We start from the raw sequence: 112,665 nt of genomic DNA on the forward strand, positions 1-112,665 counted from the left end.
GCATTGACGCACGCATGAAGTTGGGTGGACACAATCCGGCTGCACACTGGCTATTCTTTTGTTCCTTGGACATCGCCAGCCCGATATGACGCCACTGCCTGCACCCAGAGTTTGACTTTGCCAGAGCCTCGCGCCCAGCTTCGGGGTGAGAGGAGAAGGGCGAAATGGCATCAAACCCAATCCAACCGCTGGCTGGACAGGCGGCGCTGATAACAGGCGGCGGCGGTGGCATTGGTCGCGCCATTGCGCTCGCGCTGGCAGGCGCCGGGGTCGACATCGCGATTGCCGATATCGTGCCCGAACGTTGCGAGGAAGCGGTGGCACGCGTGCGCGCACTGGGACGGCAGGCGCTTTCCTGTCCCACCGACGTGACCGACACCGATCAAATCGACGCTGCGATCAAGGCGGCAGATGCAGCATTCGGTCGGATCGACATCCTCGTCAACAATGCGGGTGGCGTATCCCGCCGCACATTTTCCGAACAGTCGGAACGATCCTGGCGCAAGCATATCGACCTCAATCTCGTCAGCATGCTCGCCGCGACATCTGCTGCTATCCCGATCATGGTACGCGGCGCACGCGGCGGCGCGATCATCAACGTTACCAGTATCGAGGCATCGCGCGCCGCGCCAGGCTATGCGGTCTATGCCGCGTGCAAGGCGGGAATGAACAATTTCACGCGCACCATGGCGCTGGAGCTGGCCGATGACGGCATCCGCGTGAACGCGATCGCGCCCGATTTTACGACCACGCCTGGCCTGTGCGGCAACATCAGCGGTCCTGTCGACAAGAGCAAATGGATGCAGCCCACACCCGAGCAGGAGAATGCCATTGCCCGCCGCATCCCGCTGGGACGGGCCGGGCTTGCGGAAGAATGCGGACAAGCCGCACTGTTCCTGGCATCGCCCACCAGCAGCTATGTCACCGGCATTGTCCTGCCCGTTGACGGCGGCAGTTGGGCATCGAGCGGATGGGTCCGCGACCGTCAGGGCAAATGGGTCCTCAACGAAATCTGAGACAGGAATGAAACCGTTGCTCCAATTCAACATCCCCCTGCCGTTTGACCATCTCGCCGCCGATGAGGAATTTCTGACGATGGAGGCGGTGCGTGATGTAGGCACCGCGATTGAACGCGCGGGCTTTTCGGCCTGCCTCGTCACCGATCATCCCTGTCCTACCGGACGGTGGCTTGATGCGGGTGGGCACCATGCACATGATCCGTTCGTGATGCTGTCGCTGGTCGCGGCGGTGACGACGCGCATCCGCTTGCAAACTGGCATCCTCGTCTTGCCCTATCGCAATCCTTTCATCGTCGCGCGTTCGATCGCCTCGCTCGACCGCTTCTCGGGCGGGCGCGTGACGATCGGCATGGGGGCAGGCTATCTGAAGGGCGAGTATCGCGCGCTTGGCGTCGATTTCGAGCAGCGCAACGAATTGATGGACGAGTATCTGAAGGCGCTGAAGCTCGCCCTGTCGGGCGAGGAGTTCACCTTTGAAGGCCACGGCTATCAAGCGTTCGGCAACCGCATTCAACCTGGCCCGGTGCAGAGGCCCCATCCGCCACTGCTCGTCGGCGGCAATGCAAGGCGTGCCATCCGCCGCGCGGTGGAACTTGGCGACGGCTGGTATCCTTTTTTCACCGTCGGCGGAGTTTCCACTGCTACAACGCGAACGGCGGACATCACCAATGAGCAAGACCTTGCCGAAGCGCTCACCTATATGCACGCCCATTGTGAGGTGGTGGGCCGTGAGACGCTCCCCATTGTCGCGATCGGCAGCATCGTGAAACCTGGCGAAAGCTGGACCCCGCAGATGATCGTCGACCGCGCCGGGCAGTTCGCCGAAATGGGGGTGATCGCGGCGGGCATGAACATTGAAGGCCGCACATGTGCAGAATGGTGCGACAATGCGGAGCGTTTTGGCCAGGATGTTATCGCGAAGCTAGGGGGCGCTGCCTAAACTGATACTGGCGCCCGCGCCAATTCCCACAGATCTGCTGGACAATTGCATCCTGATCGAACCCGTCAACGGTGGCGCGGATGTCATGCCCGACCGGATCATCGCACTGCTTCAGCGGGCGCTTGGGCCTGGCGCCGAATGGCAGTTTTCGAAATATCCCGATTGGCCTCTGAGCGGCAAGAACATGCGGCGTCACCCTCGTCGACCGATCAGGTCAAGCTCAGCATGGCCTCGACCGCGGGGTAGATGCCGCGTTCTATAAGCGCCTGGCGAGTGCCGGCGGGGCGCCAGCCGAGAGCAGCGACACTCTGCGTTGCGTCATAGGTAGCGCGATGGGAGCGGCATCGCCAGTCGTGAAGGCTGGACAGATGGCGATTGGGGTGGCGGATCGCGGTCTTGACTATTCCGCGCGCGAGGTCGGCCAGCCAGTATCGCCAGATAGAGCGCGGCGCGGCACATATCCTGCCGTCCGAACGTGCCTGCATCGCCGCAACATAGTCGCGCGCGGAAAGAAGTGGCGTGTCGGTGATGAGGAAGCTGCGCTCCTCGATGGCAGGTACATCGAGTGCCCGGACGAGCGCATCAGCGGCGTCCTCGACAAGCACGAAGGGAAGCTTGTGCCTGCCGTCACCCCAGTAAGTCAGCCGGTTCCACGCCGTGAATCGACCGACGCCATAATGGATCGGGGAGCTGCCCGCGCCGATTACAATGCCAAGACGCAGGATGACGAGCGGCAGACCTTGCTCGCGGGCCATCGCCAGGAGCAGGCGTTCGCAGGCCGCCTTTGATCGAGCGTAATGATTGCGGCGATCAATGCGCGGGTCGAGCGCCGTCGATCCGTCAATGCGATCGACCGCCCTGGCTGATGCGTAGGAATCGATCGATCCGACATAGATGAACCGGCGCACGCCCCGGCGTAACGCCGCTTCCGCCACTTGTCTTGCCGGCTGAACATCGTTGTCGAGATATTCCTGCCAGCTCCGGCCCTCACCCTTGGCGAGGTGATAGACCGCCTCGACTCCGTCGAGCGCAGCATCCAGCGTTGCTGGATCGCGATAGTTTCCCTCAACCAGCTCGACCCGTTCGCAGCGTAGCGCAGGTTGCGCGGCTTGCGGATTGCGGGTCAGCACACGTGTTGCGTGTCCGCCTTCGGCAAGTCGCGCAACAAGATGTTGACCGACGAAGCCGGTACCACCAATCACAAGAACGCGTCGCGTCTCTGCCGTGAGGGCGGTAGCGCCTTGAGCGCACGCCTCTCCGTTGTTTTGAATCAGCGGCGAAGGCATGGCGGTGGCGCTCTCCTGAAGTGCAAAACTGCGTAAGGCCAGTCCAGCCCGCAGGACCGATCCGTTGAGAATAATACCCTCGCCCGGTCACGGAAGTATGAGAAATCGGGACCGGAATCTCCGGGTTGCTTGCGGAACCAGAGCGTAGCAGATGATTAAGTGAACGGTTCGAGGCTTCCGTGGATGTCGGGGGACGAGTCGCTTGCCGAATGCTGGGCCAAGCCGCGGCATCGTCAAGGATCATCTTATCGAAGGAGCCGGCATGTGGAAGACCCTTTCTCAGAGCTTCTTGAACCGCCTCGGCGACAAGCCGGCACAATTTGCCTTCAACCTGTCGAACATGTCGCTGATCCGGCGTCGGCTAGGGCGGGGCTATAGTGAAGCGCTCGACATGCATCGCCCTTCACTGCCCAGATTGGACGGGATCGATCGGGAAATCGTGGAACGGCTGGAACGCGATGGCTTGTTCGTCACCACGCTGGACGCGCTTGGTCTGTCAGGCTCAGCGGAGATGCTTCGTGCGGGACAAAAGGTGGCGGACGATTGCGCCGAGATCGCCCGGCGCGACGCGCGCGCCGGGCGCGAGTTCATTTGTGCGCCGGCCTTGGCCACGATCGATAACCCGGAGATATTCCACTGGGGCCTCAACGAACGGCTGCTCGACATCGCCGAGGCCTATATCGGCCTGCCGGTCGCCTATGACGGTATGGCGCTCATCTATACCGTGGCGGACGGAAACGAGCTTGGTACGCGCAAATGGCATCGCGATCGCGAGGATCGCAAGATGATCAAGATCGGGGTCTATTGCAACGACGTGACTGACCGTGGTGGCCCGTTCGAGTTGATCCGCAGGATCGACAGCTCGCAGGGTGTCGGCGACCGCTATGCCTTTGAACTCGGCACCCAGGAGGTGCTGAGAAAGCGCCTCGGCGCCGACTATTCCCGCGACATCGCCAGTTGCACCGGCCCTGCTGGAACGGTTCTGTTCGCCGACACGGCGCGTTTCTTTCACCGTGGTGCGCCGGCGCACGACAAGGACCGCGCAGCGCTATTCTACAGCTATTTCGCCAATCGCACGCGGCATCCTTATTTCTGCGAGCGATCGGGATTGACACGGCGCGAGATCGCGGACTTGACTCAGGGCATGTCGCCGCGCCAGCGCGCGAGCGCGCTCTGGCAAGAGGCGCTGCCCGCCTGGCTGAAACTGATCCCTCCGGCCCCGATCTGAACCGCCCCTCTAGAGCATTTTCCAGGCAGATGACATCATCTGCTGACTCGGAAAATGCGGAAAACAAAAGATAAAGAGAGCATGATCCGATTCAGTCTGATCGGATCATGCTCTCTAATCTCCAGGCCGAGGCGGCGGCGATGATATTTGCTTGAAGAACTGGATGAGCGCGCAATGTCGAATATGCAATATGAGAGCGGCAATCGCGATGCCGCACGGGATGTTGGCATAGTGGTGATCGGGCGCAACGAAGGTGACAGGCTTCGCCTGTGCCTGGAGTCGGCGATACGAGTCATTGACCGCGTCATCTACGTGGACTCCGGTTCGAAGGACGGCAGCGCCGCCCTGGCGCATACTCTTGGCATCGAAGTGATCGAACTCGATGCCACCTTGCCATTCACCGCCGCGCGCGGCCGCAATGCCGGTTTCGCGCGCATGCGGGCGCTTTGGCCGGATACGCAGTTTGTGCAGTTCATCGACGGCGACTGTGAGCTCGATCCTCGCTGGATCGACGCGGCACTCGCAGGGATTGAAAGCGACGCGCATATCGCTGTGGTCTTTGGCCGTCGGCGTGAACGCTATCCCCACCAGACGGTCTTCAACCACGTCTGCGACATTGAGTGGGATGGGCTGGCCGGCCCCACGGAAAGCTGCGGCGGGGACGCGCTTGTCAGGGTCGAGGCCATGTTGGCGGTCGGCGGCTATGACGCAGGCCTGATCGCTGCCGAGGACAATGATCTGTGCCACCGGATGCGCCGCTGCGGCTGGGAGATCGTCCGCTTGCCCGATGAGATGACGCTGCACGATGTGGCGATGACGACATGGTGGCAATGGTGGCAGAGAAACCGCCGGAGCGGCCATGCCGGAGCGGAGGCGTGGCATCGCCGTGGCGCGGAAGACCCCAGGCTGATCAAGCCCGTGTTGAGCAACCTGTTCTGGGGGCTTCCGCCATTCTGGTGCTTTTGGCCTGTGCTTTGGTGGCGGGTTTATCGCCGCTCGGACGCGATCTATGCAACGCATATCGTGCTGGGGAAGGTGCCCCATTGCTTCGGACAGATCGGCTTCTGGTGGACGAGCCTGCGCGAGCGCAAGACGCTGCTGATCGAGTATAAATAACCTTTGCCTCTGCGCGGTCGCGCCGGGGGCGATTTCCAATCAAATGGAAATGGAGTTCGAGGCAGCTAATCAGTTTGATAGCTCGGGGCGGAATGTTTGGCTGTGATTTTTCGAATCCACTTAGAAAATTTGGTCGGTACGTGTTGCTATATGAATTAAAATGCTTTTTTGTGATAAATTACATTAATTGTTCTTAACAATATAGCTATATCTCCAGTCAGACTCCACTGGTTCATATATTCCAGATCAGCCGCTATTCTGTTTAATATGTCGCGTTTTGTTTCCGTGGCGCCGCGAAAGCCGCGTATTTGTGCCAATCCGGTAATGCCAGGTTTCAAGGCATGGCGATGCCAATATTGGCGATCTACTTTCCAGAAGAGCATGTCCTCGGCGGTTGATCCCAATGCATGGGGGCGTGGGCCGACCAGGCTCATTTCGCCAAGCAGCACATTTATGAGTTGGGGTAGCTCATCAATGCTGGTGGACCGAATGAAGCGCCCGACACGCGTCACGCGATTATCATCTCGACGGGCGGAAAGTTGACCTGTGTCGTCGGCCTGATCGAACCGCATGCTGCGGAACTTCATGATCCGGAACAAGCGATTGCCTCTGCCGATGCGCTGTTGCCTAAAGAGGATCGGACCTGGTGAGTCCAACTTGATGGCAATCGCAATCACCACCATCAAAGGCATCAGGAAGCCCAGAACCGGGATTGTTATCGTGATATCCAACAGGCGCTTGGAGATCCGACTGGCAAAATTCAATGGATCGCGCGCGACGACAAGTGTTGGAGTCCCTCGCCAATTCGCTACGGATAACGGAGCGATGCCGTCCATCTCGGGAACAACTATCTCGCCGAGAATATTGCTTCCTTTCAGCATTTGCGACCATGCGACCTGGCCGTCGGGTGGGCATACGACGATGACGCGGTCGAACCCCTGCAACAAAGAGCCAAGCTGATGCAGCATGCTGGGATCGTCCAGGTCCGCTCTCAAGCCGATGGCCTGCGCATTTACGAGCCTCATCCCGGCTGCATTTTCGGGGGCCGCGCAATTATCGACGATCATGAGTTCCGCAAACAGGCGGTCGCTCAGGTGGCGTGCCACATTGCGGGCGATGAACAGCCGCTGCAACAACATAATCCATCCGGAACAGAGCAGGCCGACAAATATAGCAGCAAGCGATAGGGAATCTGTCGCCTTGAGCGCGAATATTATCAGAAAGCAGATCAGGGTGCTGCTGGCGAAGGCGAGAGCGGCGCTGCGGCAACTGCACGGCGCGCTGGTCAGGCATCGCGCATCATAGGCCTGATTGTGAAAGGCAAGGACACCAAACACCAATATGCCTGCCAGAAGCGGTGCAGCCACCTCTGTCGGCGTGCCCGTGATCGGCGCGATCGTCGAGCCGACAAGAAAGCCGATCAGAAGGGCGATTATGTCCGCTAGGCACAAAGCAGCAGAAAGGCCGAGAAAGACGTTGCGACTAACCAATCTCGATTGTCGAAGCAGAGAAGTATTCGGCTCCATTGCCAGGTCGATCCGTGACATAGACGTGCCTTTTTTAACTGCTCTTGGAAGAATTGTTTATTGGATTTTGTCAGGTCATTTCCGGTGCTCCCTGCGCAGCGAGCGCGGTGCCTTTGGATGGTCTTGCCTGGGTCTTTTCCAACGGGAACCTTTTTTCGATGAGGTGCCAGCTCAGCAAGCCTGCGATCAGCGAAAGGGTCAGGCACGTCAGTAAATAAGCGGGGAAACCCAGGTTGAGTGTCGCCTTGACCATCTGTTGTATGGGGAAACCATAAAGATAGGTTCCGTAGGACGCGTCACCCAGACGGTCCGTACCGGGCCAGCGCACTACACGCGCGAAGGCGATATAGAAAAGCGCATAGGCAAGCGCCAGGGGACAGAGCATGTCGAAGAGGATGCGCGAGGTGCCGAGTAGATGCGCGGACGCAAACATTGCCAACAGCAGGCCGGCGAGCATGGAAGGGCTGCGCGGGAGCTGAGCGCCGTATAGGAAGGTCACAGATCCGACGAGAAAGAACGGCGCCATCGAGAACCAGACATAGGGCCAGCCGATGAGGATTTCGAACGCGCCGCCCCCTGGTTTGCGTCCAGTCATCTCCAGCCAGCACTTTATTGCGATAGCGCCCAGCAGGATCAGAAGCATGAGCCGGCGACGGGTCAGCAGCTTGCCGACCCCCAGTGCCGCGAGGCAGAGATAGAACCAGAATTCGTAGCGGATGCTCCATAGCGCGCCATTCACGGCCTGTATGGGATTGTTCCGAAAAGCGTCTGCGGGCGGTATCAGTTCCTGCAGCGTGAGGCCGCGCCACAACCAATCGAAAACCGCGCCCGGCGTGATCAGGCGCCACCCCTCGGTGGCGAAGCTCGGAACCACAATGAAGGTACAGATTGCGGTGGCTGCCAGAAACCCCGGATAGACGCGCCGTACCCGTTTTGCGAGATAGCGGCCCGTCGTCCGGCTGTTCAGAAAGCTTTGGGTAATCAGGAAGCCGCTGACGATGAAGAAGACGCGCACGGCGATCTCTCCGGCATTATACTGCCCGTTTAAAAGGAGGGAGACCGGCTCGAACGCCTCGGTCCCGTAATAAAGGGCAAAACAATGGGACCACACGACCATCAGCGCCATCGCGATACGGATCGCGTTGAAATTATTGCTGCGCAGAGCCGACGGCGCAGTCGGCACCAGTTGCGGCAGTGATGGGGGTGGATGAAACACGGCGACTCCCGGATTGGATTTGCCCGGTCCTCACCCTAGCTGGTTGCCCTGACTTTCGCAGTCGAGCCAAGAGAGGAGCGGAATTTCAGGGCGGAACTTTCTGGATGCCAAACGATAGGCCTGCCTCCCTACAGTCCGCGACGCAGACACTGGGTCGGGTCCGATCGTGGAAACTCGGTGCAGTTCCAGCGTGCCAGATCCGGCCCCTTTGAAACGGATCGCGTGAAGGTGAACGAGATGGCGTCGATGGCGCTTCCCGGCATGGGCAGTTGCTGCGCTTTACGGCGCCCATCCGTCCACCCGATGAACTTGCAATAGCCGCGTCCCGCACAGAGCCTCTGGGCAAGCTGAAGGAAGCTGTCGGACCCGCCGTCAGGATTGAGCATGATGAGGAAGACGTCCGGGTCCGGCGGAAGGCTGCGGTCGGGCAGCTTTTCGGCGGCCACCGGCGCATTCGCTTGTTGTGCGAAGGAAGCGGGCGCGGTCGGGGTATCCGGTAAAGACGTCACGACCACTGGTTCTGTTCCATGCGCGAGGGAGAGCATCCCCATCTTTGCGATCCGCGCTTCCCCACCCGCGTAGCGCGCGGCGAATCTACCCGGATCGCCCTGCGCCCCGCGCCACCGCAAGAAGAGATGTGTGTTGACGGCGGCGATCTTGTCCATCTGCTGGCTCCAGACCGGCAGCACCCAGTCCGTATGATAGTGGGTGGCATGGCCCACGCGTGGTTCCGTCCGGCCGCTGAGCGCTTCCTCGGCGATGCGTCGGGCCTGGCTCCATGCCTGGGGCGAAGGCTGGCGGCGTGTCATGGAGCCGTCGCACGTAAAGGTGAACTGGCAGCCGGTCGTCTGGTCGGACTGTTGGAAAATGACACCGCAGACGGTGTGGGGAAAGGCAGGGTGGCGAACGCGGTTGAGTACGACCTGCGCCACGGCACGTTCGTCGATGTCACCCTGTCCCGCCTCATAATAGGCGGCGGCGGCCAGGCAATCGACGGCACGCGCCCAGTCTGTTCCGTTGAAGCTGGGCACAAGAAAGGGGCGCGGATTCGCAAGCCCACCGGGAACAAAGGGGATGCGGCCGTTGGCCAATCGTATCGCCTCTGCCGTAGGGCCATCGGGCACGATGGGGTAGACGAGCTGATCGAGCGGTACACCGACGCGGCTCGCTGGCACGGGCGCGTTGTTCTTCGTCAATGGGGCGGCCATGCGAATGCCGTAGATGAAGAAGCGGGAGGCATGCTTGTTCGCAGTCCCCATTGCCCCCGTAACGATGAAGGTAAGGGATAATAGCGCAAGGCCGGCCAGAATGTGCCATCCCGAGTGGGTGGAACGGGCGCGGTGGATCAACCGGGCTGGATTTGTGCAGGTCTGCACGATCCTGGTCACCCGCTTCAGACCCGACATTTTAGCGCATCATATAGGACAGGTTGCGTCGGCTGGACGTCAGGCAAGAAGCGCGAGATGTCGCGAATCTCGCCATCCATCACCATCAGTTCGGCAGGGGGCGCATGGCTGATGAAGTGTATTGGGCTGGCGGTGAGGCCATAGGCGCCGCTATTGTGAATGGCGATCACATCCCCTTCCTCCAGATGGGGAAGATCGACGCCGCTCCCCAGCCGGTCGATGGAAGTGCAAAGTGGCCCGGACAGATCGACCTTCTCTAACCCCGTGCCTCCGCCGACCTTATGCATGGAATAGTTGCGACGGATCACCATGCCGAAATGGCCGGAGGCGGGGAGGTGATTGTTCATGCCGCCATCGCAGATTGCGATCCGCACGCCGCGCGACTGTTTGATTGATACGACCCGAGTGAGGAAGAAGCCTGCTTCCGCCACAAGATAGCGCCCAAGCTCCAGCGCCAACTGTGTGTTCGCGAAACGGGGCTGGGCGCAGAAACGTTCGATGTCGGGCAATATGCCCGAGGCAATATCCGTCAAGTTCAGGGGAATGTCCTGATCGTGATAGGCAACGCCAAGCCCCGAACCCAGGATGAGTTTGTCCGGCGTTATCTCATGGGCCTCGCAAAGCATGGTGAAAATCTGCAGGAAACCGCGATAATTCTCCACGATCGCCTCGGGCTTCAGGCATTGGGTGCCGGAATAGATATGCAGGCCCGCAAGGTTGAGGTTGGGCATGGCCATGATCAGGCCGAGCGCCTCCGCCGCATCGTCCAGGTCGATGCCGAACGGGCTGGGACGTCCCGCCATCTGGTCGCCGAACCCCTTTGGGATGCTGTCGGGGGCAATACGGACGAGCACCCGTTGGACGCAGCCGATTGAACGGGCAACGGCATTGGCGAGCCGCGCTTCACGCAGGGATTCGATGACGAGCAGGCCGACATTGCCGTGTATCGCGTCCCTTATCTCGAAATCGCGCTTGGCGGGGCCTGTGAAGCTGATGAGAATGGGGTTCCATCCCGCCTCTATCGCCAGATGAAACTCGCCGATGGACGACACGTCGAGCAGGTCGATGCGTCCGTTCAGCCAGGCAAGCAACGCCGGGTTAGGATTGCTCTTGACGGCGTAGCTCAGAGCGAACCGTCCCTCGAAAGCGTCGCGCAATTCGTCGATCCGCTGAGCGATGCGATCGGCGAAATAGACGAAGGACGGCGTTCCGAATTGTTCTGCGGCCTGGTCGAGCCAATCGTCCGTGCCGGGCGGAATCACGCCGCCCGCTCGATTGCGAAGCGGCTGATGCGCGCGGCGGTATCGAAATTCTCCAGCGTCACCTCATCGGCGCGGATTTCGATCCCCGCCTGCTGTTCGATGAAGGCGATGAGATTGATCATCGCGATCGAATCCAGCGCGCCGGACGAGAAAAGCGGGGTATCGTCGCCCGCTTCCCCTTCGAAGCCGGAAAGCGTGTGGAGATTCTGAAGGATGAGGGCTGTGGTAAGGGCCATCGGTTTTGCTCCTTGGGATAAAATGACCGGTTCAGGGCCGAGCTTGGGGCTGTGGCTGGGGCATCTGGGCAGAGCAGGCCCGCACGATGTCCGGACGGGCGAGCTTGCCGCTGGCGGTGCGCGGCATCGGGTCGGGCCAGACATGGATGGTGCGAGGGACCATATAGGCGGGCATCGACTGACGGCAGTGCGCCATCAGCGCCTCACGCGTGGCACCGGGAAGCAATGTGGCCGCGACGTGCACGCTTTGGCCCAGAAGGTCGTCGGCGATCCCGAACGCAACCACGTCGGTTGCAAGGCCGCTGCGATGCACCAGTTCCTCCACATCGTCCGGGCTGATGCGAAAGCCGCTGCTCTTGATCAGGGCGTCGTTGCGGCCGATGAACCAGAGGTCGCCGTCCTCATCCACGCGCACCATGTCGCCGCTGTAGACTACAGGTTCGTCGCCGATCAGGTGGGCAAGTTCGGGGCAGGGCCGAATTTTCTCGGCGGTTGCCTCCGGGCGGTTCCAGTAGCCCTGACTCACCAGCGGCCCGCGATGCACCAGTTCGCCCTGCTCGCTGGGACCGGCAATGCCGGCGCCATGTTTGATGACATGGATCTCCGCGCCGGGAATAGCCCGACCGATCGAACCCATTTTTGCAGCATATTTCTCCGGCGGCAGATAGGTGGATCGGAACGCTTCGGTAAGGCCGTACATCAGGAAGATCTGCGTATCGGGAAACAGGTCAGGCATCCGCTCCAGGATGTTCGATGGAATCTTGCCTCCCGAATTGGTGATCCGGCGCAGCGCTGGAAAGGTGACCGGCGCCTTTTCGAGCAGGCGGATGAGCTGAATCCACAAAGGTGGTACAGCGGCCAGACCCGTGACCGCATGTTCGCGCATCACCCGGACAATCTCGGTCGGCATAGGCACGGGCTGATGAACGACCGTACCGCCCATTAGCATCATGGTTGTTAGCTGGTTGAGGCCATAGTCGAAGCTGTAAGGTAATAGGCTGAGCAGCCGGTCGTCGCGGGCAAGGCCAAGATAGCGGGCGACCGAGCGGGCGCCGGCCAGGATGTTGCGATGACTGAGCATCACGCCCTTGGGCTTTCCGGTCGACCCGGAAGTATAAATGATGGTGGCAAGATCGGTGTCGATCCGGGGAACGGTGAGGGGAGCTGCTATGCCGTCCTGTGCATCCCAATGATTGATGGACGGATCGCCCGAAGGACCGCTGCAAAGGAGGATCGCTGCCCCGTTCAGCGGGGCGCGCGGCAGGGTGCGGGCGACCGCCTGTTCGATGATGAGCGCGCGTGCGCCGCTGTCCTGCGCGACATAGAGGAGCTGATCGGTGGTCCAGGCCGTGCTGACATTGACGAATACCGCGCCGATTTTGCTGGCGGCCAGCATCGCGGCCACTTCGCGGATGCCTTTGCGTATCTGTACGACGACGCGGTCGCCCGGCGCTATGCCGTGCGCCGCGAGGAAAGCCGCGACGCGGTCGACCTCCACAGCGACCTGCGCATAGGTCCAGGACCGATCGGGGTCGATCAGGAAGGTCTTGTCCGGCCGATGCGGGAGGTTGTCGGCGAATAGTTCGAAGACGGTGGTGGCAAGCGGATTCATATGAACGGCCCCAGTCGCGGATAGATTTTGGCGGGCGAGCCGATGACGATGGAGTCCGACGGTACATTCGTGGTGACTGCCGCATTGGCGGCGATCCGCACGCGATCACCGATGCGGATCGCGCCGAGTACCGTCGCGTTCACACCGATGAAGACATCGTCGCCGATCACCGGGGCGCCGGGCCGCATGTTCGTGCCAATCGTGACATTGTGCATGACGCCCAGCCGATCACCGATCACTACGTCGGGATGAATGGACAGCGACCCTTCATTATTGACGATGTGCAGGTCGCGCCCGATAGTGACCCGGGGCGGAATCCATATCTTGGTAATATTGGCCAGGAACAGGTTGAAGAAGCCGTAGAGTTTCGACACGATGCCCCGCGCCAGCGCGCTGCGCAAATCCAGTCCCCAATGGCCAAAGCGATAGAGACACAGGGAGAGGAACGCCCCGTTGGCAAGCGATCCACCATGGCGCCGATAGTCGGACCGGATGACCTGCCATGCCGCGGTCGGGCTGAAGCCTGATTGCGTGGCCGCCGCAGCGCGGGCGCGGCTGTCGGGCAGGGTGTCAGGCAAGGTCGAGCGTCCGCTCGATTTCCCCGACGGACGCGTCGAAGACTTCATTGTTTCCCACTCCCACAACGAAAGAATAATCCTGCCCCTGACGGTCGGTCATAAGCTTGAGGACGGAGACGGCCCTGCCCGGTGGCTGGATCACCAGCGCCCGTGCGGAGGGGGGCATCATCATCAGTCCATGAACCAGATGGCTGCCCTCCACGCCCGCGATGACATCCGCGCCAGCGCAGGCCCGGACGATCGTCTCCAGATCGGCTATCGTTGGATCGAGGACCTGGAAACCGCGCCGCGTGGCGAGATGCTCTGCAATGGTGCGCTCATTACGAAGAACCCGCCGCGCACCGCTTGATCCGCGGAGCAGGTAGACACCGGGATGGCGCGCAGGCTCGCTGCCGATCAGGCGACGACGCAGGTTTGTCGCGCGATCGCGTTTGCCCTCATTATGCGAGCGGTCGTCGAAAAGGATCAGTTCTTCGAAAAAGGCTGAAGTCTTGCGCGTCGGTTCGATGCCAAGCTGGCGCTCATAGGCGGGCTGGTGTCCCGTTGCCAGGGTCGTCGCCACAGGGCGACCGGCCTGTTCGGCCAGGCGATAGGTCAGGCAATCGTCGAGCAACCAGTTGCCGAACCAGCGATTGCCGACCCAGCTTTCATACATGGAAGTGCATGCCGTCTCGCGCGGAGCGAAGCCCATGGGAAAGCGGCCGGACCGGGGTTTGAGGTGGCGTACCGCATTGCCCGCATAAAGTGCGCCATCCATCAGCAATATCTGTGTCAGGCGAAAAGCGCGGGTGGGGGGCTGCGGCGAATCGAAGCCGCCGATGAAATCGCGGACGACATCCTCGATGGAACCGAACTCGGCGCCCCGGATGCGGTCGATCTGACCCGAAAGCACCTTGGCAGGGCGTATGGTGACGATACCCGCCGGTGCGACATCCCACTGGCTCACGGCCTTGACCATGACATCGTCCGGGGTGATTCCCATCAGGCGGCGCAAGCGATTGAGTCCCGGATGGAGGAAGGGGCGTGCTATCCCACGCGGGCGATCTGCTGCCGCATCCCCGTCCCCGAAACGAGGTCGATCTGGCGCTTGAAGAGAAGCGGGCCGGACGTGCAATGACTATCATCCTTGCGGTGGAGCAATGGTTTCCCAGAAGACGGGCTGGAGGGAGCATCGCACGCGGGATGGCCATGGCGTATCCCGCCTATCCGGACCGGAGAGTCCGCAGGGAAGAAACGCTTGGGAAAAGTCCGAATGCGCCGCCGGGTGACGGTGCGATATACTCTGCCGCAGAAAAGGGGCGGCCATGGAAGCGAATGTCTGGCGCGATGCGCGGCTGGTGGAGGACGAGGCTTCATCCTTTGACGGCGACGTGCATGCGACCCGTCCTTCGCCAGCGGGCGTTCCGGTCCGGGCGCGGCTGGCCTATCTGGTCAATGTCTATCCCAAGATCAGCCACAGCTTCATTCATACCGAGATCGAGGCATTGGAGAGGGCGGGGTTGAAGGTGGATCGCTTCACGGTCCGCCGATCGCCGGAGGCGTCGCCCGATGGGGATGAGCAGGCGGAAGCGGCCCGAACCACGGCCTTGCTGGACGGCAACCGGCGTGGTCTGACGGTCGCGGTTCTTCGGAGCCTGATCGCGCATCCGCGTCTGACCCTATCCACGCTGGCCCATGCAGTGAAGGCTCATGGTGCGCAGGGACTCGTCCGATCGCTTGCCTATTTCGTCGAAGCGACCGCGCTGGCACAGGCCCTGGACCAGCGCGGGATAAATCATATCCATGTGCATTTCGGCACCAATTCGGTCGCGGTCGCGCGGCTTGCCGCCCGGATGACGCCGGTCAGCTACAGCTTTACGGCCCATGGTCCCGACGAATTCGATGCGCCCCACAGGCTCGATCTCAAGGGGAAAATTGCCGAGGCGGCCTTTGTCGTCGGGGTGTCGGATTATGGCCGCGGCCAGCTTCTGCGCTGGGCGGATCTGGCGCATTGGGGCCGGGTTCATGTCGTCCGTTGTGCGGTGGCGCGCCATTTCCTCTCGGGGGAGGCCCAGTCGACCGGCGACGTATCGCGCCGCCTCGTCTGCGTGGCGCGGTTGAGCGCGCAGAAAGGCCTGCCCCTGTTGATCGAGGCCGTCGCCCGCATTCCGCGTGAGCGGACCTTCACGTTGGATATCATTGGCGATGGAGAGGATCGCGCGATATTGGAGGCACATATCGCCCGGCTGGGGGTGGCTGACCGGATAAGGTTGCTCGGCTGGTGCGCACCCGATCGGGTTCGGCAGGAATTGCAGGGGGCGAGGGCGCTGGTCCTGCCAAGTTTTGCGGAAGGATTGCCGGTTGTGCTAATGGAGGCGCTGGCGGTCGGGCGGCCCGTGATTGCAACGGCGATCGCCGGGATTCCCGAGCTGGTCGACGACAGCAATGGCTGGCTCATCCCATGCGGATCGGTCGAGGCGCTGGCGGAGGCGATGAACGCTGTGCTGGACGCCACGCCTGAGCGGCTTCAGGCCATGGGGGAGGTTGGGCGCGCGCGCGTCGCGGCCATGCACGACCCGGACATCAACGCGGGTAAACTGGCGGGGCTGCTCAGGCCCTTCCTGTGACCCGGTTAGAGCGTTGCGGGTGGGATCATTCGCATCGATATGGGCAACCGACGGCGCCACATCACCGCGTCCCGCTGACGAGCGGGCAGCGTGCTGGCAAGGTCGTACATGGCGCGACGCGTCATGCCCGTCCGTTCGCAATAGAAGGGATGGCGGGGCGCATGCGCGAAATAGCTGTAGAACAGCGCTGCGCGATCATGGGCTATGGCGGGCTTTCCGCGATGGAAAAGGCGTGCCGTATCGGCGAAGATTATCGTGCCGCGTGTGCCGGTACAGCTGATGATGTCGTGCCTGACATCCTGTCCGAACCGCCTTTCGAGCGTCGCGTCATCGGCCAGATCATAGGCATAGCCGCCTGCGTCGGTCTGTAGCGTATCGCGGCGGGAAAGAACCTGAAAGGGGCCGCCCTGCTCATTGACATCGTGCAGGTAGACGGCGACCTTGAGGATGCGCCGGTCTTCCCAGTCCTGATGCCATTTGCGGGTTGAAATCTCTTTCCCGTCCGCCACGGTATAGTTGATCGCGACCCCGTCATAGGCGGGCGGAAGACCGATATAGGATTCCACGATATCCAGAAGCCGGTCCTCAAGACCCCAGTGGAAAATGCCCGGATGAGCGACGATCTGCTCGGGAGGGACGATCATGAACATTTTGCCGGCTGCCGCCTCGGCGCGGGCCTGTGCAGCGAAACGTTGCGCGAGGTGGAGCGCCGTGTCGATCATGGCGTCGCTGCCTGGCAGATCCAGTCTGTCTATGGAGGTCAGGGCGATGCCGTCGCGGTCGAGCTGCTCGACGATCTTTGCCTCGACCGGGCCAAGGATGGGAAGGTCGGGGCCGTGCCGGTGCAAGGCTGCGCCGTGTCGCTCGCCTAGCCTCATCCGCACGGCAGGGCGGTTGCAATAGCGCAGCGCAGTCCGTGCGGGTAGATTTCTCAGCCATTCGGATCGTTTACTGACGACATCGCGGATCATGGGTGGTTCCGGTGGCGGTTGAACAGGGATGGCTTTGCTGCCGCACTCTCATAGGAGTAATAGCTCGCTTCATGCGGGCTGGAGATCGACATGTTCAGGACGGAGCCGACCACAGGTGTCGGGCTGAGCGCACTGATGGTATCCTTGAGGGCGCGCCTTGGCGTCCTGCCTTCCTCCACGACCATCAAAACCCCGTCGATGATGCGCGCGATCAGCATCAGGTCGTCATGGACCAGCGCAGGTGGAGTATCGATGATGCAGATGGGATTGTTCCCGGCCGTCCTGACCATGGCGATGAGATCGGACAGATGGGATGACGCCAGCAGGTCCTCTGCATTGTTGCGATGTTCCCGCACATGGTGAACGGAGAGGTCGAAACCATCGATCTGCACGGCACTCTGCAACAGGGGAACATCGCCGCTCAGAAAATCATCTATTCCAGGCTGGCGTTCGCAAAGGCCAAGGCTCTTTCCGACCGAAGGACGGCGCAGGTCCAGATCGACGAGAATGGTAGGATGCAGGCGGCTGAGTGCCGCCGACAGATTTACTGCGACATGTGTCTTGCCATTACCCGGTTGCACCGATGTGATCGCAAAGATTCGCATGCCCGAGATTTTTGCATGTTTCAGCAATTGAGAGCGCAGAACCACATAGGGATGCGCCAGTTCATTGGCCTGACTGAAACCGACGATCCTGTTCCGCCGCAACAGGTCTGGATCGAGCTGGTGCTCGACGCCGACAGGAAAGCTATTCTCTGCTTGCGGAAGGTCGATCACGACGGCGGATGGCACGACCGCGGATGGAATGTCGGTGTTCAAGCGCATGGTCATTGCTCCATGGTTCGGCGTGGCCGCAGTGAATCGAGCCATCTGGCGAAACGGCCATTGGGCCAGGACGGGCCGTTTTCGGGCGCCATCTCCGGGATCACGCCCATGGGTGGCACGCCCATCAGGCGAGTCAGCGTGCCTTCGCCATGAATGTTGCCACGTAGCAGTTCATAGGCGATGATGCCCGCGATCCCCAGCACCGCGCCCGTGATTGCTCCTCCCAGCAGCATGAGCAATGGTTTCGGTTTAAGCGATTCATGCGGCAGGCTCGGTTCGTCCACGACGGAAAACCGTTCTCCCTTGTCCTCCGATTGCAGATTGGCCGCTACATGCGCGTCGAGCTGCTTTTCACGAAGGGACTCATACTGACGTTTGATATTGTCATAGTCCCGCTCGATCATGTTGAGTTCATAGGATGCCTGAGGCGCCTGGGCGGCGCGATGTTCCATGCCGGCAATCGTCGAGACCAGTTCCGACCGGCGACTGGCCAGCGTGGCGATGCGCATGTGACCGGCGGCAAGTTCCCGCTCGATCACGCTAGTCCCGCGTCCGGCATCCGGCCTGTTGAGCGATGCACGCTGGCGCTCAACCGTTGAGCGCATGGCAATTACCTCGGGATAGTTGTCCGAATAGGTAGCCGAAAGTTGGTCGAGCCGTTCCTCGGCGCGGCGCAGGGCATCCAGCCCGGCCGTAGGCGTGCTGGCGGTTTCATTGGCGCGCGCGGCAAGCAGGCTGGTCTGCTGGCCCAGCCCCTGCGTTTCCGAATCGATCCGCGACAGCTCGGCTCGCAGCGCGGTTCCCGCCTGGGCGCTGAGCGCAACCTGCTCGGGTAGCGCTCCGGCATATCGCGCCTCTATATTGCGGCGCTTGTTTTCGAGGCCCGTGAGCTGGCGCTGCAACTCGTCCGCCCGCCTGCCCAGGAAAGCGGCGGTCCCGGTCGCCTGTGTCGTGCGAAATCGCTTGTCCTCGACCTGGAACATGCGGGTGAGGTCGGTCGTCACGGCTCGCGCGATGCGGGCATCCTTGTAGGTGAAGGACAGGGTGAAGGCGATGGTGTTCCCCTGGCCCTGCGCGCCCTGGTCGGCGCCGACCAGCTCGACCGAGATGGCGCGGCGCATCAATTCCAGAACATCGGGAAGGGCAATTTCTTCCCGCTCCTCCCGGTAGAGATCGTGGCGGGAGATCAATGCCGTCAGGCTTTCCCGGCTCTTGATCTGCTGCCCTATCTTTCCGATCCGCTCGTTCGCGATGTTCGTGAGGGGGGAAGCAATGACGCTCGTGGGAATGGTCTGGGTGTCGATCAGCAGTGTTGCCGAGGACCTGTACATCGGCTCTTGCAGCGCGATCAGAAGGATGGAGATCAGCAGGCCCGCAATGATGGGGGCAACCAGCCAGTAGCGGCGCCGGTACAGCATGGCGAATATCTCGCCGGGATAAATGCCAAGGCCCTCCGGCTCCATATTCTGCGTCATCAGCGAAATCCTCTGAAAGTCAGGGTGACATGGGCAATAGTCGCGCCGATCCGATCGTCCCCTACCTGGCTGCGGCGCAGATAATCGACGCCGCCCTTCAACGAAAACCGCTGACTCAACCGGTGTTCATAGGCGGCGGAAAGGCGAAACAAGTCGATCGGCATCGGCCCGCCGCTGGCCTTTCGATAGTCGCCGGTCAGGGTTAGCGTCCCATATTCGCTGAGGCGCCAGTCGGCATCGGCGCCAAGCGTCCATTCGCGTCGCAGGCCGGTAAGCGCGCTGACTTCGCTGCGCAGCGCCGCCGCCAGGCAGAGCATGAAACGCACCGACTCATTGCATAATGTTCCGGAACCGGTGAAACGCGGCCTCTCGCGGCCACGCCCGCCGTCGAAGGGGTCGGCCATACCCGCCCATTCCACGCCCGCCCGAATATCGGCGCGCCATGTTTCATCCAGTCTTCGGGTGGCGGTCAGTTGCAGGGTCTTTGCGGTACGCGATCCAAGTTCATCGCCCTGGCTGACCGCGACCTGTCCCTGAATCCCCACCGTGGTCCGAGCACTCAGGCGCTTTGCGAGGCCGATGGAAAAATCATAGGCCTTGGTCGTCTGGAGCAGGGACGAACCGGGATAGCGCGTCCGGATCGCTCCAATGCCGCTATTCACCGTCGTGACCGCATCGGGCGACCAGTCGGCAAAGAAGCGGGCAGATTGCGTTTCGCGGACGCTGCGTGTCTCGAAAACGGCGTCCAGGCTGCCGGTAAGCGCGTCGGTCGGTAGCTCCCGGACATAGCCCAGAGTCCCGTGCAGGGAGAGATACTCGCTGTCCCGGTGCCGGATATTTGCATCGACCCGGCCCGTCACGAAATCACCATAGCGGCGCTGATACTGGCGCACCCGCGCGGCGCCTGCGATTTCGAGCGATGTCGCATGGCCGACCTGCCAGTCGAGCTGCGGTCTGACCGCCACTTCGAGGGCCGAGGAACCGGGATCCTCGTCCGAAAGGAGAAAGGGGTTTTCAGAGAGGAATACACTTTGGTCGAGAGCCAGTTGTACGCGTGGCTGGGCCACGCATTCCGCGCCGACCATTGCCGCTGCCGCTGCTGCGGAACCCGCCAGAATGCGTAACAGGCCAGCACTTTTATGGCACCACAAGGACGTCACCGCTCTGTAGAACGGGCAGTGGCTTGCCGAGGGTGCCGGCCTCCATGGCGCGACCACCTTTCAACAGCCGTGCGAGCTGGACCGGCTCGACAACCTGCCCTGCGGTCGTCTGTCGCAGAACGACGGCATTTTTGAGGTCCGCGAACTCCGCCGGGCCGCCCGCGAGGCTCAACGCCTGAAGGATGTTGATGGCGCTACCGCTGGTATAGCTGCCAGGGGTGCGGACCTTGCCGACGATATAGAAACGCATGCCGATCGCATCGCGAACGGTTACCGTGACGTCCGGCGGCGTGGAGCGGTAATTATTGGATATCCGTTCGCGGATTTCGGCGGCGATGTCGGTTACGTTGCGATCGCGTGCCTTGATGGTGCCTGCGAGCGGGAAGGTGAAGGTGCCGTCCGGTTGAACCCGGACGGACCGTTGCATTCTTTCCTCGCCCCATACGAAGATGTCCAACTCGTCCCCGGCATTCACGCTGTAGCGGCTGGTGACGGCGGTGGATGCAGATGCAGACGCTGCTCCGAGTTGTGCGCTTGCCGTCGCCGGGGCCAGAAACAGGGCCAGGGCCGCCATCTGGCAGCCATGGACCATGTGGCTTCCCTGTCGCCGACATCTCTTCATTTTTCCTTGATTCGCGAACATCATGCCGACTCCCAGATCGCTCATCGCCCAAGCTATCGGGGGGAGCGCTTTCCCGACATTCGCTGCTTCCCTTCCGCCTTTGTCATTCCCGTCTTGGATGTGGGGGAATTTCGGGAAGGAATATGGCCAGAAAAGCGGGCGATGGGGAAAATCCCCAGTGCATTAGGGGAGCAGACTTCCTGCGTCCGCCGCGCTTACCATGCGACTTCGGGCCTGGAGGACAGATGGTCCGGAGCACGCCCAAAAGGGCGGCTTTCAGGCATAGGCAGCAGGACAGAAAGGCTGAACGGATATGACCCTGGCCCAACATGGCTTCAGCAGTGCCACAACGCCCATTCCCGTGCGTTGGTCTCCGCCGCGCGCGCGCGCAGATGCGCCACGCGTCGAGTTTATCGACGTTGCCTTCACTGCAAGCGGCACGATGTCGGTCATCGAGGCGATCGAGGAGCGGCCGGCTGACGCGCCCTTCGCCTATGTCGTCACGCCCAACGTCGATCATATCGTCCGGCTTCAACATCAGCGTTCCGACCTTTGGCCCGCTTATCGCGCAGCGTGGATGACGTTGTGCGACAGCCGTATATTGGCACGGCTGGCGCGAAGGGTCGGTTTTGCGCTGCCGGTCGTGCCAGGCAGCGACTTGACGCGGCAGATGTTCGAACAGGTGGTCCAGCCACAGGATCGGATCGCGATATTGGGCGGTCGATCCGAACTCATTGCGCAATTGAGTGAGCGCTACGGCCTGCGAAATGTGCGGCATTATAACCCGCCCATGGGCTTCATCCACGATCCCGTCGAGGTGACGAAAGCGGTGCGATTCCTTGTCGATTCGGGCGCTCGTTATCATTTTCTGGCCGTCGGATCACCGCAGCAGGAAATTCTGGCCTATCGGGTCGGGCGAGCGGGGCGTGCCACTGGCGTGGGTCTGTGCGTCGGGGCGAGCCTTGATTTCCTGACGGGTGTTCAGGAACGTGCGCCGCTGGTCATGCAGCGCCTGGGACTGGAATGGCTGTTTCGTCTGGGCGCCAATCCGCGCCGCATGTGGAAACGCTATCTGGTCGATGGGCCGTTGATATTTCCGATCGAACAGCGCTGGCGCCGCGACCATGCCAAGCCATGACGCGCTTACCATTTTGAAACGGTTCGCATTTCGCGGAGTGATTTTTCTGGTGTCGGCGGCGGCGCTGGGCGTTGCGCTTTATGGCGGTCCGGGGCCGATCGCGGAGGCCGCAGGCGAAAGGCTTGAGAAGGTCGAGGCGCCAGTGCGGGAGAAGATGAAGCTGGGCATCAACCTGTTCGGGCCGGCGACCTATAACCGTCAACAGGTCTTCACCAACCTCCTCAGCCAGAGCGAATGGTTTTCCTCGCATGGTGCGGGTTGGTCAGTCTTTCCCGCCGATCAACTCGACGATCGCGGATGGGTGCGATCCCTGAAACCCGGACAGACCGCACCGCGTCCCCTGATATTGCCGCCAGCCCCCTATCGGCCAACGGTCGTGCGTTGCCGCTATGATGGCAAGGGGCTGATCGAAGCCGGTGGCGTGGCGACAATAGGCGAACGGGGGAACCAGTGGCTGCTGCTCGACCTTGCCCCCACGGGGGCCGATCAGGAGGCGGCGTGGATCGAACTGACCCGGACCGATAGTGCCGATCCGGTGCGCGCGATCGATTGCCGCGAAGTGGACCGGCCAGAGGAAGAGCGTTTCCATCCGGATTTCCTGTCCTTCGTGAAGCAGTTCGCCTTCATACGCTTCCTCGATTGGCAGCGCATAAATGACAATGCCGCGGTACGCTGGGCAGACAGGACGCGGCCAGACAACAGTTCCCAGGTCGGACCTGCCGGTGCGTCGATCGAGGATATGATCGACCTTGCCAACAGCACGCAGACCGATCCCTGGTTCCTGATGCCCTATCGGGCCGATGCCGATTATATCCGCAATTTTGCGCAACTGGTGCACCAGCGGCTCGATCCCGCCAGAATCATCTATGTCGAACTGGGCAATGAGGTCTGGAACGACCAGTTCGACGCCGCGCAACAGGCGCGGCGGGAAGGGGAGGTCATGAAGCTGGCCAAGGGCGATCCCGGACGGGCGCAGATGCTCCGCTACGCCCAGAAGCTGCGGATCGTCATGCAAATATGGTCTCAGGTCTTTGCTGATCGGCCGGGTCATCTGGTCCGGGTCGCGGCAAGCCAGAATGCCAATGCCGATTTGGCCGACATCATATTGGGCCATGAAGATACCGCCGAGTGGGTCGATGCGCTGGCAACGGCGCCCTATATCTGGATAGATCTGGACGGCTATGGTCCGGGCGAAAGCGACCGGGTGTTTGCGCATATGCCCCGCGCGATCGACGATGCCTTTGCCTTTGCAGAACGCAACAAAATGGTGGCGCGACGATATGGCAAACGGTTCATTACCTATGAGGGCGGCCAGCATCTGGTGACGAAGGACATGGTACTGGCCCACGCCATCCAGCGCGATCCCCGCATGGGCGCCGTGTATGACAGCTATCTCAACCGTTGGAACGAGCAGATGGGCGGCGAACTCGCCCTCTATGCCTCGACAACCCCGATTTCCGAACATGGATCATGGGGGTTGCTGGAATATGGTGGGCAACCCCTTGCCGAAGCGCCGAAAATGCAGGCGGTCCAGCATTTCCTCAAGAAGTATCGCTGATGCGTTTCGCTTTTCTGATCCTGTTGTTCCTGCTCTGCGGGGGCCTGGTTTTAGAGGCCTATCTTGCCATAAAGCCCGCCATGCATGTCGTGGTCATCAGTGTAACGGCGGTTGCGTTGTTCCTGTTCTGCGTGACGCCGCAGCACCGGCGCGACATGGCGTGGCGTACATTTGTCATCACGATGGCTATGCCGATCCTGGCCTGGTCGCTTGGCAATATCTGGCTGCTGTTTGCGTTGCTGGGGATCGGGGTTCCGCTGATAGCGCGTCGATTCGCCATGATCGTGCCAGTTTACCTCTTCAGCCTGCTGCTGTTGCCGGGACTGGATATTCCGGTCATGATCGGTCCCCTCAAGCTGTTCGACTTTAGCGTGCTCGATGCGCTGGCGTTCGGCGCCAGTGCCACGATCTTCCTCGACAAGCGCAAGGCCCAGCCACATATCCATCATGATATCGCCGCCGGCGCCGTCATCTTTCTGGTCGGCGCGGCGCTGGCGCGGGATACGAGCTTCTCTCATCTTCTGCGTTCATCGCTGAATGTCGTGATCGACCTTGGCCTTCCCTATTACATCGTGAGCCGGGGCGTGCGGACGCTGGAGGAAGTACGCGTCGCCATGCTCTGGATAGGCTGCGGCGGCGTCACGCTGGCTAGCCTGCTCTTTTATGAGTTTTTAAAAGGCTGGCCGATCTATAACATTCTCTACGCCAACTTCCATCTTCCGACCTTGTTGATCGTCAAGGAAAGGGCAGGCTATTTGCGTGCGGCCGGACCTTTTACCGAGCCAACCTCGGTCGCCATGGTGCTGGCCATCTGCATGCTCTGTCTCTGGCTGTGCCGCGCCTTTTTCCGATCGAGTTGGCATCATCTGTTGCTGCTGGCGGTTACCATGGCCGGACTGTTTGCGCCGCAATCGCGCGGGGCGTGGATCGGGCTGATCCTTGGCATGATGCTGTCGGAACTGTTCCGCCGTCGGTATCTGTCGATCATCACGAAGGGGGGCACCGTCGCTATCGGCCTCGCTATGCTGTTGCTTGCCGCCACCATCTCTCCCAACGTGTCGGAAAGCATCGGTCTGTCGGGCGATTCCAGTGATTCTTCCGATTATCGGCGACGGCTCTTCGACAGGGGGCTTGAGGTTTTTCTGGATCGGCCGATGCTGGGTTATTCGGTGCCTGAACTCCATATCCGGCTCGCCGATCTACGCCAGGGCGAGGGCATCATCGACTTCGTCAACAGCTACCTCTGGATATTGCTGATGTCCGGGATCGGCGGGTTGGTGATCTTCGTCGCGCCCTTCCTCTTCTATACATGGTCGGTCTGGCGGGCGCGTCCGGCGGTATTGGGCGCGTATGAGAGGCGAGAAGCAGCGACCTTCATCTTCGCCAGCCTTGGCATGACCCTGGAGATGCTGTTCTTCAATTCTTTCGGTACGCGCCCGGCCGTATTCGTGTTCATCCTGTTCGGTTTGGCGGCGGCCTTTCTGGGAAGCGTCAAGACCGACGCGCTTTCCCACCGCGCGGTGATGGCGACGGTTTGAATATATTCAGGCGAAGAGGGGATGGAGCATCAGGTCGCCAGCCGCGCCGACCACCATGCCGCCAAAAGCCGTACCGATGAAGAGCAGTTCCTGCCGCAAGTCGAGCAGCGCGATCTTGTGCATCAGCATCCATTTGAAGACCATGGCGGGCACTTCCATGATGGCAAAAACAAGGATGAGGCCCAATATGCCTTCGGTGACGAAGCTGATCGGCCCGGCCACCGCGAGCCACAGGAGCTTGACGACATTGGCCTCGAATGTGGCTCGGATGCGCCCTGTAGCGACCAGCGTTTCGTTTGCGGCGTTCGATGCCAGCATGAACAGGGGCATGAGCATCAACAGGCGCAGATAGAGCGCCGCATCGGCATAGCGCGGATCGTATAGGATCGCGATGACCAGCGGTGCGCAGCCAATCAGCCCGCCGGTGCAAAAGCTGTAAAGCAGCGACGGCAGCCGGCGCTTGGCATAAAATTGTTCCCGAAGGTCCGCGTATCCCTCCCGCCAAAGTTGCGCGTAGGTGGGATAGAGTACCCGGCTTGCATAGGCGCTGGTGAAGGCAAACGCTCCAGAGGCAAGATTGCCTGCCAGTATATAAAAGCCGAACGCGTCGAGTGGCATCAGTCGCGCAAACAGCAGCTTGTCGCTCTGCATCAGCAGCAGGGTGATGATGCTGGACCCCGTGACGAAGCGTGCGAAACGCCAAAGGTCGCGGGCATAGGTCCGGTCGAAGGCGATGCGGCGTATCGAGTCGCTGAACATCAGGTAGCTGAGCAGCGACTTGAAGGCCGCGCTGGCAAGCAACGCCCCAATAATAGCCCAGGGATTGCGCCACAGATAGGCAAGCAGCGTGGCCACGACGATCTGCAATATGGCGACGGCCAGTTCCAGCAGCGAAAGGCGCAGGATCATCCGGTTCCGAAGCGCCGTGAGCAGGGTTAGCGACGCCAGCCCGTCAATCATGAAGGTCACCGAATAGCCCGCGATCAGCGGCGCCAACTCGGGCTTGCCCAGCATTGTGGCGATGGGTTGGGCAAGCAGGATCAACAATAGCGTCAGCGTTGCCGAACGGAGCAGTGCGATCGTCCAGATCGTGTCGAGGAAACGCGGCTTGTCGCCATCCTCATGACGAACGACGAAAGTCTGGAAGCCAAGGTCGGACATCATCGCGGCGGTAAAGGCGATAGAGGAAAGAATGCCGGATATGCCGAAGACTTCGGGCATCAGCAATCGGGTCAATATCACGCTGCTGACCGCGCGCAGCAGATTGTTGACGATGACGAACAGGACGACGATGTTGGTGTCCCGGCTCGCCAGATCGACCATGCGGCGCCATAATGTCCGTCTGTTCGTTATTGGGAAGGCGGGAAGCGATAGGCCGTTCTGCCTCATCGGCCTGCCTGTGTGCAGCCGACAGAGACTTCGGCATCGTCCGGGGACGACCAACCGGGTGAACAAGAATATGGATGCACCCGAGACGCCTCCGCAGGATTGAGCAGGACATATCTATTAGGGAAGCACCGGGCGTGTCGATCATGAGAACTCCCAAGGGGATTTCCATGTCTTGCCCCAACGACGGGAGAGGCGCCTTATTCACGCTGTTTTACTGGACCGGCACTAGGCAAGCATGGCCGGAGATCCGCGAGGGGAAAATGGCGCTGCTCAACTTTACCGGTAACGGCGGTTACAGGGGTTTCGACTTTGACCAGTGCAGTGTCGCAGGACAGCTGCTGGCGGCGAGCTATCGCGATGCGGCCCCCTTTCCCCATATCGTCATGGATGATTTTCTTGATCCCGATATGCTTCGCCAGGTGCTGACGGAATTTCCCGACAGTACAACCCATAGCTGCTTCCACCGCGATCAGGAGAGGCTGAAATTCCAGTTCCGGCCGGACCAGTGCGACGGACTCGTCACGCGTATGTTGTTTGCGGAACTTAATTCGCGCGCTTTTCTCGCCTTTCTTTCAGATCTGACGGGGATACAGGGCCTGATTCCCGATCCTTATCATGCCGGCGCGGGCCTTCACGAAATCAAACGGGGCGGGCATCTCAGCATTCATGCAGACTTCCCGCATCATGACGTGATGAAGCTCGATCGTCGCCTCAACCTGCTGATCTATCTGAACGAGGACTGGGAGGATGATTACGGGGGCGCCCTCGAATTATGGGACCGCCATATGAAGGCGGCGGAGCAGAAGGTTCTGCCGGTTCTGGGCAGGGCGGTCATATTCAATACGGCCCGCGATACTTTTCATGGCCATCCTGATCCGTTGCTCTGTCCTCCCGACCGTTCTCGTCGGTCCATCGCGACCTATTATTATACTGCTGCGCCGGCTGCGCGTCCGGGGATCGAGCGCACGACCGATTTCCGGCGTCGCCCCGGGACGAGCGACAAGCGCGACTGGCAGATCCTGCTGCATCACCTGAAAGCCGACTGGCTGCCTCCCGCATTGCAGCGCCGCAGGAACAACTGAATGCGCGCGTCACTCCTCCGATTGCGGAAGGGTCCGATTGCGAAAGACCCGGTGACGAAAAAGGCAGAATGATGACGATGCTTCTCTGGCTGGTCTGTCTTGGCGTGGCGCTTCCTGTTGGCATATTGGCGCTCGAATGTTTCGTCGGGACTTTGGCGTCGCCTGGACGGGTGGAAACGCCCAGCGTTCCGCCCTTCATGGTGCTGATGCCCGCGCATGATGAAGCCGCCGGGATAGAGCGGTCGGTCGCCGATGTCCTGGCGCAGCTTCGTCCATGCGACCGGCTGCTCGTGGTGGCCGACAATTGTACCGATGATACGGCGGCGATCGCCGAACGGCTGGGCGCCTGCGTGATCGAGAGGCATGACCCGGCCCTTCGCGGCAAAAGCCATGCGCTGGAGTTCGGTCGCGCCTTCATGGCGAGCGACCCGTTTTTGCATGGCGCTGCCCTGGCTGTCGTCATCATCGTTGACGCGGACTGTTCGCCCGAACCCGGCGCCTTGTGGCGGCTGGTCGCCACGGCCGTAGCGCGCGATGCGGTCGTGCAGGGCGCCTATCTGCTGACCCCGCCACCGGAGGCTACGCCGGTGGTGCAGATGTCGTGTTACGCCTTCATGGTGAAGAACCTGATCCGCCAGATCGCGTTGCGGCGACTGGCCGGGGTGGCGCTGTTGCAGGGATCGGGCATGGCGTTTCCGATGTCCGTCTTCCAGCGAATCGACTGGTCCGGCTCCTCGCTCGTGGAAGATCTCGACATGGGGTTGCGGCTGCTCCTCGACGGAACGCGCGTGACATTCGACGAGACTGCGACCTTTCTCAGCCCGGCCAGCTCGCAGGGCGGTACGGCGAGCCAGCGTCGACGGTGGGAGCATGGAATGATGCAGTCGATGCACATGTTCGTGCCGGGCCTGCTCAAGATCGCGCTGCTTGGCCGACCCCGCTGGATATTCCTCGCGCTGGACCAGATCATTCCGCCTACCATATTGCTGACTCTGACAGCAGGGGTGATGACAGGCATGGCCCTGGCGGTCGGCGGCCTGGCGACGCCTGTAGTCATTCTGCTCCTATGCGATTTCGCGCTGGCGGCGGGTCTCTTTGTGGCATGGATACAGTATGGACGCGCATTGCTGCCATGGCGAAACATCGTTGCGAGTGCCCGCTACATAATCTGGAAGCTGCCGATTTTTGTCCAGTTCGTTACGCGTCGGCAAAGGCAGTGGATACGCACGGATCGAGTGCCCTGATCGAATTACGCTGGGACCGTCGGCGGCGGCTGATCGCGCATAAATAGCCCATTCTAAACGGGCGGGCCAATCACCCTCCCAAATCTGCCTACTGGGTTGTTGAAATAGCGCGCGCCTCCTGACCTCCCTTACGGTGTCTTCACAAGGAGAACGCCATGGACGGATCGGCAAGGCAGGATTTTGGCGGACTCACATCGATGTCGATGCCGGATCGGCCGGACGCGCCGAAATCAGTCCGTCCTAGGACGGTGCTGATCGGGAACGAGACGCTGCTGGTCGCTTGTGCGCAGTTGTTGCAGGATCGGCACCATGAGATAGTCGCCGTGGTCGCGGGGAAGGGGCCGGCCGCTGATTGGGCGAGGCGCAGCGGATTGCGTCTCTTCGACCAGGCGAGCGATCTTTTGACCGCCGATCTGGGCATGGTCGATTATCTGTTCAGCATCACCAATCTGTCCGTCCTGTCGAGCGCTGTGCTCGCCATGGCGCGGCTTGGTGCCATCAATTTCCATGATGGTCCGCTTCCTGCCTATGCCGGGCTGAATACGCCTGTCTGGGCGCTGCTGGCTGGCGAGGTGCGCCATGGCATCACCTGGCATCTGATGACGCAGGCGGTCGATGGCGGCGCGATCCTGGCGAGTGAAACGATCGAGATCGAAGCCGGGGAAAGTGCCGTCTCGCTCAACATGAAATGTTTTGAGGCCGGTCTGCGCAGTTTCGGGCGGATTGCGGCGGATATCGATCTGCATGTCCGTCAGGCGATCCCGCAGGCGTCGGCGCCGGACCAACTTTTCGGGCGGCGCGACCGGCCTGCGGCGGCGGCGGTGATCGACTGGCGCGCGTCAGCGTTGGAGATAGCGCGGCTTGTCTCGGCGCTCGATTTCGGTAGCCATCATAATCCACTGTCCAGACCAAAGACGATGCTGGATGGCCTGGCCCTTGCGATCCAGCAGGTCGAAATTCTGGCAAGCAAGTCAGGAGAGGAACCCGGCACCCTGATTGAAAACGGCCCGGATTGCATCGTCGCGACCGGTAGTCAGGATCTTCGCATCCTGCGGATCGCCGATCTTCATGGCACGCCGGTCAATCGCCTGAATGCCCTGCCGGGTGCGAAATTCCTCATGCTTGACGAAGAGCATCGCCGGACGCTGGGGGAGATGGATGCTGCCGCCGGTTGCTACGAAGGTTGGTGGCGCAAGCGTCTCGCTGCGCGCGATCCGCTCCAGTTGCCGCAGTTTCGAACGCCTGCCTTGAAGACGCAGGCATCGCCGATCATTCAGGATCGTATCTTGCCGTGCGGCTGGTCTGGCCGAGACATTCTTGCCGCCTTTACCGCCTATCTGGCGCGTGTTTCCGATCGGGATACGGTAGAGCTGACCTATAGCGATCCAGTGCATCAGGCGAGGCTGGAGGGCGTGCAGGACTGGTTCCTGCCCCATTTGCCGATGCACCTGCGGATCGATTGGAGCCTGCCGCTGGCTACGCACAAGGAATCGGTGATGCGCGAGCTATGTGCTCTGCACAAGCGCATAGGCGTCGGGCGTGACCTGATTGGCCGTAGCCCGGAATTGCGCGGCGGCGACGCGCCTGATTATCCGATAGCGGTCCAGATGGTCCGTTCGCTGGAAGACGCCCAGCCGGTCCCCGCCGCAGCTCTGGCCGTGGCCATTCGCGAAGATGGCAGTGCCTGCCGCTGGTCATTTGACGCCGACCGGCTGCATCCAGCCGATGTGGACGATCTGTGGCTCGGCCTGGTCGCCATGCTGGAAGCGGCAAAGGCCGAACCCGATTGCGTGCTTGGCCTGTTGCCACTGCTGTCCCCGGCGGAACGCACATGCGTGGTCGACGAATGGAACGCGACCACCGCCCCCCTGTCGCCCCCCCCCCTTTCGGAGAGCGAGGCTGTCCATCGGCTGTTCGTTGAGCAGGCCATGCGCACGCCAGACCGGACGGCAGTGACATCGCGTGGTCGGTCGCTCACCTATGCCGAACTCGACGCACGATCCAACCAGATGGCGCGCTATCTGGCGGAGAGAGGCGTGGGGCCGGACGTGCTGGTCGGAATCTATCTCGAACGATCGGTGGATGTCGTGATCGCCCTGCTCGCGACCCATAAGGCGGGGGGTGCCTATGTTCCGCTGGACCCTGCTTATCCACGCGATCGGCTGGCGCACATGATCGAGGATTCAGGGCTGACGGTGGTCGTGACCCAAGGGGCGCTGGCGGAGGATGTTCCGCCCTCGCAGGCGACCATCATCTGCATGGACGAGGAGCGGGCACGGTTCGATGCCATGCCTGCCACCCCCTTCGATGGCGGCGCGGCGCCCCATGATCTTGCCTATGTCATCTACACGTCCGGATCGACCGGCAAGCCCAAGGGGGTGATGGTCGAACATCGCAACGTCCTCAATTTCTTTGCGGGGATGGACCGGAAGCTGGAACCGGAGGGCGTATGGCTGGCGGTCACGAGCCTGAGTTTCGACATTTCGGTTCTGGAACTGTGCTGGCCGCTGACGCGGGGCTATCATGTCGTCATCGCCACGGATCGGGAGGTGCGTGGTGACGTACCAGCGCCGGTTGCGGACCGGCCGGTCGATTTCAGTCTCTTCTATTTCGCCAGTGCCGATGGCGCCAGCGGTGCGAATCAGTATCGCCTTCTGCTGGAGGGCGCGCGCTTTGCCGACACGCATGGCTTCGCCGCGGTCTGGACGCCCGAGCGGCATTTTCATGAATTTGGCGGATTATATCCCAACCCATCGGTGACATCTGCGGCCATTGCCGCCGTCACATCGCGGATCGGCATAAGGGCGGGCAGTGTCGTGGCCCCGCTGCACCATCCGCTGCGCATTGCCGAGGAATGGGCCGTGGTCGACAACTTGTCCAACGGCCGCGTGGGGATCGCTTTTGCGTCCGGCTGGCAGCCCGATGATTTCGTCCTCAACACGGGCGCATTCGCTGACAAGCAGGGCGCGTTGATGCGCTCCGTCGCCGATGTCCGGGCCTTGTGGCGCGGGGAAGCGCGCAGTTTTCCCGGACCGCTCGGCAAGGATGTCGCCCTGTCCGTCTATCCGCGCCCGGTCCAGCCCGAGCTGCCATTTTGGATCACCACGGCGGGCAATCCAGCGAGCTTTGCCGCCGCGGGCCATGCCGGTGCGTCGATATTGACCCATCTGCTGGGCCAGAGCGTCGAGGAGGTTGCCGAAAAAATTGCGATCTACCGGGAAGCACGTGCCCAGGCGGGGCATGCGGGCGAAGGGCATGTCACGCTGATGCTGCACAGTTTCGTCGGCAAGGATGCGGAGACGGTGCGGGCAATCGTGCGCCAACCGCTGATCGACTATCTGCGCACGTCGACCAGCCTGCTCAAACAATATGCCTGGTCGTTTCCAGCTTTCAAACGTCCTCCGGGCAGCGAGGCGATCGAGCAGATCGATCTGGCCGACCTAAGCCCGGAAGAGACGGACGCCCTGCTCGATCATGCGTTCGAGCGCTATTTCGAGACGAGCGGCCTGTTCGGCACGGTGGAGGATTGCGCGCGGCTCGTGGAGCAATTGCGGGGCGTTGGCGTGAACGAGATTGGCTGCCTGATCGATTTCGGCATCGACACCGACAGGACGCTCGATAGCCTGCCGCTGCTCAACAAGGTGCGCCAGCGCGTGTCGGACACGACGGGTGTTCAGGAAATGAGCCTGCCGGACCTGATCGCGCGGCATGGCGTAACCCACCTCCAATGCACGCCCTCGCTGGCGCAGATGCTGACGGCGGATCAGGCGTCGCGCCGACAATTGGGGGGGCTGCGCCGAATGATGGTCGGCGGGGAGGCGTTTCCGCCGCAGCTTGCAGATGATCTGACGACATTGGTCGGCGGAAGCGTGATGAACATGTACGGACCGACCGAGACGACCATCTGGTCTGCTGTTCACCAGTTGGAAAGCGGCAAGGACGCGCCTCCGCTCGGGCGGCCGCTGGCGAACCAGCAGATCCATATTCTCGACCGCCGCCTGCAACTGGTGCGTCCCGGCACGCCGGGCGAACTGGTGATCGGTGGCGCGGGGGTCGTGCGCGGCTATCTGGGGCGACCCGAACTGACGGCGGAGCGCTTCGTCGTCGATCCGGTCCTGGCGGAAGGCCGCGCCTATCGCACCGGCGACCTCGCCCGCCAGCGCGCCGATGGAACGCTGGAGTTCCTTGGGCGCCTCGACCATCAGGTGAAGATACGCGGCTATCGCATCGAACTTGGAGAGATTGAAGCGGCGCTCGCCGATCATCCGCAGGTTAGTGAGGTTGTCGTTATCGCGCGCGGCGAAGGCGCCGTGACGCGGCTAGTGGCCTATCTGGCCGCTAAGGGACCTGCGGCGCCGGACGCGGACATGCTGCGCGACCATCTGCGGTGCGGCCTGCCCGATTTCATGGTGCCGGCGGCATTCGTGACGTTGAGCGCGCTGCCGCGCACGCCCAATGGCAAGATCGATCGCGCGGCCCTTCCTGCCGTTGATATCCATGCCGCACCGTTGCCCGTTGCCGAACATGGGGACGACTCCAGCATCGAGCCGACCAGTCCCATGCAGGCGCAGATCCTGTCCATCTGGCAGGATCTGTTGCAGGTGCCCAATATCCGGCCGGGCGACAATTTTTTCGATATTGGGGGGCATTCGCTTCTGGCGGTTCAGTTGCATCGGCGTCTTTGCGCCCTGGTGGACCTGCCAATCGGCCTCACCGACATCTTCCGCTTTCCCACCGTTGCGACCCTCAGCGCGCATTTGTCCGGCTCCAGCGATCAACCGGCCGCCGCGCAGGAGGGGCAGGACAGGGCGCGTGACCGACGCGCGGCCCTGCAACGCCGAAGCGCCACTCGTATCCTCTTGCGGAACTAAGCCCCTCTTGCGGAGCTAAGCTCATGTATCATGATCCCAATGCCGGTAATTTCGATGGTCAGGACGGCCTGGACAATGCGGTTGCGATCGTCGGCATGTCCTGCCGCTTCGCGCAGGCGCGCGGGCTGGACGCCTATTGGTCCTTGCTGCGCGAAGGGCGCGAGGCGATCGAGCGCTATTCCGACGAAGCCCTGATCGCGGCGGGCGTCGACCCTGCGCTGTTGCGAAAGGGCGGCTATGTGCGTTCGGGCGCGCCGCTGGAGGACATGGAATGTTTCGATGCGGGGCTGTTTGGCCTCAGCCCCCGCGATGCGGCGATCATGGACCCCCAGCATCGCCATTTTTTGGAATGTGTATGGGAAGCATTGGAGAATGCGGGCCATACGCCGCAGCGGTTCAAGGGAGAGATCGGCCTGTTCGCAGGCTCCGGGCATAATGCCTATATGCCCTATAATTTGCTGACCAACGCCAAACTGGTCCGCGATGTCGGCCTGTTCCTGTTGCGGCATACGAGCAACGACAAGGATTTTCTGACGACCCGCGTCTCCTATCTGTTCGACCTGAAAGGGCCGAGCATCAACATACAGACCGCCTGTTCCACGTCGCTCGTGTCCATGCACATGGCGGCGCAGAGCCTGCTCAATGGCGAGTGTGACATGGCGCTGGCGGGCGGGGCATCGATCGAACTGCCGCACCGTCAGGGCTATATGTATGAGGAGGGAGAGATACTCTCGCCCGACGGGCATTGCAGGCCGTTCGATGCAAACGCGCAGGGGACCGTGTTCGGCAGCGGCGTCGGGGTGGTGGTGTTACGTCGCCTTGCCGATGCCATTGCCGATGGCGATCACATCTATGCCGTGCTGCGCGGGTCGGCGATCAACAATGATGGTGCAGGCAAGGTCGGCTATCTGGCGCCCAGCGTCGACGGTCAGGCAAAGGTGATCGCCGAAGCCCTCGCCATCGCCGGTGTCGATGCACATACGATCGATTATGTCGAGGCGCATGGCACCGGTACGCCTGTCGGCGACCCGATCGAGGTTGCTGCACTGACCAGCGCTTTCCGGCAGTCCACCGATCGCGTCGGCTTTTGCGCCATCGGCTCTGTGAAAGGCAATATCGGCCATACGGACACGGCGGCTGGCGTCGCTGGCGTCATCAAGGTCGCGCTGGCGCTGCATCATGGCGAACTGCCAGCGACGCTCAACTTCACCGCACCCAATCCGGCCTGCGCGCTGGAGGACAGCCCGTTTTTCGTGGCTGGGAAACATGTGCCCTGGCTTGCTGAATCCCGGCCGCGACGCGCGGGCGTCAGCTCGCTGGGCGTCGGCGGGACCAACGCGCATCTCGTGCTGGAACAGGCGCCCCTTCGCCTCGAAAGTGGGCCGAGCCGGCGGCGCCAGCTTCTGATGCTTTCCGCAAAGTCGGATACGGCGCTGGCGCATGCTGGTGCGGCGCTGGGTCGGCATCTGGATGCGGACAGGACGACCAGCCTGCCGGATGTCGCCTATACGCTCAATATCGGGCGGCAGCCTCTGTCGTGTCGGCAGTTCGTGGTTGCGGATGACATTGCCGATGCCATTGCAAAGCTGGAGGCGGAGGGGCCGCGTGGAACGGCCCCGCTTCCCTGTGTCGCCGACCGGCCAGTGGCGTTCCTCTTCTGCGGCGCTGGACCCCAGCATGTGAATATGGCGCGCGGGCTGTATGACACAGAAGCCCGGTTTCGCGAGGAGGTGGACAGCGCTCTTGCCACAGCCGAGCGCATCGGCATCGGACAGATTCGTCGCTGGCTGTTCCCTGTCCCGTCCGACAGCGATCAGGCGGAGGTTGAAATGGCGCGGCCCTCCATCGCCCTGCCAGCCCTGTTCATTATCCAGACTGCGCTGGCGCGCCTGTGGATGTCGCTGGGGGTACAGCCCACGGGGATGATCGGTCATAGTTCGGGCGAATATGCGGCTGCCCATATTGCGGGCGTCATCGACCTTGAGGCCGGATTGCGCATCGTTTCCGCACGGGGACGATTGTTCGAAACGACGGCGGCGGGCGGCATGTTGAGCGTGCCGTTGAGCGAGGCTGAACTGGCCCCGCTGCTGCCCGCCGAACTCGCCATCGCGGCGATCAACGCACCGGGCCTGTGCGTCGTGTCCGGGCCAGCCGATGCGATCGACCGATTTCAGGAGGAACTGCAAAGCCGGGAGATCGAGGCACAGGCCGTGCGTATTTCAGTCGCGGCGCATTCGTCCATGCTCGATCCGATCCTGCCCGAATTTCGCGAACTGATGCAGTCGATCCCGCTGAAGGCACCGCAAATCCCCTTCGCCTCGAACCTGACGGGCGGGTGGGTTTCCGGGCGCGAGGTCACCGATCCCGAATATTGGGTTCGGCACCTGCGTGAAACGGTGCGGTTCATGGACGGCCTCAAATGCCTGCTGAACGATCCCGATCAATTGCTGCTGGAGATCGGTCCCGGTCGCAGCATGGCAAGCCTTGCCCGACAACATCCCGATCGCGCGCGTCAACAACCCCTCGCCAGTTCCCTGCGGCACCCCGATCAGGCGGTCGCCGACGACGCCTTCTGGCTCGATACGGTGGGGCAGCTCTGGGCGATGGGCGTGACGCTCGACTGGGACGGCTTCTGGTCCGGCCAGCAGCGGCTGCGACTGCCCCTCCCGACCTATGGTTTTGATCGGGAAAGGCACTGGATAGAGCCGGGGACCATGCACCTTGCGCCGCAGGACGATATGGAGGCGTTGACGCGGCAGGCCGACACGAGCGACTGGCAGTTTGAGCCGGTCTGGAACCGCACCGCTCTGCCCGACAGGGCGATCGGCGAGGGTCCCGCACTGGTTCTGGAAGACGATATGGGCCTTGGCGCGGGCATTGCCGAGCGACTGCGCAGTGAGAAACGCGACGTGGTCATTGTCCGTCCGGGCAACCGTTTCCGCCGCCATTCCCCGGATCGGTTCAGTATCGATCCTGCGAACCCGTGCGATTATGCCCATCTTTTCGACTGTTTGGGCGCGGAAGGACGGTTGCCCGCGCAGATATTCCATTGCTGGCTGCTGACCGGCGAGGCGAAGGGGCGGACGGTCGCGACGGACAGGCTACTCGACATGGGCCTCTACAGCCTTACCGCGCTTGTGCCGGAACTTGCGCGGCAGCGGGATGCCTGTGTCGAACTGGCGCTGCTCAGCGATCATGCGCAGCGGATCGTGGAGGAGCATGGGTTGATGCCCGCAAAGGCGACTGCCATCGGCGCCGCCCGCGTGATATCGACGGAATATCCCAAGACACATATCCGCTGTATCGATGTGATGCTGTCTCCGGTGAGCAACCGGCGGGCGCAGGGGGAACTGGCCGACACGCTGCTGGCGGAACTGGCGGGGCCGTGGGAGGCAAGGCCGATCTGCTATCGGGGTGGCGAGCGCTGGGTATTGGACTATCAGCCCGCAGCGATCGGAAAAAGCGACGGCCCCGTGATCATGCCGCCTGTCGAAGAGGATGATGTGTTCCTCATCACCGGGGGACTTGGCGGTCTGGGCCTGATGATCGCGCGGCATCTGGCGGAAACGAAAGGCGCACGCATCGCCCTTCTGGTGCGCACGGCGCTTCCCCCCCGCAACCAATGGACGGATCTGCTTGCCAGCGTACAGGTGGCGAAAGACGTACAGGACAAGATCCTGCGGGTTCTTGCCCTGGAGGCGAGTGGGGCGGTCGTCGAACTGTTCGTGGCGGACGTCGCCAATCCGCATTCCCTGGGCAAGGCGATCCGCAGCGTTGTCGAGACGCTGGGTGCTATAACGGGCGTATTCCATACCGCCGGTGTGCTCGACGATGGACTGCTTGAAACCCGCACCCGTTCGGCGATGGACGCGGTGCTGAGGCCCAAGGTCCAGGGTACACTTGCGCTGGAGGCCGCGCTTGCCGGCCATCCGGTCGAATTCATGATGCTTTTCTCTTCCGTCAGCGCGCTTGCGGGCATGCCGGGGCAGACGGATTATGCCGCCGCCAATGCCTTTCTTGACGCCTATGCCCAGTCGCGGCGGGACGATCCCGTCACACGGGTCATGTCCATTGGATGGACCCAATGGCGGGAGGTCGGCATGGCGGCTGGGTTGAGCAGGGCTGTAAATCTCGCATCTGGTCTCTCCGACGATCTGGGAGAGGGGGTCATGATCGATCATCCCTTCCTAGAGCGGCTGTACATGTTGTCGGTGGACGAATATGTCGTGTCGGCAACGCTCTCCCCCGAAACGCATTGGATATTGGACGAGCATCGGCTCAACGGAACCGGCGCGCTCCTGCCGGGAACAAGCTATCTGGAACTGGCACGTGCGGCCTATGGGATGGTTGACCCGCTGCCCATCACCTTGTCCGACGTGACGTTCCTGACACCCTTCGCTGTCCAGGATGGCACGGCACGGCAACTGCGCGTTCATTTGCGCCGCCGCGTGGGCAGTGACTGGCGCTTTGTCATATTGGGACGGGAACTGGGCACAACGGGTGAATGGGTGGAACATGCGGTGGGATATTGCTGCGCCCGGCCCATGGCCCAGCTACCGGCGCCACTGGATATTGATGGCCTGATGACGCGCTGTTCCGCGGTGGTGGGACGGGGCAGCGAGGCCAGTTCCGTGCTTCATTTCGGACCGCGCTGGGACAATGTCCAACGGATTGCGCGGAATGGAGATGAGGCCCTGCTCCACCTTTCGCTGGATCGCGCCTTTCAGGCGGAATGCGATCATGTTCTGCTCCATCCCGCGCTGCTCGATCTTGCGACCGCCGGAGCGCAGGTGCTGATTGACGGTTACGATCCCAAGCGGGACTTTTTCGCGCCCTTTTCCTATCGATGGATGACGATCCACGCGCCGCTCCCTTCGGCAATCGTCAGTCATGTGCGTCATCGTTTTCAGGCAGAAGCTTCCGGCGCAACGGCGACATTCGATATCACGATCGCCGATCCGTTGGGCCGGATATTGGCTGAGATCAACGAATTCACCATGATGCGTATTTCCGACCTGTCAGCGATGCGGAAAAAGCAGGACCAACCAGCCACCTCGTTGGCGGATGGTGCGGAACCTGCGCTTGAAGGGATATTGCCCGAAGAAGGCATCAGGGTGATCGACCAGTTGCTGGCTGGTCGAACCCGGCCGCATATTCTCATTTCACCCTATGACCTTGGCGGCGCCATCAAGCGTTTGCGCAAGCCGCATCGGTCGGCCATGCCACAGGTGGCGATAGAACGGCGGGAGGGTGAAGGCGAGGCGCCCGTCACCGCGATGGAACAGGTGATCGCAGAGCTGTGGACCGACCTGCTGGGTGTCGATCCTATCCTGCGCGAAGATAACTTCTTCGACCTCGGCGGCCACTCCCTGCTGGCGGTGCAGTTCATCAACCGGCTTCGCAAGAAAGTGGGAAAGAGCGTCCCTCTTGCGGCGCTGCTCGATGCGCCGACCGTGGCGGCGCTGGCGCGCGAGATTGATCCAGAGTCGGTGGAAGGGGCGACCGTTGCCGTGCGCGAAGACGCCGTACCGGCAAAACGCGACCTGGTCACCATTCGCGACGGTGGCTCGCTGACACCGATCTTCTTCGTGCATGACGGATTGGGCGAGACGCTGCTCTATCGCGGACTGGCGCTGAGGCTCGATCAGTCGCGCCCGATTTACGGCATTGAACCACTTCGCACGCTGGAGGGCGGCTTTGCCCACACCCGGATCAGCGAAATGGCGACCAACTATATCGAACGGCTGAAGACGGTTCAGCCAACCGGCCCCTATCTGTTGGCGGGGTTATGCGCGGGCGGTGTCATAGCCTTTGAGATGGCCAGGCAATTGCAGGATGGTGGCGACATTGTTGCATTTGTCGGTATCATTGATGCTGCGGACGTCGCGCTGGCCAAGCGGTCTTTTTACATCACGCGTATACGGCTCCAGCGTATTCGCGCGCTGGCGGGAGAGAGCAATCCGATGTTGCTGCTTCCATCCCTGGTTCGCAGGACGGTCAACGCAGCAAGATGGGAGATCTCGTCCCGTTGGCAGGAGGCGCGTAACCGACGAACGGTGCAGGCCATACGCAGGGTCAATGCCGGGGCCGAGGCATCCGTTGCCCTGGGCCAGGCAGAAGATGCCATCCCGTTCCTCAAACTCTATGAAGTGGCGCACAAGCTCCATCAGCCCAAGGGCATGTTCGAGGGGGGAAGCGTCACGCTTTTCAAGGCGATGCAGGGCAATGGCCAAAAGGAGGACATCGCCTATCGCGCCGTTTACAACGATTATGCGCTGGGATGGGGCAGGCGGGTCGCCGATGACATCACTGTGGTGTCCGTGCCCGGTGGGCATAGCTCTGCGCTACAGGATCCGCATGTCGGGACGGTTGCGCGACTGTTCCAGGAGGCCATCGATAGCGCTGTATCCTCAGTCGAGCGGCAGGCCAGTTTTACGGCGCGGGAAGCGTCCCCTTTCATGGAGGTCGCCGCCGAATGACGCCGTTCCACAAGAATCTGCCCACCATTGACGTTATCATCGTCAATTACTGTACGCGGACATTGGTGGTCGCCTGTCTCGACAGCCTTGAGATGGAGCGGAAGAATGTTCCTAATATGCGGGTGATCGTGGTCGACAACGACTCCCAGGATGGATCGGCTGAACTGATAGAAGCGGTGATACAGGATCGGGAATGGCATTGGGTGACGCTGCTTCGAGCGGGCGCGAATCGTGGTTTTGGCGCTGGCAACAACCTCGGGATAAGCTTTGCTTTGGACCAGCCATCGCCTGCCGATCTGCTGTGGTTCCTCAATCCCGATACGGAGGTACGGCTGACGGCTGGTCAGAGCCTTGCCCGATTCATGGGATCGCATCCCGCGGCAGGCATTGGAGGCAGCGCGCTGCTTGAAAGCGACGGTAAGCCGTGGCCATTCGCCTTCCGCTTTCCGAGCATCCTGGGCGAGATCGAGCGGGGAGCACGTTGGGGCATATTATCTCGACTGCTTCGGAAAAGTTCGACGTTAAAGAGGATGGAAGGGCGCTGCGAACAGGTGGACTGGGTATCGGGCGCCAGCTTCGTCGTCAGGCGCGAGTTAATGGAATCGGGGTTGCGGTTCGATGAAGGCTATTTCCTCTATTATGAGGAAACGGATTTTTGCCTTCATGCCAGACGCAGGGGCTGGGAATGCTGGTATGTGCCCGATGCGGTTGTGCTCCATATCGCAGGGCAGAGCACGGGCGTAACGGGCAAACAGATTAAATTGCGCCGCCTTCCTTCCTATTGGTTTCATTCCCGACGGCGCTATTTTACGAAGAATCATGGTCGACTTTACGGAATCGCAGCCGACCTCGCCTGGATAGGCGCGCATATCTTCTCACGCTTAAAACATATGGTGCGTGGGTCAGACGATCCCGATCCGCCTAACCTTCTGATCGATTTTCTGCGTCACTCTTCACTGGTGCCGCGCAAGTTTCTGGCGCCGCGCGACGTGATCAGCGTTTGACCGCGCCGGAATGCCTCGGGCTGAATGAACTGGGCATAAAGGTCGACAGACTTTGGCGGACGGAAGTGCCTTTTCCGATGTGGCTGATACACCTCCCGGATAGGGTGTCTCCATCCCTTGTCCAATTGCTTTCCGAAGAAGAATGGGAAAGGGCACAAGGCTTTCGCACCCATATGCTCCGTAGTCGCTATATCGCCGCCCATGCCGGCTTGCGGTTGCTGATCGAGTTTCAGTTCGGCCTGCCTGCGAGCCGACAGCAGTTTGTGCGCAACGCGTTCGGCAGGCCGTATCTCGTCGAAAGGCGCGATGTACGGAGCAGTATCAGCTATTCGGGGGCATATGCCATCATCGGCCTGTCCGGTGAACGGGAGATCGGTGTTGATCTCGAGACGGTACGGCCGATTGAAGATGTGCTGGAACTGGCGGAGATCCATTGCACGCCAAGCGAACGCCTGGCGCTTCGTCGTGCCTTGAAAATGGGGAGGTCATTCAGCAATGGGTTTTTGAGGGCATGGGTCCGGAAGGAGGCATGTGTAAAAGCGCTTGAAAGAGGGCTCTCAATTCCTCTTGAATCTATCCATTGCGGTATAGGCAGTAAAACGACGACGGTGAAATTTGGAGAAAGTAAAATTTCCACCGGCGTCGTTCATGTGCGCGACCATACCATTGTTTTGTCTCCGAGCGACCTTGTCATTGGCTGGGCTCAAATATGATTTGAGCACAACTGGAATTCTGGAGAAAAAATCTTAGTTAATGTCAGGAAAAAGATGTAGCTTCTTTATCTTTTATTTCCGATATCAATAGGCCTTGCTGGATAACATGCGCAATCATGTGAGCACGATTACGTGTGCGTGTCTTGAGTCGCACATTTTCGATGTGTCGCTCGACGGTGCAAGGTGCAATGGCCAGTTCGATGGCCGCTTCCTTGGCTGACAAGCCTAGAGCAACCAGGCCCAGGACTTCATGCTCCCGCCCCGTTAGCTTAATGGAATCCTGAGTATATCTACTCATCTTCATCCCCATTTTGAAAAGTGACCCCGTTGATCACAGAAGCATAATCACCCTAATAAAAATGGGAGTCTCTGAGGATTCTGGATAATTGCTGGCCCAATTGAAGCATTTTACCATCGCGAACGATGCGACAGGATGCATATGGCTAAACGTAATCATCTGGATAGGAATAGCGGCGTGATAATGCTAGAGCCGCATCCAATCTGATGGCATCGATTCGGCGGTTTATTCGCCATGATGTTCCCCCGGCCGTGGCCAGTGCTTGGCGGCACTGTCCGCGTGAGCAGACCGAGCAGGGATCGCTGCGGCTGTTCATTACGGAAGAACGAGGCTTCTGCATTGAAGGGCAGGGCTTGAGAGTTGCAGCACGGCCGCACCTGCTATGCCGGGGCGGGTCTGAGCGCAGTTTCGATGATTTGGTCAGCGACCTTGAGGATGCGCAGGCGCAGGTCGCGAAGGTGACGGGCATTTTTTGCGGCAAGTCGTTGGGAATGAAAACGTGACGCGCTATCATCTGTCATAGCGGGTATGACACTTTCTGTCCGAAAAAAGGATGATGTCCCAATCTCTATTTCAGTTCAGTAACTTGGGCCATGCCCGCCAACCCGATCCTATGTTTCCGGCGAACGAAGCGGGTTAAATTGTGCCGTGTATGTTTGGCTCTTACCCCTAGTTTGGGGAAGTCGCTAAATACTATCTGTTTCAGGAAAATGTAACATAAGTATCAATTGAATTGAAAATAGATGTTGCTATTAAAATCAACGTAAATATTGATTTTCTTTTATAAAAAGTTGAATTATTTGTAATAATTTTACACTCATTTGCTAGTATGGCTGCCTGAGTTCTGTTATTGACGGACATTTTTCGAAATATAGACTGAATAGATACCTTTACAGTCGCCTCGCTTACCCCAAGCTCTCTGGATATTAATTTATTTGGTTGGCCCATGATGAGGCGTTGTAAAATATCTTTCTCTCGTTCATTTAGCCCGAAATCCATGGATATTTCATCATCTTCAAAAGAACTGATTCTTAGTGAGGTGGTGCTGATGGAATCAATCAGGTTTGAAGGAGCTACTTTTTCATCCATTAGGATGAGGTGCATTTTTGCTATGAATGCTTGATGGGCTATGTCTTTTATAATATAGCCATGGGCGCCTGCAAAAAAAATGCGTAACAGTATATTTAAATCGAAATCATCTCTGAGGATAACAAGTTTCGATTTAGGAAATTTATTGATGATGTTTTGAATGTCTGTATCAATAGATTTTTCATTCCAGGTGTAATCAACAATGATTATATGTTGATCATGATCATGGCAGTCAATTATTTCATCAATGCTTGATATTGATTGTGCGATGTTGAATCCGCTGTCAGACAGAATCCTGCTCAGTCCTTCCCGAGTCAATGCGTTGGATATCACCAACGATGTCGAACCTGATAGCTCCATATACGATCGCCTCTGTACTGCTGCCACCTTTGGGGGCAGTGCCAATATAGGATGCGGTGCAATTTTATCGGAGCGACCCATGGAATCATAACTGCATACGAACCAATCGTTATATTATTATTCATAAATTGATAGGAGCTAATTCGGATAGTATCCTGTGGTCTGAGTCCCGCAGTTGGACGGTTTCGATAGTCGATCAACGGTGTTTTCGAGATCGTTCGTCGCCTGCGGGGGCACATGCTTCTATTCGTGAGTGCCGCGCTGGGCGCCACATTTTAGGCAGTGCGATCATCGCTTTGAATGCTGCAAGCTCTAATGAGATATGGAAAAAATCCTTACTTGAATGGGGCAATGTGAATCATATCCGAATTCAAGGGTCGGGGAGCAGGCTGCCGTTCGCCGTTCGGACGCGAAGTTCAAGTCGGGGGCCGTAGCCGTGAACGTGGCGGGTTTCCATTACGACTATACTAACCTTCAGGCGACGACCACCGTGGGCGGGGTCAGCACCCTTCAGAACGCCGGTTCCGCTGAAATCTACGGCATCGACGCGGATGCGAGCTTCCGCGCTTCGGACGACCTGACCCTGACCATGGGTGCGGCCTGGCTGCATGCTCGCTATGATGCCTTTCCCAATGCAAGTCTGGTCGAGATGCCGACCGATCCGGATTTCGACGGCGTGCTGGATGGGAGGACGGACGTAAGCGGCCAGCGAATGATCCGGGCGCCCAAATTCACCGTGAACGGGCTGATTGACTATCATCATGACTTCGATGCGGGCCGGCTTGCCCTGTCGCTGAACGGCTTCTACTCGACCAAGGTGCGCATGGCGCTAGAAAGCCGCATCGAACAGGATGCCTATTTCACGGGTAACGCACGCATTGCCTTCTCGCCAGCGGACACCGGCGCCACCCTGTCGGTCTTTGCGCGCAACTTCACCAATGCAAAGGTTCTGGGGTCCACGTTCATCAATCCCAGCGCGGATGCCGTCATTTACTCGCCACCGCGGCAGATTGGTGTCGGTCTGAACTATTCCTTCTGATGTTCAAGCAGGATTTCATAGTGATGAACAAACTGGATCGCCGCTAGCCGGAGGTTCGTTCATGCGGGATCTATCTGTTTGGCCAACTGATCGATTCACAAAAGTCCAGGACGGCAGAAACGGCGGGTGTCTTGGCCCGGTCATTGGCCGCGAAAGCGCAGATCGAGACGGGGCTTTCGGTCCAACCCTCCAGGACGGGCCGCAATGTACCCATCTTGATCTCGCTCGCCACCAGCATTTCCAGCGTTCGGGCGATTCCCAGGCCTGAGACTGCGAGCGTCGACACTGCGCTGCCGTCATTCAAGCTGAGCTTCGATTTCGGACGCACAGTCTGAATCTTGTTTCCAGAGTTGAAATTCCAGCGAGGGCCGCCGACGCGCTCGGTCGTCGAATATGTTATGCAATCATGCTGTTCCAGATCCTCCGGCTTCTCGGGCACGCCGTGAAGCGCGAGATAGGATGGCGCGGCGACATGCACGAACCGTGTGTGGCCCAGCACGCGGACATCCGCATTGGCGGGATGCTCTTCGCCGATCCGCAGCAGTACATCGAAACCATCCGGCCTGAACACGACACCGCGATCGCCCAGACTGATGTCCAGCGCGACATCCGGATAAGTCGCGCAAAAAAGCGGCACCGCAGGAACGATGTAACGAAGGCCGACTGCCGCCGGCGCATCGACCCGCACGCGTCCACGCGGCCGAACGGGGCCGTCGCGCGCCACATCCTCGGCGGCCTGGAACGCGTCGAGAATATGGCGCGCATCGTTCAGGAAGCGATCGCCTTCGCGGGTCAGATCGATCCGGCGGGTCGTGCGATCGAGGAGGCGCTTGCCTAACCGTTTTTCCAACTGCGCCAGATGAGTTGTCACCATCGTCGGTGACATTCCAAGCGCCTGCGCCGCCCGCGACATGCTGCCCTGATTGATGATCTCGACGAATACTTCGAGCGAGCGAAGCCTGTCCATTATTCGTTTCCAGCGAAGAGTTTGTTTGTATTTTGTAGGATTATCATTTCAGAGCGATGCTGTCATCATGGCATAAATGGCGAGAGAGCCATGGCCTAGGAGGTGCGATGACGTTTAATCACCTGTTCGATCCGATCACGATCCGGGGGATGCGGGTGAAGAACCGCATCGCGATGGCGCCGATGGAGAGCCATCTCGGCAATGCGGACGGCTCGGTCTCGAAAGAGGCGATCGCTTATTATCGCGAGCGCGCCCTTGGCGGCACCGGCCTCGTAATCGTAGAATTTACCTGTGTTGACGGGCTTGATGGCTTCAGTTCGATGGCGCCACAGTTGCGGCTTGATTCCCCTTTCTATCGGTCCGGCCATGGCAAGCTGGCAGCCGCGGTCCAGTCCGCCGGCGCACGCGCCTGCGTCCAGTTGAGCCATGCGGGGCGCCAGTCGCGGGAGGCGGTGATCGGCCGCCAGCCCGTCTCCTCCTCGGCGGTCCCGCTCAAGTCGCTCTATTTGAACGCGGTGCCCCGCGCTCTGGAGGAGCATGAGATTCTCCGTATCATTCAGAGCTATGCATCCGCCGCATCGCTGGCGATACAGGTTGGCTATGATGCGGTCATGCTGCACGGCGCGCACGGCTATCTGCTACAGCAATTCCTGTCGCCGCTGGTCAACGAACGCGACGATGACTGGGGCGGCGATTTCGAGCGTCGGCTCAAATTCCCCGTCGAAGTCATAAAGGCCGTGCGTGCCGCGATCGGCGACAAGCCGCTGCTGTATCGCATGTCGGTGTCCGATTTTCTTGAGGGCGGCCTCACGATCGAGGATAGCGAGAAGATCGCTCCCCATCTGTGCGATGCCGGGGTCGACGCGATCGATATCTCCTGCGGCTCGCTCGACAGCGTAGAGGTAATCGTCGAGCCGATGTCGGTGGCAGAGGGCTGGCGCCTGCCGATGGCGCGTCGCATCCGCGAGGCGACGGGCAAGCCCGTGATCTGCGCGGGCGTCATCCGCAAGCCGGAAATGGCCAACGCGGCGATCGCTTCGGGCGATACCGACATGATCTCTTTGGGCCGGGCCCTGCTCGCTGATCCGATGTGGCCGGACAAGGCCCGGTCGGGCCGCTCCGACGACATTCGCCTCTGCACCTCCTGCAACTGGTGCATCAAGGAGACGGGCGGCAACCGCGGCGTCAGCTGCGCCGAAAACCCGCGCTGCGGTCATGAAACGGATCCGCCGATCGATGGCTTCGGCGCAGGAAAAAACGCAGCCGTCGTCGGGGCCGGACCCGGCGGCATGGCGGCGGCCCTGATGCTGGAACAGGCGGGCTTCGGCGTCACCCTGTTCGAAAAACGGGCGACGTTGGGCGGCAATCTCATCACCTCCGCCACGCCGCCCGGCAAGGACAAGCTGTTCTGGTATCACGCATTCCTGCTGCGCAGAATGAGCCGGAGCGGGATCGACGTGCGTAGCGGCGCCGCTGCGGACGCGGAAACCATTCTTGCCACGACGCCGGATGTTATCGTCCTGGCGTCCGGCTCATGTCCTGCGCCGCTGGCACTCGGCGGATCCGGCGGCTTGCCGCTCCATCCGGCGTTCAAGATATTGCTTGGCGATGTGGTCCTGCCCGCCTCGACTGCAGAAAAGCCGATCATGATCTATGGCGGCGGCGAGACGGGAACCGAGACGGCACAACATCTGACGAAACAGGGCCATCATGTGCTTCTGGTGACGCGTTCGGATCGACGCTTCCTGGCGCGCAACGCCGAGCCGCTCTATCGCATGCACCTCTTGCGCCAGTTGCAGGAGGACAAGGCGATCCGCATCGTCGATCATATGCGGCTCAGTGGGATAGAAGAGGATCATGTCGTTCTCAGCGACGATAATGGTGATCATATCGAACCGGCTGCCGCTGTCCTGCTCGCGCATGGGCTGGTACCGGACACGACGCTCGCCAGGGATCTCGCCGATGCGACTGTGCCTGTCATCCGGATTGGCGACGCGGTGCAGGTAGCGCGGATCGGCGAAGCGGTTCGCGATGCTTATCGAACCGTGCAGGATCTGCGCCGTATCCTCACGCAACCCGAGGCCATAGCATGCTGATCTCGCGCGCGATCGGGGAGCGGGGATGATGCCGATCGGTGTCAAGGTGAAGGTGGACCGCTTCGCCTTGCTGTCCGAACAGCGGTTGCAGGGTTCGGTCGTGATGTTCTCATGAGCAACACCGACGCTGCTGCGGGCGATGTGCACACCAGCATCTGCCGGCTGTGTACCGCCTTCTGTCCGATTCAGGTGACGGTCGAGGAAGGCCGCGCCACCAGGATCGTCGGCAACCCTCGCGCTCCGCTCTATGGCGGCTATACCTGCCCCAAGGGTCGCGCGCTGCCTGAACAACATTATGGACCCCAGCGCTTGCTGCACACGTTGAAGCGCGGCCTGGATGGCGGCTTTGCGAAATGCAGAGCCGAGACGGCCATGGACGAAATCTCTGACAGGCTGCAGTCGATCATAGACGACCATGGACCGCGCGCGGTCGCCGTCTATGTCGGCATGGGGACCGTGCCTTTCGTCGTCGCCAATTCGATCGCGGGCGGGTGGCTGCGCGGACTCGGCTCACCCATGTTCTTCACCGCCGGTTCGATCGACAAGCCGGGCATCCTGATCGCACTTGCCCACCATGGCATGTGGCAGGCCGGGCAGCCGCACTTCAACACCGCCAAAGGACATGACCGCAAACGAGGCGAGGCTGATCGTGATCGTCCCCGCGTCAGCGAAACGGCCAAGCGCGCGCATATCCACATGCAGCCACGTCCCGGTGAGGATCCGACGATTCTTGCGGCGATGATCCATGTGATCCTTGAAGATGAACTTTACGATCACGATTTCGTCGCCGCCAATACGCAGGGGCTGGAGACGCTGCGGGAGGCGGTCGCTCCATACACGCCGGCCTATGCCGCCGAACGTGCCGGTGTTGCGGCTGATCAGATTATAGCGGCCGCGCGCATCTTCGCCGGCGCCAGCAATGCTGGGGTGAGTTACGGCACCGGCCCGAACTTCGCCACCCATTCGACGCTCACCGAGTCTCTCGGCCGCCGCATTGTCCGAGGAGATATTGATGCCCGGACCCGGGCAGGTGAAGGCATTGATCGTGGCCGGCGGCAATCCGATGATGGCCTGGCCCGACCAGAACAAGGCGTTCGATGCGCTTAACGCGCTCGATCTTCTCGTTACCATCGATACCGAGATGACCGCGACCGCCGAGCTTTCCCATTATGTCGTCGCGCCCAAGCTCACGCTTGAAACGCCGATGACCACCTACATGCCCGAGGGCGTCAAATATTATGGCACGACGCGGGGCTTCCCTGAGCCTTATGGTGCTTACACACCCGCCATCGTCGATCCGCCCGAGGGCAGTGACGTGATTGAGGATTGGGAATTCTTCTGGGGCGTCGCCAAGCGCATGGGCACTCAGATTCCGGTGTCGCTCCGTTACGGCAATGGTCCGCAGGCGGAGCATGCGCCGATGACCTTCACGCTCGATCCCTCCGGTCCCAAACCGAGTACCGATCGGTTGATCGAACTCTCCTGCGAAGGTTCGCGCATTCCGCTGGAGCGTGTGAAGCAATATCCTGACGGCTACATCTTTGAGAGCGACCAGCGCGTCCTTCCGCGCGAGCCTGGCAACGATGACCGGCTGGAACTGGCCGCGCCGCCGATGATCGAGGAACTCGCTATCGTGTTTAGCGAGGATAATCGCGCGATCGAGGTGGAATATCCCTTCCGCCTGTTACCCCGGCGTATGAACAATATGCTCAACAGCTTTGGTCGCCAGATCGCGAAGCTGGCCGGCGACGGCGTCAATCCCGCCTATATGAACCCCGCGGATATCCTCCGCATAGGTCTCGTCGACGGGGATTGCGTGCGTCTGCGCTCGCCGCATGGAGAAATCGAGGCGATCGTGAAGGGGGAGGGCGCGCTTCGCCCCGGCACCATCTCGATGTCGCATGGATTTGGCACCAATCCCGGTTCGGATCGACCGCGGCAGACGGGCGGTAACACCGGCCGCCTGAGCGCGTCGGATGACGGCTACGATCCGGTGACTGGCATTCCCCGCATGGGCAGTATCCCGGTAAAGATTCTCGTCGATGAGCCAGTCAACACGAGCGTTCCTCCATTGCACCAAGCGCGGCCCACATGGTCGGATCGCGATTGACCGGGCAGGCGCGTTACTGGATATTTACCAACCTGACCTAAGCGATCGAAATGTCCCGTTCAGCCGCCCCATGTGCTGCATCGCTTCAGCCGTCAGTATCGCCGCAGGCAGACGCGGCCACCCGCCGGGGTGACGGAATGCGTGCATTCCTGATTCTAGGCGCTGCGGTGTTTGCGGCGAGCATGCTCGGTCTTGCTTCGCGGCACGCCTTCTCGGTATCGTTCTGGCCTGCGAATGCTGTTTTGGTTGGCCTTGCGCTGCGGGATCGCCGGTTGCATTGCTTGTCCGGCTGGCTGGGGGCTTTGCTGGGCTATATGGCAGCAGACCTGCTTTTCGGGCGAACGCTGTCGCTTTCCGCTTTTTTGCCGGCGCCAACATGGTCGGTTCGTTCACTGCGACGCACCTCCTCCTCGGTCTCGACAGGCGTGATCTGGGGCTACGGCGCGTTCATTCCGTACTACGCATCCTCGCCTGCCTCCTTCCGGCCTGCATTGCCGCCGCATTGTGCGGTGCCTTGCTGGTCAAGATCGAATTTCATGGCTCTGCAATCCAGACGCTCATGACCTGGCCCGCCAGCGAACTCGTCAATTACCTGATCATACTGCCAGCCATTCTTACTGTGCGGCCGCGCTGGCATAGGCGCACAGTTGAAGGGACGACAGCCAGAAGCGACCGAAGGACGATCGGCCCCGCGCTTCTCCTTGCGATCTCCTGTGTCGCGGCCGTCTTCTTCGATGGCCCAGGCAGCATCATTTTCCCACTACCGGGCCTGCTGCTTTGTGCACTGATCTACCCCATCCAGATGACGGCCCTGTTGACGATGATCCTGGGCACGGGATGGCTGACGATGCTGGGCCTTGGCGTCATCGACATTGGTCAGGACATGGCGATCCCGCAGATGGTTGTGTCGGTCCGTATTGCCGTCGCGTTTCTGGTTCTGGCACCCCTGACCATCAGCAGCGCGATGGCGGTTCGCGATGATTTGTTGGACCAACTGCGCGAAGCTGCAGACCATGATGGATTGACCGGACTCCTCAACCGCCGCGCCTTCGAGCAGCGTATGCGTGACCGGCTGAGCATGCCGCCGCGCCCCGGCAAAAGCTTCGTCATCCTTTGGCTCGACATCGACCTTTTCAAGTCGATCAATGACCGTCATGGCCATCTTGCGGGGGATGCAGTATTACAGGCTTTCGCGGCGACCGCTCGCGCCTGTTGCCGGGAAGGCGATCTCATCGGGCGACTGGGCGGAGAGGAATTCGCACTTGTAGCCGAAGTCTCCAGTCAGAAAGGCGCAGAAGGGGTTGCCGACCGGCTGCGCGAGGCGTTTGCGGCGCAGACCGTCCATTGGGATGGCGTCCCTGTTCGAGCGACTGTCAGTATCGGCGCCTGTCATGTGGAGCGCGCACGCCGGGATGTTCCGAACATCTTCAGGCAGTTGGACGAAGCCCTGTATCGCGCAAAACGCAAGGGGCGTAACCGGATCGAATGGCTGCTGGAGAGCGCGCCAGAACGCAGGGGTGAACAGCAGCTTGTTGCAAGCGCTTAGGTCCGAAAGGGCGGCTGGCCGATGCGGCAACAGGACCAACCCTGAAGGCCATCTCCTTCATTCGAACGCTGGCGTTCAACGAGCCTGTCGACGGCTGGGGACGGCATTCGGCGTTGGCGACTGCCGGGCCGCTCGTCTGGGTCGCTTGAACCAGAAGGTCCAGACTGCCAGCGTTCCGAGCAGCGCCATGGCCAGGCCGGAAATGGTCATGATCAGTTTAAATGGCAGGCCGCCCACCTTTGCTGCATGGAGTGGGTAAAGGAGATTATAGCCCTTTACCGCCATCGGCAGCCGATCCGCGTCACGCGCCGCCAACAGCACGCCGCTGTCCGCCGCGAACCACAAGGTGGTCCGGCCATTGGGCAGCCACTCCTGCGGTCGCCGCATCCTGACGGTGATGATCCCGTTATCCTTGCGCGGCAGGCTGAGGCTGCGCAATTCGGCATCGGGAAAGCGCGCATGCGCGGTCAGGATCATCTGTTCCCAATCCAGCCGTTCGGCCAGTCTGGCGTCGCGGGGCGGCGGCGCAGCGAGCGCACGATCTATCTGCGCGGGAGCGCCGGGACCGAACAGCAGCGCCGCCATCGGTCGAAACACCAGCACAGCGCCCGTCACCAGTGACAGAAGCAGCAGCGGCGCGATCACCACGCCCAGGTCGCGGTGATGCCGGACGACCGCCGGTCGGCTCATGCGCGCAGGGAGCAGCCGCCATTCGAAGGTCTTGCGGGTGCGCCACCACAATAGGAATCCGGTCACGACGAAAAACAGGCCGCACAGGGCGGCGATACCGATCACCGTCTCTCCCGCATCACCCGAGAAGAGATGATGATGCAGGTCGAACAGCCAGATTTCCGGCCGTTCCCACTGGCTGTTCCATTGCGTCACCAGCGTGCCGCTCTGGTCTGCATAGGCGCCCTTGCCATTCTGAAACGCCAGACGCAGCAGTCCGAAATCGTCCGAGGCGTATGTGATCGTCTGGGGCCGCGTCGCAGGATCGGCCATCAGGCGCTGTGTCGTGGCCGCGAGTTGGCGTACATCCTCTACCCGCGGGTCATTGGAGTGCGGCGCCAGCGTCCAGGCATTTTTATGCACCAGCACTGCGCCTGTCAGGCCCAATATCGCCAGCAATAGCCCGATCAGGCCGCCGGTCCAGCGGTGCAGGCTATCGAGCAGTTTCACTAGAAACGATAGTCCCATGACAAGGTGAAATTACGTCCGCGCCCGGCGAAATAATGGGCATTGTCGTTGGGGCGCACCGTCTGGCTGTAATAGTCGATATAGAAGGTGTCGAAGATGTTTTGCGCCGCCAGCGTGATCGCGCCGAAGCCCGTCTGATAGCGCAGCGACAGGTCGGTCACGTCATAGCCGTCGAAGCGATAGAGTGGCGGATAGGCGCCCGGCGTCCGTTCATACTGGCGCGACAGGAAAAATTGTGTCTGGACGCGCGCCGACAGCGGCCCCTGCGCATAGGTAGCGGCGACGTTCAGACGATCGGGCGAGATGTTCGCGCCATCGAGGTCGCGGTCCACCTTGTCGATGTCGTTATCCGACCCGTCCGTGCGACCGATCAGATGGGCGAAGCCCGTGGATAGAGTCAGCCCCGGCACGGGCGTTTTGGCCGACAGGTTGAGTTCCAGCCCCTGGATTTCCACGCGTTGGCGCTGCACCTCGAACGGCGCGCCGATCGCGGTCTGGACCAGCAGCGACCCCTTCTTGCTGGTCGACCAGAAATAGGCGGCACTGGCGTCGAACGGTCCCCGCTTGACCTCGACTCCGACTTCGCGGTTGTTGGAGACGATCGGGCTGATGTTGGCATAATCGTCAATGTCGATGCCCGCCTGTCCCACGGCGCGCGCGATGCGGCCGACATCGGGCACGGTATAGCCTTCCGCATAGCTGGCATAGGCGCGGATGCCCGCCCACGGTTCCAGGATGACGCCGCCGTTGAACAAGGTGGCGTTGAAGGTCGGCGTGCCGCCAGCCACGTCGAAGCCGCCGCCATAGGTCCATAGACTATGATAGTCGTCGATATGGATGCGGACATCCTCATAGCGCACGCCGCCCGCGAACCGCAGCTTCTTGTCGAACAGCGCCAGGTTGAACTGGGCGAATGGCGCCAGGCTGCGATAGTCCGTCGGCGGCACCCAGGTCCGGCCAGTGGCGATCAGCCGCTGTTCGGTAAGGTCATAGAGCGCGTCGAAGCCGATCGCGGCGGTGAGCGCTTCGAGGCCCGGCATGGCCCGTTCATAGCTGATTTTGCCGCCATATTTGCGACTGCGATTCTGCGACTGGTCGAACAGCGTGCCGACCGGCGCAATGGTGGGGTCCTGAAAGCTGACGATCGGCGCGATCTCGCCGCCATAGGTGTCGCGTGACCGGTTGAAGAAGATCTGGGCGATGAAATTGCCGCCCCAAAAATTGTTGTCGGTCAGCGTCAGCGCCGCGCTTTCGGTGCGGTTGGTCGCGGGAACGCCGGGGGGCGTACCATGCACCGAGGTCGTCGGCCGGTCGATGCGATAATCGCCATTGGCCGCGACATAGTCGCCTTCGCCCTTCAGTTGAAAGCGGCTCATGGTGAGGTCCAGCCGGGCGGTATCGCTCAATGCGTAGCCGAAGCGACCGAACAGCGACCAACTGCGGCTATCCTGCGTCTCGCCCTGGGTCAAATCGGTGCCGACGCGATCGCCATGGCCATCGTAGAAGGCGCCGCGCTTTTCATAGGCTCCGCCCACCATCGCGTCCCAAGGCCCTGCCTTCCAGGCGATCAGGCCAGCGACCTTACCGCCCATTCCGTCGCTGCGGAACCCGGTGTCGCTATTGCCCTGCACCAATAGCCGGCCCGACAGGCCATCGCTCTGGGCCGGCGCGACCGTTACCTGATTGACGATGCCGCCGGTGCCGCCGATCCCCTGCAATGCATTGGAACCGTAGATCAGTTCGACCCGATCGATGAAGAAGGGGTCGATGGTGAAACCGTCGCGGGCGCCATCGCGCAGCGCGGCGGTCTGCGGGATACCGTTGATCGCATAGAGTGGGGATCGTCCCCGGAGCGTCTCGCCCGCGCCGGATAGCTTCTGCCTCGTGGGCGAGAAGGAAGGCGTGAGCGCCGACACGGCATCGACGATCGATCCGCCGATCGCGACCTGCTGGTTTAGCGTCTCCTGGTCGATGACGTCGATCGTCAGTGGCAGGGCATTGGCTGGCAGGATTGTCCGTGCGGCGGTGACGATTATCCCGTCCGCCTCCCCGGCTGTCGGCTCCAGTTGCGCCAGTACCGGCACATTGGCAACGGCAAGAGCCGTGGTGGCGAGCAGGATAGACGAGCGGACGTACATGATTTTCCCCAATGACCTGCCGCCCGCTAGCCAAGGATATCGGTTGTTGCAAGTCATTAGCATCACTTCCGCCTCGCGCTTTCCTCATCAGGCGGCGCACGATGCTTTACTGTTTCAGCTTGATCTCGAACAGTTTGGGCCAGTTTTTCCCCGTTACGAACAGTCGGTCCTTCGCTGCATCATAGGCGATGCCGTTGGCGACGGCCTCGCTGTCCTTGGCCCCGCTGGCCTTCAGCAACGGCGCGATGTCGATCCAGTCGATCACGCCGCCTGATCGGGGATCGATCCGGGCGATCTTCGTATCGTACCAGATATTGGCGAATATCTCGCCTTTCACCCATTCCAGCTCGTTGATCCGGTCGACGGCGCGGCCGTTCCAGGTGACGGTGATGCGGCGTGTCTCGGTCAGCGTTTCCGGGTCCAGGAAGCGGATTTGCGGTGTGCCATTACTCATGATGATGTGTCGACCATCCTGCGTCAGGCCCCAGCCTTCCCCCTCATAGCGAAAGTCACCGACGGGGGCGAAATCCGCGAGGGACCAGATAAAACCCTTGCGATGCCGCCAGGTCAGGCTGACGATCCGGTCCTTCCAGTTGACGATCCCTTCGCCGAAATAAGAGGAGTCGAGCGTGCGCCGCTGCTCGACCTTTCCGTCCTTCAGCCGGACCTTGCGAATGTCGGACTGGCCCTCCAGTCCCGTGCTTTCATAGAGCGCGCCGTCATGGAAGAAGAGGCCTTCGGTGAAGGCCATCGCGTCGTGCGGATAAGTTTTTACCAGCGTCCACGGTGTGTCGGCAAAGGCAGGTACGGTGACGAGAAGCGCGGCCAGCGCTGCCCCGATCAGTCGCTTCATTCGTCGACCGTCCCGACAATCGCGTCCGCCAGCCAGGAGGGCAGGGCAGCCGGGTCCAGATCCTCGACGCGTCGCAATTCGATCGACAGCCCCATGTCGGGCAGGGCCGCTCGCTGTCGCTTCTCCTGCGCCTCGCTCAGGGGCACCGCGACCAGCCGCCGGTTCACCTTGGCGCGATAGTGCATCCGCGCGGTATTCTCCTGCCCGACATAGCAGCCCTTGTCATAATCGACGCCATGCAGTTCCTCCGCGTTGCTCTCCAGCCACAGCGTCTGGTCCTGCCCCAGTTCCTCGACCCCCTCGAACACCCCTAGCGCCAGCCGGTGCGCGCGAAACGCCGCCGATGCATCGCCATCGTCCGCAGGCGCGATCCAGCGATGCCCCAGCGCAGGTAAACGGGGGTCCAGCGGCTTGTCCCCGGCCTCGGCGGCCCAATGGACGGCTAGCGCATCCTCACGGGCGATCACTACCTTGCGCCTGAGGCGGTAGAGCGCGAGTCGCTTCGCCAGCGCATCGGCCTGCGTCGCTTCGCAGTCGATCAGCACATCGTCGCCATCACCCCACAGGATGAAATCGAACAGCGCCTTGCCCTGCGCCGTCAGCAACCCCGACCAGCGCGGCGCGCCCTGGGCCAGCGTCAGGACATCGCGCGTGATGAGGCCTTGAAGGAAGGAACGGGCATCCTCGCCCGAAATACGAAGGATCGCGCGATCGCGAAGGGTGGTGCCGGTCATCGCCTTTAGGTAGGACAGTGCGACACCATATCCAAGCGGCGAGACATCATGCCCCAGACATTCGACCTGATCCTCAAGAACGGCACCGTCCACACCCCCGGCGGCAGCGAATCGGTGAATGTCGGCGTGCGAGGCGGCAAGATCGTCGCCATCGGTACAAATCTGGGCGATGCGGGCGAGGTGATCGACTGCACCGGCCTGGATGTCCTGCCCGGCGTGATCGACAGCCAGGTCCATTTTCGCGAGCCGGGGCTGGAATATAAGGAAGACTTGGAATCGGGCAGCCGCGCTGCGGTGCTGGGCGGCGTCACTGCTGTCTTTGAGATGCCCAATACCAATCCCAATACCGACAGCGCCGAGCGGATCGCCGACAAACTGGCTCGCGCCCATCATCGCATGTGGTGCGACCATGCCTTCTATGTCGGCGCGACGGCTGACAATGCGGAGCAGCTTGCCGAACTGGAACGGACGCCCGGCACGGCGGGGGTGAAGATCTTTATGGGCGCCTCCACCGGCAGCTTGCTGGTCGACGACGACAACGCCCTGTCCCGCGTGCTGGCCAGCGGCACCCGCCGCGTCGCCATCCATGCCGAGGACGAAACGCGAATGAATGCGCGCAAGGATTTTCGGGTCGAGGGCGATCCATCCTCGCACCCGGTCTGGCGCGACGATGAAAGCGCGATGATCGCGACGAAGCGGATCATCGCACTCGCGCGCAAGGCAGGACGGCGCATCCACATCCTTCATGTCACGACTCCGACCGAGCTGGAATATATCGCCCAGCACAAGGATATCGCCACCTGTGAGGTGACGCCCCAGCATCTGACGATGGCGGCGGAGGACGCCTATCCGCGCCTTGGCACCTATGCCCAGATGAACCCGCCGATCCGCAGCGCAGCGCATCGCGACGGCCTGTGGCGCTGGCTGAACCAGGGCGTGCCCGACGTGCTGGGCAGCGATCACGCCCCCCATACCATCGAGGAAAAAGCGAAAGTCTATCCCGCCAGCCCCAGCGGTATGCCGGGCGTTCAGACGTTGGTGCCGCTGCTGCTTAATCATGTCGCACAAGGCCGCCTGACCCTGCGCCGCTTCATCGAACTCACCTCATCCGGGCCGCAGCGCGTGTTCGGGCTGGTGGGGAAGGGGCGCATCGCGCTCGGCTATGACGCCGACTTCACTATTGTCGACCTGAAGAAGCGCTGGACCGTGGGCAGCGAATGGCTCGCCTCGCGCTGCGCCTGGTCGCCGTTTGAGGGGGACAGGCTGACCGGCAAGGCCACCGGCACGATCATCCGGGGCAATCGCGTCATGTGGGAAGACACGCTCGCCAACCAGGCGATCGGCGAGCCGGTGCGTTTCGAGGCGACGGCGTTCGGGTGAAATCCTGTCCAGATGGTATCGGAACAGAAGATGGCCGATGGAGCTTTTAGCGTAATGCGCGATCCCAAATCGAAAATTACGCCCGTCATCCTGTCCGGTGGATCAGGAACGCGCCTCTGGCCGCTTTCCCGCGAGGAAAAACCCAAGCAGCTTCTCTCACTGACAGAAGAGCGGCGGCAGGATAATATCATCCGCCCCGATCCCACCCGTTTTGCCGAAAGTCCGTCGGACTCGATCGACTATGCGGTGATGGAAAAGGCAAAAAAGTGGCCTGCGTGCCCGTGCCGATGGGCTGGTCTGATGTCGGCGTTTGGGATTCGCTCCATGACATCAGCGAAAAGGATGAGGCGGGGAATGTCCTGCGCGGTGAGATTTTTGCGATGGGTACCACTGGCTGCCTTGTTCACAGTGACGGCCCGCGGGTCGCGCTGGTGGATGTCGATGATCTGATCGTGGTCGCGACCAACGGTGATATCATGATCCTGCGTCGTGGCGATTCGCAAAAGGTGCGACGTATCACCGACGCTCTCAAAGGGAAATAATCGCCATGGGCGCGATCCGATTGAGCACCAAATATGTAGAAAAGCCATGGGGCCGCACGGACCTTCCGGCCATATTCGGCGAAGCGGATGGCCGGAAGATTGGCGAAGTCTGGTTCGATGGACCGGAGGGGCGCCATCCCTTGCTGCTCGTCAAATATATCTTCACCAGCGAAAAGCTTTCGATCCAGGTCCATCCGAACGACGTGCAAGCGCATGATCGCAGGCTGATCGGTGGTAAATCGGAATGCTGGTATGTACTCGACGCCGATGGCGACGCGCGGCTCGGTATTGGTACGGTGCGTGCGCTGGACGCTGCGGAATTGCGAGCAGCATCGCTCAACGGCGAGATCGAGGATCTGATGGACTGGAAGCCGGTCCGGGCCGGCGACTTTTTCTATATCGAGGCGGGAACGGTCCACGCCATCGGTGGCGGCGTCACCGTGATCGAGGTGCAGCAGAACAACGACGTGACTTACCGATTGTACGACTATGGCCGCCCGCGCGAACTGCATCTTGATGATGGCGTCGCGGTCAGCAAGGCCGTGCCCTATCGGCTGCCCGATACGCATGTCCCGCTCGGCAGCAAGCAAATGCTGGTGGATGGGGCGAGTCAGCCGTTCGCGCTTCGCATGGATAGCTGGCGCAGCGGTCAGGTCATCACGCTGGCTGCCGGATCGACCTGGTTCATCCCTGTCACGGGGCAGGGTGAGATTGACGGAGAAGCATGGCAGGGTAGCCAGTGCTGGCTGGTAGAGGATGGCGCCATGGTAACCGCAACTGCCGACAGCCACGTTCTGATCGCCACACTGTCCTAGGGTTTTACGGCAATCTTTGTAGGCATGGCGACCTGCTTCTGCCGCGCTGCCCTGTAACTGTCCGCTGCGAACAGGATCAGCCCCAGCCAGATCAACCCAAAGCTCACGAGTTGCCCTCTGTTCAGTGTCTCGTCGAACAACAGGATGCCGCACAGAAACTGCATTGTTGGCGCCAGATATTGCAGCACACCCAGCGTCGCCATCGGCAGCCTTTGGGCGGCGACTGCAAACAGCACCAGCGGCACCGTCGTCACCGCGCCCGAGGCAATCAGCAGCGCGGTAGTCGACGCATCCTGCCCAAAGGCCAGCGTGCCCTGCATGGCTATCCAGGCCAGCCAGCCAAGCGCCAGTGGCGTCAGCAGGAGCGTCTCTGCGCCCAGCCCGGCCATGGGGGCCACCGGCGTCACTTTTCGCACCAGCCCGTAAAAGGCGAAGCTCACCGCCAGCGTCACGCTGATCCAGAGGGTCTGGAGTGCGGCGGTGGCAAGGATCGCAACGCCCAGCGCAGCGCCCCCCAGCGCAATCAGTTGCCCACGCCGCAGCCGTTCCTTCAGAACGAGCACGCCCAGCGCAACATTGACCAGCGGGTTGAGGAAATAACCAAGGCTCGCCGCAATCACATGGCCGGAATTGACGGCCCAGATGTAGGTTAACCAGTTGGTCGCGATCATCGCGGCCGACACCGCCAGCGCGAGCATGACGCGGCGGTCTCGCAGCACGGTGGTCAAGGCACCCAGCCCTGTGCGGGCCGCGATTAGCAGGGTGATAAGAATCAGCGACCAGAGGACGCGCTGTGCTACGATCTCGACCGGGCCGACGTGATGGAGCAGCTTGAAGAAGATCGGCAACAGGCCCCACAGGCCATAGGCCGCGATCGCCGCGCCCAGACCCTGCTGATGGCCCAGACCTTGCTGATGGCCCAGACCCTGCTGATGGCCACGTCCCTGCCGATCGCCCGTGGCCCCCGCGTCGCTCAGATAAGGCCTCCGCCCAGGAACAGGCGGAATGCGCCGAAAGCAGCGACGATCAGGCAGAAATTACGCCCGCCATTGCTGGACGACGCCATGCCCACCAGCGCGCCCACCAGCGCCATGGGCACCAATATCCAGTTCAGCGCGCCCAGCAGCGGGAACACGGCGGGGATCATCAGGATCAGGGTGATGAGGCCGATAAGGGCGGAAAAGATGTTCAGCATAGGGTCGAGATGGCCTTTCCGTTCCGTGGCGACAAGGGCCAGTCGCTACGAACCGGCCTATTAACAAAATATTTACCGTTTACTGTAGTTCCTAACGGAAAATTAACCTGCGCAGGTCAGTTGTGGGGGATGCAAGGGAGTGTGGTGATGGGGCGTTCGGACGGTTTTCTGCTGATTGCATTGGCGGGCGCGGCCATGCTTGCCTCATGCGGAAAAGGCGACAAGGACGCAAACCTTGCCGCACTCGACGCGCAATTAACCAATGAAGCGGTCGATCCGGCGCTGAAGGGCGCGCTTGGCGACCAGATCGTGGTCGATCCCAACCTCACCAGCCAGTCCAACCGCAACGCCGTCCGCCCGGCCGACAAGCCCGCCAATGGCGCGCTTCCCGTGTTGACGGGGGACGCGAAGAAGGCGGCGACAGAGGCGCAGCGGCTGGCGGGGGGCAAGCTGCTCTCCACCCCTGCGCCGATCGTGGGCAAGCCGATGGACAGGACCACGCTGGGTGCGCTCGCCCGCGAACAGGGCTATCGCACCGGCGTCGATTGCAAGGCGAAGCTTGCCTATGGAACGCAGTGGGCGACCCGAATGCCCGAACCCTTCGGCGTCTATCCCGGCGCCCAGCTGATGGAGGCCGCAGGAGCGGAGGCCAACGGCTGTACCCTGCGCGCCGCCAGTTTCGTGACAGCGGTGCCCAAACAGGGCGTGCTCGACTATTATTACACCCAGGCCCGCCGCGCCGGTTATGATGGCGAACATCAACTGATGGAAGGCGACCATGTGCTGGGCGGTACCCGCGCCAACGACAAGGCGGCCTATCTGGTGATGGTCCGTGACGCGCCGGGCGGCAAAACCTCCGTCGACATATTGGCTGACGGCGGCCGCTGATTTTCGCTATCGGCCAGCGCAGGCTGGGCCAGGCGCTGCCCATCCCCGGAAAACCCCTGCTTTCCCTTGGGCGCGATTCGCTCTAGGGCGATCGACATGACCAATATTTTTCTCGTGATGGCGGGCGGCGCGGTTGGCGCGGCGCTCCGCTATCAGCTCGGCCGACTGGCGGGCAATCTGTGGGGCTTCACGCTCCCGTGGGGCACACTGGCCGCCAACCTGCTCGGTGGCTTCGCCATGGGCCTGCTCGCCGGATGGCTTGCGCGCGCGACATCCGCCAATGGAGAGGCGTGGCGCCTGCTGCTGGGCGTTGGTGTATTGGGCGGCTTCACGACTTTCTCCGCCTTCAGCCTTGAAACCATGCTGATGCTGGAGCGCGGCCAGATCGGCACGGCGCTCTTTTATGTCCTATTCTCTGTCGTAGGCGCGATCGCCGCGCTGGCGCTGGGGCTTTTCGCCGTCAGGAGCGTCGCATGAAGGGCAAGGGACCAGCAGGACCACGTGACGGCAAGCCCGGCAAAGCCGATGGTGCAAAAGCCCCCGGTAAACGCGGTGATGGCAAGCGCCCCGATAGCAAGCGCGCAGACAGCAAAAGCGCTGACGGCAAGCGGTCCGAGGGCAAACGTCCTGAAAGCAGAGGCGCGGGAAAGAGCTTTGGCCCGAAGGGTTCAAGTTGGAGCTTCGGCAAGTCCGAAGGTCGCGCCCGCGGCGGGGTGAAGGCTGCGCAGGCCCGCAAGCCGGTCGCCAAGCCCGCAGCCGCGAAATCCGCCACGCCCGCTGTCGCGGCCAAGCCCAAGGCGGAGCAGGGCGTCACGCTCGACGTGCGCCAGTTTCGCGTTGCCGCTGACGATGACGGCATCCGCCTCGACCGCTGGTTTCAGCGGCATTTGCCCGATGTCGGCTTCAACATCGTCTCGCGCTGGTCGCGCACCGGCCAGTTGCGCGTCGATGGTGCGCGCGCCGCACCGGGCGACCGCGTGACCGAAGGGCAGATGATCCGCGTGCCCCCGGCTGAGGCGAAGGCGCCCGTGCCGGAGAAGGTCAAGCGCGCCCGCGTTATCGACCTGACACCGGAAGAGATCGCCTATGTGCAGGAGATGGTGATCCATCGCGACGCGCAGGCGATCGTCATCAACAAGCCGCCGGGTTTGGCGACCCAGGGCGGGACCAAGACCGACGAGCATGTCGACCGGCTGCTCGATGGCCTGTTGTTCGATATGGATCAACGGCCCAAGCTGGTGCATCGGCTGGACAAGGATACGTCCGGCGCGCTGTTGCTGGGGCGTACCGCGCGTTCGGCGGGCTATTTCGCCAAGGCTTTCTCCAGCCGTACCGCACGCAAAGTCTATTGGGCGCTGGTGATGGGCGTTCCCAGCATCAACGACGGCATGATCGAACTGCCGCTCGCCAAGCAGCCGGGCACCGGCGGCGAAAAAATGCATGTGGACGAGAAGGAAGGGCTGCCCGCCCGCACCCGCTACCGCGTCATTGAACGCGCGGGCAACCGTGCGACATGGGTGGAGTTACAGCCCTTTACCGGCCGTACCCATCAGTTGCGCGTTCACATGGCCGCGATCGGCCATCCGATCGTGGGCGATGGCAAATATGGCGGCAAGGAATCCTTCCTGACCGGCACGATCAGCCGCAAGATGCATCTCCACGCCCGGCGCATCCGCATCGATCATCCCGATGGCGGCCGGGTGGATGTGATGGCCGACCTGCCGCATCATTTCGCCTCCAGCCTCGAAGATCTGGGCTTCGATCTCGCGCTTGGCGACATGCTGCTGGATGATGAAATCGACCGCACCCCCACGCGGGAGGACGAGAAGAAGTTCGCCAAGCAGCATGCCAAGGCGGTCCGCAAGGAACGGCGCGGCGAGCGGCGCGGTCGCGGCGAACGTTAAGCAGGGGCGGGGCGTTGCATCCCGATCGCCAGTTCCGCTGGGAGGATCATGACGCGATGCGCGCCTTTGTCGGGGCGCATCGTTTCGGCGCGCTGTTTGCGGAAACGCCGGACGGTCCCTGCGTCGCTCATGTGCCGGTGGTCTGGCTGGACGATGATCGCATCGGCTTTCACCTGTCGCGCGGCAATCGGCTGGCGCGGCATCTGGACGGCGCGCGGGCACTGTTCCTGGCCGATGGTCCGCATGGCTATGTCAGCCCGGACTGGTACGGGATGGACGATCAGGTGCCGACCTGGAACTATGTGGCGGTCGAACTGGAAGGCGTGGTGAGCGCGATGGATGCGGTCGATCTCCCCGCATTGATTGACGCGCTGTCGCAGGACAGCGAAAGCCGCCTCATGCCCAAGCCCGTCTGGACGCGCGACAAGATGACGCCCGGCCTGTTCGAGCGGATGCTGGGTGCGATTACAGGATATAGCATGCAGGTGAGTGACTGGCGCGGCACATACAAACTGGGTCAGAACAAGCCAGAAGCAGCGCGCAATGCCGCGGCGGATGGACTGGAAGCGGCGGGCGATCATGCTATCGCCGCGCTGATGCGGGCGGGTATAAGATGAGTAACCCTCTTGTCGTATTCGATTGCGACGGCACGCTGGTCGACAGCCAGCACAGCATCTGTGCCGCGATGGCGCAGGCGTTCGATGACGCGAAGCTGATCCCGCCTGACCGCATGGCGATCCTTGCGATTGTGGGTCTTTCGCTCCCCCATGCCATGGCGCGGCTGCTGCCTGAGGCGGAGGCTGATCTGCACGGCCATCTGACCGAGCGTTACAAACAGGCCTTCCATGCCATGCGCGGCCGGGGGCAAGTGTCCGAGCCACTCTATCCGGGTATCGCGGACCTGATCGAAACGCTGAATGCGGCGGGATGGCTGCTGGGCGTGGCCACCGGCAAGTCGGATCGCGGCCTTGCCCTGTGCCTTGCCCATCACGGCATTGCTGATCGCTTCGTGACGCTCCAGACCGCCGACCGTCATCCGTCCAAGCCGCACCCCTCGATGCTGCTTCAGGCGATGGCGGATGCGGGGGCGTCGTCGCAAACCACGGTGATGATTGGGGATACCCATTTCGACATAGATATGGGGCTGGCGGCAGGCACGCGCGCGATCGGTGTCGGCTGGGGCTATCACCGCCCGCAGGATTTGCTGGACGCGGGTGCTCACGCCGTCGCGATGGACAGCGCCGAGTTGCACCGGCATATCGGCGCCCCATGACCGACTACCAACCCGATCCTGAGAAAGTTGCGCGCCAGCGTCACTTCGCCATTGGCCTCTTCCGCCTGTCAGGGGCGTTCATCGTGATGTTCGGCTTCCTGGTCCTGATGCAGCGTTTTTCCTGGGTTCAGGGGAACAAGGCCAAGGCAATGGGCGCGATCTTCGTGGTCGTCGGCCTGTTCCAGTTCATGGTCGTACCGCGCCTGATGCTGGCCCTGTTCAAGCGTCCCCCACAATGAAGCGCTTTTACAAGGGCGTTACGGCGGTCGCAGGCGCTGAGGGCTGGCATATCGCGTTGGACGGTCGTCCCGTCCGCACCCCCGCCCGCGCGCTGCTGCTACTCCCTACCGCCGCGCTGGCGCAGGCAGTCGCCGACGAGTGGGACGCGCAGGGCGAGCAGGTTTTGCCACAGACCATGAATTTTACCGGCCTTGCCAATGCCGCGATTGATCAGGTGGCACCCAATCATGCCAGCTTTGCTGCCGGGATCGCCGCCTATGGGCAAAGCGACCACCTTTGTTATCGTGCTGAAGCCCCCGCAACACTGGTGGCCCGGCAGGCCGAAGCATGGGAACCGCTGCTCGACTGGGCGAGGACACGGTACGACATCGCCTTTCGGGTGACACAGGGCATCATCCATGTCGCGCAGCCGCCTGAAACGCTGACGCGCCTCTCTGCCGTCGTTGCAGCCTTCGATCCCTTCACCCTCGCGGGTCTCGCTACACTGGTGGCGCTCAGCGGCTCGCTTGTCTGCGGCCTCGCGCTGGTTGACGGTGATCATGACCTAGATGTCATTTGGCAAGCGGCGGAGATTGATGAGGCCTGGCAGGTCGAACAATGGGGCGAAGATGCGGAAGCGGCCGCCCGTTCAGCCCGCCGTGCGCTCGATTTTTCCATGGCCCGGGCCTTTTGTGCGATGACTCGCGCCTGACGGGCTGGGAACTCCTGCCCCTGTTCGTTCATTAGGCATGTTGGAAAGGGCAGCGTCTGCCCTGCCAACGTGATTAGTGGAAACGTCCAGAGGAAACCTGAGCCTTGAAGAATATCGCCCTTGCTGCCCTTAAGACCCTTGCCGCCCCGATGGCCCTGACCGCTGCTATGCCAGTATTGGCGCAGGCGCAGGCCCCCGCAGCGGCAACCCCGGCAGCCCCTGCCGCCGCCGCACCGGCTGGCGCAGAGATGACCCCGGAACAAATCGCCGCCTTCAACACGGCCGTCACTGATTTTACGGCTGGCCAGACCGCGCAGCAGGCGGGCGACAACGCCACCGCCGTCACCAAATATGAAGCTGCGCTGCCCGCCATCCGCAAGGCGGTGGAAGTCCAGCCCGACAAGATCGACAATGTAACCTTCCTCGCCAACGTCCTCTATGCCGACGCTGCGGCCCAGAGTGGGCTGGGCAAGACCGATCTGGTTATCGCCCTGTTCAACGAATCCGTTCCCCACTGGCGCAAGGTCGTGGCCGCCAAGCCCACCGACGCTGCCAGCCGGGATATTTTCGCGGGCCTTCTCACACAGTTGGGCAACCAGAAACTGGCTGGCCAGGACAAGCCGGGCGCAGACGCCTTCTACGCCGAAGCGGTGACGCTGGCGCGCAAGTCTGCGGCTGAAAAGCCTGCCGACGCGGCGACCAAGAACCTGTTGCTCGGTGCGCTCATTGGCCAGAGCCAGACCAGCGCCGACCCGAAGGTCAAGGAAGAAGCTGTGTCGATGAGCAAGGCGATGCTGGCGGATGGCACTGCCGATGCGGTCAACAAGCCTTCGGCACAAGCGCTCACTGGCGCGCCTGCTGCGGGCTAATCACGCATCCGCATTTCCCGCCCCTCTCCCGCTTTGGCGGGGGAGGAGGCCGGGGACTTAAACTTTGTCGGCGTAAAGCAGTCGACCCTCGCCCAGCAGGCCAAGGAGCTGTGGCAGCATATGCGGCGCCACTGCGAAGCAGCCTTCGCTGCGGCCAATTTTACCCCAGGTGGCAATGTGATTTTCGCTCACATAATCGGCGCCATGGATCACGATCGCGCGCGATTCGGCATTGTTGTTCTCCGGGTCCAGTCCCGCCAGCCGCATCGCGCGGCCATGTTGACCGAAATACATGTCGCCGGTCTTGAACGCTCCGCTCGAACTGGCCAGTGAATCTGGAATGTTGGAAAAGCGTTTCAGCCAACCTGAATGTTCAGGGTCTGATCCGCGCCCGTGCGAGACGAGATAGCTACTGCTTTGCCCGCCGATCAGGTCGACGATGTGAAAGCGCAACTCCTTCGACGCCACGCTGAAATCCGCGAGCGCCACGCGGTCATGCAGATCGAAGGCGGCGCGATGCCGGTCGAGCGCACCTTTGGCTCGCTCCAGTAGCGACGCACAGGGCATTTTCGCCAGCGATGTCGTGGCGAGGGAGGCGGGCAGCGGGGATGTGGCTGGCACAGCGGCCCGCCCCAGCGTGTCGGGCAGAAGCGCCATGCCCAAGCCCGTCAGCGCCAACTTCGTGAAATTGCGGCGATCCATTGGCCCTATATAGCAAAGGCATAGCAGTGTTCCAAGTCCCTCCCGGCGCACCGCAAAACCGGGACGGCGTGTCGCGGGGGGTCAGAGGTCCGGCGTATTCGCGTTCCGGTCCTGCTCCGCCTCGCCCTGATCGGCGACAGGCTCTCCATCGCCGCCCTGGCGCAGGCGTGCGGTCATGCCGCTTGCGGCCGCGTCGTCCAGCATTTGCTGGTCTTCGCTGATCGTGGGTGGCGGGGCTGGGGTGGCAACGTTCGTTGCATTGGTCGGCGCCTCTGGCTCCACCATATTGGCGTCGATCACGGTGTCGTCAGGTGGGGCGACCAGATTGTTGGTCGCTTCGACCTCGGGCTGTTGCTCCTCCTTCTTGCCGCAAGCGGACAAAGCAAGGGCGCCGGCAAGCGCCGCGAACATCAATTTACGCATGAGAGTCCTTAATCCTTGGATGCCAGTGTTTCGGCGGCGGCCTTGCGGCTCGACGCCTCGATCTTTTCGGCCAGCAGCTTATCCCAGCCATAGGGGTCGGCGCGGAAACTCATTGCGCCATTATTGTTGGCGAACGCTGTCCAGTAAAGCAGGTAGACCGCCACTTCTTTCGGCAGCGACACGCGCTGGGTCTTGCCCTGGTCGATCAGCGTCTGGATGTTGCCCTCCAGCGACGGATCGCCCTTCACCATCAACTCGGCTAGCGGCACCGGCTTTTCCAGCCGCACACAGCCATGGCTGGACAGTCGGTCATAGCTGGAGAATTTCCCTCGCAGCGGCGTGTCGTGCAGGTAAACCGCGAAATTATTGGCGAAGTCGAACTTCAACCGGCCCAATGCGCTGTTTGGTCCGGCAGGCTGAATGATCCGCTCGCCACCCTGAGGCGTCTTCACGATCTTGTAGCCCTGACGGATCAGCGTGCCGCGCCCCTTGGGGAATAGTTCGCGATTGGCGATGGAGGCGGGGACGTTCCATGGCGGATTGACGACGATCGAATGGATGCTGGACACCAGCATCGGCGTCGCGTTGCTGGGGCTGCCGGTGACGGCGCGCATGGAGGAGACGGGGGCGTCACCCTCGAACACCGTCAGAACGGCGGCGGCGATGTTCACCTGAACGCGATTGACGGGCAGGTCGCGCGGCATCCAGCGCCAACGCTCCATATTCGCCATGATTGCGGCGATCCGATCCTCGACCGGCACGTTGAGCGCGGTCAGAGTCCGCGTGTCCAGCAGGCCGGTGGGGTTCAGGCCATAGCGGCGCTGCGCCCGCTGGATTGCGGCGGTGAGAGGTTCTGCGTCGGTGACGCTCTTGTCTTCGATGGTGAGGCGTTTGCGGACGACGGGTGCGGCAGACTGCGCGGTGAGCGTGGACCAGCCGCCATTGTCGCGGATTTTTTCATAGATGGAGAGGCCCTTGCGAAGCCCGTCATAGCCCGAATAGGGCGGGGTCAGCTCGTTCGCCCATTGCGGCAAGCGGTCGGCGGTGATTGCGGCAGCCAGCGGACGGGTGGGGTCATAGGTTGGTGGGCGCACACCCCAGACGTTGATGAAGTCGACGGTATCGACGCGCCCGCGATACAAGGCGCGGGCGCGATCAAGCACCGCATTCACCAGCGCATCGCCCGACAGGGTGGCCGTGCCTGCATTGCGGGCGGTCAGCCCCTGCGCGCTGCCCTGCTTCAGCCAGTCGGTCAGCCAGGCGGCCTGAGCAGGCGATAGCTGTGGGATCGGTACTGGCGGCAGCGTCACGATGGCTGGCGGTGCAGGCGATGTGCTGGAGGGTGCCGCAGGCACGGTCGGCGCAATGACCGGTGGCGCCAGCGTTGGCCGCACGGGCGGCGGCGTGATCTGGGCGTGAAGGGGAAGTGCGGGCGCAAAAGCCAGCGCGAGCACGAAGCTGCGGGTACGGGTCGCATTGATATAGGACATGGACGACCAGATAGCGCAATATGGCGCAGGTTCAAATGCGGATAGTGTCACTTCCCCGATGTTTACCATATTCCATCATCCCGGCTATGTCGCGCCGCCGCCGCCGGGCAGTCCTCATGCCTTCGACAAATATGGGCTGGTCATGCAGGCACTAAGGGAAAGCGGCGCATCCTTCGCCCTTGAAGCGCCTGAGCCGATGCCGCGGCGATGGCTGGAGGCTGCTCATGATCCGGCTTATGTGGAAGAAGTGCTGTCCCTTGCCGTCCCACGCGACAAGGAGAGGCGGATTGGTTTTGCCGTGACGGATCGGGTCATGCGCCGGTCACTGCTCTCGCCCGGCGGTACATGGGGCGCGGCCAGGCGCGCGCTTATGGACGGTTATGCCGCGAACAGCGCGGGTGGCAGCCATCATGCGCTATACGACACGGGAGCGGGCTATTGCATCTTCAACGATCTCGCCATTGCCGCCCTGCGATTGCTGGGGGAGGGGGATGTGAGCCGCATCCTGATCCTCGACCTCGATGTGCATCAGGGCGACGGCACCGCGCAATTGATGGCTGGGCGAGAGGATGTGTTCACCCTTTCGATCCACGCCGAACGTAACTTCCCGGTGCGAAAGGCCGTCTCGTCGATGGACGTTGCCCTGCCAGATGGGACGGGGGACGACGCTTATCTCGCCGCGCTGGCTGAGGCTTTGCCGAGGGTGCTGGATGGCTTTGCGCCCGACCTCATCCTCTATCAGGCGGGTGTTGATCCCCACCATGACGATCGCCTTGGCCGTCTGGCGCTCTCCGACGAGGGGCTTGAGGCCCGCGACCGCATAGTGATGCGACAGGCGCGGGGAAGAGGCATTCCCCTCGCCAGCACATTGGGCGGTGGCTATGGCGAAGACCGTCTTGCCGTCGCCCGCCGTCACTGCGCCTCGATCCTTACCTTGATGGATGAAGCGACGCGCTGAACCCGCCGCTCTCAACTTTCCGGCATTTCCACGATCCGAGCCGCCAGTCGCTCCGCCTCCGCCCGATCATGGGTGACGTACAGGATGGGTAGCGACAGGCTGTCCCGCATCCGTTCCATCAGCCCTAATATCTCGTCCCGCCGTGTCCGGTCGAGCGCCGACAGTGGTTCGTCCATCAGCAGCAGTTTTGGTTCGCGCAACAACGCCCGCCCGATCGCCACCCGCTGCGCTTCGCCCCCCGACAGCGTCTGCGGCCAGCGGTCCAGCAGATGGTCGATCCCCAGGAACGCGGCCATCTCCGCGATTTTCGCGTCGGTCGCTCCCCCATAGCGCAGATTCGCCCGTACCCGCATATGCGGAAACAGGCGGACATCCTGAAACACATAACCGACCCCGCGATGGTGGGCCGGCACGTCCAGTTCTGCGGTGCTGTCGAACAATAGCGCCCCTTCGACCGCGATATAGCCCCTGTCGGGTTTCAGCAGTCCCGCGATCATGTTGAGAATGCTGGTCTTGCCCGCACCCGAAGGCCCGCATAGCGCTGTAATCCCCGGTCCCGCCTCAAACGCCAGGGCGATACGCTTTTCACCCAACTTGCGGGTCACATCGACCTCAAATGACATGGACGGGCCTCTTCGAGCCGGATCGCCGTGCGAGTAATTCGGATGCCACCAGTGCGCCCAGCGACAGTAGGATCGACAGGGTCGACAGCCGCGTCACGGCCTCTTCGCTGCCGGGCACCTGCAAGGCGGCATAGATGGCGATCGGCAGCGTCCGCGTCTCTCCCGGTATGTTGGAGACGAAGGTAATGGTCGCCCCGAACTCACCGATCGACCGGGCAAAGCCCAGCACAACGCCCGCCAGCACCCCGGGCAGCGACAAGGGGAAGGTAATGGTGGTAAAGGTTCGCCAGCGTCCCGCGCCCAATGTTATGGCGGCCGATTCCAATCGCCTGTCCACCGCCTCGATCGACAGGCGCATCGCCCGGATCATCAGCGGCATCGCCATGATTGCGGCCGCAATCGCCGCGCCGGTCCAGCGGAACATGACCGTGATGCCGAACCACTCATTCAGCCAACGCCCGATCGGCCCCTGTGTGCCAAAGGCCAGCAGCAGCAGCCATCCGGTCACGACCGGCGGCACCACCAGCGGTAAATGGACGAGCGCGTCTATCAGCAATTTGCCGGGAAAACGCCCGCGCGCCAGCGCATAGGCAATAGCGAAGGCGATCGGCAGCATTGCCCCTACCGCCACCAGGCTGACCTTCAGCGACAGGGACAAAATTTCCCAGTCATCGGGCGTCAGCGCGAACATACTCAACGGGCAACGAAGCCGAAACGGGCAAAGATGGCCTTGCCGCTTGCAGAGAGCAGGAAGCGGCGGAACTCTTCGGCCTCCGGGTTGGTGCTGCGCGCGAGCCGGGCGATCGGATAACGGATCGGCGGATGGCTTGCCGCCGGGAATGTCCCGACGACCATCACCTTGCTCGATGCCCGTGCGTCAGTCGCATAGACGATGCCCAGCGGCGCTTCGCCGCGTTCGACCAGCGCGAGCGCCGCGCGCACATTTTCCGCGCGTGCAACCTTATTGGCGACCGAGGGCCAGACGCCCAGCATGGTGAGCGCGGCCTTGCCATATTTGCCTGCGGGCACGCTGTCGGGATCAGCCATTGCCAGACGGGAAGAGCCGAGGCTGCGCGCCAGCGGCATGTTCTTGCCGATGCGGATCCGCATGGCGGAACCCTTGGGCGCGATCAGCACCAGCGCGTTGGCGACGAGGTCGGCCCGGCTACGCGGTGCGAGCAACCCGCGCCGCTGCACAGCATCCATCCATTCTTCGTCGGCGGAGATGAACAGATCGGCTGGGCCACCGGCTGCAATCTGCCGTGCCAATGCGGAGGAGGCGGCAAAGGACAATATTGGCCGGGGATGGCCAGCTATGACCCAGGAGTCGGCTGCGGCATTGAGGGATTCCTGCATGCTGGCGGCGGCGAGGACAAGGGGGGCGGTCCTGGAAGGGGCAGCCCATGCAAGCGTCACTTGGGCGCTGAGCAGGCATATGAGAACAAATATGCGAAGAATCGAAATGCGGAACATGGGTGATGTATCGCGATCGTGCTGTGGCTGGGCAATAATATGCGCTCGTATATAGTCCTCCGGTCGGTGTTTGACAGTGGATTATTGAGCCGTGAACGAGAGACTCTCTTCTTGTGAAACGCTCAGTCGGACTTGCCAGCGACCTTGATCAGATGCGCCAGCAGTATGTCGCCATTGGCGGTCCAGGTAAAGCGATTGACGGTTTCCCGCACTGCATCGCGCGCGGGAGGAACGGCCAAAATCGTGCGCACTGCGTCGGCAACGGCATCAGGCTCGCGCGCGACGATCGCGCCAGCTTCCGGTCGGTCCAGCAGTTCGCGGGCGCCGCCCACATCGCTGATGATGATGGGTGTGCCGCAGGCCAGCGCCTCGACCCAGGCATTGGCAAGCCCCTCGGATTCGGACACCAGCGCCATGATATCGGCGGTCGCGTAAAGTCGGGGCATCTTGTCATGAGGTACCGCGCCCAGAAAACCGACACGCTTTTGCACGCCTAGTTCGGTCGCCAGCGCCGCCAGCGCGTCATATTCTGGTCCTTGTCCGGCCAGCAATAAAGTCACGTCGGGCAGGGCGGGTAGCGCCCGGATCAGCAAATCCTGCCCTTTGCGTGGGATCAGGGCGCCGGTCGACAGGATGACCGGCCCGGCAAAGCCCAGCGCCGCTTTCGCTTCCGCGCGATCGGCGATGACGAAGCGGTCAAGGTCGACCCCGGTATAATGGACGTCGATCTTGTCCTCATCCATGCCCATGCCGATCATCGACCGGCGCATCGCAGCAGACACGGCCAGCAGCCCTGCCGCGCCTTCGCCTGCTTTCAGTACGGAGGCGCGGGTGTCGGCGCGCTTGCCCCAATAATGGATGTCTGCACCGCGCGCCTTGATGGAATAGGGAACACCGATGGCTTTGGAGATGCGCTGTGCAACCGGACCGTCGGGATAGAAGAAACTGGCATCGATCACATCGAAGGCGCGTTCGCCGTGCAGACGGCGCACCAGCGGCAGGATCGCGCGGGTCATCGCTCCGACATTCAGCCGTCCGCCGACCTTGGGAATGACGGTGAAGCGCGGGCGGTGGACGATCAGGTCCTTCCAGCGTTCATGATGGGGCAAAGCGGCGAGTGCGTCATAGGGGGGGGTGTTGGACAATGGCCAGGGCGGGATGCCGACGGGCGCAACCACCGTGACATGCGCCTCTGGCCGACTGGCCAGTTCGCGAGCCTGTCGTTCGACGAATACGCCGAAGTTCGGACGACTCATGTCCGGGAACAGCGTGGAAATCATGAGAACTTTAAGCGCCATCAGGCCTGTCTATAACGCTATCCTTAACGCAGCGTTATAGCTGATGTTACAACGTGCGGATGAGTTGTACCGCCACAGCGGCCCATGGCGGATCGGTGATCACCTGCTGGCGGGCGCTCGTGCCCAACGGCAGCATCAACAGTCCTCCCTCTTCCCGACCGGTCAGTCGCCCGAACAGGAAGCGTCCGGCGGGGCAGGGCAACAGCAGATCACGGTTGAGCGCGGTGCCAAAATCCTTCGGCGCGATCCGGCGACACCATATTGCATCACCGCTGCGATAGTCGCCGATGCTGCCTGTTACCATCAGGCCGACCATCCCTGCCGCGGTCATCGGCGGCGTCAGGGTCAGCGGACGGGTTGGCGCGCGGGCGCCGTCCGGGCCGATCAGGGCGGCAACCGGCAGTATTTCCTGCCCCGGCAAGTCGATGAGGTCGGCGCTGGATACACCAAGCGCCGCAGCGATGCGGTTGAGCCAATTGACTGATACGGTGCGCGTCCCGGTTTCCAGCCGACCGATGGTCTGGGCCGTGGTCGGCGGCATGCAGAGCGCGCCCACCTGTTCCAGCGTCAGGCCCTTTGCCCGGCGCACATCGCGAATACGGGTTATCATGACCTGTCCTGTATAACCTATCTGGTTTCTTACCTGTCCTACAGTTTCGCCATGATGGCAAGTATGTTGCCATCACTACGAGGAAACCGACCATGACTAGCAACGCGCATTATGTAGAGCAGCACATCGAGGATCCGTGCGGAGAGAGCCGTTCGGTCCTGGTCAATCTGGGCGAATCGCCGCTCGCCTGGCTTCATGCGCGCGGCAAGCTCAGCCAGCGGCGCTATGTCGCGGGCGATTTGCTTCGCCGGGATTGGGAGAAGGCAGGGCTGGGCGCGCGCGTGACCATGCGCTGGGAAGCGAGTCCGCCGGGTAGCGGTGCCCGTGGTAACCGGTCCGCCCCGGACCCGACGATCGCACAACTGTCGGCGCGCGAGCGGTTTGACGGCGCGCTCCGGGCGGCCGGGCCGGGGCTTGCCGATATCTTGTGGCGGGTCGCTTGCGCGGGGGAAGGGCTGGTCGCGGCCGAAAAGGCGCTGGGCTGGCCGACCCGCGCGGGCAAGCTGGTACTGTGCCTGGCGCTCGACCGGGTGGCGGACTGGTATCGCGTGCCGGGCTAGCTTCTCAGCCCAGCATCTGCGCGCCCAGCAACAGCAGCAGTTTCACGTCGATCGCATAGCCTTGCTCGCGCCATGTCGCGACCTGTGCCGACAGGCTGGCGATGGAGACACGGTGGACGATGATATCCTCGCTGTCGACGCCGCCGCCATTCCCGACCTTTTCCAGATCATGGGCGGAAAAGAGCGTGAAGCTTTCCGACACCATGCCCGGCGAGCTGAAGAAATTGCCCTTATTCTCGATCCGCCCTGGGCGATAGCCGGTTTCCTCTTCCAACTCGCGTGCGGCGGCGACGGCAGCATCCTCGCCTTCCTCGTCGTCGCCCACCAGCCCTGCGGGCAGTTCGATGCAGCGTTTACCCAGCGGCACGCGATACTGGTCGACCAGAAGCACATGGCCGTCATCCACCGCCAGGATCACGGCAGCATGGATGCCCCGCGCCCGCCCGACATATTCCCACCGCCCGCGTCGCTTGGCGGTGATGAATCGTCCTTCCCACATTGTCTCTTCGGGAAGCGCGCCTTCTTCTTCGTGCGTCATAAGTCTTTTAACCTGCCGGGATGGTCATGGATGGATGCCGGGCCACTTGTAATCGATCCTCTGCTGGGGGAAAGGTCCGGCGTGTCCGAAAAAAAACAGGAAAATAGGCGCTTGATCGCCAGCGGCGCCAGTTCGCGCATCTTCGACCTTGGCGATGGGCGCATCCTGAAGCTGTTTCGGGAGAGCGTGTCCGATGAGATGATCGAGCGCGAAGTGGAGGTGACGGCGTTCGCCCATGCGCAGGGACTGCCCGTTCCCCGGCCGCTGGATCGCCGTATCACCGATGGGGAGCGAGGGATCGTCTATCCGCTGCTGGATGGCAGAACGCTGCTCTCTGCGCTGCGGACGCAATGGGCGAAGGGGCAGGCGCTTCTGCAGGACATGGCTGCATTGCATGGCGGTATCCATGATCAGAATGCGGCGGGAGATTTTCGGTCGGTCAGGCAGGTGCTGGACACCGATATTCATTACGGGCCAGCCAGCGAGGAGGCGAAGCAGGCGGTTATCGCCCATCTCGACACGCTGCCCGACGGTGAATGGCTGCTCCATGGCGACTATCATATCGGCAACATCATGCTCACGGCGGATGGTATGCGCGTGATCGATTGGGCAAAGGGAGCGCGGGGTATGCCCGCCGCCGATGTCGTGCGGACTGAAATGCTGATACGCTTCGGCATAGGGCCTAGCGATATGCTGACGAACCTTTGGCGTGACTGGGCCGCGCGTTTCTATGTTGGTCGTTATCTCGCGCGCACTGGCATGACCGAGGCTGAACTCACCGCCTGGCGGCCTGTGGTCGCGACCGCGTGGCTGCGGGCGCGCCTGCCGGTTCGCGACCGCGCCTTCCGCCGCTACCTCAATCAGTCATTGCGGGCTTGCAACCTGCCGCCAGCCTCATAATTCGATCAGCCGGTCGGGCAGTTCGTTGACATCGTCCTCGCTGCGCGGGAAATGCGCGGTGAGGATCGCGCCGACCTGCGTGACTGCATCGACCATGCCCTGCGCGGCTTGATCCGCCTTTACCCCCGCGATCAGCGCGGCCATCGCCTCGCCCCAGACTGCGGGTGCCACCCGGTCGTTGATAGACGCATCGGCGACGATCTCCGCGCGATGCTCGTCGAGTGACAAATAGAGCATCACTCCGGTTTTCGCTCGCGTCCGGCCCTGCGCAACCGCGCGGAACAGGGCGACGGCCCTGCGTCGTACCCGACGGGCCTTGGTCGCACGGGGCGTCAGCGCCATGCGGAGCGGAATCCACGCGAGCGCATAGCGAACGATAAGGAATTTGAGGATCAACAGGCCCAGCAACAAGGTCAGGAATATCCAATCCTCGATCACATGATCCCATTCACCGATCAGCCGCGCGATCAGGGTGCGGGCGATGTGCGGAAAGGCCGCCACGATCGACAATGCCAGAAAGACCACGCCGATCGCCCATTGCAGGCCAACATCATGATAGGCGTCGCTATTCTGCGCGACGATGGTCACGATCTCGCCGTCGCTCTCCCGTTCGGCGGCCCCGACCGCCGCCGTGATTCGGTCATGATCGGCCTGCGTGAAATAAAGACGCTGCACCATCACCAGTCCCCCGACGCGCCGCCGCCGCCGAAGCTGCCGCCCCCGCCTGAAAAGCCGCCACCGCCGCTCCAGCCGCCGCCTCCACCGCTCCCCCAGCCCGATCCGCCGCCGGAACCGAAATCGCCCGGTCCCCAAAGGATCACCGGCGGGCCACCAACGCCGCGATAACGGCGTCCCTTGCCGCCACCCCGCAACATGGACAGGATGATGAATGCGATGACGATCATCCAGAAAACCAGCATGAAACCACTGCCGCCGCTGGACTGTTTGCGCACGTCTTTCTCTGCCGCCGCCGCCAGCGCCTTGGCTTCCTCTGGCGGGAGGGTCATCAGCGTGCCGATCTCGTTCACGCCCGCCGCGATCCCGCCGGGATAGTCGCCCGCCTTGAAACGCGGCGTGATGGCGGTGCGTATGATGCGGGAGGAGAGGGCATCGGTCAGGATACCCTCCATCCCATACCCAACCTCGATCCGCAGCTTGCGGTCATTGGGCGCGACGATCAGCAGCGCACCGTCATTCTTCTCCTTGTCGCCAATCCCCCAGGCGCGGCCAAGCCGATAGCCATAGTCGGCAATATCATAGCCCTGAAGATCGGGGATCGTCGCGACCACCAACTGCCGCCCGCTCTGCTTTTCCAATGCAGCGAGCCTGTTGGTCAGCGCCGTTTCCTGGGCAGGGTCGAGCAGGTTGGCGCCGTCGACCACCTGGCTGGTGAGCTCGGGGAAAGTCTGTGCCTGTGCCGCTGGCGCAAGCGCCAGCAGCATCAGGGCAAGCAGAAGGCGTTTCAGCACATTAAGTACCGAAATCGACCTTGGGCGCTTCCTCGGCGCCGGGCGTGGTCGCCTGATAAGGGGTCATGGCCTTGGCGCCGTGGATGATCTTCGCGCCGATCGCGTCGGGGAAGGTGCGGATACGCGTGTTATAGGCGCGTACCGCTTCATTATAGTCGCGAATCGATACGGCGATGCGGTTCTCGGTTCCTTCCAGTTGCGATTGCAGCTCCAGGAAATTCTGGTTGGACTTGAGTTCGGGATAGGCCTCGACCGACGCGAGCAGGCGGCCCAGCCCCTGCGACAAGGCGGCCTGAGCCTGCTGGAACTGCGCGACCTTCGCCGGGTCGGAGAGATCATCGGCGCTGACCTGTACCGATGTGGCCTTTGCGCGGGCCTCGGTCACGCGGACCAGAGTGTCCTGTTCCTGCTTCGCTGCGCCCTTCACGGTCGCGACCAGATTGCCGATCAGGTTCGAGCGGCGCTGATATTGCGCCTGGACGTCGGCCCATTTGGCCTTCGCCTCTTCCTCCGCAGTGGGAACGCTGTTGATGCCGCAGGCAGTGAGCGTACCGACGGCAAAGAGCGTCGAAAGCATCAGGGCAAAGCGGCGCAGGGTGGCACGGGACAGCATCGGCAAGTCTCCAGCAGAGGAAATCACGCATGAAATAGGCGGTTGCCGATCCCGCTGCAACAGGACATGAGTATATACTGTTAATCATCGATGAGGGGACCGACTGTCATGGGCATCATCAACGAGTTCAAGGCGTTTATCGCGCGGGGTAATGTGTTCGACCTTGCCGTCGGCGTCATCATCGGTGGTGCGTTCGCCACAATCACCAAGTCGCTGACCGATGACCTCATTATGCCGGTCGTTGGCTTTTTGTTCGGCGGGGCGGACTTTTCCGGCTACTTCCTGCGGTTGGGTGATATCCCCGCAGGCTTCAAGGGTAATCCGGCCAGCTATGCCGACCTGAAGGGTGCAGGCGTCGCCATGCTGGGCTGGGGTGAGTTTCTGACCGTGCTGGTCAATTTTATCATCCTTGCCTTCATTATCTTCCTGATGGTCAAGCTGGTGAATCGTATCCTGGTCAAGCAGGAGGAGGAAGCGGCGCCGACCCCGGAAGAGGTCACGCTGCTTCGTGAAATCCGCGACTCACTTAAAAAATAAGCAACGAATGCGACGAGTTGTGGCTGCAATGGGAACCATTGCGGGCGCGACCAGTTGATGGGCGTCAGGGTCCCGGCCAGCCGATGGGGGGTCGGCCCTGTGCCGAAAATGTCTGCCCCTGGGGGCAAAACAGGAGAAAACGCCGTGAAGAAATTCATCACTGTTCTTGGGCTTGTCAGCCTCGTCGCGCTCGCGGCATGCGATTCCGCGCAGGAGAATAAGGTCGAGAATGCTTATGAGAATCAGGCGGATGCCCTGGATAACCAGGCCGACAATATGGAAGCTGCGGCCGATAACCTGACCGGCAGCGCCGAGAATGCGGCTGAAAATGCTGCCGACGTGCTGGAAAATAAGGCAGATGCCACCCGCGAAGCGGGCGAAAAGGCGGGCGATGCCGTCGAGAACAAGATGTAAGAACCGGTCCTACCCGACCATCTTTGCAGAGGGGTCTTGCGGCAGTGTCGCAAGGCCCCTTTTACGTATGGCGCTCCCCGGCTTTTAACGCCGCCTTAACCACGCTCCGCCAATGTGCCGTTGCGCGCAGACAAGTGGACCCGTTGGGCATGGACGAACTACTCCAGGAATTCATCTCCGAAACACAGGAGACGCTTGAGGCGCTCGCCGGCGAGGTTATCGCCTGGGAGGCTGATCCCACCGATCGTCATCGGCTGGATGCCATATTCCGCTTCTTCCATACGGTGAAGGGTAGCTGCGGTTTTCTCAGCCTGCCGCGATTCGAACGGTTGAGCCACGCAGCGGAAGATGTGCTTGCGGAGATACGCGCGGGCAATCGTATGCCGGACCCCATGACGGTCAGCGCAGTTCTGTCGGTCATGGACCGGATAGGCGAACTGGCCGAGGCTGTCGCGCTGGGCACCGCGCTGCCAAACGAGAATGACGACTTCCTGATCAACGCTCTTGTAGAGCCGTCGGCGGTCGTAGATGGCGGCCCTGCTTGTCCGATAGTCGCCGGCGTCGACCCGGTCCAGCCTGTCACAGCTCGCAGCACGCCGGGGCAGGCCGCTCCGCGCACCATACGTTTGCCGCTGTCCCTGATCGACCAACTGATGAACGGTGTGTCCGACATGGTGTTGGCGCGTAATGAACTGTCGCGCAAATTGCGCGATCGGTCCGCTGATCCCGAACTGGATAGCACGTTTGAACGCCTGTCCACCTGTGTCGCCGATATGCGCGACATCATTTCCAAGACACGTATGCAGCGCGTCGACCGGCTGTTTGCCGCAATCCCGCGCATGGTGCGCGATCTGGGCCGCGACCTTGGCAAGCGCATCGACCTGAGTGTCGAAGGCGGCGATGTCGAAATGGACCGCGAGATGGTCGAGATGGTCGTCGATCCACTGACCCATATTGTTCGCAACAGCATCGATCACGGGATCGAGACGCCGGAGAAACGCCGCGCCGTCGGCAAGCCCGAGGCCGGGCAATTGCGGTTGATCGCGCGCCAGTCGGGCAATCAGATTGTTATCGAGGTCAGCGACGACGGCGCCGGGATCGACACTGGGCGGCTGGTCGACAAGGCGATCGGCAATGGTCGCCTGACGCCCGAGGCTGCCGCTCGCATGAGTGAGCAGGACATGCTGGACCTCATCTTCCAGGCGGGGCTGACAACGGCGGAAAAAGTCACGGCGGTATCGGGCCGGGGCGTGGGCATGGATGTCGTGCGCGCCAATGTGGAACGGATCGGCGGCGTCATCGCGCTGGACAATCATCCGGGGCAGGGGCTGTGCATCACCCTGCGCGTGCCCCTGACCCTCACCATCATCCCCGGCCTGATCGTCAAGGCGGGCGGGCTGCATTTCGCCATTCCCCGCGCGGCGGTGGTGGAGATATTGCACGACAATAATGAAACGATGGCGATCCATCCGGTCGGGGGCGCACTGATCGCGACCATTCGCGGCGTGCGCCATTCGATGATCGACCTGGAGGACGTGCTGTCGCTGGAGAAGCCCGCCCAGATCGGCCCGCGTGTCGTGATGGTGGTGCGATCTGCCAACGGTGTGCCCTTTGCCATGGGCGTGAGCGCGGTGGAGAATCATGAGGAACTGGTTATACGTCCCGCTTCGCCGCTGGTGATGGCGTCGGGTGTCTATGCGGGCATGACACTGCCGGACAATGGCAAGCCGATGCTGCTGCTGGACGCAGGCGGCCTCGCCAATGCTGCGCGGCTGCCCAATATCATCGACGATCAGGCGGCTCGTCAGGAAGAGGCTCGTGTCGATGCGCAAGCCAGTGTGGAGATGATCGCGGCCCTCCGCTTCGAGGAAATGTCGGGCGAACGCCGCCTGCTCAAACTATCGCTGATCGAACGGGTCGAGGATCTGCGCGCCGATATGTTCGGGCGGTCGGGTGGTCAGGCGTTCGTGCGCCTGGGTGATCGCCTGCTGCCGGTAGCCAATGGACTGCACCAATTTGATCATGAGGCTGTCACGGCGCTGCGCGTGCGGGATGGCGAGCGGGAGGCCTGCTATCCGGTCGCCACTGTTCTCGACATCATCCAGATGCCCGTCGTCCCGGACATGGTGGCTATGAGTGGCCTGCTAAGTGGTGTCGCCGTTATCGACGGTGAACATCTGGAGGTCATCAACCCCTTTGCCTTATTTGCGGCGCTGCCCGTTGAACCACTCGTCGATCGCTCGAACGGTCGCTGCCTGCTGGCGGATGCCGACGACGGCTGGATGCGTGAGATATTGGCGCCTTTACTGCGTCAGGCCGGGCATGAAGTGGTGATCGGCCTGCCTGTCGAGGGCAGCGTGGGCGCGGACGACATCATATTGTGCGGATCGGCCAGCGCCGCGCAGGCCGCGGACCTTGTCGGCTGCCCTGTGGTCGAACTGCGCGCCAGCCCGCGTGCGGCGGGTCCGAAGGACGGCAGTATCTATCGCTATGACCAGGACGCGCTGATGGCGGCCATCGCCGGGGCGCGAACCAAGCATGCAGGAGGAAGCCGCGCATGAGCCAGCTCTATCTCTTCGCCACGCTCGCGGGCACGCGCATCGCCGTCGAAACGCAAGAGGTCGAGGCAGTGGTGAGACTGACCGAAATCTCGCCGGTGCCCGGAATGGGCGCGCATATTGCGGGCCTGTCCGCCTTGCGTAGCCGGGTGCTGACGATCATCGACGCTGCCGCCCTGATTCGCGGCGCATCGACGCCTTCGGAGGCGCGCGGCCTTGCCATCATCGCCAATATCAGCGGCCACAGCTATGGCATCATGGTCGATGGCGTCACTGACATCTGTACGGTGCCGGACGGCGCCTTGCCGGTGCGTGGGCGGATCGATCCCGCCTGGGCACCTTTTGCGCGCGGGATCGTGGAAAGCGACGAGGGGCCGTGCCTGCTGGTTGCGCTGGCAGGGTTCATCGACGCGGGCGCAACGCAGGCCATCGCAGCATGACCTCGACTAATCCCACTGTTTACCAATCGCTCAACTTTGACCGCTAGGGCTAGGCTTACAAAAGCCAAAAATCCAAGGGACGCTTCATGAAAAACTGTCTGGTCGTCGATGATTCCAAGGTCATTCGCAAAGTAGCACGCCATATATTGGAATCGCTGGACATCACCGTGACCGAAGCGGTCGACGGACAGGATGCCCTGACCCAGTGCCAGGCATCGGTCCCCGATGTGGTGCTGCTCGATTGGAACATGCCGGTGATGAGCGGGATGGAGTTTCTTCAGGCGCTGTCGTCGGCCAAGCTAACGGCGCGGCCCAAAGTTATCTTTTGCACCACCGAAAACGGCATCGGCCATATCAAGGCGGCCGTGGAGGCAGGGGCCGACGAATATGTGATGAAGCCTTTCGATCGCGAAACGCTGGAGACAAAGCTCGCTATTGTCGGGGTGATCTGACCGGCAAGAGTTCCGCCACGCTGGATTCCGCCACACGCCGTCTTCTACCTTTCATCCGCAAGGGTCCGTCCCATGACCGCCACCTCGCCGATCCCGGCCATCAGCAACAGGCAAGCTCAGGCGATCCGCACGCTGATCGTCGATGATTCGGTCGTGGTGCGGACGGTGATTGAGCGCATCCTGAACGAGCATCCCGCCTTCCTAGTCGCGCAAAAGACCAACATGGCCGAACATGCGCTGCGCTATCTGGCGGAAAACAGCGTCGACCTGATCCTGCTGGATATCGAACTGCCGGGACAGAGCGGCCTGGCGGCTTTGCCCGCGATCCTGCGCGCCAGTCCGCAGGCGAAAGTGCTGATTCTCTCAGGCAATTGCGAAGAGGGCAGCGCCGAGGCGATCGAGGCGCTGGCGCTCGGCGCCAGCGACATATTGTCCAAGCCCGGCAGCGGCAGCTTCGGCGAAAGTTTCCCGCCCGCGCTGATTGAGCGGGTGTCGCGCCTGTTCGGTCGTCACGAACCACTGTCCGCACCCGCCGCCACACGCCTGGTCGCACCGCCCGTTGCCCCCGCGCATGGACCGGCGCCGCTCGGCTGTCTTGGCATCGGCGCCTCGACCGGCGGCATTCATGCGCTGGGCCAGTTGTTCGCCGGCCTTTGCGCGCCATTGGCTGTGCCCATATTGGTGACGCAGCATCTGCCGCTCAGCTTCACCGGCTATTTCGCCCAGCAACTGGGGCGCATGACCAGGTTGCGCGTCAAGGTTGCTGAAAATGGCGAGATGTTGGCGCCTGACGTCATCTATATCGCGCCGGGAGATGCCAATCTGCTCTGCCGACGCGGTCTGCATGGGCGCGTTATCGTCTCGCTCGATCCGCAACGCACATCGACCGGCAATCTGCCGGGCGTCGACCCCATGTTTGCTTCGATGGCACAGGCCTATGGGCCTGGTGCGGCAGGTATCGTCCTGACCGGCATGGGCCGTGACGGAACGCAGGGCGCCCATGCGATCGTGGCGGCTGGCGGCTGGATCGTGGCGCAGGATGAAGCCAGCAGTGTCGTGTGGGGTATGCCCGGCTCGATCGCCGAGGCTGGCCTGAGTTGCGGGGTGATGGCGCCTGGCGCGATCATGCCTTTCATCGCGCAGCGCGCAAGGGGACTTATTTAATGCCGATTCTACCCCCGCCATCGCATCGTCCGGTCGCCGGGGCTACGCGCATTCTCTCTACATTGCTGGAAACGCGCACGGGCCAATTGCTGTCGGAAAGCAGGATGTGGCGCATGGAAACGGTCCTGAAGCCGATCATGCGGACCCATGGGTTGCCCGACCTGGATGCCCTGGCCGGACGCCTTGTCTCGGCAAAGGACGCACGTCTGGAAGAGGATGTCGTGAATGCGCTGCTCAACAACGAGAGCAGCTTCTTCCGCGACCTTCAGATCTACGACATGCTCTATCGCGACATCCTGCCGCATATCCACGAGCAGAAGGCCGACCGGACCCTTCGTATCTGGAGCGCAGGCTGTTCGACGGGCCAAGAGGCCTATTCGATCGCCATGCAGATCCGCAAGAATGACGATCGCTGGCGTGGCTGGCGGGTCGAAATACTGGCAAGCGACATTTCGACCGATGCGATCGCCCGTGCCAAATCGGGGGTCTTCTCGCAGATCGACGTACAGCGTGGGCTTGCCATTGGCGATCTGCTCAAATGGTTTGAACCAGCGGGCGACGACTGGAAGGCCAGCGACGAATTGCGCCGCATGATCGACTTCCGCACCGACAATCTGTTTGATCCGCGCGCGCCGATCGGCGCATATGACCTCATCCTGTGCCGCAATGTCCTGCTCTACTTTACCGCAGAGCGCCGGCGTCGCGTGTTCGACCTTCTCGCCCGCCATGGCCATGATCAGTCGGTACTGGTGCTGGGGGCTGGTGAAACCGTTATCGGCCAGAGCGACGATTTCATGTCCCATCCGCAATTTCGCGGCGTCTATGCGCATCGCCCCGCGTCATCGACGGGTATTGGCACAGCGATCCGTCGCGCCGGCTGATTTCGCACTGGTCATCCCGGCCAACTGGGCTAGGGACCGTGACCATGAGCAGCGCGTCCTCTTCAGCAGGACAATCCGGTTTCGGCACCCGCGACTGGATCGTCCTGACCGCCATGACTATTGTCTGGGGTCTCAACATCATCTTCGTGAAGCTGTCGGTTGACGCGATCGCGCCGATGACCGCCGCCTTCCTGCGCCAGTCGATGATCGCGCTCGCCTGCCTGCCGTTCCTGCGGGTCGTGCCGGGACGGATGGCGGCGATCGTGACCCTCAGCCTTGTCGTCGGCGTACTTTTCTATCTGCCGATGAACTATGCGCTGGCGATGGCGAAAAATGTGAGCGCGCTTGCCATCGCCAGCCAATTGTCGGTGCCTTTCGCGGTCATCCTGTCGGTCCTGTTCCTGGGCGAGCGGATTGGGTTGCCACGCATCATGGGCATAGTGATGGCCTTTTCCGGTGTGCTGCTGTTGGGGGTCGATCCCGGCATCGTCCATGAACTGCCCGCAATCGGGCTAGCCTCCATCTCCGCCTTTGTCTGGGCGGCGGGGTCGCTGCTGACCCGGCGTCTGCCGGACGTGCCGGTGCCGGTGCTGTTCGCCTGGTTCGGGGTTGTCGGATCGGTGACGCTGGGAACGATCAGCATCATCGTCGAACCCGCCGCCATGGCGGGGGTCGGTCATCTGCCATGGCAGGCCTTTGGCGCGGTTGCCTTTTCCGCGCTTGGCTCCTCGCTGATCGGTCATGGCGGGCTTGCCTGGCTGGTTCAGCGGCATCCGATAGCGCTCGTCATGCCCTATACCTTGATTGCGCCGGTGCTCTCGGTCATTGTCGCGGCGCTGGCGTTCGGCACACCGGTAACCGGCCTGATGCTGTTGGGCGGCGTGATAGTGCTGGCAGGGGTGGCGATCATTACCTTGCGCAGCGCGCAGAAGGGCGTGATGATCGAGGATATGCAATGACCCGCCTTACAGGCCCGGCTTAAAGGGACGCCACTGGCTCGATGACTTATAGCCCGCTGATCGAAACGCCTTCGCCCAATTATGACGAACGCAGCCTGCCCATCACCATGCTGGTGCTGCACTATACCGGGATGCCTGACGCAGCGAGCGCGATCAATTGGCTGGCCAACCCCCAATCCAGGGTGTCGGCCCATTATGTCGTGACCGAGGACGGGCAGGTGATCCGCATGGTCGCGGAGGAGCAGCGCGCCTGGCATGCTGGCAATTCGCACTGGCGCGGTGTTACCGACATTAATTCGGCCAGCATCGGCATAGAGATCGTCAATCCCGGCCATGAATGGGGCTATCGGCCATTCCCCGACACGCAGATGGGCGCCCTGATCCCGCTGGTCCACGATATCGTCCAGCGTCACAGCATCACGCGCGGCAATATCGTCGGTCACAGCGACATCGCCCCCGCGCGCAAGCAGGATCCGGGCGAACTTTTCCCTTGGGGGCAACTCGCCCGTCTTCGCCTTGCCCTGCCGCGCCCGACCAAAAACCTGATGGACCCGCACTGGACAGATGGTGGCTTCATGCTGGCGCTGGAGCGCTTCGGCTATGACATCGCCGATCCACAGGCGGCGGTCGTCGCCTTCCAGCGCCGCTTTCGACCAGAGTTGATAGACGGCATGATCTGCGGCGAATGTCGGGCCATCCTGCTCGCTTTATTGCTGCCCAAACCGCGCGGGGATGACTAACCCATAAAATGCGTATAGGGCGTCGTTTGCCAGAGGGCCGGGCGACCGCGGCGGGAGCAATCCCGGCGAGGAAAGTCCGGGCTCCACGAAATGACGGTGCCGGCTAACTGCCGGCTGGAGTGATCCAAGGGACAGTGCAACAGAAAGCAGGTCGCCCAGTTCTTCGGGATTTAAGGCTTCGGCCAGGCGAAATTGAAAGGGTGCGGTAAGAGCGCACCGCGTCCCCGGCAACGGTGGACGGCACGGTAAACCCCACCGGGAGCAAGACCGAATAGGGGCGGCGCGCGACTTTAAGTCGCTAGGCCTGTTTCGGCTGAGATCGCCCGGGTTGGTTGCTTGAGGGACGGAGTAATCCGTCCCCTAGAGGAATGGTCGCCTATCCTCGCAGGCTTTTTTAAGGCTTGGGGGGTGGACAAAACCCGGCTTACAGGCCCTCTGGCGCTTAATTTTTCGGCCCGTCCTTCCTTTGCGGGGGACGGCCCGCTACATGGGTTTTGATGGCACGCAATAGCAGATCCAATGACTGGGGCTTTCCCCGCTGGCGCGCCTATGGCGCTGCACGGGAGGCGCAGCAGGTCAAGATGTGCGATCGGTTTGGCTGTGATCAGCCCGGCAATTGCCCCGCGCCGAAATCCCCCAACAGCCCGGAACGCTGGTATTTCTGCGCTGAACATGCCGGTGAATATAACCGGAACTGGGATTATTTTCAGGGGCTTGACGCGGAGGAACGGGCAAAGCGCGAGCAGGACGAGCAGCGGGACGCGGGTGCTTTTCAGAATAGCGGCTATTATGGCTGGGGTGGTCCGGGCGATGGCAGCCGTTCACGCGATGAACTCAATGCGCTCAAGGCCCTCGATCTCGAAGATGACGCGGTGTTCGACGATGTGAAGAAAAGCTGGCGGCGGCTGGCCAAGGAATATCATCCCGACGTGAAGCCCGGCGACGCGCAGGCGGCCATCCGCTTCCAGACCATCCAGGCTGCATATGAAGTCCTGCGCTCGGCCGAGGAAAGGCGCACCTGGAAGCCCGTGGGCACGAAGGATTGAGCTGCCGTTGAAGGATCATGTCCGCTCCAACTGGCACAATGCGATTCTGGTCTGCCGGAAATGCGAAAAGAAGCTGGACGGCGGTTTCGGGCCGGATGGCGACCAGCGTCTGGCGAAGGCGCTCAAAAAACATCTCTCGCTGAAAAAGGGGCGCAAGGCGGCGGCAGGGATCGTGGAGGTCAGTTGCCTTGGCATCTGTCCCAAGGGCGCGGTCACGGTCGTCAATGGCAGCGCCAGCCGCGACTGGCTGCTTGTGCGCCCCGGCGCCGACCTGGATGCGCTGGCACGGGAGCTGGGTATTGGTGGGCCTGGAAAAGCGCTGGAGCAGGAAGCCTGACCTGCGATGATCATTAAATAGGATTTAACTATTCGATCCTATTCGGATGTGAATGTCCGTGGCGTCTTTTTCCAGTCGGTTTGCTTTTCTTTCCATGCAGATAATGTTGGTGCTGGGTGGCCTCGCATTGCTGGCCCTGTGGCCGCCAGCCAGTGGACGGATGTTGCTGGTTCCCCTGACGGCAACAGCACAGCAGTCGCTTGTGGTCGCAGCGGTGGAAGGGGGCGCACGGCTGATCGCACGAGGGCCTGTACGGCGCAGTATGATCGTCAGCGGCCAACGTGGCCAGTTGATGGCGTCGCTCGCCCGCCATGGCATCGTCGCAATGGTCGCTCCTTCTGGAGGATGCGGCAGTTGACTGGAGGAGCAGACCTGATGGCGCAGATGAGCCTGGAGCGGCTGAGACTGAGCGGCTTGCGCCTGATGCTGTTGTGCAGCTGGCTATGGACGGGCGCATTGTGGATATTGGGCCTGACGCTGGGCAACACTATGATGGCGCCGGTCCTGCTATTGTCGGTCGTCGTCAATCTGCTGCCCAGCATCATGGTTCTGCGTGGTCGCGTCGATGGGCAGACGCGGTTGATGATGGGTACGTTGGCGGCTCTTCAGCCAGCGCTCGGCGTCTATTTGCTGAATGGTCATCCCTGCGGTCGCCGACATCGTGCAGGCGGTCGGCTCCGCTACGGGCGAGCTGGAGGAAGGCGCGCGGCAATTGAATGGCCTTGCCCGTCGCGCCAGCGAGGAAAGTCATCAGAGTGTCCGCTGCGGCCGTGTCGTCTCAAAGCGCCGATCAGTTGGCCGAACGCATCGAAATCCTGTCACGCTCGATCACCGCCATCGCCGCGACCGCATATCAGCAGGCCGAACTCGGCCATGGCGCGCAGAAGATGTCGGGCGTGGGACGTCAGGCCGTTACCGATCTTGCCGACAGAACCGCTTCGATCGCTGGCTTTGCCGATTCGATTCAACAGATCGCAGCCCGGACAAACCTGCTCGCGCTCAACGCCAGTATAGAAGCCGCGCGTGCGGGGGATGTCGGGCTGGGCTTTGCGGTGGTTGCTGGTGAGGTCAAGCAACTGGCGGGGTAGGCGAGCAGTGCGACGGGCGAAATCCATTCGCTGGCCTGGTCGGCACAGCAGGGCGCTACCCTCGTCAACGATACGCTTTCCCGCATATCGGCCATGATCGAGGAACTGGCAGAGGCGGCCAGCGCCATCCAATCCGCTGTGGAGGATCAGCGTGAGGCCGCCGTTACGATCGAGGAAACGGCGCGCAGCGCCGCGTCTGGCGCGACCCTGATCGCCGACAAGATGGTGAGCGTGGCGGGAGTCGCCCGCGATACGGAGCGCTTGTCCGAACGCGTGTCTGGCGCGGCCATCGATTTGTCGCAAACGGCGCGCACCCTGCAACGGGCCGCTGTCTTGTTCGTCGATCAGTTGGAAGCGACTTAGGCGGATTTATCCGGCCTTGCGTCGGGATTCGCTTCGAGCGGCCAAAGGATAAAGCTCGCTGTTCTCTCGTTCAATCCGCTGCGCCAATGTTCTGAGGAGGGTCTGTGTTTCGGCGCAGAAAGCGGGCCATTCGGCGGTCACCCTGTCATCCGTCCAGTTGCGCATATACGTGCCAAAAGCGTCGGACAATCCGCCCATTTCAGCCTGAAAAGCTGTCGCGGTCGCGCGCGCCTCAGCGTTGGGCAAGCGTTGCATCGCCGGGTAGAAAAGTCGATCCTCCATCGCCAGATGGGTCATCAACAGGCGCGCCAACTCCCATCTTAGCGCGGCGATCGGCTGGTGCTGGCCAGGATTGGCGACGGCCGCCACAAGCGCCCCGGCGGCCCGGCCAATTTCGTCATGCTGCCACTTCAGTTCTGAAACGTCCATTGTGCCACCCGCTTGTCGGTCCCCACCTGTAAGCCTGGAGACGACTGTGGAAGGCGCGGGTTAACGAACAGTTGTTACGGAACGTTCCGGAGTGTTTCGCAAAAAAAAGCCGCCCGCCTTCCGATGAAGGAAGCACGGGCGGGCGGCTGTCTGAGATCAGCCTGGTTGATCGGCGCGGCTGACGCCTTCGCCATCCAGGTTCTTGGCGACGAAATCCCAGTCGATCGCTTCCTTCAGCAGCTTTTCTGCATAGGCCGGGCGCAGGTTGCGATAGTCGATATAATAAGCATGCTCCCACACATCCAGGATCAGCAGCGGGGTTGCGCCATGGGCGACCGGCGTGTCGGCGTCATGGTAGGACGTCACGTCCAGCTTGCCGTCCTTCAGGTTCAATGCAGCCCAACCGCTGGCGAAATGGCCCACGGCCTCTGCCTTCAGCTTTTCGATCAGGCCGTCGACCGATCCAAAGCCTTCGTTGATGAGGTCGAGCAGCTTGCCGCTCGGCGCTTTCTTTTCAGGCGACAGGCCCAGCCAATAAAAGCTGTGATTCCAGATCTGGCCAACCTGGTTGAACAATCCGCCCTTGGACGTCTTGATCAGTTCGACCAGCGACTTGCCCTGAAGCGAGGCATCGGCTGCGACCAGCTCATTTGCCTTTACGACATAGGCATTATGATGCTTGCCATGATGATAGTCGAAAGTCTCAGCCGACAGGATGTCGCCAAAAGCGTCCTTGGCATAGGGAAGATCGGGCAGAACAAAGGTCATTGGGGAACTCCTCGGGTTCTTTTGAAGGATAGCCACATAACGATGACGCGGCCGTAAAGGTCCGGTGCCCCTAGCAGGGATAGTGCAACGCGGAAAACATGATATTTTCTTTCAAAGCTGAGGAAATATCCATGTGACAGGAGCGAAACGATGACCTAGGCTTTGCGGTCGGTACCGACGTGCAAAATGCGCCGGGCCTAACAGCAGGGGTAGGATCAATGGCTAAATTCTTCGGCAATTTGCATCTTGTGCTTGTGGCAGGGCTGGTCCTGGCCCTGGTGGTTATGTTCGGCGCCCATGCCGGGCTGGTCGACGCCAACAGCATTTTTCGCTGGCTGCACCTGTTCTTCGGCATCACCTGGATCGGCCTGCTCTATTATTTCAACTTCGTGCAGATCCCGACCATGCCCAAGGTTCCCGCTGAACTGAAACCGGGCATTTCCAAGCATATCGCCCCGTCCGCGCTGTTCTTTTTCCGCTGGGCTGCGCTGCTGACCGTCATCACCGGCCTGATCGTCGCCTGGTTGGCGGGCTATATGCATGAAGCCTTGATGCTTAAGGCGCCCTATGTGCTGATCGGCATTGGCATGTGGCTGGCGCTGATCATGGCGGCCAATGTCTGGTTCGTGATCTGGCCCAATCAGAAGAAGGCGCTGGGTATTGTCCCCGCCGAAGATGCGGCCAAGGCGAAGGCGGCGACCACCGCGATGATCGCCAGCCGCACCAACGTGCTCCTGTCGCTGGCGATGCTCTACTGCATGGTCAATTTCAGCTAGAGCGTATTGAAGTTGGCTGGAACAGCCGACGGCTCGCAATATGCGGCAGTCAAAAAGACAATTAGAGCGGTGAACGATATTCACCGCTCTAACCCTTCTCATCCCCGCACCGGCCCGCTAGAGCGCCCGTTCAGGGTCGGCAGGGGATTATAAGTGGCACGCGAAATCACCGGATTTTCCAACCCGCTGGTCAAGCGGGTGCGGGGCTTGCGCGAAAAGAAGCACCGCAAGGCCGAAGGCCTGTTTCTAGCCGAAGGGCTGCGCATTCTGACGGAAGCGCGCGAAGAAGGCGTGCTGCCCGAAATGCTGTTCCATGCCGGGTCGGATCATCCGCTGGCCCGCGACCTGATCGCGGCGATGGAAGCGGCCGGGGGAGAAGCGGCGGGCTATGACGTCATCGAAACCTCCGCCGACATCCTGTCGAAAATCTCTGGTAAGGATAATTCGCAGGCGGTCGTTGGCGTTTATCGCGATCGGCTGGTGCCGCTGGAGGAGATCGACCGCAGCCGGGCCGACATCTGGATCGTCGCCCAGTCGCTGCGTGATCCGGGCAATCTGGGCACCATATTGCGGACCGGCGACGCGGTGGGGGCTGGGGGGCTGATCCTGGTCGACGATTGCGTCGATCCCTTCTCGGTCGAATCGGTACGCGCCAGCATGGGCGCGCTCTTCACCCAGTCGATCACCCAAACGCGCTGGGAGGATTTCATCCCCTGGCTACGCGCCGGGGAAGGGCAGTTGATCGGCACCAGCCTGAAGGCTACCGCCGACTATCAGGAACCGCGCTACGTCAGCCCATCCTTTCTGCTGGTCGGCAATGAGGCGCAGGGCCTACCCGCCGATTATGAGGATCAATGCGACCTGCTGGTCAAAATGCCGATGCTGGGCAAGGCTGACAGCCTGAATGCTGCGGTCGCGACAGCGGTCATGGCCTATGAGCTGCTGAACCAGAAAAGAATGAGGGGTTAGGGGATGGCTGATGGTATCGGCGCGATGTGGCAGCACAAGCGGGTACTGGCCGCCAGTCTGATCGGCACGGCGGTCGAATTTTACGATTTCTACATCTACGCCACCGCCGCCAGTCTGGTTTTCGGCCCGCTCTTCTTCCCCGCCAGTTCGCCCTCGGCCCAATTGCTCGCCGCCTATGGCAGTCTGGCGCTGGCCTTTTTCGCGCGTCCTCTGGGTGCAGCCGTTTTCGGCCATTATGGCGACCGTATCGGGCGCAAGGCGACGCTGGTCACATCGCTGATGCTGATGGGAGGCTCGACCCTCGCCATCGCCTTCCTGCCGACATATCAGTCGATCGGCTGGTGGGCGCCCTTCATCCTGTGCATCCTGCGCTTTGGTCAGGGTTTTGGCCTTGGCGGCGAATGGGGCGGTGCGGCGCTGCTGGCGGTGGAGAATGCCCCGCCCGGATGGCGCGCGCGCTTCGGCATGTTCCCGCAATTGGGCGCGCCGGTGGGGTTCATCGCCGCAAACGGAATGTTCCTGATTCTGGGCGCGACGTTGAGCGATGCGGAGTTTTTCGCCTGGGGCTGGCGCATCCCTTTCCTCGCCAGCGCCATATTGGTGATATTGGGCCTGTGGATACGGCTCAAGCTGACCGAAACCCCGGAGTTCGCCGCCGCGCAGGCTGAAGCGCCGCCACCCGCCGTGCCGCTGGCGACATTGTTCACCGGCCATCTCGGCCCGGCCATCGCGGGTACCTTTGCCGTGGTCGCCTGTTTCGCGGTCTTCTATATCGCCACCGCCTTTGCGCTGGGCTATGGCACTACGACGCTCGCTATCGACCGGGAAGTCTTTCTGGGCATTCAACTGGCCGCGATCCTCTTCATGGCGGTTGGCATCGTTCTGGCGGGCTGGTGGGCGGACAAGACCACGCCGACGCGCGTTCTCGTCGTCGGTTGCCTTGGCACTATCCCGATGGGTATCGTCTTCGGCGCGGCGATGGGCACTGGCGCGCTGTTGCCGATCTTCCTGATCCTCGCACTGGCGCTGTTCCTGATGGGCTTCGTCTATGGCCCGCTGGGCGCCTATCTGCCCGCGCTGTTCCCGATCCAGTTGCGCTACACTGGTGCGTCCTTTTCGTTCAATCTGGGCGGGATCATCGGCGGGGCGCTGGCGCCGATCGTCGCGACATGGCTGATCGCGGTTCGCGGGATCGAACTGGTCGGCCTCTATATGTCGATCGCCGCAGCCCTCAGCATCATCGGCCTGTGGTTCACCAACCGCACGCCGGTCAGGCATTAGGCTTATACTGACCGCAAAAGAAAAGGCGCCGGAACCCTGTTCCGACGCCTTTTCTTTTTAACCGCTATCAAGGTCTGATGAAAATCAGCCCTCGGTGCGAACGTCGCGACGCTCGGCGATACGGGCGCGCTTGCCGGTGCGGCCGCGCAGATAGTAAAGCTTCGCACGACGCACCACGCCACGACGGACGACGGTGATCGAATCGATGTTGGGCGAATAGAGCGGGAACACGCGTTCCACGCCCTCGCCGAACGAAATCTTGCGAACGGTGAAGTTGCTGCCCATGCCCTTGTTGGAGCGGGCGATGCACACGCCTTCATAGTTCTGGACGCGGCTGCGTTCACCTTCGATGACCTTCACGCCGACGCGCAGGGTGTCACCGGGGCGGAATTCAGGAATATCCTTGGCGAGCGCGGCGATGTTCTCGGCCTCGATCTGCTGGAGGAGGTTCATAACTTAGTCCTTCGTTTCGCGTTGCGCACCAGAGGGCGACTGGTCCCGAACGCCGATGTGACGTTCCCAAAGGTCCGGCCGCCTTAGCCGTGTATCATCCTCCGCCCTTTGTTTCCGCCAGGCGGCGATTTTCGCATGATCCCCCGATCGCAACACTTGCGGGATCGTGCGCCCCTCCCATTCTACTGGTCGGGTATAATGCGGATATTCGAGCAGCCCCGTTTCAAAGGACTCTTCGACCCCGCTGGAAGCCGCGCCCATTACCCCAGGAAGCAGCCGGATGCAAGCATCCAGCAGCATCAGCGCGCCCATCTCTCCGCCGGACAGGATGATGTCACCCATCGAGATTTGCTCGACCGGCCGCCCATCGAAAATCCGTTCGTCAAATCCCTCGAACCGGCCGCACAGGATTGTGGCGCCGGGGCCTTGGGCCAGTGCCCGAACACGGCGCTGCGTGATCGGCGCGCCGCGTGGGGTCATGGCGATCACCGGCAGGTCGGGACGCTTTTCCAGCGCATGGTCGATTGCTACCGCCAGCACGTCCGCGCGCAGCACCATGCCCGCGCCGCCGCCCGCTGGCGTGTCATCGACGGTGCGGTGCTTGTCGGTCGCAAAGTCGCGGATATGGATGGGGTCGCAGGTCCACTTCCCTTCTGCCATCGCGCGCCCGGCGAGCGATACGCCCAGCGGTCCGGGAAACATCTCTGGATAGAGGGTCAGTATCTGCGCGGCAAAAGCCATGTCAGTCGACGCCCATGTCAGTCGACGAACGCGCTATCGATCACTGCCTGGTCTTCGCCGATCTGTGCGGCATGGATAGGCACCATGAAGCGCTTGCCCGGCTTGCCCTCGATGCTTGGTCGCTGGATTTCCAAGATGTCGCCTGCGCCGAAATTCTCGACTGCGGCGACATGACCCAGCGCCTCGCCCGCATCGCTGACGCAGGGCAGGTCCATCAGGTCGATATGATAAAATTCGCCCTCGGCCAGCGGGGGCAGGGCGGATCGCGGGACGGTCAGCGCGGTGCCGCGCAACCCTTCCGCATCGGTGCGGCCGCCAATCTCGGCAAAGCGGGCGACCGCGCCGCTGGGGCCGGGGCGAATGGTTTTCAGCGTCAGCCGCCGATTTCCCGCATCGAACCCCTTATAGGCCTTCAAACTGTCCGGCCCCTGGCCGAACAGTTTCAGGCGAACTTCGCCCGTCACGCCATGGGCGCCGACGATCGCGGCGAGCGTGACGGGCTTGTCGGTCAAGTCGCTCAGCCCTCGGCCTGCTCTTCAGCAGGCGCTTCGGCAGCGGGCTCAGCGGCAGGAGCCTCCTCAGCGGGGGCTTCCTCGACCACAGGCTCAGCCGGTGCGTTGGCGGCTTCTTCAGCGGCCTTCTGGGCTTCCTCGGCTTCGGCCAGCTTGGTCGCACGCTCTTCGGCGCGCTCCGTGGCCTTCTCGCCCGGCTTCGCCTTGTTGGGGTTGTTGCGTGCCGCGCGCTCCTTGACACCCAGCACGTCCAGGAAGCGGGCGACACGGTCGGTCGGCTGCGCGCCGACGCTCACCCAATGCTTCGCACGCTCGACGTCCAGAACGATGCGCTTCTCGTCATCCTTGGCGAGCAGCGGGTTGTAGCTGCCGATACGCTCGATGAACGCGCCGTCGCGGGGCGAGCGGCTGTCGGCGACAACGATCTTGTAATAGGGACGCTTCTTGGAGCCGCCGCGCGACAGACGAATAGCAGTTGCCATGAGTATTTACCTTTCTATGCAATCTTAATCAGTTGAAATCGTAACTTATTTCTTCATGAACTTGTCGAAGCCGGGGGGCAGTTTGGGCATGTCGCCACCGGGCAGGCCGGGCATTCCGCCACCAGCGCCGCCCAGCATTCCGCCAAGGCCGCCTGCGCCACCGCCCATACCGCCGAACATCTTGGCGAGGCCCTTCAATCCGCCCATCTTGCGGATCTTCTTCATCGCCGTTTCCATTTCCTGGTGCATCTTGAGCAGGCGATTAACCTCCTGCACGCTCGTCCCGGAACCCTTGGCAATGCGGATCTTACGCTTGGCGTTGATGAGGACAGGCTTTTCCCGCTCCTTGAGCGTCATGGAACCGATCATCGCGTCCAGATGGATCAATGTCTTGTCGTTGGCGCCGCTATTGGCCATCGCCGCCTGCGCTTTCTTGAGGCCCGGCAACATGCCCGCCAGCGCGCCGAGGCCGCCCATGCGGCGCATCTGCGCCAGTTGGGCACGCAGGTCGTTCATGTCGAACTGACCCTTGGCCATCTTCCTAGCCAGCTTGTCGGCTTCCTCGGCGTCGATCGACTCCGCGGCCTTTTCGACCAGCGACACGACGTCGCCCATACCCAATATGCGTTGCGCGACGCGCTGGGGATGGAAGACCTCGAGTGCGTCCAGCTTTTCGCCGGTGCCCGCAAATTTGATCGGACGGCCTGTGACCGCGCGCATCGACAGCGCCGCACCGCCGCGCGCGTCGCCGTCCATGCGGGTCAGCACCACGCCGGTCAGCGGCACCTGGGCGGTAAAGCTCTGCGCGACGTTCACCGCGTCCTGACCGGTTAGCGAATCGACCACAAGCAGGATTTCCGCCGGGTTCGACACGTCGGCAACCGCCTTCATCTCGTCCATCAGCGCCTGATCGACATGCAGGCGGCCTGCGGTGTCGAGCAGGACGACGTCAAAGCCCTGGAGCTTGGCCGACTGGAGCGCGCGGCGGGCGATCTCGACCGGCTGTTGCCCGGCGATGATCGGCAGGGTCGCGACGTCGGTCTGCGTGCCCAGTACCGCCAGCTGCTCTTGCGCGGCGGGGCGCTGAACGTCGAGCGACGCCATCAATACCTTCTTGCGGTCCTTTTCCTTCAACCGCTTGGCGAGCTTCGCCGTTGTCGTGGTCTTGCCCGACCCCTGAAGGCCGACCATCATGATGACGGCGGGCGGAGTGACGTCGATCAGCAGGTCGGAAGTCTCCGAACCCAGCACGGCGGTCAGCGCATCGCTGACAATCTTGACGACCTGCTGGCCCGGCGTGACCGAACGCAGGACATTCTGGCCGACCGCCTGTTCGGTCACATCGTCGACGAACTGGCGCACGACCGAAAGGGCGACGTCGGCTTCCAGCAGCGCGATTCGCACTTCGCGCATCGCGGCGCGGACATCGTCCTCCGTCAGCGCGCCGCGCCCACGAAGCTTGTCGAATACCCCACCCAGACGATCGCTCAGCGAATCGAACATCATCACCTCAAAACCGGGCGAAACCGCCCGTAAAAAGCCTTGCACCCCAAAACGACAAAATCGCCGGCGGGCGAAACCTCGCCGGCCAGCGTCCATCCGATGCGCCGAGTGCGCGTCCTGGAGTCGTCAGAGGTCCGACGTGCCGAAGCTGCCGGATGCGAGGGCGCCCTTAAAGCAAAGTTGCGTACCGCGCAAGTTCTGCAAGATGTCGTCGGGGATGAAGCCGACATCGTTCAGCTCTTTGCTTGGCTGGTAATTTCCGGCAAGGTGCGCGCACGATAATAACAGGATCATCAGGGGATAAGCCGAGATGTCGTGGACACGCCGCAAGTCGATCGAGGCCATGGGTCATCAGGGCGATGGACCGCAACTGGCCAAAACCCTCTCCTGGCCGCATCTGCTGGCGTTAGGGGTGGGCGCGATTGTCGGCACGGGCATATTGACGCTGATCGGCGTCGGGGCCGATCGGGCCGGGCCTGCGGTGCTCCTTTCCTTCGCCATAGCGGGTGCGATCTGCGCCTGCGCCGCGCTCGCCTATGCCGAAATGGCGACGATGATGCCCGCTGCGGGCAGCGCCTACACCTATAGCTATGTGGTTATCGGTGAGGGCATTGCCTGGATCGTCGGTTGGAGCCTGATCCTTGAATATTCGCTGGTCGTTTCGACCGTGGCGGTCGGCTGGTCGGGCTATGCCGCGCCGCTGCTCGCGAGTGTGGGCGTGCCGGACCTCATCATGAAGGGGCCGGAACTGGGTGGCCTCATCAACCTGCCGGCCATCTTCATCATCGCCGTCATCGCGGGGCTGCTGATGCGCGGCACGCAGGAAAGCGCGCGACTGAATAGTGTGCTGGTGCTGATCAAGATCGCGACACTGGCGCTGTTCGTCTTCTTCGCGCTGCGCGTTTTCAACGCCGATAATTTGACGCCCTTCATGCCCTATGGCTTTGCCACCCATGTCAGCCCGGACGGGGTGCCGCGCGGGGTAATGGCGGCGGCGGCGATCATTTTCTTTGCTTTCTATGGCTTCGATGCCATCTCCACCGCCGCTGAAGAGGCCAAGAATCCTGAGCGCGACCTTGCCATCGGCATCATCGGATCGCTGCTGGTCTGTACGCTCATCTATATCCTCGTCGCCGTCGCGGCGGTGGGCGCGATGTCCTTCACCCGCTTTGCCGACAGCCCGGAGCCGCTGGCGTTGATCCTGCGGGAAATGGGGGAGGGGACGGTCGCGCGGATCGTCGCCATCGCCGCCGTTGTTGCGCTACCGACCGTGCTGTTGGGCTTCCTCTATGGGCAAAGCCGTATTTTCCTGGTCATGGCCCGCGATGGCTTCCTGCCGCAAAGTCTGGCCCGTATCTCTGCGCGCGGTACGCCTGCGCGGATCACCCTCGTCACCGCGATCCTCGTCTCGATCATCGCCGGTGTCCTGCCGATCGACGAGATTGCGGCGCTCGCCAATGCGGGCACGCTGATCGCCTTCACCGCTGTTGGCGCCTGTCTGCTCATCATGCGCCGCCGCGCGCCGGACATGAAGCGGCCCTTCCGCGCGCCGCTCGGCTGGGTGGTCGGCATCGGCGCGATGGCGGGCTGTGCCTATCTGTTTGTCAGCCTGCCAATGAAGACGATCATCGCTTGCGGCGTATGGAACCTGATCGGCCTTGCGGTCTATTTTCTTTATGGTCGGCAAAGGGCGGTCGTGGGCAAGACGTAGCGGCTCACACTGGTCTTTTGTCTGCGCACCGCTTACATGGCGTGCCATGACAGGCCGCTTTTCCAAGATGCACGGGTTAGGTAACGATTTCGTCGTCATCGACGAACGCGCGGCTCCCGTGTCCATGACGCCTGCGCGCGCGCAGGTGATTGCCGATCGCCATGCCGGGATTGGCTGCGACCAGCTCATCCTGATCGGCGCGTCGGAGAAAGCGGACGTATCGATGCGGATATTCAACGCCGATGGCTCCGAAGTGGAGGCGTGCGGCAACGCCACCCGCTGCGTTCCGTTGTTCGTGGGCCGCGATGTGCTGATCGAGACGCGGGCGGGTCTGCTGGACGCAAAGGCTGTGGACGGTGGCGCCAGCGTCGACATGGGCGCGCCCAACCTCGACTGGGATCGCATCCCGCTCGCCTATGCGATGGACACGCTGACCATGCCGGTCGGCTGGGAGGATCTCCCCGCGCCCGCCGCCGTCAATGTCGGCAACCCGCATGTGATCTTCTTTTGCGACAACCTCAATGCAGTCGATATCGCGCGCCTTGGCCCGCTGATCGAGCATGACCCGCTTTTCCCCCAACGCGTGAACGTCAATTTCGCGCAGGTGATGGGGGAGCGCCATCTGCGCCTGATCGTCTGGGAGCGTGGCGCTGGCCTGACCCGCGCTTGCGGCACCGGCGCCTGCGCCACCGCCGTCGCGGCGATCCGCCGGGGCCTGATGCAAGGCCCGGTGACGGTCAGTCTGCCCGGTGGCGACCTCATCATCGACTGGACGCCCGGCGGGTCGATCCAGATGACCGGCCCCGCTACCCATGTCTTCGACGGCGAGGCTGACTGGGACCGGTTCTGACCATGAGCGGGCCAGAGATCATCACGCTCGGCTGCCGCCTCAACATCGCGGAGAGTGAAGCGATCCGTGAGATGGCGGGCGGGCAGGACGACCTGATCGTCGTCAATAGCTGCGCCGTCACCAGCGAAGCCGTGCGTCAGGCCCGGCAGGCCATCCGTCGCGCCCATCGCGCCCGTCCCGACGCCCGCATCCTCGTGACCGGCTGCGCCGTCCAGACCGATCCCGCCATGTTCGCGGCCATGCCCGAAGTCACACAGGTGCTGGGCAACCGCGAAAAGATGGAGGCGGCCTCCTATGGCGGGGTAGGGGAGGCCAAGGTTCGCGTTGCCGACATCATGGCCGTGCGCGACACCGCCCCGCACATGGCCAGCGCCTTCGCCGACCATGCCCGCGCCTTTCTGGAGGTGCAAAATGGCTGCGATCATCGCTGCACTTTCTGCATCATCCCCTATGGCCGGGGGAACAGCCGTTCGGTCCCGGCGGGCGCGGTGATCGACAAGGCGAAGGAGTTGGTGGACGCGGGTTATGGCGAGATCGTGCTGACCGGCGTCGATGTCACCAGCTACGGTCCTGACCTACCCGGCAGCCCGTCGCTCGGCCTGCTGGTAGAGCGTATCCTGACCGCCGTGCCCGATCTTCCCCGCCTGCGTCTTTCCTCGATCGACAGCGTGGAGATTGACGACCGCCTGTTCGACCTGATCGCTCATCATCCGCGCGTGATGCCGCACCTGCACCTGTCACTTCAGGCGGGCGACGATATGATCCTCAAGCGGATGAAACGCCGCCATAGCCGCGCCGATGCGGTCCGCATTGTTGAGCGGGTCAGGGCCGCCCGTCCCGACATCAGCATCGGCGCGGACATCATCGCGGGCTTCCCGACCGAGGATGAGGCGATGTTCGCGAGCAGCCTGGCGCTGGTGCAGGACTGTGCGATCGTGCACGGCCACATCTTCCCCTATTCGCCGCGCCCCGGCACGCCCGCCGCGCGGATGCCGCAGGTGGATCGTGCCGTCATCAAGGACCGCGCCGCCCGTCTGCGCGCGGCCTGCGCCGACCAGCGATCCCTCTGGCTGCAAGCTTTGGTCGGCACCCACCAGCAGGTTCTGGTCGAGCGCGACGGCCTTACCGGCCACGCCGAAAATTTCGCGCCCGTCCGCTTCCGCGACGCTCAGGCGCCTTGCCGGATCGCCGCCGCCACCATCGTTGCGCTTGAGAATGGCGTGCTGATCGCGCAAGAGGCGGCCAAAGGACTTGCACATGACTGAACCTACCTGGCGCGACCGCCTGTTCGGCGGCCTTCGGCGCACATCCGACAAGCTTGGCGAAAATCTCACGGGCCTTTTCTCGAAGGCGGCGCTGGATGACCAGACGCTGGATGAGATTGAGGAGGCGCTGATCCTCACCGACCTTGGCCCCGCCATGGCGAGCCGGGTGCGAGCGCGCCTCGCCGAAGGGCGCTTCAACAAGGAACTGACCGAAGACTATCTGCGCGAGATTATCGCGGAAGAGATTGAGAAGGTGCTGGCCCCGGTCGCGCGCCCGCTGGAGATTGAGGCTTTTCCTCGACCGCAGGTGATATTGGTCATCGGCGTCAACGGATCGGGCAAGACCACCACCATCGCCAAGCTCGCTAACCTGTTTCTTGAGCAGGATTATGGCGTGATGCTGGCGGCGGGCGACACGTTTCGCGCAGCGGCCATTGGTCAGTTGAAAATCTGGGCCGATCGCCTTGGCATCCCGATCGTCGCTGGCAAGGAAGGCGGCGACGCGGCGGGGATTGTGTTCGACGCCGTGAAGCAGGCGACGCAGACCGGCATTGACGTGCTGATCGTCGACACCGCCGGGCGCCTTCAGAACAAGACCGAGCTGATGGACGAACTGGCGAAGATCCGCCGTGTCCTTGGCCGATTGAACCCGGCGGCCCCGCATGACGTTGTGCTGGTTCTGGATGCCACCACGGGACAGAATGCGTTGAACCAGATCGAAGTCTTCAAGGAAGTGGCGCAGGTCACGGGTCTGGTCATGACCAAGCTGGACGGCACCGCACGCGGCGGTATGCTGGTCGCGGCGGCGGACAAATATCGCCTGCCCATTCACGCGATCGGCGTGGGGGAAAAGATCGAGGATCTACGCCCCTTCGACGCGCGCGACATGGCCCGCGCCATCGCCGGAACCGCTTATGCTCGCTAAACGCCGCCTTGCTGGAATAAAATGATGACAGAAGCCACACCCAAAGCCGCGCCCACTCATGGCGGCACCCTAAGCCTCGCGCTCGACTTCGGCCCGCTGCTCGCTTTCTTCCTCGCCTACAAGTTCGCGGGCGTCATCATGGGCACCGCTATCTTCATGGCGGCAATCGTCGTTGCGGTGATCCTGTCGAAAGTGAAGCTGGGCAAGGTGTCGCCCATGCTCTGGCTTTCGGCCTTGCTGGTGCTGTTTTTCGGTAGCCTGACCATCTATTTTCATGACCAGAAATTCATCCAGATCAAGCCGACGATCATCTACGCCTTCTTCGCGCTGATGCTGCTGGGGGGGCTGATGCGGGGCAAGCCGTTGCTCAAATATCTGCTTCAGGCCGCCTATGACGGCCTGTCGGAAGAGGGTTGGCGCAAGCTGTCGCGCAACTGGGCCTTCTTCTTCATATTCATGGCGGTCGCCAACGAAGCGATGCGTGCCAGCCTGACCTTCGACACCTGGCTGGCGGTCAAAGTCTGGGGCGTCACCATCGTCTCGGTCGTCTTCGCCGCAGCCAACATTCCCATGCTGATGCGTCACGGCCTGACCCTTGGCGACAAGCTTGAAAGCGACGAGATCGGCGAAACGACGCCTCCACAGGGATAAGCAAGCCAAACATCGCCGGAGCGACACGCATGCCCCTTCTCCGCCGCGCCCGCGCTTCCTAAGCTTCCTGCCACAACGGAACGGGAGCAGGATGATGGCAGAAGCACAGGCCCGCGTCGCGGTCGTGACGGGCGCAAGTTCGGGGATCGGCAAGGCGCTCGCGAAAGCACTTGCTGGTCAGGGCTGGCGCATCATCGGCACCGGACGGGATGCCGCCCGCACGGCGGTGGCGGAGCGCGAAATCAACGCTGCCTCTTCGGGCGCGCCTGTCACCATGCTCCGTGCAGATCTTTCGCTGCTGGCGGACGCAGGGCAACTCGCGCGCGACATCGCGGCGCACACCGACCGTATCGACCTGCTGGTGAATAATGCTGGTGGGATGACCAACCGGCTGGTGATGACATCCGAAGGGCTGGAGGCAAACTTTGCCGTCAATCATCTTGGTCCCTTCGTCCTGACCCGCGACCTGCTGCCGCTCCTTCGTGTTGCGGCGGCTGAAGTGCCTGCGGGTTCCGTCCGCATCCTCAATACTGCGTCCGACGCCAGTGAGATGATCCCCGGTATCAATCTGGATGACATGCAGAATCTGGAGCGCTTTAGTCCCGGCCTCTCTTATTGCACCGGCAAACTCGCCAATGTCCTTTTCGCTCGAGCGCTGGCGACCCGGCTGGCGGGAGAGGACATCGTGGCTCATGCCGTGCATCCAGGTGCAGTCGATTCCAACTTCTTCTCCTACGCCCCCGCCGACACGCAAGAGCGTTCGCGCGGCATGGAGAAGGCGACCGAAGAGGAAGGCGCCGACACGCTGCTTTGGCTCTCCACCGCACCGGAGGGTGGACAGGGCAGCGGCGGCTACTGGTACAGGCGCCAGCCCCGCACACCCAATCCGATCGTGAATGATCCGGCACTGGTCGCGCGCTTCTGGGAAGAGAGCGAAAAGTTGGTCGCTGGGCGGTAGCGAACAACCGCCTATTCCGAAACGATGCCCGGATCTTTCTCCAACGCCATTGGCAGGCGCACGATGAAGCAGGCGCCGCTCAGATCGTCTTCGCGGTCGCCAATGCTGATTTTGCCCTGATGCCCCTCGACGATCGAGCGGGCGATGGCGAGGCCCAGGCCGGAATGTTTGCCGAACGTCTCGCCCTCCGGCCGGACGCTGTGGAAGCGGCGGAAGATATGTTCACGCTCCGCTTCCGGCACACCCGGTCCTTCATCCTCGACGCTGACGAGCACTTCATTTTCCGCAACGGTCGCGATGATTTTCACCAGTGCGCCGTCGGGTGAGAAGGAAACGGCGTTGTCGATCAGGTTTTCAAGCACGCGGACCAGTCGCTGCTCCTCGCCCAACACCACGGCGACATTGCGGCGCGGGCGGGCAAAGGCCAGCCGCACGCCGCGCGGTACGCCCCGCGCCTCGCGCGCTACGACCAGTTGCTCGATCAGCAGCCCCAGATCGATTGGTACGAAGCGCGTGTGGGAAAGCTGGGCATCGATCCGACTCGCTTCGGCAATGTCCGTCACCAATCGGTCGAGCCGCCGTACATCGTCCCGTGCGATCGCCATCAATTGCTCATGCAGGTCCGGCCGCTCGGCCTTGTCGATTCGGTCGAGCGTCTCCAGCGCCGATCGCAGCGAGGCGATGGGATTCTTCAATTCATGGCTGACATCGGCCGCGAAGGCGTCGGTGGCGTCGATCCGTTGGCGCAGGCCCTGGCTCATGTCCGACAAGGCGCGTGCCAGCATCCCGATCTCGTCGCGACGGTCGGGCAGGCGGGGCACGGACACCTGGCGCGCGCGACCCAGCCGCACGCGCACTGCGGCCCGCGCCAGCTGCTGGAGCGGGCGCACGATGGTTCGCGCCAGGAACAGCGACAACAGCACCGACGCCAGCGCCGCCACCGCCAGCACAAGACCCAGCCGCAGCCGCTCCGCTCGCACCGTGCGAGTGATGTCACGCGCATTTTCGGTCGCCAGCAGGCTCCCGCCGCCCGGCATTGCCACCGCGGCGGTGATCATGAACGTCCGATCCGGGGCGTAGCGATTGAACGATTGGGGTCGTCCGGTTTTCAGCGCCGCGACCACCTCTGGCCAGGCCTCCGCGCGGTCGATCGTCGGCTCCTCGAAATCGGGTGGCCGGTCGGCCGACACCACGCGGTCCATCATTTTGTCGAGGAAGCGGGCGACATGCCGCTGCCATGACTCCTCGGAGGGCAAGCGCAGGCGATATTGCGGCGCGTCCATGCGGAAACTGTCGCTGACCAGTTGCCCGCTGACATCATAGCGGCGCACCCGGTCGCTGGTCTGGCGCGAATAGGCGGCGATCAGCGCGTCCTGCCGCGTCGGTGGCGCCGCCTGAAGGCCCAGCGCCAGCAGCTTCAGTTCGCGGGCCGACTGTTCCAACCGTGCGTCGACGATCCGTGTGCGATAGCTGTCGAGGTAGAAGAACCCGCCGGCCAACAGGGCCAGGGCGAAGACATTGACCGCCATGATCCGTGGCGTCAGGCTGACGCGCCCGGACCATCGCGATGCGATGTCGACCTCTTTAGTCCTCAGAAAAACGCCTATTCCTCCGAAAAGCGATAGCCAGCGCCATAAAGCGTGTCGATCGCGTTGAAGTCATGGTCAATCTCGCGGAACTTGCGCCGCAGTCGCTTGATGTGGCTGTCGATGGTCCGGTCATCGACATAGACATCGTCCTGATAGGCGGCGTCCATCAACTGGTTGCGGTTCTTGACGACGCCGGGGCGGACGGCCAGCGTTTCCAGGATCAGGAATTCGGTGACGGTCAGGGTCACGTCCTCTCCCTTCCACTTCACGCGATGGCGCGCAGGGTCCATCTCCAGTCGGCCGCGGATGATGGGTTCGGCGGCCGGCTCGTCCGGCGTGGCGGGGGTGCGGCTGGCGTCGGCCCGGCGCAGGATGGCGCGGATGCGGGCGATCAGCAGTCGTTGCGAAAAGGGTTTGGAGATATAATCGTCTGCGCCCATCGCCAGGCCCAGCGCTTCATCCAGTTCGTCGGTCTTGGACGTCAGGAAGATGACCGGCATCTGGCTGCGCTCACGCAGTCTCCGCAGCAGTTCGATCCCGTCCATCTGCGGCATCTTGACATCGAAGACGGCCAGGTCTGCGGGATTATCCAGCAGGGCTTTCAGCGCCGTTTCCGGGTCCGTATAGATGCGCGTGATGAAGCCCTCCGCCTGAAGGGCGATGGATACCGAGGTCAGGATATTCTTGTCGTCATCCACCAGGGCGATGGTTGCGGTCATGCACTCTTTCCATGTCGGCGCGGCCTGGCGGGCCAGGTGGGTTCGACCGCTATACCATGGCGCGCCCTGCCGCAAGGAAGTCGGCCCGGTCACTCATGTGGTGCAATGACGGATGAGAAGAGGAAATGAAGGGGTAGGGCGGGCCGCCGCCATTTGACGGCGGTAGCGCTTATGCCTATGCGATTTGGCATTCGAAGCGTTCATGCTGCGCGCAATGATGCGGCAGGGCGGGTCGGACAGGTCGTTTTACGGCTGAACATCATTATCAGGAGAATTGAGCGTGCAGGCCCAATCCGCAACTACTCTGGCAGACCAGGGTATATCGACGCGTGCGTCGACTTTCTGGAATCTTGGCACCGCCCCGCTGGTCGAAGCCTCGCTCGCCAATGGCGAAGGCATGATGGCGAAGGACGGCCCGTTGGTCGTCAAGACCGGCAAGCATACCGGCCGATCGGCCAAGGACAAGTTCATCGTCCGCGATGCAGAAACCGAATCCACCGTCTGGTGGGGTTCGACCAATGTTCCCATGACCCCCGCGCATTTCGCTGCGCTGAAGGAAGATTTTTTGCATGCGCTGGGTGACAAGGACAAGCTGTATGTCGCCGACCTGTTCGGCGGCTCGCAGCCCGAACATCGCGTAAACGTCCGCGTCATCAACGAATTTGCCTGGCACAACCTCTTCATCCGTACCCTGCTGGTGCGTCCTAAGGCGGAGGAACTGGCCAGCTTCACGCCCGAATATACGATCATCGACCTGCCCAGTTTCCGCGCCGATCCCGCGCGTCACGGCAGCCGCAGCGAAACGGTGATCGCGGTCAATTTCACCGAGAAGCTGATCCTGATCGGCGGCACCGCCTATGCCGGCGAAATGAAGAAGTCGGTCTTCGGCATCCTCAACTATCTGCTGCCGGTAAAGGGCGTTATGCCTATGCATTGCTCGGCCAATATCGGTCCCAATGGCGACACCGCCGTCTTCTTCGGCCTGTCGGGCACCGGCAAGACGACCCTGTCCGCCGACGCCAGCCGCACGCTGATCGGCGATGACGAACATGGCTGGTCCGACACGGCGGTCTTCAATTTTGAAGGTGGCTGCTATGCCAAGATGATCAACCTGTCGGCCGAGGCCGAGCCGGAGATCTTCGCCACAACCAAGCGATTCGGCACGGTGCTGGAAAATGTCGTGATCGACCCCGTGACGCGGGAAATCGACCTGGACGACAACAGCCTCGCGGAGAACAGCCGTGGCTCTTATCCGATCGACTTCATCCCGAATGCGTCGGAGAAGAATCTGGGGCCGGTGCCGCAGAACATCATCTTCCTGACCGCCGACGCTTATGGCGTCCTGCCGCCCATTTCGCGGCTGACCCCGGATCAGGCTATGTATCACTTCCTGTCCGGCTACACTGCGCGCGTCGCGGGGACCGAGATCGGCGTGACCGAGCCGAGCGCGACCTTCTCGACCTGCTTTGGCGCGCCCTTCATGCCGCGTCATCCGTCGGTCTACGGCAATTTGCTCAAGGAGCGGATCGCCAAGGGTGGCGTCACTTGCTGGCTGGTCAACACGGGCTGGACGGGCGGCAAATATGGTGTTGGCCGCCGTATGCCGATCAAGGCGACTCGCGCGCTGCTCAATGCTGCGCTCGATGGCAGCCTGAACAACGCAGTTTTCCGCACCGATCCTAATTTCGGGTTCGAGGTGCCGACGGCTGTATCGGGCGTGGACACCGCCATCCTCGATCCGCGCGAGACCTGGGCCGACAAGGCGGCTTATGACGACACCGCGGCCAAGCTGGTCAAGCAGTTCGTCGACAATTTTGCCCAGTTTGAGGATCATGTCGATGCCTCGGTCCGTCAGGCCGCGCTTACGGCTGCCTGACCGGGCGAACAGGCGAATTGAAGGGACCGGGTGCAGGCGCATCCGGTCCCTTTTCCTTTTCCCGCTACCCGGTTCGGTGCTATTCTTGGGTGATCTATAAAGGGCGGAGTATAAGGCGATGAGCATGTTCGACGGTATCCTTGGCAATCTGGGCGGGCTTCAGGCAGTCGCCGACAAGCTTGGCCTCCAGCCCGAGCAGATGCAGGCGTTGATGAGCGAGATCAGCGCGAAGATTTCGGGCGGGAATACCGACATTTCCGCGCTGGCCTCGACGGCTGCCGAACATGGCGTTTCGGCGGACAAGTTGCAGGAACTGCTTGGCCAGTTTGGCGGGGCCGATGGCATCATGGGATCGCTGGGCGGTATGTTGGATAAGGATGGCGACGGCAGCCCCCTGAACGATCTTGCCGGATTGGCGAAGGGCTTGTTCGGCTGATAAAAGCAGCGGGAAAGGGCTGCCTTTCCCCCGGACAAGTTTTTTCGCCTTGCCTTCCTGCGCCGCAACGGCCATTTCGCAGAAGATCACTTATTGCGAATGGTACGCAACTAGCGCCGATGCGGGGCGATGCGGATACCCATGGCAGGGGACAGGTTTTGAACGACGTTACGACTGCACCAACGGCGCTTGAGCCGACCGCGAGCCTTTCTGTAGAGAAGGTGTTGTCGGTCCATCACTGGAACGAGCATCTTTTCAGTTTCAAGATCAGTCGTCCCGCCAGCTTCCGCTTCCGGTCGGGCGAGTTCGTGATGATCGGCCTGCGCGGCGACAATGGCAAGCCGCTGCTGCGCGCCTATTCGGTCGCCAGCCCCGCCTGGGCAGAAGAACTGGAGTTCCTGTCGATCAAGGTGCAGGACGGCCCGCTGACCTCCAAGCTCCAGCTCATCCAGCCGGGTGACGACATCTATCTGGGCCGCAAACCCACCGGCACGCTCGTTACCGATGCGCTATTGCCGGGCAAGCGCCTGTTCATGCTGTCGACCGGCACCGGCCTCGCCCCCTTCCTCAGCCTGGCGCGCGACCCCGACGTTTATGAATTTTACGAGGCTGTGGTGGCGATCCATTCGGTCCGCCGGGTCAGCGACCTGGCTTTCCATGACGATCTGGATTCCAAGCTGGCGGGCGATCCGCTGGTCGAGGAACAGGCGGCGCAGCAGTTCCACTATGTGCCGACCGTCACCCGCGAACCCTTTCATCGCAACCAGCGCATCGACAAGCTGGTCGCAGACGGCTCGTTGTTCGAGGGCATTCCGGGGGCTGCAAAGTTCGATCCAGAAACCGACCGGATCATGATGTGCGGCAGCATGGAGATGATCAAGGATTTCGCGGCGTATTTCGAGGCGAACGGTTTCACCGAAGGCTCCAACGCCGCACCGGGCCAGTTTGTTATCGAGCGGGCATTCGTCGGGTAGATGCGGCCTGTTGCCGGGCAAATGACGTAGCGTTTATTTCGATAGGGTCGTGGCGCCGGGCGTGTTTTGCCCGGTAAAACGCGGGTCGATCTTGCGCGCCTTGGCGAAGGGGAGCGAGTAGGCTGGATAATATCTCTGTCCGTCACGGTTGAGATATAGAATCCACGTATGGCCGACTTTGGGCGTCGGCTCGCCAGGAATGCAACTTCCATCACGGCGGCTGATGATGAATGTGCTGGCACGAGGAACGCCGGGCGCGCTGCTGATCGTGCTTACTGTCGCTTCCCAGCATTCGAGATCAGGCTTGCGCGGGCATATGCGATTGGTGCGAACAATTGTGGCGGTTACGATCCTGTTATACTCACGCTGCACTAATGTATCCGGAATGAAAAACGACACAGGCCAGCGCGAGTTTTCCATTCGCTAGCGCAAACGTCAAAGCGATTATGCCTAAATGGCGCATATTACGCCGATCGCTAAACATCACATGCTCCGTCAGGCAGGCTCGACCATCAGCACGGATGCGTCCGCGCCGACGATCCGTACCCGCGCACCGACCGGCGCATCACCGCCCCGGCACGACCAGACGCCATCATCCACCCGCACACGCCCGCGCCCGTTCTCGATCGGTTCCACCACGGTCACGATTTCGCCGATCAGCCGCGCGGTGCGGTCGTTCAGCAGCGGGTCCGACGATGCGACGGGATTGTCCGCATACCAGCGCCGCCCCGCCCAGGTGGCAAGCAGGCACAGCAGCGCAAAGATCACCATCTGCACCGCCGTGCCGATAGGCAGCAGGAAGGAGAGGAGGCCGGTCGCCGCCGCCGCCGCCGCGATCCAGATCAGGAAGATGCCAGGCAGGATGATTTCGCCAATGCCCAGCATCACCGCGAAGATCAGCCACCACCAATGGGTGTCCAGCGTTTCCACCCAGGTCATCAGGCCTGACCCTGACCAGATTGAGCCTGCCCGAAGGGACCACGCCGAGGCGGCGGTGGCGGGGTGGAAACAGGCGCGCCGTCACTGCCCAGCGCTTCTTTCGCCAGCGCGCCGATTCCGCCCAGCGTCCCGATCAGTTGCGTGGCCTCCACCGGGAACAGGATCGTCTTGGCATTGGGGGAGGTTGCGAATTGCGACACCGCCTCCACATATTTTTGCGCGATGAAATAATTGAGCGCCTGCGGATTGCCGGACGAAATCGCCTCCGACACCATCTGCGTCGCCTTGGCCTCCGCCTCCGCTTCGCGTTCGCGCGCTTCTGCGTCGCGGAAGGCAGCCTCGCGGCGGCCTTCGGCCTGCAAGATCTGGCCTTGCTTTTCACCCTCGGCGCGCAGAATTTCAGATGCACGCATTCCTTCTGCATCCAGAATGTTGGCGCGCTTCTCACGCTCCGCCTTCATCTGGCGGCCCATGGCGTTGACGATGTCGGCGGGCGGGCGAATGTCCTTCAACTCGACGCGCGTGATCTTGATGCCCCAGGCGTTGGTCGCATGATCGACCACCGATAGCAGCCGCGCATTGATCTCATCGCGCTTGGACAGGGTTTCGTCGAGGTCCATCGACCCCATGACGGTCCGCAGGTTGGTCGTTGCGAGCTGCATGATCGCGACATAGAGTTCCGACACTTCGTAGGCTGCCTTGGCTGCGTCCAGCACCTGAAAGAAGACGACGCCATCGACCGACACCATGGCGTTATCCTTGGTGATGATCTCCTGCCCCGGAATATCGACAACCTGCTCCATCATGTTGATCTTGCGACCGACGGCGTAAAAGAAGGCGGGATAGAAATTGAGGCCGGGCTTCGCGACTTCTGTAAAGCGGCCGAACCGCTCGATCGTATATTGATAGCCCTGGCGCACTACCTTGATACTGGCGGCCAGATAGATGATGACCAGCAGGCTCAGTCCCAATGCAAATGTCGTCATCATGCCTCTTTTCTCCCCTGTTTCGGGCTTGACTATGGCTGCAAATGGGGGCGTGGGGAAGCGAAACCGACGGCCAACAGAGGATGCCCGCACATGCTGATCCACCACGCTCGCTCGCTGCTGTTCCTGCCCGCTTCCAACGAGCGCGCGATCGCCAAGGCGCGCGACTTGCCCTGCGACATGGTGATCCTCGACCTGGAGGATGCTGTTGCGAATGACCGGAAGGAAGAGGCGCGCAGCAATGCCGTCGCGGCGCTGCAACAGGGCTTTGGCAACCGGTTGAAGGCGGCACGGATCAATGTTGCCGGTACGCCATGGCACGGGGTCGAGATGGTGGCGATGAAGGCCGCGCCTGTCGATTATGTCGTGCTGCCCAAGGTGGAAGACCCGCGGCAGGTGAAAGATGTGTTCAGCGTCACGCAAAAGCCGGTGATCGCCATGATCGAAAGCGCCAAGGGTGCGCTTGCCGCGCCCTCGATCGCAGCGGCGGAGGGAACAGCCGCCTTGTTCGTGGGAGTCAACGACCTGCGCCTCGACCTTCGCATTCCCGCGGCGGTTGGTCGTGCGGGCCTGTCGCTCGTCCTTCAGCAGACCGTGCTGGCGGCGCGGGCGGCGGGTATTGCCGTGTTCGACGGGGTCTATAACCGGCTGGACGACCTTGCTGGCCTTCAGGCCGAATGTATCGAGGGCCATGCGCTGGGCTTCGACGGCAAGACCCTGATCCATCCCGGCCAGATCGACATCGCCAATCGCCTCTTTGGTCCCGACCCGCAGGCCGTGGTCGACGCCCGTCGTCTGATAGAAGCGGCGACCGGCGGCGCGGAGCGGTTTGAGGGACGGATGATAGAGACGATGCACGTCGTTGAGGCCCGCGCACTGGTCGCGCGGGCGGATGCGGTGACGCCCTCAAGATAATTGCCGCATAATTGCCGTATGGGGGCCTAGCCGTGGGCCAAACAAATGATTACATGGGCCGCCACGATTCCCCCGACCCCCACGGGACCAGATCAGCAGAAAGTGGCACGCACATGGATATCCGCCTCGGCCTCACCTTCGATGACGTGCTGTTGCAGCCCGGCGAATCCGATGTGCTGCCAAGCCAGGCGGACACAAGCACTCAGGTGACGCGCGAAATCCGCCTCAACATTCCAATCCTCTCATCGGCGATGGATACGGTGACGGAGGCGGACATGGCGATCGTCATGGCGCAGCTTGGCGGCATTGGCGTACTCCACCGCAACCTGACGGTCGAGGAGCAGGCCGACGCCGTTCGCGCGGTCAAGCGGTTCGAAAGCGGCATGGTGGTCAACCCGATCACGATCCTGCCCAACGCCACGCTCGCCGACGCACAGATGCTGATGAAGCGCCATCGGATCAGCGGCATTCCCGTGGTCGAGAATAGCGGCAAGCTGGTCGGCATCCTCACCCATCGCGACACCCGCTTTGCTGAAAACCCGGCCCAGCCGGTCAGCGAATTGATGACCCACGACAATCTCGCCACGGTGAAGGTGGGCGTCGGTCAGGAAGAGGCGCAGCGGCTGTTGCATCAGCGCCGCATCGAAAAGTTGCTGGTGGTGGACGACGCCTATCACTGCGTCGGCCTGATCACCGTCAAGGACATTGAAAAGGCAGTCAATTATCCACAGGCGACCAAGGACAGCACCGGCCGCCTGCGTGTCGCGGCTGCCAGCACGGTCGGCGAAAAGGGGCTGGAGCGCACACGCGCGCTGATCGACGCGGAATGCGATCTGATCGTCATCGACACTGCGCATGGCCACAGCAAGATGGTGTCCGCCGCCGTCGAAGAGGTGAAGAAGCTCTCCAACCGTGTTCAGGTGGTTGCGGGCAATGTCGCCACCGCCGAAGCGACCCGCGCCCTGATCGGCGCGGGCGCGGATTGCGTGAAGGTCGGC

111 protein-coding genes, 1 other RNA gene and 1 pseudogene (1 of these 113 only partly in view) are annotated in these 112,665 nt (G+C 62.0%); 64 read left to right on the forward strand and 49 right to left on the reverse strand.

Translation table 11 applies throughout. The features are described 5' to 3' along the window. The first annotated feature begins 164 nt into the window (after positions 1-164). Together WFR25_RS07520 and WFR25_RS07525 are read left to right on the forward strand one after the other, a co-directional pair. The gene (locus tag WFR25_RS07520) at positions 165-1,016 is read left to right on the forward strand and encodes an SDR family NAD(P)-dependent oxidoreductase (protein WP_336969851.1); all 852 of its coding nucleotides are present in this window, start codon (positions 165-167) and stop codon (positions 1,014-1,016) included. 7 nt (positions 1,017-1,023) lie between these two features. After that, positions 1,024-1,959: an LLM class F420-dependent oxidoreductase gene (locus WFR25_RS07525; RefSeq protein ID WP_336969852.1), complete on the forward strand. Its 936-nt coding sequence runs from the start codon at positions 1,024-1,026 to the stop codon at positions 1,957-1,959. Positions 1,960-2,168: 209 nt separating this feature from the next. Here WFR25_RS07525 and WFR25_RS07530 read toward each other — a convergent pair whose 3' ends face one another. Continuing rightward, the gene (locus WFR25_RS07530) at positions 2,169-3,245 is read right to left on the reverse strand and encodes an NAD-dependent epimerase/dehydratase family protein (RefSeq protein ID WP_336969854.1); all 1,077 of its coding nucleotides are present in this window, start codon (positions 3,243-3,245) and stop codon (positions 2,169-2,171) included. 262 nt (positions 3,246-3,507) lie between these two features. Here WFR25_RS07530 and WFR25_RS07535 point away from each other — a divergent pair, with 262 nt between their 5' ends. Both WFR25_RS07535 and WFR25_RS07540 read left to right on the forward strand, forming a co-directional pair. Further along, on the forward strand, positions 3,508-4,473 hold the full coding sequence (locus WFR25_RS07535) for a phytanoyl-CoA dioxygenase family protein (RefSeq protein ID WP_336969856.1): 966 nt from the start codon (positions 3,508-3,510) through the stop codon (positions 4,471-4,473). 231 nt (positions 4,474-4,704) lie between these two features. Next, positions 4,705-5,589, forward strand: a complete 885-nt coding sequence (locus tag WFR25_RS07540) for a glycosyltransferase family 2 protein (protein ID WP_419723150.1) — start codon at positions 4,705-4,707, stop codon at positions 5,587-5,589. Between the two features lie 155 nt (positions 5,590-5,744). On the opposite strand, the gene WFR25_RS07545 is transcribed toward WFR25_RS07540, so the two are convergent. The 8 genes from WFR25_RS07545 to WFR25_RS07580 all read right to left on the reverse strand — a co-directional run bounded on the left by WFR25_RS07545 (position 5,745) and on the right by WFR25_RS07580 (position 14,407). Beyond that, positions 5,745-7,136: a sugar transferase gene (locus tag WFR25_RS07545; RefSeq protein WP_336969858.1), complete on the reverse strand. Its 1,392-nt coding sequence runs from the start codon at positions 7,134-7,136 to the stop codon at positions 5,745-5,747. A 49-nt stretch (positions 7,137-7,185) separates the two neighbouring features. Further along, positions 7,186-8,331 (reverse strand): acyltransferase family protein, encoded by a 1,146-nt coding sequence (locus WFR25_RS07550; RefSeq protein WP_336969860.1) that lies wholly within the window; start codon positions 8,329-8,331, stop codon positions 7,186-7,188. A gap of 128 nt (positions 8,332-8,459) precedes the next feature. Next, positions 8,460-9,737, reverse strand: coding sequence for a cell wall hydrolase (locus tag WFR25_RS07555; protein ID WP_336969862.1), 1,278 nt, complete (start codon positions 9,735-9,737; stop codon positions 8,460-8,462). After that, on the reverse strand, positions 9,725-10,999 hold the full coding sequence (locus WFR25_RS07560; protein WP_336969864.1) for a type III PLP-dependent enzyme domain-containing protein: 1,275 nt from the start codon (positions 10,997-10,999) through the stop codon (positions 9,725-9,727). The genes WFR25_RS07555 and WFR25_RS07560 overlap by 13 nt, the downstream gene beginning before the upstream one ends. Further along, positions 10,996-11,235 carry an acyl carrier protein gene (locus WFR25_RS07565; protein ID WP_336969865.1) on the reverse strand — a complete coding sequence of 80 codons (240 nt, stop codon included), beginning with the start codon at positions 11,233-11,235 and terminating at the stop codon, positions 10,996-10,998. The genes WFR25_RS07560 and WFR25_RS07565 overlap by 4 nt, the downstream gene beginning before the upstream one ends. Before the next feature lie 31 nt (positions 11,236-11,266). After that, a complete protein-coding gene (locus tag WFR25_RS07570; RefSeq protein WP_336969867.1) occupies positions 11,267-12,847 on the reverse strand; it encodes an AMP-binding protein in 1,581 nt (526 codons plus the stop codon). Further along, positions 12,844-13,425 carry a serine O-acetyltransferase gene (locus WFR25_RS07575; protein ID WP_336969868.1) on the reverse strand — a complete coding sequence of 194 codons (582 nt, stop codon included), beginning with the start codon at positions 13,423-13,425 and terminating at the stop codon, positions 12,844-12,846. Before WFR25_RS07575 ends, WFR25_RS07570 begins: the two co-directional genes overlap by 4 nt. Then, on the reverse strand, positions 13,418-14,407 hold the full coding sequence (locus WFR25_RS07580) for a glycosyltransferase family 61 protein (RefSeq protein ID WP_336969870.1): 990 nt from the start codon (positions 14,405-14,407) through the stop codon (positions 13,418-13,420). The genes WFR25_RS07575 and WFR25_RS07580 overlap by 8 nt, the downstream gene beginning before the upstream one ends. Positions 14,408-14,729: 322 nt before the next feature. Between WFR25_RS07580 and WFR25_RS07585 the strand changes: the two genes are divergently transcribed. Beyond that, positions 14,730-16,031 (forward strand): glycosyltransferase, encoded by a 1,302-nt coding sequence (locus tag WFR25_RS07585; protein WP_336969872.1) that lies wholly within the window; start codon positions 14,730-14,732, stop codon positions 16,029-16,031. Between the two features lie 5 nt (positions 16,032-16,036). On the opposite strand, the gene WFR25_RS07590 is transcribed toward WFR25_RS07585, so the two are convergent. From WFR25_RS07590 to WFR25_RS07610, 5 genes are all read right to left on the reverse strand, one after another. Next, positions 16,037-17,002: a phytanoyl-CoA dioxygenase family protein gene (locus tag WFR25_RS07590; protein WP_336969874.1), complete on the reverse strand. Its 966-nt coding sequence runs from the start codon at positions 17,000-17,002 to the stop codon at positions 16,037-16,039. Continuing rightward, on the reverse strand, positions 16,999-17,826 hold the full coding sequence (locus WFR25_RS07595; RefSeq protein WP_336969875.1) for a tyrosine-protein kinase family protein: 828 nt from the start codon (positions 17,824-17,826) through the stop codon (positions 16,999-17,001). Before WFR25_RS07595 ends, WFR25_RS07590 begins: the two co-directional genes overlap by 4 nt. A 2-nt stretch (positions 17,827-17,828) precedes the next feature. Beyond that, on the reverse strand, positions 17,829-19,301 hold the full coding sequence (locus tag WFR25_RS07600; protein WP_336969878.1) for a GumC family protein: 1,473 nt from the start codon (positions 19,299-19,301) through the stop codon (positions 17,829-17,831). Further along, the gene (locus WFR25_RS07605; RefSeq protein WP_336969880.1) at positions 19,301-20,266 is read right to left on the reverse strand and encodes a hypothetical protein; all 966 of its coding nucleotides are present in this window, start codon (positions 20,264-20,266) and stop codon (positions 19,301-19,303) included. Before WFR25_RS07605 ends, WFR25_RS07600 begins: the two co-directional genes overlap by 1 nt. A 172-nt stretch (positions 20,267-20,438) precedes the next feature. Then, entirely contained in the window at positions 20,439-21,053 is a 615-nt protein-coding gene (locus tag WFR25_RS07610; protein WP_336969881.1) for a polysaccharide biosynthesis/export family protein, read from the reverse strand. A 343-nt stretch (positions 21,054-21,396) separates the two neighbouring features. Here WFR25_RS07610 and WFR25_RS07615 point away from each other — a divergent pair, with 343 nt between their 5' ends. The 3 genes from WFR25_RS07615 to WFR25_RS07625 are packed head-to-tail and all read left to right on the forward strand — an operon-like array spanning position 21,397 to position 25,317. Then, entirely contained in the window at positions 21,397-22,221 is an 825-nt protein-coding gene (locus WFR25_RS07615; RefSeq protein ID WP_336969883.1) for a WecB/TagA/CpsF family glycosyltransferase, read from the forward strand. Next, complete coding sequence (locus WFR25_RS07620; RefSeq protein WP_336969885.1) at positions 22,208-23,779, forward strand: hypothetical protein; 1,572 nt, start codon at positions 22,208-22,210, stop codon at positions 23,777-23,779. Before WFR25_RS07615 ends, WFR25_RS07620 begins: the two co-directional genes overlap by 14 nt. After that, complete coding sequence (locus tag WFR25_RS07625) at positions 23,779-25,317, forward strand: O-antigen ligase family protein (protein ID WP_336969886.1); 1,539 nt, start codon at positions 23,779-23,781, stop codon at positions 25,315-25,317. The genes WFR25_RS07620 and WFR25_RS07625 overlap by 1 nt, the downstream gene beginning before the upstream one ends. A gap of 6 nt (positions 25,318-25,323) precedes the next feature. Here the strand turns inward: WFR25_RS07625 and WFR25_RS07630 are convergent, their stop codons facing one another. Continuing rightward, the gene (locus WFR25_RS07630) at positions 25,324-26,640 is read right to left on the reverse strand and encodes an oligosaccharide flippase family protein (protein WP_336969888.1); all 1,317 of its coding nucleotides are present in this window, start codon (positions 26,638-26,640) and stop codon (positions 25,324-25,326) included. Positions 26,641-26,873: 233 nt separating this feature from the next. On the opposite strand from WFR25_RS07630, the gene WFR25_RS07635 reads away from it, so the two are divergent. From WFR25_RS07635 to WFR25_RS07660, 6 genes are all read left to right on the forward strand, one after another. Beyond that, complete coding sequence (locus WFR25_RS07635; RefSeq protein ID WP_336969890.1) at positions 26,874-27,788, forward strand: 2OG-Fe(II) oxygenase; 915 nt, start codon at positions 26,874-26,876, stop codon at positions 27,786-27,788. 68 nt (positions 27,789-27,856) lie between these two features. Further along, positions 27,857-29,032, forward strand: a complete 1,176-nt coding sequence (locus WFR25_RS07640) for a glycosyltransferase family 2 protein (protein WP_336969892.1) — start codon at positions 27,857-27,859, stop codon at positions 29,030-29,032. 155 nt (positions 29,033-29,187) lie between these two features. Beyond that, entirely contained in the window at positions 29,188-33,903 is a 4,716-nt protein-coding gene (locus tag WFR25_RS07645; protein WP_336969893.1) for a MupA/Atu3671 family FMN-dependent luciferase-like monooxygenase, read from the forward strand. A 23-nt stretch (positions 33,904-33,926) separates the two neighbouring features. Further along, positions 33,927-40,382 carry a type I polyketide synthase gene (locus WFR25_RS07650; RefSeq protein ID WP_336969895.1) on the forward strand — a complete coding sequence of 2,152 codons (6,456 nt, stop codon included), beginning with the start codon at positions 33,927-33,929 and terminating at the stop codon, positions 40,380-40,382. Then, positions 40,379-41,386, forward strand: a complete 1,008-nt coding sequence (locus WFR25_RS07655; RefSeq protein WP_336969897.1) for a glycosyltransferase family 2 protein — start codon at positions 40,379-40,381, stop codon at positions 41,384-41,386. Before WFR25_RS07650 ends, WFR25_RS07655 begins: the two co-directional genes overlap by 4 nt. Beyond that, positions 41,383-42,099 carry a 4'-phosphopantetheinyl transferase family protein gene (locus WFR25_RS07660; protein ID WP_336969899.1) on the forward strand — a complete coding sequence of 239 codons (717 nt, stop codon included), beginning with the start codon at positions 41,383-41,385 and terminating at the stop codon, positions 42,097-42,099. The genes WFR25_RS07655 and WFR25_RS07660 overlap by 4 nt, the downstream gene beginning before the upstream one ends. A 43-nt stretch (positions 42,100-42,142) precedes the next feature. On the opposite strand, the gene WFR25_RS07665 is transcribed toward WFR25_RS07660, so the two are convergent. Next, on the reverse strand, positions 42,143-42,397 hold the full coding sequence (locus WFR25_RS07665) for a response regulator transcription factor (protein ID WP_336969902.1): 255 nt from the start codon (positions 42,395-42,397) through the stop codon (positions 42,143-42,145). A gap of 206 nt (positions 42,398-42,603) precedes the next feature. Between WFR25_RS07665 and WFR25_RS07670 the strand changes: the two genes are divergently transcribed. After that, positions 42,604-42,900, forward strand: a complete 297-nt coding sequence (locus WFR25_RS07670) for a hypothetical protein (RefSeq protein ID WP_336969904.1) — start codon at positions 42,604-42,606, stop codon at positions 42,898-42,900. Positions 42,901-43,099: 199 nt separating this feature from the next. On the opposite strand, the gene WFR25_RS07675 is transcribed toward WFR25_RS07670, so the two are convergent. Then, complete coding sequence (locus WFR25_RS07675; protein WP_336969905.1) at positions 43,100-43,927, reverse strand: response regulator transcription factor; 828 nt, start codon at positions 43,925-43,927, stop codon at positions 43,100-43,102. Positions 43,928-44,189: 262 nt separating this feature from the next. Here WFR25_RS07675 and WFR25_RS07680 point away from each other — a divergent pair, with 262 nt between their 5' ends. Next, entirely contained in the window at positions 44,190-44,885 is a 696-nt protein-coding gene (locus tag WFR25_RS07680; protein WP_336969906.1) for a TonB-dependent receptor domain-containing protein, read from the forward strand. Positions 44,886-44,955: 70 nt separating this feature from the next. On the opposite strand, the gene WFR25_RS07685 is transcribed toward WFR25_RS07680, so the two are convergent. Beyond that, entirely contained in the window at positions 44,956-45,852 is an 897-nt protein-coding gene (locus WFR25_RS07685; protein ID WP_336969908.1) for a LysR family transcriptional regulator, read from the reverse strand. Between the two features lie 107 nt (positions 45,853-45,959). On the opposite strand from WFR25_RS07685, the gene WFR25_RS07690 reads away from it, so the two are divergent. From WFR25_RS07690 to WFR25_RS07705, 4 genes are all read left to right on the forward strand, one after another. After that, on the forward strand, positions 45,960-47,948 hold the full coding sequence (locus WFR25_RS07690; protein ID WP_336969910.1) for an oxidoreductase: 1,989 nt from the start codon (positions 45,960-45,962) through the stop codon (positions 47,946-47,948). A 111-nt stretch (positions 47,949-48,059) separates the two neighbouring features. Continuing rightward, positions 48,060-49,055 carry a hypothetical protein gene (locus WFR25_RS07695; RefSeq protein WP_336969912.1) on the forward strand — a complete coding sequence of 332 codons (996 nt, stop codon included), beginning with the start codon at positions 48,060-48,062 and terminating at the stop codon, positions 49,053-49,055. Further along, a complete protein-coding gene (locus tag WFR25_RS07700) occupies positions 48,961-50,058 on the forward strand; it encodes a molybdopterin dinucleotide binding domain-containing protein (protein ID WP_336969914.1) in 1,098 nt (365 codons plus the stop codon). The genes WFR25_RS07695 and WFR25_RS07700 overlap by 95 nt, the downstream gene beginning before the upstream one ends. 376 nt (positions 50,059-50,434) lie before the next feature. Continuing rightward, positions 50,435-51,604, forward strand: a complete 1,170-nt coding sequence (locus WFR25_RS07705) for a GGDEF domain-containing protein (protein ID WP_336969915.1) — start codon at positions 50,435-50,437, stop codon at positions 51,602-51,604. Positions 51,605-51,679: 75 nt separating this feature from the next. On the opposite strand, the gene WFR25_RS07710 is transcribed toward WFR25_RS07705, so the two are convergent. The 4 genes from WFR25_RS07710 to ygfZ all read right to left on the reverse strand — a co-directional run bounded on the left by WFR25_RS07710 (position 51,680) and on the right by ygfZ (position 56,526). Beyond that, positions 51,680-52,783 carry a PepSY-associated TM helix domain-containing protein gene (locus WFR25_RS07710; protein WP_336969917.1) on the reverse strand — a complete coding sequence of 368 codons (1,104 nt, stop codon included), beginning with the start codon at positions 52,781-52,783 and terminating at the stop codon, positions 51,680-51,682. Continuing rightward, positions 52,783-54,939, reverse strand: coding sequence for a TonB-dependent receptor (locus WFR25_RS07715; protein WP_336969918.1), 2,157 nt, complete (start codon positions 54,937-54,939; stop codon positions 52,783-52,785). The genes WFR25_RS07710 and WFR25_RS07715 overlap by 1 nt, the downstream gene beginning before the upstream one ends. Before the next feature lie 106 nt (positions 54,940-55,045). Beyond that, positions 55,046-55,792: a glutaminyl-peptide cyclotransferase gene (locus WFR25_RS07720; protein WP_336969919.1), complete on the reverse strand. Its 747-nt coding sequence runs from the start codon at positions 55,790-55,792 to the stop codon at positions 55,046-55,048. Further along, complete coding sequence (gene ygfZ, locus WFR25_RS07725; RefSeq protein WP_336974758.1) at positions 55,789-56,526, reverse strand: CAF17-like 4Fe-4S cluster assembly/insertion protein YgfZ; 738 nt, start codon at positions 56,524-56,526, stop codon at positions 55,789-55,791. Before ygfZ ends, WFR25_RS07720 begins: the two co-directional genes overlap by 4 nt. A 48-nt stretch (positions 56,527-56,574) precedes the next feature. Here ygfZ and WFR25_RS07730 point away from each other — a divergent pair, with 48 nt between their 5' ends. The 4 genes and pseudogenes from WFR25_RS07730 to WFR25_RS07740 all read left to right on the forward strand — a co-directional run bounded on the left by WFR25_RS07730 (position 56,575) and on the right by WFR25_RS07740 (position 59,263). Continuing rightward, positions 56,575-57,906, forward strand: coding sequence for a dihydroorotase (locus WFR25_RS07730; RefSeq protein WP_336969921.1), 1,332 nt, complete (start codon positions 56,575-56,577; stop codon positions 57,904-57,906). Positions 57,907-57,960: 54 nt separating this feature from the next. After that, positions 57,961-58,035, forward strand: a pseudogene (locus tag WFR25_RS26595) (sugar phosphate nucleotidyltransferase); the annotation flags it as partial. 137 nt (positions 58,036-58,172) lie between these two features. Continuing rightward, positions 58,173-58,448, forward strand: a complete 276-nt coding sequence (locus tag WFR25_RS07735) for a hypothetical protein (RefSeq protein WP_336969922.1) — start codon at positions 58,173-58,175, stop codon at positions 58,446-58,448. 5 nt (positions 58,449-58,453) lie between these two features. Then, a complete protein-coding gene (locus WFR25_RS07740) occupies positions 58,454-59,263 on the forward strand; it encodes a class I mannose-6-phosphate isomerase (protein ID WP_336969924.1) in 810 nt (269 codons plus the stop codon). Here WFR25_RS07740 and rarD read toward each other — a convergent pair. Then, positions 59,260-60,150, reverse strand: coding sequence for an EamA family transporter RarD (rarD, locus tag WFR25_RS07745; protein ID WP_473829115.1), 891 nt, complete (start codon positions 60,148-60,150; stop codon positions 59,260-59,262). The genes WFR25_RS07740 and rarD overlap by 4 nt on opposite strands. A gap of 86 nt (positions 60,151-60,236) precedes the next feature. Continuing rightward, positions 60,237-60,458 carry a hypothetical protein gene (locus tag WFR25_RS07750; protein WP_336969925.1) on the reverse strand — a complete coding sequence of 74 codons (222 nt, stop codon included), beginning with the start codon at positions 60,456-60,458 and terminating at the stop codon, positions 60,237-60,239. 147 nt (positions 60,459-60,605) lie between these two features. Here WFR25_RS07750 and WFR25_RS07755 point away from each other — a divergent pair, with 147 nt between their 5' ends. The 8 genes from WFR25_RS07755 to WFR25_RS07790 all read left to right on the forward strand — a co-directional run bounded on the left by WFR25_RS07755 (position 60,606) and on the right by WFR25_RS07790 (position 66,323). Beyond that, the gene (locus WFR25_RS07755) at positions 60,606-61,346 is read left to right on the forward strand and encodes a hypothetical protein (protein ID WP_336974762.1); all 741 of its coding nucleotides are present in this window, start codon (positions 60,606-60,608) and stop codon (positions 61,344-61,346) included. Between the two features lie 96 nt (positions 61,347-61,442). Beyond that, on the forward strand, positions 61,443-61,823 hold the full coding sequence (crcB, locus tag WFR25_RS07760) for a fluoride efflux transporter CrcB (RefSeq protein ID WP_336969926.1): 381 nt from the start codon (positions 61,443-61,445) through the stop codon (positions 61,821-61,823). Then, positions 61,820-63,250, forward strand: coding sequence for an RluA family pseudouridine synthase (locus WFR25_RS07765; RefSeq protein ID WP_336969928.1), 1,431 nt, complete (start codon positions 61,820-61,822; stop codon positions 63,248-63,250). Before crcB ends, WFR25_RS07765 begins: the two co-directional genes overlap by 4 nt. A gap of 14 nt (positions 63,251-63,264) precedes the next feature. After that, positions 63,265-63,867, forward strand: a complete 603-nt coding sequence (locus WFR25_RS07770) for an FMN-binding negative transcriptional regulator (RefSeq protein ID WP_336969929.1) — start codon at positions 63,265-63,267, stop codon at positions 63,865-63,867. Next, positions 63,864-64,523 (forward strand): HAD-IA family hydrolase, encoded by a 660-nt coding sequence (locus WFR25_RS07775; protein WP_336969931.1) that lies wholly within the window; start codon positions 63,864-63,866, stop codon positions 64,521-64,523. Before WFR25_RS07770 ends, WFR25_RS07775 begins: the two co-directional genes overlap by 4 nt. Beyond that, positions 64,520-64,762, forward strand: coding sequence for a hypothetical protein (locus WFR25_RS07780; protein WP_336969933.1), 243 nt, complete (start codon positions 64,520-64,522; stop codon positions 64,760-64,762). The genes WFR25_RS07775 and WFR25_RS07780 overlap by 4 nt, the downstream gene beginning before the upstream one ends. Further along, positions 64,759-65,454: an ATP12 family chaperone protein gene (locus tag WFR25_RS07785; protein WP_336969935.1), complete on the forward strand. Its 696-nt coding sequence runs from the start codon at positions 64,759-64,761 to the stop codon at positions 65,452-65,454. The genes WFR25_RS07780 and WFR25_RS07785 overlap by 4 nt, the downstream gene beginning before the upstream one ends. A gap of 149 nt (positions 65,455-65,603) precedes the next feature. Next, positions 65,604-66,323: a hypothetical protein gene (locus WFR25_RS07790; protein ID WP_336974765.1), complete on the forward strand. Its 720-nt coding sequence runs from the start codon at positions 65,604-65,606 to the stop codon at positions 66,321-66,323. A 57-nt stretch (positions 66,324-66,380) separates the two neighbouring features. On the opposite strand, the gene WFR25_RS07795 is transcribed toward WFR25_RS07790, so the two are convergent. From WFR25_RS07795 to WFR25_RS07805, 3 genes are all read right to left on the reverse strand, one after another. Beyond that, positions 66,381-67,025, reverse strand: a complete 645-nt coding sequence (locus WFR25_RS07795; protein WP_336969936.1) for a murein L,D-transpeptidase catalytic domain family protein — start codon at positions 67,023-67,025, stop codon at positions 66,381-66,383. An 81-nt stretch (positions 67,026-67,106) separates the two neighbouring features. Continuing rightward, positions 67,107-67,448: a hypothetical protein gene (locus WFR25_RS07800; protein ID WP_336969937.1), complete on the reverse strand. Its 342-nt coding sequence runs from the start codon at positions 67,446-67,448 to the stop codon at positions 67,107-67,109. A gap of 8 nt (positions 67,449-67,456) precedes the next feature. Further along, positions 67,457-68,938, reverse strand: a complete 1,482-nt coding sequence (locus WFR25_RS07805) for a L,D-transpeptidase family protein (RefSeq protein ID WP_336969938.1) — start codon at positions 68,936-68,938, stop codon at positions 67,457-67,459. A 58-nt stretch (positions 68,939-68,996) separates the two neighbouring features. On the opposite strand from WFR25_RS07805, the gene WFR25_RS07810 reads away from it, so the two are divergent. Then, positions 68,997-69,896: a histone deacetylase family protein gene (locus WFR25_RS07810; protein ID WP_336974766.1), complete on the forward strand. Its 900-nt coding sequence runs from the start codon at positions 68,997-68,999 to the stop codon at positions 69,894-69,896. Between the two features lie 11 nt (positions 69,897-69,907). Here WFR25_RS07810 and WFR25_RS07815 read toward each other — a convergent pair whose 3' ends face one another. The 5 genes from WFR25_RS07815 to WFR25_RS07835 all read right to left on the reverse strand — a co-directional run bounded on the left by WFR25_RS07815 (position 69,908) and on the right by WFR25_RS07835 (position 73,900). Further along, the gene (locus WFR25_RS07815; RefSeq protein ID WP_336969940.1) at positions 69,908-70,519 is read right to left on the reverse strand and encodes an ATP-binding cassette domain-containing protein; all 612 of its coding nucleotides are present in this window, start codon (positions 70,517-70,519) and stop codon (positions 69,908-69,910) included. Further along, positions 70,509-71,210, reverse strand: a complete 702-nt coding sequence (modB, locus tag WFR25_RS07820; RefSeq protein WP_336974769.1) for a molybdate ABC transporter permease subunit — start codon at positions 71,208-71,210, stop codon at positions 70,509-70,511. Before modB ends, WFR25_RS07815 begins: the two co-directional genes overlap by 11 nt. Before the next feature lie 2 nt (positions 71,211-71,212). Next, on the reverse strand, positions 71,213-71,992 hold the full coding sequence (gene modA / locus WFR25_RS07825; RefSeq protein WP_336969942.1) for a molybdate ABC transporter substrate-binding protein: 780 nt from the start codon (positions 71,990-71,992) through the stop codon (positions 71,213-71,215). Positions 71,993-72,114: 122 nt separating this feature from the next. Then, a complete protein-coding gene (locus tag WFR25_RS07830; protein WP_336969944.1) occupies positions 72,115-73,290 on the reverse strand; it encodes a glycosyltransferase in 1,176 nt (391 codons plus the stop codon). Between the two features lie 46 nt (positions 73,291-73,336). Then, positions 73,337-73,900 carry a helix-turn-helix domain-containing protein gene (locus WFR25_RS07835; protein ID WP_336969946.1) on the reverse strand — a complete coding sequence of 188 codons (564 nt, stop codon included), beginning with the start codon at positions 73,898-73,900 and terminating at the stop codon, positions 73,337-73,339. Between the two features lie 92 nt (positions 73,901-73,992). Between WFR25_RS07835 and WFR25_RS07840 the strand changes: the two genes are divergently transcribed. Continuing rightward, positions 73,993-74,460, forward strand: coding sequence for a DUF6456 domain-containing protein (locus tag WFR25_RS07840; RefSeq protein ID WP_336969947.1), 468 nt, complete (start codon positions 73,993-73,995; stop codon positions 74,458-74,460). Positions 74,461-74,464: 4 nt separating this feature from the next. Here WFR25_RS07840 and WFR25_RS07845 read toward each other — a convergent pair whose 3' ends face one another. Further along, positions 74,465-74,998 carry an NUDIX hydrolase gene (locus WFR25_RS07845; protein WP_336969948.1) on the reverse strand — a complete coding sequence of 178 codons (534 nt, stop codon included), beginning with the start codon at positions 74,996-74,998 and terminating at the stop codon, positions 74,465-74,467. A 111-nt stretch (positions 74,999-75,109) separates the two neighbouring features. Between WFR25_RS07845 and WFR25_RS07850 the strand changes: the two genes are divergently transcribed. Beyond that, positions 75,110-75,898: an aminoglycoside phosphotransferase family protein gene (locus tag WFR25_RS07850; RefSeq protein WP_336969950.1), complete on the forward strand. Its 789-nt coding sequence runs from the start codon at positions 75,110-75,112 to the stop codon at positions 75,896-75,898. On the opposite strand, the gene WFR25_RS07855 is transcribed toward WFR25_RS07850, so the two are convergent. From WFR25_RS07855 to WFR25_RS07865, 3 genes are read right to left on the reverse strand one after another with little or no spacing between them, the layout of a single operon-like run. Next, positions 75,893-76,576 (reverse strand): TPM domain-containing protein, encoded by a 684-nt coding sequence (locus WFR25_RS07855; protein WP_336969952.1) that lies wholly within the window; start codon positions 76,574-76,576, stop codon positions 75,893-75,895. The genes WFR25_RS07850 and WFR25_RS07855 overlap by 6 nt on opposite strands. Further along, positions 76,576-77,367 carry a TPM domain-containing protein gene (locus WFR25_RS07860; RefSeq protein WP_336969953.1) on the reverse strand — a complete coding sequence of 264 codons (792 nt, stop codon included), beginning with the start codon at positions 77,365-77,367 and terminating at the stop codon, positions 76,576-76,578. Before WFR25_RS07860 ends, WFR25_RS07855 begins: the two co-directional genes overlap by 1 nt. Before the next feature lies 1 nt (position 77,368). Next, positions 77,369-77,944, reverse strand: a complete 576-nt coding sequence (locus WFR25_RS07865; RefSeq protein WP_336974772.1) for a LemA family protein — start codon at positions 77,942-77,944, stop codon at positions 77,369-77,371. A gap of 144 nt (positions 77,945-78,088) precedes the next feature. On the opposite strand from WFR25_RS07865, the gene mscL reads away from it, so the two are divergent. The 15 genes from mscL to WFR25_RS07940 all read left to right on the forward strand — a co-directional run bounded on the left by mscL (position 78,089) and on the right by WFR25_RS07940 (position 88,959). After that, positions 78,089-78,517, forward strand: coding sequence for a large conductance mechanosensitive channel protein MscL (gene mscL / locus WFR25_RS07870; RefSeq protein WP_336969955.1), 429 nt, complete (start codon positions 78,089-78,091; stop codon positions 78,515-78,517). Positions 78,518-78,661: 144 nt separating this feature from the next. Further along, positions 78,662-78,931: a hypothetical protein gene (locus tag WFR25_RS07875; RefSeq protein ID WP_336969956.1), complete on the forward strand. Its 270-nt coding sequence runs from the start codon at positions 78,662-78,664 to the stop codon at positions 78,929-78,931. 149 nt (positions 78,932-79,080) lie between these two features. After that, entirely contained in the window at positions 79,081-81,492 is a 2,412-nt protein-coding gene (locus tag WFR25_RS07880) for a chemotaxis protein CheA (RefSeq protein ID WP_336969958.1), read from the forward strand. Beyond that, on the forward strand, positions 81,489-81,929 hold the full coding sequence (locus WFR25_RS07885; protein ID WP_336969959.1) for a chemotaxis protein CheW: 441 nt from the start codon (positions 81,489-81,491) through the stop codon (positions 81,927-81,929). Before WFR25_RS07880 ends, WFR25_RS07885 begins: the two co-directional genes overlap by 4 nt. Before the next feature lie 86 nt (positions 81,930-82,015). After that, the gene (locus tag WFR25_RS07890) at positions 82,016-82,381 is read left to right on the forward strand and encodes a response regulator (protein WP_336969961.1); all 366 of its coding nucleotides are present in this window, start codon (positions 82,016-82,018) and stop codon (positions 82,379-82,381) included. Between the two features lie 72 nt (positions 82,382-82,453). Continuing rightward, positions 82,454-83,545 (forward strand): chemotaxis protein CheB, encoded by a 1,092-nt coding sequence (locus WFR25_RS07895; RefSeq protein WP_336969962.1) that lies wholly within the window; start codon positions 82,454-82,456, stop codon positions 83,543-83,545. Then, the gene (locus WFR25_RS07900) at positions 83,545-84,426 is read left to right on the forward strand and encodes a CheR family methyltransferase (RefSeq protein ID WP_336969964.1); all 882 of its coding nucleotides are present in this window, start codon (positions 83,545-83,547) and stop codon (positions 84,424-84,426) included. The genes WFR25_RS07895 and WFR25_RS07900 overlap by 1 nt, the downstream gene beginning before the upstream one ends. 44 nt (positions 84,427-84,470) lie before the next feature. Then, complete coding sequence (locus WFR25_RS07905) at positions 84,471-85,385, forward strand: DMT family transporter (RefSeq protein ID WP_336969966.1); 915 nt, start codon at positions 84,471-84,473, stop codon at positions 85,383-85,385. Between the two features lie 41 nt (positions 85,386-85,426). Beyond that, on the forward strand, positions 85,427-86,125 hold the full coding sequence (locus WFR25_RS07910) for an N-acetylmuramoyl-L-alanine amidase (protein WP_336969968.1): 699 nt from the start codon (positions 85,427-85,429) through the stop codon (positions 86,123-86,125). Between the two features lie 29 nt (positions 86,126-86,154). Continuing rightward, an RNA gene (gene rnpB, locus WFR25_RS07915) (RNase P RNA component class A) lies at positions 86,155-86,568 on the forward strand. Between the two features lie 54 nt (positions 86,569-86,622). Beyond that, on the forward strand, positions 86,623-87,171 hold the full coding sequence (locus tag WFR25_RS07920; RefSeq protein WP_336969970.1) for a J domain-containing protein: 549 nt from the start codon (positions 86,623-86,625) through the stop codon (positions 87,169-87,171). A gap of 7 nt (positions 87,172-87,178) precedes the next feature. Then, entirely contained in the window at positions 87,179-87,508 is a 330-nt protein-coding gene (locus WFR25_RS07925; protein WP_336969972.1) for a (2Fe-2S) ferredoxin domain-containing protein, read from the forward strand. A 94-nt stretch (positions 87,509-87,602) separates the two neighbouring features. Further along, a complete protein-coding gene (locus tag WFR25_RS07930) occupies positions 87,603-87,866 on the forward strand; it encodes a hypothetical protein (protein ID WP_336969974.1) in 264 nt (87 codons plus the stop codon). Positions 87,867-88,263: 397 nt separating this feature from the next. Next, complete coding sequence (locus tag WFR25_RS07935) at positions 88,264-88,596, forward strand: methyl-accepting chemotaxis protein (RefSeq protein WP_336969975.1); 333 nt, start codon at positions 88,264-88,266, stop codon at positions 88,594-88,596. Between the two features lie 93 nt (positions 88,597-88,689). After that, positions 88,690-88,959 (forward strand): hypothetical protein, encoded by a 270-nt coding sequence (locus WFR25_RS07940; protein WP_336969977.1) that lies wholly within the window; start codon positions 88,690-88,692, stop codon positions 88,957-88,959. Between the two features lie 6 nt (positions 88,960-88,965). Here WFR25_RS07940 and WFR25_RS07945 read toward each other — a convergent pair whose 3' ends face one another. Both WFR25_RS07945 and WFR25_RS07950 read right to left on the reverse strand, forming a co-directional pair. Continuing rightward, complete coding sequence (locus WFR25_RS07945) at positions 88,966-89,388, reverse strand: hemerythrin domain-containing protein (RefSeq protein WP_336969979.1); 423 nt, start codon at positions 89,386-89,388, stop codon at positions 88,966-88,968. A gap of 156 nt (positions 89,389-89,544) precedes the next feature. Then, the gene (locus tag WFR25_RS07950) at positions 89,545-90,156 is read right to left on the reverse strand and encodes a superoxide dismutase (RefSeq protein ID WP_336969980.1); all 612 of its coding nucleotides are present in this window, start codon (positions 90,154-90,156) and stop codon (positions 89,545-89,547) included. 218 nt (positions 90,157-90,374) lie between these two features. Here WFR25_RS07950 and WFR25_RS07955 point away from each other — a divergent pair, with 218 nt between their 5' ends. The 3 genes from WFR25_RS07955 to WFR25_RS07965 all read left to right on the forward strand — a co-directional run bounded on the left by WFR25_RS07955 (position 90,375) and on the right by WFR25_RS07965 (position 93,182). Next, the gene (locus WFR25_RS07955; protein WP_336969982.1) at positions 90,375-90,932 is read left to right on the forward strand and encodes a urate hydroxylase PuuD; all 558 of its coding nucleotides are present in this window, start codon (positions 90,375-90,377) and stop codon (positions 90,930-90,932) included. Positions 90,933-91,085: 153 nt separating this feature from the next. Further along, entirely contained in the window at positions 91,086-91,901 is an 816-nt protein-coding gene (locus WFR25_RS07960) for a TrmH family RNA methyltransferase (protein ID WP_336969983.1), read from the forward strand. A 3-nt stretch (positions 91,902-91,904) separates the two neighbouring features. Then, positions 91,905-93,182, forward strand: a complete 1,278-nt coding sequence (locus WFR25_RS07965; protein WP_336969984.1) for an MFS transporter — start codon at positions 91,905-91,907, stop codon at positions 93,180-93,182. Between the two features lie 84 nt (positions 93,183-93,266). Here WFR25_RS07965 and rplS read toward each other — a convergent pair whose 3' ends face one another. The 6 genes from rplS to WFR25_RS07995 all read right to left on the reverse strand — a co-directional run bounded on the left by rplS (position 93,267) and on the right by WFR25_RS07995 (position 97,167). Beyond that, positions 93,267-93,635, reverse strand: a complete 369-nt coding sequence (rplS, locus tag WFR25_RS07970; protein ID WP_336969985.1) for a 50S ribosomal protein L19 — start codon at positions 93,633-93,635, stop codon at positions 93,267-93,269. Positions 93,636-93,638: 3 nt separating this feature from the next. Then, positions 93,639-94,376, reverse strand: coding sequence for a tRNA (guanosine(37)-N1)-methyltransferase TrmD (gene trmD, locus WFR25_RS07975; protein ID WP_336969986.1), 738 nt, complete (start codon positions 94,374-94,376; stop codon positions 93,639-93,641). A gap of 17 nt (positions 94,377-94,393) precedes the next feature. Continuing rightward, positions 94,394-94,888 carry a ribosome maturation factor RimM gene (gene rimM, locus WFR25_RS07980; RefSeq protein ID WP_336969987.1) on the reverse strand — a complete coding sequence of 165 codons (495 nt, stop codon included), beginning with the start codon at positions 94,886-94,888 and terminating at the stop codon, positions 94,394-94,396. 5 nt (positions 94,889-94,893) lie between these two features. Then, positions 94,894-95,370, reverse strand: a complete 477-nt coding sequence (gene rpsP, locus WFR25_RS07985; protein ID WP_336969989.1) for a 30S ribosomal protein S16 — start codon at positions 95,368-95,370, stop codon at positions 94,894-94,896. 45 nt (positions 95,371-95,415) lie between these two features. Then, positions 95,416-96,876 (reverse strand): signal recognition particle protein, encoded by a 1,461-nt coding sequence (gene ffh / locus WFR25_RS07990; RefSeq protein ID WP_336969990.1) that lies wholly within the window; start codon positions 96,874-96,876, stop codon positions 95,416-95,418. Positions 96,877-96,999: 123 nt separating this feature from the next. Further along, positions 97,000-97,167: a hypothetical protein gene (locus tag WFR25_RS07995; protein WP_336969992.1), complete on the reverse strand. Its 168-nt coding sequence runs from the start codon at positions 97,165-97,167 to the stop codon at positions 97,000-97,002. Between the two features lie 16 nt (positions 97,168-97,183). Here WFR25_RS07995 and WFR25_RS08000 point away from each other — a divergent pair, with 16 nt between their 5' ends. The 6 genes from WFR25_RS08000 to WFR25_RS08025 all read left to right on the forward strand — a co-directional run bounded on the left by WFR25_RS08000 (position 97,184) and on the right by WFR25_RS08025 (position 103,233). Further along, complete coding sequence (locus WFR25_RS08000; RefSeq protein ID WP_336969993.1) at positions 97,184-98,584, forward strand: amino acid permease; 1,401 nt, start codon at positions 97,184-97,186, stop codon at positions 98,582-98,584. Positions 98,585-98,630: 46 nt separating this feature from the next. Further along, positions 98,631-99,434 carry a diaminopimelate epimerase gene (dapF, locus tag WFR25_RS08005; protein ID WP_336969995.1) on the forward strand — a complete coding sequence of 268 codons (804 nt, stop codon included), beginning with the start codon at positions 98,631-98,633 and terminating at the stop codon, positions 99,432-99,434. A 2-nt stretch (positions 99,435-99,436) separates the two neighbouring features. After that, the gene (gene mtaB, locus WFR25_RS08010) at positions 99,437-100,699 is read left to right on the forward strand and encodes a tRNA (N(6)-L-threonylcarbamoyladenosine(37)-C(2))-methylthiotransferase MtaB (RefSeq protein ID WP_336969996.1); all 1,263 of its coding nucleotides are present in this window, start codon (positions 99,437-99,439) and stop codon (positions 100,697-100,699) included. Beyond that, positions 100,692-101,624 (forward strand): signal recognition particle-docking protein FtsY, encoded by a 933-nt coding sequence (gene ftsY, locus WFR25_RS08015; RefSeq protein WP_336969997.1) that lies wholly within the window; start codon positions 100,692-100,694, stop codon positions 101,622-101,624. The genes mtaB and ftsY overlap by 8 nt, the downstream gene beginning before the upstream one ends. 24 nt (positions 101,625-101,648) lie before the next feature. Then, a complete protein-coding gene (gene ispZ / locus WFR25_RS08020) occupies positions 101,649-102,275 on the forward strand; it encodes a septation protein IspZ (RefSeq protein WP_336974775.1) in 627 nt (208 codons plus the stop codon). A 91-nt stretch (positions 102,276-102,366) separates the two neighbouring features. Then, the gene (locus tag WFR25_RS08025) at positions 102,367-103,233 is read left to right on the forward strand and encodes an SDR family NAD(P)-dependent oxidoreductase (protein WP_336969998.1); all 867 of its coding nucleotides are present in this window, start codon (positions 102,367-102,369) and stop codon (positions 103,231-103,233) included. A gap of 11 nt (positions 103,234-103,244) precedes the next feature. On the opposite strand, the gene WFR25_RS08030 is transcribed toward WFR25_RS08025, so the two are convergent. After that, entirely contained in the window at positions 103,245-104,840 is a 1,596-nt protein-coding gene (locus WFR25_RS08030) for a sensor histidine kinase (RefSeq protein ID WP_336974778.1), read from the reverse strand. Beyond that, on the reverse strand, positions 104,837-105,541 hold the full coding sequence (locus tag WFR25_RS08035; protein WP_336969999.1) for a response regulator transcription factor: 705 nt from the start codon (positions 105,539-105,541) through the stop codon (positions 104,837-104,839). Before WFR25_RS08035 ends, WFR25_RS08030 begins: the two co-directional genes overlap by 4 nt. Before the next feature lie 280 nt (positions 105,542-105,821). Between WFR25_RS08035 and WFR25_RS08040 the strand changes: the two genes are divergently transcribed. The 3 genes from WFR25_RS08040 (at position 105,822) to WFR25_RS08050 (ending at position 108,827) form a co-directional block, all read left to right on the forward strand. After that, positions 105,822-107,417, forward strand: coding sequence for a phosphoenolpyruvate carboxykinase (locus WFR25_RS08040; RefSeq protein ID WP_336970000.1), 1,596 nt, complete (start codon positions 105,822-105,824; stop codon positions 107,415-107,417). 118 nt (positions 107,418-107,535) lie between these two features. Then, positions 107,536-107,853 carry a hypothetical protein gene (locus WFR25_RS08045; RefSeq protein ID WP_336970002.1) on the forward strand — a complete coding sequence of 106 codons (318 nt, stop codon included), beginning with the start codon at positions 107,536-107,538 and terminating at the stop codon, positions 107,851-107,853. 119 nt (positions 107,854-107,972) lie between these two features. Continuing rightward, positions 107,973-108,827: a ferredoxin--NADP reductase gene (locus WFR25_RS08050; RefSeq protein ID WP_419723151.1), complete on the forward strand. Its 855-nt coding sequence runs from the start codon at positions 107,973-107,975 to the stop codon at positions 108,825-108,827. A gap of 33 nt (positions 108,828-108,860) precedes the next feature. Here WFR25_RS08050 and WFR25_RS08055 read toward each other — a convergent pair whose 3' ends face one another. From WFR25_RS08055 to WFR25_RS08065, 3 genes are all read right to left on the reverse strand, one after another. Further along, on the reverse strand, positions 108,861-109,247 hold the full coding sequence (locus WFR25_RS08055; protein WP_336970004.1) for a hypothetical protein: 387 nt from the start codon (positions 109,245-109,247) through the stop codon (positions 108,861-108,863). A 75-nt stretch (positions 109,248-109,322) separates the two neighbouring features. Further along, a complete protein-coding gene (locus WFR25_RS08060; RefSeq protein WP_336970006.1) occupies positions 109,323-109,766 on the reverse strand; it encodes an NfeD family protein in 444 nt (147 codons plus the stop codon). Then, a complete protein-coding gene (locus tag WFR25_RS08065; protein ID WP_336970008.1) occupies positions 109,766-110,755 on the reverse strand; it encodes an SPFH domain-containing protein in 990 nt (329 codons plus the stop codon). The genes WFR25_RS08060 and WFR25_RS08065 overlap by 1 nt, the downstream gene beginning before the upstream one ends. A gap of 90 nt (positions 110,756-110,845) precedes the next feature. On the opposite strand from WFR25_RS08065, the gene WFR25_RS08070 reads away from it, so the two are divergent. Beyond that, positions 110,846-111,667, forward strand: coding sequence for an HpcH/HpaI aldolase/citrate lyase family protein (locus WFR25_RS08070; RefSeq protein WP_336970010.1), 822 nt, complete (start codon positions 110,846-110,848; stop codon positions 111,665-111,667). 113 nt (positions 111,668-111,780) lie between these two features. Next, positions 111,781-112,665 carry the 5' portion of an IMP dehydrogenase gene (guaB, locus tag WFR25_RS08075; protein ID WP_336970011.1) on the forward strand. Its footprint extends 573 nt past the window's final position, so 885 of the gene's 1,458 nt are visible here — the first part of the coding sequence; the start codon lies at positions 111,781-111,783; the stop codon falls past the right edge of the window.

Source organism: Sphingobium aromaticiconvertens (assembly GCF_037154075.1).
GTDB lineage: Bacteria > Pseudomonadota > Alphaproteobacteria > Sphingomonadales > Sphingomonadaceae > Sphingobium > Sphingobium aromaticiconvertens.

Excerpts from the sequence above, each read along its gene's own strand:
- WFR25_RS07855 (WP_336969952.1), bottom strand. The coding sequence starts at position 76,576 with ATGGTGCAGCGTCTTTATTTCACGCAGGCCGATCATGACCGAATCACG.
- WFR25_RS07910 (WP_336969968.1), top strand. The coding sequence starts at position 85,427 with ATGACTTATAGCCCGCTGATCGAAACGCCTTCGCCCAATTATGACGAA.
- WFR25_RS07685 (WP_336969908.1), bottom strand. The coding sequence starts at position 45,852 with ATGGACAGGCTTCGCTCGCTCGAAGTATTCGTCGAGATCATCAATCAG.
- mscL (WP_336969955.1), top strand. The coding sequence starts at position 78,089 with ATGGGCATCATCAACGAGTTCAAGGCGTTTATCGCGCGGGGTAATGTG.
- WFR25_RS07580 (WP_336969870.1), bottom strand. The coding sequence starts at position 14,407 with ATGGGAATCACCCCGGACGATGTCATGGTCAAGGCCGTGAGCCAGTGG.
- WFR25_RS07785 (WP_336969935.1), top strand. The coding sequence starts at position 64,759 with ATGAAGCGCTTTTACAAGGGCGTTACGGCGGTCGCAGGCGCTGAGGGC.
- WFR25_RS07570 (WP_336969867.1), bottom strand. The coding sequence starts at position 12,847 with ATGAATCCGCTTGCCACCACCGTCTTCGAACTATTCGCCGACAACCTC.
- WFR25_RS07610 (WP_336969881.1), bottom strand. The coding sequence starts at position 21,053 with ATGGTCCATGGCTGCCAGATGGCGGCCCTGGCCCTGTTTCTGGCCCCG.
- WFR25_RS07765 (WP_336969928.1), top strand. The coding sequence starts at position 61,820 with ATGAAGGGCAAGGGACCAGCAGGACCACGTGACGGCAAGCCCGGCAAA.
- WFR25_RS07840 (WP_336969947.1), top strand. The coding sequence starts at position 73,993 with ATGACTAGCAACGCGCATTATGTAGAGCAGCACATCGAGGATCCGTGC.
- mtaB (WP_336969996.1), top strand. The coding sequence starts at position 99,437 with ATGAGCGGGCCAGAGATCATCACGCTCGGCTGCCGCCTCAACATCGCG.
- WFR25_RS07530 (WP_336969854.1), bottom strand. The coding sequence starts at position 3,245 with ATGCCTTCGCCGCTGATTCAAAACAACGGAGAGGCGTGCGCTCAAGGC.
- WFR25_RS07835 (WP_336969946.1), bottom strand. The coding sequence starts at position 73,900 with ATGATAACCCGTATTCGCGATGTGCGCCGGGCAAAGGGCCTGACGCTG.
- WFR25_RS07630 (WP_336969888.1), bottom strand. The coding sequence starts at position 26,640 with ATGGTCGATCTGGCGAGCCGGGACACCAACATCGTCGTCCTGTTCGTC.
- WFR25_RS07700 (WP_336969914.1), top strand. The coding sequence starts at position 48,961 with ATGCCCGGACCCGGGCAGGTGAAGGCATTGATCGTGGCCGGCGGCAAT.
- WFR25_RS08070 (WP_336970010.1), top strand. The coding sequence starts at position 110,846 with ATGCTGATCCACCACGCTCGCTCGCTGCTGTTCCTGCCCGCTTCCAAC.
- WFR25_RS07900 (WP_336969964.1), top strand. The coding sequence starts at position 83,545 with ATGCCGATTCTACCCCCGCCATCGCATCGTCCGGTCGCCGGGGCTACG.
- WFR25_RS07675 (WP_336969905.1), bottom strand. The coding sequence starts at position 43,927 with ATGGGTCGCTCCGATAAAATTGCACCGCATCCTATATTGGCACTGCCC.
- WFR25_RS07945 (WP_336969979.1), bottom strand. The coding sequence starts at position 89,388 with ATGGACGTTTCAGAACTGAAGTGGCAGCATGACGAAATTGGCCGGGCC.
- WFR25_RS07740 (WP_336969924.1), top strand. The coding sequence starts at position 58,454 with ATGGGCGCGATCCGATTGAGCACCAAATATGTAGAAAAGCCATGGGGC.
- WFR25_RS07930 (WP_336969974.1), top strand. The coding sequence starts at position 87,603 with ATGCAGATAATGTTGGTGCTGGGTGGCCTCGCATTGCTGGCCCTGTGG.
- WFR25_RS07615 (WP_336969883.1), top strand. The coding sequence starts at position 21,397 with ATGACCCTGGCCCAACATGGCTTCAGCAGTGCCACAACGCCCATTCCC.
- ffh (WP_336969990.1), bottom strand. The coding sequence starts at position 96,876 with ATGATGTTCGATTCGCTGAGCGATCGTCTGGGTGGGGTATTCGACAAG.
- modA (WP_336969942.1), bottom strand. The coding sequence starts at position 71,992 with ATGTTCCGCATTTCGATTCTTCGCATATTTGTTCTCATATGCCTGCTC.
- WFR25_RS07650 (WP_336969895.1), top strand. The coding sequence starts at position 33,927 with ATGTATCATGATCCCAATGCCGGTAATTTCGATGGTCAGGACGGCCTG.
- WFR25_RS07790 (WP_336974765.1), top strand. The coding sequence starts at position 65,604 with ATGGCCCTGACCGCTGCTATGCCAGTATTGGCGCAGGCGCAGGCCCCC.
- WFR25_RS08000 (WP_336969993.1), top strand. The coding sequence starts at position 97,184 with ATGTCGTGGACACGCCGCAAGTCGATCGAGGCCATGGGTCATCAGGGC.
- WFR25_RS07890 (WP_336969961.1), top strand. The coding sequence starts at position 82,016 with ATGAAAAACTGTCTGGTCGTCGATGATTCCAAGGTCATTCGCAAAGTA.
- WFR25_RS07535 (WP_336969856.1), top strand. The coding sequence starts at position 3,508 with ATGTGGAAGACCCTTTCTCAGAGCTTCTTGAACCGCCTCGGCGACAAG.
- ftsY (WP_336969997.1), top strand. The coding sequence starts at position 100,692 with ATGACTGAACCTACCTGGCGCGACCGCCTGTTCGGCGGCCTTCGGCGC.
- ispZ (WP_336974775.1), top strand. The coding sequence starts at position 101,649 with ATGACAGAAGCCACACCCAAAGCCGCGCCCACTCATGGCGGCACCCTA.
- WFR25_RS07845 (WP_336969948.1), bottom strand. The coding sequence starts at position 74,998 with ATGACGCACGAAGAAGAAGGCGCGCTTCCCGAAGAGACAATGTGGGAA.
- WFR25_RS07625 (WP_336969886.1), top strand. The coding sequence starts at position 23,779 with ATGCGTTTCGCTTTTCTGATCCTGTTGTTCCTGCTCTGCGGGGGCCTG.
- WFR25_RS07600 (WP_336969878.1), bottom strand. The coding sequence starts at position 19,301 with ATGACGCAGAATATGGAGCCGGAGGGCCTTGGCATTTATCCCGGCGAG.
- WFR25_RS07690 (WP_336969910.1), top strand. The coding sequence starts at position 45,960 with ATGACGTTTAATCACCTGTTCGATCCGATCACGATCCGGGGGATGCGG.
- WFR25_RS07795 (WP_336969936.1), bottom strand. The coding sequence starts at position 67,025 with ATGGATCGCCGCAATTTCACGAAGTTGGCGCTGACGGGCTTGGGCATG.
- WFR25_RS07720 (WP_336969919.1), bottom strand. The coding sequence starts at position 55,792 with ATGAAGCGACTGATCGGGGCAGCGCTGGCCGCGCTTCTCGTCACCGTA.
- WFR25_RS07830 (WP_336969944.1), bottom strand. The coding sequence starts at position 73,290 with ATGGCGCTTAAAGTTCTCATGATTTCCACGCTGTTCCCGGACATGAGT.
- WFR25_RS07715 (WP_336969918.1), bottom strand. The coding sequence starts at position 54,939 with ATGTACGTCCGCTCGTCTATCCTGCTCGCCACCACGGCTCTTGCCGTT.
- WFR25_RS07655 (WP_336969897.1), top strand. The coding sequence starts at position 40,379 with ATGACGCCGTTCCACAAGAATCTGCCCACCATTGACGTTATCATCGTC.
- WFR25_RS08060 (WP_336970006.1), bottom strand. The coding sequence starts at position 109,766 with ATGACCTGGGTGGAAACGCTGGACACCCATTGGTGGTGGCTGATCTTC.
- WFR25_RS07995 (WP_336969992.1), bottom strand. The coding sequence starts at position 97,167 with ATGATCCTGTTATTATCGTGCGCGCACCTTGCCGGAAATTACCAGCCA.
- WFR25_RS07545 (WP_336969858.1), bottom strand. The coding sequence starts at position 7,136 with ATGTCACGGATCGACCTGGCAATGGAGCCGAATACTTCTCTGCTTCGA.
- WFR25_RS07555 (WP_336969862.1), bottom strand. The coding sequence starts at position 9,737 with ATGTCGGGTCTGAAGCGGGTGACCAGGATCGTGCAGACCTGCACAAAT.
- WFR25_RS07810 (WP_336974766.1), top strand. The coding sequence starts at position 68,997 with ATGTTTACCATATTCCATCATCCCGGCTATGTCGCGCCGCCGCCGCCG.
- WFR25_RS07665 (WP_336969902.1), bottom strand. The coding sequence starts at position 42,397 with ATGAGTAGATATACTCAGGATTCCATTAAGCTAACGGGGCGGGAGCAT.
- WFR25_RS07730 (WP_336969921.1), top strand. The coding sequence starts at position 56,575 with ATGCCCCAGACATTCGACCTGATCCTCAAGAACGGCACCGTCCACACC.
- crcB (WP_336969926.1), top strand. The coding sequence starts at position 61,443 with ATGACCAATATTTTTCTCGTGATGGCGGGCGGCGCGGTTGGCGCGGCG.
- WFR25_RS07695 (WP_336969912.1), top strand. The coding sequence starts at position 48,060 with ATGAGCAACACCGACGCTGCTGCGGGCGATGTGCACACCAGCATCTGC.
- WFR25_RS07640 (WP_336969892.1), top strand. The coding sequence starts at position 27,857 with ATGATGACGATGCTTCTCTGGCTGGTCTGTCTTGGCGTGGCGCTTCCT.
- WFR25_RS07635 (WP_336969890.1), top strand. The coding sequence starts at position 26,874 with ATGTCTTGCCCCAACGACGGGAGAGGCGCCTTATTCACGCTGTTTTAC.
- WFR25_RS08025 (WP_336969998.1), top strand. The coding sequence starts at position 102,367 with ATGATGGCAGAAGCACAGGCCCGCGTCGCGGTCGTGACGGGCGCAAGT.
- WFR25_RS07905 (WP_336969966.1), top strand. The coding sequence starts at position 84,471 with ATGAGCAGCGCGTCCTCTTCAGCAGGACAATCCGGTTTCGGCACCCGC.
- WFR25_RS07800 (WP_336969937.1), bottom strand. The coding sequence starts at position 67,448 with ATGCGTAAATTGATGTTCGCGGCGCTTGCCGGCGCCCTTGCTTTGTCC.
- WFR25_RS07525 (WP_336969852.1), top strand. The coding sequence starts at position 1,024 with ATGAAACCGTTGCTCCAATTCAACATCCCCCTGCCGTTTGACCATCTC.
- WFR25_RS07520 (WP_336969851.1), top strand. The coding sequence starts at position 165 with ATGGCATCAAACCCAATCCAACCGCTGGCTGGACAGGCGGCGCTGATA.
- modB (WP_336974769.1), bottom strand. The coding sequence starts at position 71,210 with ATGTTCGCGCTGACGCCCGATGACTGGGAAATTTTGTCCCTGTCGCTG.
- WFR25_RS08045 (WP_336970002.1), top strand. The coding sequence starts at position 107,536 with ATGAGCATGTTCGACGGTATCCTTGGCAATCTGGGCGGGCTTCAGGCA.
- rplS (WP_336969985.1), bottom strand. The coding sequence starts at position 93,635 with ATGAACCTCCTCCAGCAGATCGAGGCCGAGAACATCGCCGCGCTCGCC.
- WFR25_RS07585 (WP_336969872.1), top strand. The coding sequence starts at position 14,730 with ATGGAAGCGAATGTCTGGCGCGATGCGCGGCTGGTGGAGGACGAGGCT.
- WFR25_RS07950 (WP_336969980.1), bottom strand. The coding sequence starts at position 90,156 with ATGACCTTTGTTCTGCCCGATCTTCCCTATGCCAAGGACGCTTTTGGC.
- WFR25_RS07620 (WP_336969885.1), top strand. The coding sequence starts at position 22,208 with ATGCCAAGCCATGACGCGCTTACCATTTTGAAACGGTTCGCATTTCGC.
- WFR25_RS07645 (WP_336969893.1), top strand. The coding sequence starts at position 29,188 with ATGGACGGATCGGCAAGGCAGGATTTTGGCGGACTCACATCGATGTCG.
- WFR25_RS07565 (WP_336969865.1), bottom strand. The coding sequence starts at position 11,235 with ATGGCCCTTACCACAGCCCTCATCCTTCAGAATCTCCACACGCTTTCC.
- WFR25_RS08035 (WP_336969999.1), bottom strand. The coding sequence starts at position 105,541 with ATGACCGCAACCATCGCCCTGGTGGATGACGACAAGAATATCCTGACC.
- WFR25_RS08065 (WP_336970008.1), bottom strand. The coding sequence starts at position 110,755 with ATGATGACGACATTTGCATTGGGACTGAGCCTGCTGGTCATCATCTAT.
- WFR25_RS07940 (WP_336969977.1), top strand. The coding sequence starts at position 88,690 with ATGATCGAGGAACTGGCAGAGGCGGCCAGCGCCATCCAATCCGCTGTG.
- WFR25_RS07755 (WP_336974762.1), top strand. The coding sequence starts at position 60,606 with ATGGGGCGTTCGGACGGTTTTCTGCTGATTGCATTGGCGGGCGCGGCC.
- WFR25_RS08050 (WP_419723151.1), top strand. The coding sequence starts at position 107,973 with ATGCGGGGCGATGCGGATACCCATGGCAGGGGACAGGTTTTGAACGAC.
- WFR25_RS07670 (WP_336969904.1), top strand. The coding sequence starts at position 42,604 with ATGGCATCGATTCGGCGGTTTATTCGCCATGATGTTCCCCCGGCCGTG.
- WFR25_RS07885 (WP_336969959.1), top strand. The coding sequence starts at position 81,489 with ATGAGCCAGCTCTATCTCTTCGCCACGCTCGCGGGCACGCGCATCGCC.
- WFR25_RS07965 (WP_336969984.1), top strand. The coding sequence starts at position 91,905 with ATGGCTGATGGTATCGGCGCGATGTGGCAGCACAAGCGGGTACTGGCC.
- rpsP (WP_336969989.1), bottom strand. The coding sequence starts at position 95,370 with ATGGCAACTGCTATTCGTCTGTCGCGCGGCGGCTCCAAGAAGCGTCCC.
- WFR25_RS07880 (WP_336969958.1), top strand. The coding sequence starts at position 79,081 with ATGGACGAACTACTCCAGGAATTCATCTCCGAAACACAGGAGACGCTT.
- dapF (WP_336969995.1), top strand. The coding sequence starts at position 98,631 with ATGACAGGCCGCTTTTCCAAGATGCACGGGTTAGGTAACGATTTCGTC.
- WFR25_RS07590 (WP_336969874.1), bottom strand. The coding sequence starts at position 17,002 with ATGATCCGCGATGTCGTCAGTAAACGATCCGAATGGCTGAGAAATCTA.
- WFR25_RS07955 (WP_336969982.1), top strand. The coding sequence starts at position 90,375 with ATGGCTAAATTCTTCGGCAATTTGCATCTTGTGCTTGTGGCAGGGCTG.
- WFR25_RS07895 (WP_336969962.1), top strand. The coding sequence starts at position 82,454 with ATGACCGCCACCTCGCCGATCCCGGCCATCAGCAACAGGCAAGCTCAG.
- WFR25_RS07750 (WP_336969925.1), bottom strand. The coding sequence starts at position 60,458 with ATGCTGAACATCTTTTCCGCCCTTATCGGCCTCATCACCCTGATCCTG.
- WFR25_RS07680 (WP_336969906.1), top strand. The coding sequence starts at position 44,190 with ATGGGGCAATGTGAATCATATCCGAATTCAAGGGTCGGGGAGCAGGCT.
- WFR25_RS08055 (WP_336970004.1), bottom strand. The coding sequence starts at position 109,247 with ATGGAAAACTCGCGCTGGCCTGTGTCGTTTTTCATTCCGGATACATTA.
- WFR25_RS07865 (WP_336974772.1), bottom strand. The coding sequence starts at position 77,944 with ATGCTTTCGACGCTCTTTGCCGTCGGTACGCTCACTGCCTGCGGCATC.
- WFR25_RS07920 (WP_336969970.1), top strand. The coding sequence starts at position 86,623 with ATGGCACGCAATAGCAGATCCAATGACTGGGGCTTTCCCCGCTGGCGC.
- trmD (WP_336969986.1), bottom strand. The coding sequence starts at position 94,376 with ATGGCTTTTGCCGCGCAGATACTGACCCTCTATCCAGAGATGTTTCCC.
- WFR25_RS07595 (WP_336969875.1), bottom strand. The coding sequence starts at position 17,826 with ATGCGCTTGAACACCGACATTCCATCCGCGGTCGTGCCATCCGCCGTC.
- ygfZ (WP_336974758.1), bottom strand. The coding sequence starts at position 56,526 with ATGACCGGCACCACCCTTCGCGATCGCGCGATCCTTCGTATTTCGGGC.
- WFR25_RS07815 (WP_336969940.1), bottom strand. The coding sequence starts at position 70,519 with ATGTCATTTGAGGTCGATGTGACCCGCAAGTTGGGTGAAAAGCGTATC.
- WFR25_RS07780 (WP_336969933.1), top strand. The coding sequence starts at position 64,520 with ATGACCGACTACCAACCCGATCCTGAGAAAGTTGCGCGCCAGCGTCAC.
- WFR25_RS07705 (WP_336969915.1), top strand. The coding sequence starts at position 50,435 with ATGGTCGGTTCGTTCACTGCGACGCACCTCCTCCTCGGTCTCGACAGG.
- WFR25_RS07805 (WP_336969938.1), bottom strand. The coding sequence starts at position 68,938 with ATGTCCTATATCAATGCGACCCGTACCCGCAGCTTCGTGCTCGCGCTG.
- WFR25_RS07775 (WP_336969931.1), top strand. The coding sequence starts at position 63,864 with ATGAGTAACCCTCTTGTCGTATTCGATTGCGACGGCACGCTGGTCGAC.